The sequence below is a fragment of the Marinifilum fragile JCM 15579 genome (genome assembly GCF_001310955.1).
GTDB classification, from domain to species: Bacteria; Bacteroidota; Bacteroidia; order Bacteroidales; family Marinifilaceae; genus Marinifilum; species Marinifilum fragile.
Genome location: NZ_BAZX01000006.1, coordinates 1 through 115,343, shown reverse-complemented (window position 1 = coordinate 115,343; position 115,343 = coordinate 1). Strand labels below are relative to the sequence as shown.

Genomic DNA, 115,343 nt, shown 5'->3' with positions numbered 1-115,343 from the left:
GAAACTGGCAGAAGAAGGCATTACGGAAGGAAAAACTTTCGTAACCGAAAACATTTCGAAAATTCATTTCGAATTGCCTGATAAGGTAAAAGAAGAGGTGATCTCGATACGTTCATCTGGTTTGGGCGAGCAAGCCGACCCGATGCAGTTTATTACTGCCAACTTGTACAACACCAAAGATGAAGGATTCATCTCTCCGCTCGATAAAACTGCTTTTGCGGTATATCGTTTCGAACTTGAATCGGTTTTTGAAGATCAAGGGCGAATGATCAACAAAATTAAGGTTACACCCAAAAGAAAAGGGAAAGATTTGTTTCGTGGTTACATTAATATTGCCGAAAACTACTGGAACATTCACTCTGCCGATTTAAAATTGAATTTACCAATGACCGATGTGCACATGCACCAACTGTATGCTCCGGTAAAAGAGGAGGTTTGGATGCCGGTAAGTTTCGATTTCAACATCCAATTTAAAGGCATGGGATTCGGATTGGAAGGCATGTATGTTGCCTCTATTAAGGATTACCAGATTACTCTAAATCCTGATTTGGACCATGACTATCTGAAAAAACTTGACATCTCGAAAAAGCAGGAAGAAGCACAAGTGGCAGAATTGGGCAATCAGGAATCCAAAGTCTTGTCAGTAAAAGAACAAAAGCGCAAGCAAGAAATTCAAACGCTTCTGGAGAAGGATGACATGAGCAATTCCGAAATGCGCAAACTGGCCCGTCTAATGGAAAAGGACACCGAAAAACCTAAAAAGGAAAAGGTGCGAGAGCCATTGGAAATCAAAATTGAAAAGGTGAAAATGGCCAAGGATGCCAAAGACAAAGACTCTTTGTATTGGGCAGAAATGCGTCCGATTCCTCTATCGGAAGATGAAAAAATCAGTTTCGAGAAAAAGGACTCCATGGAAATTGTTCGCAACACTCCGGAGTACAAGGACTCGGTACGAATTGCCAATCGCAAATTTAAATTCAATCACTTGCTTTTTGGTAAAACATACAAATACAAAGAATCGAACTCAAATTTCACTACTCCGGGATTGTTAAGTTTCGATAAGGTATCATACAATACTATTCAGGGATTTACCTTTAATGCTCCTTTTCGATATACCAAATCCGACACTTTAGGTCATTTGTTCACTTTAAGTCCTGAATTCACCTATGCATTTTCGAGAGAACATCTCGATTATTCCTTAAGCACATATTATCGTTACAATGGATTAAAACGATCGTACATTGGTTTTGGTTTGGGAAGCAAAGCTGTCGATTTTAATGGAAAAACAGGTGTCGATCCACTTCTTAATGCCATCAGTTCATTGTATTTTAAAGACAATTACATGAAACTGTATGATAAAAACTACATCAACATTTGGCACAATACCGATTTGGCAAATGGTTTAAGATTATCCGCTAGCGTTGAATATGCAAATCGAAAGCAGTTGTACAATAACAACTCATGGTACATTTCCAATCCTGATGATAATGAATATACCATCAATATTCCTGAAGGAGTTGATCCTTTATTGGTGCAAGACAACAAGGCATTTAGTGTCGAAGCAAAATTGGAATACACGCCACGACATAGATATTCTATCGCAAAAGGTGTAAAACGAATGACCTGGTATCACAATCAACCAACATTCGGCTTAAGATACAAACAAGCCATTAAAGATGTTTTCGATTCGGAAGCCGATTACTCCTTGCTCGAAGCCTCGATTAGACAAGAGTTTGAAACCGGATTTAATGATAGAATATCCTATAATGTGAAAGCAGGAAGCTTTCTAACTAGTGACAACATGCACTTTTCGGATTTTAAACACTTTAATACCAGCAAACCTACAGTAATGTTGGGTGGTGGTTTAAACACTTTCCGTTTGTTGGATTACTATCAGCATTCAACCACCGAAGATTATCTTGAGGCACACTTGCAATATGAGTCTGACCGATTCTTACTGAAACGCTTGCCAATTTTGAACAATTCATTGGCCATTCAGGAAAGAGTTTTTGCCAACTACCTAACACACGAAAACAAGAAAAACTATTGGGAAGTGGGTTACGGATTGTCACAAATCTTCCTATTTATGGATGTTGAAGTTGTGTGGAGCTTTGATGGCAAACATCACAGAGATACTGGGGTAAAGTTGAAATTTAATTTTTAAAAACAATTCTAGAATATCATTAAAAAACCTGCCAGTCTCGATAAATATCGAGACTGGCAGGTTTTCTTTTATGCCACACCGTACAGACGTAGCATGCTACGTCTCTACCCAAATAACAAATTGCCAACAGAATTTCCTTCTCACTATCTGTCGAGAGCTCTTTTCCATTGAAATTTTCCCCTCTCCGCTCGTCGAGAGCATTTTTCCGTGTGGAATTTGACAACTCCACTCGTCGAGAGCATTTTTCCGCGTGGATTTTCACAACTCCACCTGTCGAGAGTGTTTTTCCATGAGAATTTTGACTACTCCACTCGTCGGGAGAATTTTGCCAAAAGAAATTTCCACACTCTACTCATTTTACCCACATTACCCATTAATTATAAATCTTCTCTACAATAAAAATTTCATAAAAAAGAGCCCTCGCCATTAGCAAAAGCCCTTTGTGTTTCTTTGTGAAATCCTTCGTTTTCCTTTGTGGTAAAATTTTGTTTTTCTGATGTAATATTGATACCCTCACTTGGAGTGAGAGCATCAAGCTTTTATTTTAATAATGGTTTATAAAATAATATAACACCAAGATAATAAGCAAACTTTTAACCCCAAACCAAGAATTATCATCTTCATAAATACTTTTAAGAGATGGTGGTTTTTTCCATTCTATCAGGCCGATTACCAATATAGAAATATACCTAATAAAAGTGCCAATAATATGTACTGAATATAAATGCATTCGATACTTATTTCATTTCCGTATAATCTCTTACCAGCTTAAAGATTCCTTCGAATTGCTTGTATGATAATTTATCTGCAGTATCAGTAGTTTCGTGGTAATCGGCATTATCACTATGGGTATAGAAAAACACAGCCTTTACGCCTTTGTCGTGAAATGATGCATGATCAGATGAAGAAGATTCTCCTGTTGGATACATTTTAAATACATAGTCCTTTTCCTTATTAATGGCGTTGATCTTTTCCATTTCACCAGGTACACTTTTGCCATTAATCACAAAGATGCCCTTCTCTCCTGTTGCCACCATATCGAAGTTTAAAACCATTTTGGTTTGCTCCAATGGGAACAGTGGATGTTCTACGTAATGCTTCGATCCCAATAAACCGGCTTCTTCGGCACTAAACAATGCGAAAACCAGAGTATAATGTGGCTTCTTCTTTTGGGCTTTAAAATATTTCGCCAAGTTCATTACCATGGCAACACCGCTTGCATTATCGTTTGCGCCTGGATACATGTTATCTCCGTAATATCCTAAATGATCGTAGTGAGCCGTAAACAAAACGCAAGTATCTGTTTTGCCGGGAATGTATCCCACCAAATTCTGTGTTTTGTAATCTTCAATAAACTCGCTCTGAATATCGTACTGAATGGTTTTTACTTGTGGGTTAATTACATCTGTTTTAACCAGTAAAGTGGTAAAATCAACCAACTTGTTCTTTGCAGAATATTTTAATTTGTCATTGATCAGAACCATTCCCTTTGCATCGAAAACATTCTTTTTCATCATGGCCTGTGCAAAGTCGTACAATTCAGGATTGTTCAAACCTGTTGAATCAATTGCTAAGAATGAATTGGAATGGTCTTTCTTCATAAACGTACCCAAAGCATACGAGTTGGTAAGGATATCCTTAGTAATCCAGGTAAGTTTGGCTTCACCTTTTCCTGGTTTTGCATTCGGATTCACTACATATTCACTTGCTGGCTTTAATTCCTTTCCATCAAGAGCCAATTTGGTGTTTTTTGCAAAAGTATTTACCGAAATTGAATAGGACTGATAATAATTTTCGGTAAGAGATTTCAACTTAATACTTTTCATTTCCTTAGAAAGATATGCCGCAGCAATACTATCGCCCTTCTTCACATATCCACGTCCATGAAATTCTTTAGAGCTTAATTTTTCTACCAGCTTTTTGGTGTAATCCATGTCCTGAGCAAAGCCAGTACATGACAACATTAGGCCCGCAATTGCAAGTATAAATTTTTTGTTCATTATAATTTGTTTTGGTCTTATTGTAAGTGAAGCAAAACCAGATGGGTTTGCTTACACGATTGTCCTGTTATTTTTTCTTCAAATAAAACTTTACAACACTGCCTTTTCCGCCAGCCAAATAACCTGTTTTACTTTTGGCATCATAATCGAAAGTATGAAATGGTCTGTTGTCAACCTCGGTCCAATTTTCTCCATCATCAATCGATAGTGCAGTACCACTTGGTCCGGTAGCCATCCAAACATGGGTATCCAATTGTTTCACACACTCTTTAAATGCCAATTTTTCCGCTCCCAGTGCCAACTTCCAGCTTTTCCCTGAATCCTTCGAAACAATTACATTTCTCTTGCAATCTTCAATCTTCTTATAGTTACCTCCAACCGAAATGGCTTTGTTCTTGTCATTTATATAGAAAGAGTAGATTCCTTCTGTTGATGTCCCTTGTATAATTGGCGTTTCATTCACCTCCCAATTCTTTCCCTTATCGGCCGAATAAAAAATTCTTGAGTGCAATCCTCCTGTTGCAATCCATACCTCAGCATCTCCACGTGTAATGATTCCTGTACCGCTGGCAGCAAAAGCATATTCTCCCTCCAGTAAATCAGGAATTTCATTAGGCATCAACCTCTCCCAAGATTCTCCTCCATTATTCGTAATCAGCACATATGGTTTTTCATCGATGGCATCGCTGGTTAAGATTCCATCCTTTTCATTCCAAAAATCAATTCCATTGTAGAAAGCTTTTTCATGCTTATTCTGGGTAGTCATTTTCCAGTTTTTACCTCCATCCTTGGTAATATAGATTCTGGAATCCTTACCATTTCCACAGCTCATAAGTACAATGTGATTCTGGCTAAACATGTGCAAATCTCTAAAATCCAATTTTTCAGCACCAGGCACGATTGCTTTCTGCCAGCTTTGTCCACCATTATTTGTGTAGCAATAATTTCCATTGGTACCTCCAATCCAAATGCATGAATCATCATATACCTGAATTGATCGGAATGTGGAAGTGGATGGTACTTTTTGATCTTGAAATTCTACAAAATGTTTTTGTGAGAATGCTTGTAAGGAAAGCGTCAGTAATATTAGAGTCAGAGTTTTTTTCATAGATCATAAAATTACAAAAAAAAAGAGGTCGCTCCGACCTCTTTTTATTATCAATTTTCTAAATAACTTTAGCTCAGCTTAATTAATGTTTGGCAAGAAAGAATACTTTTCACTGTATTCTAACATTTGTTCCATAAAATCCATAGGATAGGATATCTCCACATCAGCAATCTCATCATTTTCAATGATTGGATGATAATTAGGATTGATGAAACCAGCATAAGCTGCAAGACTCAATTTTTCGAACCTCTCTTTCACCTCTTGGTGTAGCTCTTCATCCACTTTAACTCCGTAATTCTCAACCAAAGCCTTTCCTGCTTCAAAATCACCTTCTGATTTGATTCTTTGCACTTCGGCAAGCAACTCTCCAAATAGCTCTCTCAGTTTTTCGTAATCTTTCACCACAAAGAAAGTTTTGTCTTCCTTCTTCACTTTCTCAATTACATGCTCGCCCCTTTCAAATACCCATTTTGCAATCAATTGTCTGTTTCGCATGTGCGATTCCTCAATATCTTTACCCAGTTCTATACGGGTAAGTTGAGTCAACAATCCGTTGCGGATATAACCATCATACTCAGCTTTTGCAACATCCAAACTTGGCATCAAACCGATTTCAACCATTTTCGGATCCATCATATAGTACAGTGCAAACAAATCGGCTCTTGCCTCTTCTAGTGTAGAGTGATAATTCTTTAAGGCATCCATGCCAACACCTGGCAACAATTGTCCCGATCCATGCCCCAAACACTCATGCAAATCGGTATGCAAATTTCCGCCTAAGTAGCCATGCTCTTTCGCTCTTGCAACTTCCTCATCGCTATAAGCAAACTCTTCCAACATTCCACTTTTCAGCGACGATTGATGATAGGCATGTGTAATGTTATCGATGGTTACGGATTTACTTCCGTGCTCTTTTCTAATCCATTCGGCATTTGGCAAGTTAATTCCAATAGGCGTAGCCGGATGACAATCCCCACCCAACATGGCAACTGTAATTACTTTGGCACTCACACCTTTTACTTCATCCTTCTTAAACCTCTCATCAACAGGAGAATTATCCTCGAACCACTGAGCATTATTGGAGATAATTTCGGTTCGCTTGGTTGCTTCAATATCTTTAAAGTTAACCACCGATTCCCAGCTTGCTTTAAAGGCTAGTGCATCACCATAAACTTCGATAAATCCGTTTACCACATCTACATGAGCATCCAAATCCTTCACCCAAAGAATAGAATATTCGTCGAATATTTTTAAATCGCCTGTTCTATAAAAATCAACCAATTTTATTAATGATTCTTTCTGAAGATCACTATCGGCAACCTCTATCGCTTTCTCTAACCAGAAAACTACTTTCTCAATTGCAGGAGAATACATTCCTCCAAGCTTCCAGATTTTTTCAATTAATTGGCCATTTTCTTTGGTCAACTTCGAATTTAAACCAATGGACAGAGGTCTCTCAGTATCACCCTTATCTGCGTTAGAGTAGAATTCTTCTACCTCTTTTTGAGTAACTCCTTCATAGTAATTGTTCGCCGAATCGGCAATTAAATCCAAATCAGGATTTAATACAACTCTTTTTGCCTCAGTGTTTTCCTCAAAAATTACCGGCACCAATTGATTCATTAGATCTATAACCTCTTCTTTATCACCCAATGGCAATAAATCAGAATTGGTATTTGCCAGCAAGTCACCAAAATACTCCTCATCGAAATCTGGCAGAAACTTATCCATCGAATAATGATGATGAATACCATTGGAGAACCACACTCTTTTTGTGTAAACCAAAAAATTCTTAAAATCTTCCGACTCTCTATCTCCATCGTACGATTTTACAATTGCTTCTAAAGTTCTTCTTATCCTTAAGTTGTACTTGTTATTCTGATCGAATAGAATATCACGACCGCACCTTGCAGCTTCAGCTAGAAAGTAAATCAGCTTTTTTTGCTGCAAACTTAAATCTCCAAAGCCAGGTACCTGATATCTTAATATTTTAATGTCGGCAAATTGTTCCGTCTGATATTTAAATGTATCGCTCATAAATTATACCTTTTTATAAACAGATTTTCTTATTGATATTACTTGTTTCTAACATCTACATCCTCCTGTAAAACCCAAATTCCCTTCTTCAATTGCAAAGCATCATGGGTAAAATCAGGACCATAATATTCAAATTGGTTTGCGAATTGAGGCTTGGAAGGCGACAAATGATCGAACACCAACCTCTTTTCTTTTTCCTGATAATTGATACTCATTCGTGCTTGCTTTGCATATTCAAAAACCACACGATTCAGATGTTTTCCCCTCCAAGAAATCACAGGTTTTCCGAACTCTATCCCTGTCTTTTCAAAACTTAGCACCTCTATCACTTTCTTATTGGTTGAAACATTGTTTCCATCCCATCCCAATAGCAAATAGCTTGCACTACCTTTCGATTTGAATGGAATAATCTTATAATATAACGCTCCAGGCCAATTTTCTGGTTGATATCTTGAAAACATATCTGCATCAATTTTATCAGAAAGAAGTTTCACCTTCACTTTAGATTTCTCCTTGTATTGAAGTATTCCAAAATACTTATAGCTTCCATCAGAGAGCACACAGTTCCAATTGTAAATTCTAAATCTAAGATCTGGTGATGTAATTTTTCCCATTCGATTGAGTTTAGAAAAAGAATAATCGAAACTCTCCTTTTGAAGCAAAACCCGTTGAAATGAATCTTCAATTTTCTTACAGATTACAAGTTTTAACGAATCTTTGTCAGCTTGAACCAATTGTTCAAAATCACCTGCAATTTCATTCTCTACTTCCGATAATTGCGCATTGGCACCAAAGACCATGCACAATAGAATTATTACAACACCAATAAACCTCATGCTTATTTATTTACTTTATCCATTGCCTGAATCAGAAGATCAGAAGCGTGTCGAATTTCCTCATCGGTAATATTTAATGGAGGTGCAATGCGGTAAGCATTATCACAAAAAAGGAAAGCATCCATCACCACACCTAGTTCATGTGCTTCTTTCATGATCTTCAACATGATTTCTTTCGACTCCACAACAACTGCAACAAAAAGTCCCAGTTGACGAAATCCTTTCACCAACGGATGATCTTTTAAAAGTTCAACAAACAGCTCTCCTTTACGTTGAACATCTTCAACAATATTTTCTTCCAAAAGAACCTCTAATGAAGCTTTGGCTGCTGCACAACAAACCGGATGACCTCCAAAAGTTGTGATATGTCCTAGCATTGGATTGGTTTTGAATGAATCCAAAATTTTCTTGTCCGAAATAAAGGCACCAACTGGCATTCCTCCACCCATTGCTTTTGCCAAGCACAAAATATCAGGCACAACATCGAAATGTTCGAATGCAAATAGTTTTCCAGTTCTTCCGAACCCCATTTGTACCTCATCAAAAATCAACAAAGCTCCTTTCTCAGTGCAACGCGCTCTTAAAGTCTGAATGTATTCTTTCGAAGGAATAATCATTCCGCCTTCCGATTGAATTGGTTCCAGAATTACACAAGCAGTCTTCTCCGTGATTTGTTCCAAATCGCCTTCATTTCCGAACTCAATCATTCTTACATCAGGAAGCAATGGACGGAATGAATTTTTCATTTCCTCATCGCAAAGCACACTTAATGCTCCGTGTGTACTTCCATGATATGCTCTTGTAAAGTGAATAATTTCGGATCTTCCAGTATATCTTTTTGCTAATTTAAGTGCTCCTTCATTCGCTTCACTTCCTGAGTTCACGAAATAAACTGAATTTAAGCTTTCCGGAAGATTATCGGATAGCAATTTGGCAAGTTGCACCTGCGGCGTTTCGATAAATTCTCCATACACCATCAAATGCATGTATTTATCTACTTGATCCTTTATGGCTTGTTTTACCTTTGGATGTCCATGCCCCAGGTTACTAACAGAAACGCCCGAAACGAGATCCAAATATGGTTTCCCGCTCGGGTCGTACATATATATACCTTCTGCTCTTTCTATCTCCAATGCGATTGGAAAATCAGAAGTTGTAGCTACGTGTTGTAGAAATAATTGTCTATTGGTAATCATATACAGAATTTTATTGAATACAAAATTCAAAAAAATCCTGCTATAAAGAAAACTATCGAGTCATTAAATTAATATCACCCATTAATTTATCACGGTACGATTTTCCAATTGGAATTGATTTTGGTCCTCCATCAGTATTTATTATTACTGAATTATCCTCAATCATTTCAATCTTACTTAGATTTACAATGTAAGAACGATGTATTCTTGAGAAACGTGCCGCTGGCATTTTTTCTTCAATAGCCTTCATTGTAAAATGAATGGTATACTTTTCCTGATAGGTATTCACCACAACATAATTCTCCAATGCTTCAATCCAAAGAATGTCATCGTAATTTAAACGAACAAGAGATGAGTTGCTCTTAATAAAGATTTCATTCTTATCTTGAATGAATCCTTCGCTATTTTTATATCGTTTATGAGCCTTGCTAACTGCTTTAAAAAATCTACTGTAACTAATAGGTTTTAATAAATAGTCCGTTACATCATACTCAAAAGCTTCAAGAGCATATTGCTCTTTGGAAGAAATAATAATAATTTGAGGAGTTGTGATAAGGCTGTTTAAAAATTCCATTCCACTCATTTCCGGCATTTCAATATCCAAAAAGATTAAGTCTACCGGCTCATTCTTCTTAATATTGTTAATGGCATCAATTGCACTTGGGTAGGATGCTCCAAATGTTAGGAAATCGGTTCTCTCAATATAACTCTCAACAACTTTTCTAGAAAGCTTATCATCGTCAATTACAACACAATTCATATAGTGGTATTATTTAAATATCAGGAATTAGCGAATAAATTTTATTTATCTACTCTTATAATGTCTTCATCAAAAATAATAATCTTTTTACCATTTCCGAAATATTTGATGAAAATATTAATGGTCTAAATACACAGCTTTTAGAGTCTTTTAATTATTATCATTTTCAGTCGATTCCCCAACGTCTGAATTGCTCTTCTAACAGTTTATCTCCTCTTCTAACTGATTTTTTAGCCAATCCAACTTAAGCTCTAATTTTTCTTGTTCAGATAACTGCCAATTTACCTTAGTTCTGCGCACTTCCGTCGCCAAATGATTTAACACAAGTGCCGCTGAAACAGAAATATTAAAACTCTCGGTAAAACCATACATTGGAATTTTAACAAACTCATCAGCGTGATCCATAACCACATCCGACAAACCAGTAAGTTCTGTTCCAAAGAAAAATACTGATTTACCCTTTGACAAATCAAAATCTGGCAAAAGAACATCCTTAGTGTGAGGTGTAGTGGCAACAATTCTATAACCTTTCTCTTTCAACGATTTTATGGTATCAAGCGTATTGTCCTTGTTTTTGTTGTACCGATACAAGTCCACCCATTTTGAAGCTCCCATAACAACATCTGGATTTATGTTATATTCGTTTGAATTTTCTATTACATGCAAATCCTGAATGCCAAAACAATCACATGATCGAATTACAGCACTGGCATTTTGCGGTTGAAAAATATTTTCCAGTGCCACAGTAATATACCTTGTGCGGTTGTCCACATTTTCATTTATCAGATTTTTACGTTTTTCTGTTGCAAATTCTTCCAGAAATTGAATAGATCTGACTAGTAAATCTTTTTCCATCTTTAAAATTTGTGGTATAAAAAAAGGAGGTATTTTCTACCCCCCTAATTTCTTATGACTTACAATATATTTATTGTACTGAGTCTGCTAATTCTGAACCAGCCTTAAATTTAATAACCTTTTTTGCAGGGATATTGATTGGCTTACCAGTTTGTGGGTTTCTACCAGTTCTAGCGTCACGCTTAGATACAGAGAATGAACCGAATCCAACAAGAGCTACTCTATCATCACCTTTTAATGCTTCAGTAGTAGTTTCAATGAAAGCGTCTAATGCTTTTTTAGAATCCGCTTTAGTTAAACCAGCCTTGCTAGCAATTGCATCAATTAATTGAGCTTTGTTCATAACTTTATAAAATTTTAGGGTTAAAAAATGCTTTTAAATTTGATTTCTATACAAATATAAAGGATTTCTGGACGTTTGCAAATTTCAGTTAGGAAAAAATAAGAAAATTCATCTTTTTAAAATCAAAACATAATAAACAAACAATAATTTTTAAATCGTACTGAATATAACATATACAGCATCTATTATTAAATCATAAAACTATTTAGCCTAGATTTTAATTTAACCAAATTCTATTTACGAAAAGCCTTTATAAAAATCAAACATTTAAACAAACCCTACAACACACCTTTCCTTAAGCCTTTATCTTCTGAAAGATAAGATAAATTCACAATCTCTTAATATTTTCCTCAACACTTTAAACACTTAATTCCCAAGCTATTTAAACTCACAAAAAAACCAAGCCTTTTGGCCTGGTTTAATCTGATCAATTTTTATCTCAATAGATAATTTTTAAACACCTGATATTCTTTTCCGATAACAACACATTTTTTTTCTTTTTTTAAACATTCTTGCAAATAATTGGGTATTTCCACCTCTTTTTCGATTACTTTCTCAACAATGTCTTTAAACTTAGCAGGATGTGCGGTTTCTAAAAATATCCCAACTTGTTTTTCTCTATTAAGGTATTTGTTAAGTCCCATATAGCCAACGGCACCATGAGGATCTAAAATATACGACTCACGCTCATAAACTTCTTTCATAACAGCTTTGGTTTCATCATCGGAATACCATGCTCCATTTATATCTTTAATTACATCAGAGTAATTCTCTTTGTAAATTTCCATCATACGCGAAAAGTTACTAGGAGCTCCAACATCCATGGCATTAGAAATGGTTTGAACCGATGGTTTTGGCTGATATTTTCCACTATCCAAATAGTCTGGCACAATCTTGTTTCTATTTGCAGCTGCAACAAATTTATGAATTGGTAATCCCATTTGTTTTGCCAGCAATCCTCCTGTTAGGTTGCCGTAATTTCCACTAGGCACTGAAACAATTACTTCCTTATTTTTTTCTTGCAATTGAGCCCACGCATAGAAATAATAGAAACTCTGAGGCAACAAACGTGCAATGTTAATAGAATTGGCAGAGGTTAGCTTGTATTTTGTATTCAACTCGTCATCTGCGAAAGCATCCTTAACCAAAGCCTGACAATCGTCGAATGTTCCTTCCACTTCAAGAGCTGTAATATTTTGCCCCATGGTGGTAAGCTGCTGCTCTTGAATGTGACTCACCTTCCCTTTTGGATAAAGAATAATCACATTCACTCCCTCAACTCCCAAAAATCCATTGGCAACAGCACTTCCTGTATCACCTGAAGTTGCAACCAGTATGGTTAGCTCTCTTTTACTCTCCTTTGCAAAAGCGCTAAGGCAACGACTCATGAATCGTGCTCCTACATCCTTAAATGCACAAGTTGGACCATGAAATAACTCTAAGCCATACACTCCTTCTTCTACCTTAACCAAAGGAATCGGAAAATTGAATACTTCTTCGCAAATATTTTTGAGTTCCTTTTCTTTGATGTCTTCCCCTACAAAATGTTTGGCCACTTCAAATCCTATTTCTGCAAGACTTTTATTAGGTAATTCATTAAAAAACTGATCGCTCAGTTTTGGAATATTAACAGGGAAAAACAATCCTTTATCGGGAGCTAATCCTTTTACAACAGCCTCTTTAAAACTGTAACGCAGTTCTTTATTATTGGTACTGAAATACTTCATTATCATTCAATGTTTTTCTGGTTATAAGATTTTAACTCCTCCCTCACTCACTTTCGACACATAAATCTTATAGTCCAATTCTGTTCTTCTGAATACAGTATCCATAGCACCAGCAATTACATCTGCTGTTTCTCTTCCATTTGCCAATGCAAATACCGATGGTCCCGAACCAGAAATACTACAACCTAAAGCTCCTGCTTCCATCACCGATAGTTTCAGTTCATCAAACTCAGGAATCAAAACTTTTCTTTGTGGTTCAATAATATGATCTTCCAGTGATCGACCTATTAGCTCATAATTTGAAGTATAAAGGCCAGACATCAAACCTGCAACATTTCCCCACTGACGAATGGCCTTTTTCAGAGGGATTTCAGGAGAAAGAAGCTCTCTTGATTCTTTGGTTTTAATTTCAATTTGCGGATGAATGACCACACACCATAGATCTTTTGGTGGCTCAATATGAATAACATCCAATGGGTTATATCCTCGAATCAAACAAAAACCTCCCAACGTAGCTGGAGCAACATTATCGGCATGAATATCTCCTGAAGCAACCTCTTCACCTTTCATGGCAAAATCTACCAATTGCATTCTCGAATAGGGTCTCCCCAATAATTCATTGGCCGCAACAACAGCTCCAGCAGCACTTGCAGCACTTGAACCAATACCACTTCCAGGTTTTATATTCTTTACAATCTCAACATCAAATCCCTGATCACTTCCCAGATCATCCAACAATGCTTGAATGGCTACTCCTGCAACATTTTTCTTTGGGTCGGTTGGCAAGCTCTCATATCCATTCACAGGATTGATCCTGATCTCATTTTCATCATTCTTTTTAAGAATCATTTCATCACCAACTCCATCAATGGCAAATCCCAATATATCGAAACCACACCCTACATTTGAAACACTTCCGGGTGCAAACACTTTAACTTCTTCTGACATCTTATTCATTTTTTTACTATTGTCTTGTATACAATAGTTTTCTGATTTACGATCCATTCTACCTCAATTAATTTCTGCTAATTCTTATAATATCACCAAAAATACCCGATGCCGTAACCTCAGCTCCAGCACCAGCTCCTTTAATAATTAAAGGCTGATCGTCATACCATTTGGTGTTTAGCGAAATCACATTATCCTTACCATGAATATCGTAAAACGGATGATCAGGGCTTACTTCCTTCAAACTCACATTTGCTTTTCCATCTTTAAAGGAAGCGATATATCTAAATCGAACATTTTTCTCTTTCATTACTTCTCTCCAAGCTTCAAAGTAATCATTATTGGATTCCAAAGCCGTTAACAGTTCTTCGGCAGAATTTCCTTGCAGGCATGATTCAGGAATCATTGGTTGATGCTCCACTTCATTTTCTTCCAATTGATAACCTGCTTCTCGTGATAAGATCAATAGTTTTCTCAACACATCCATTCCACTCAAATCAATTTTAGGATCAGGTTCAGTAAATCCTTGCTCCATGGCCATTTTTACAGCTTCCACAAATGAACAACCTTTATTAAATTCATTCATGATAAAATTTAAGCTACCTGAAACGACCGCATCAATCCCAACAATTTCATCACCTGTGTTTACCAAACTATTAATGGTACTGATTACTGGTAAACCTGCACCAACATTACTTTCGAACATGAATTCAACATTGTGCTTTTTAGCTGCAGCTTTTATTTTACTATAGTTCTCGTAATTAGAAGATGCCGCTATTTTATTACAAGCCACAATTGCAACTGTAGAATTCAATATCTGCTCATACACTTCGCTTACCTTATCGCTAGCTGTAATATCAACAAAAATTCGATTTCTCAGGTTCGATTGATCCATTAGGCGAACAAACTCCTGTAAATCTGCCTGAACACCATACTTATCCAATTTGTCTTCCCAATTTTCAAGCAAACTCTCATCTTCTGCAAAGAACATTTTTCTACTGTTGGTTACTGCCCTAACAATTAATTGCAAGCCTTTTTCTTCCAAAAGATGTTTATATTGATTTTTAATGAATTCAAGAAGCTTACCACCTACATTCCCAACTCCTGCAATGTATAAGTTCACCTTTTTGTAAGTCGTATCGAAAAACTCTTCATGTATTACGTTTAGCACCTTTTTAATATCCTTGGTACGAACCATGAATGTAAGGTTCATTTCATTTCCGCCTTGAGCCATTGCCCTAATATTAACACCATTCTTGCCAAGAACGCTAAACACTTTGCCTGAAATACCCGGAGTGAATCCCATATCTTCGCCAACAATGGCCACAATGGATAGATTCTCTTCAACCAATGGTTCATTCACCAGATTCATTCTGATTTCCATTTCGAATTCTTCGCACAATGCTTCCATGGCCAACTCTGTATCATCTTTGTGAATACCTACACTGATACTATGTTCCGACGATGCCTGTGTAATCAACACGACATTAATCTCATTTTGCGCCAAACTTGTAAAAAATCGAGAAGCAAATCCGCTAATTCCCATGACACCGCTCCCCGAAAGCGTAAACAAATTAATATCGTTAATCGACGATAAACCACGAACAACCGAGCGAACTTCTCCAGGTGTTTTGCTGATTAAAGTTCCCTCATCATCGGGTTCGAAAGTATTTTTAATTCTTACATCAATTTGATTTTGCACTACAGGAATTAAAGTTGGAGGATAAATCACTTTAGCTCCGAAGTGCGACAATTCGATAGCTTCTTGAAATGACATTCTTTCGATAGGCAAAGCTTGGGAAACAAATCGAGGATCAGCAGTATACATACCGCTCACATCTGTCCAAATTTCCAATTCGGAACACCCCAATCCAGCAGCCAAAATTGATGCGGTATAATCAGAACCTCCACGTCCCAGAAGCGTCATCTCTCCTTTGGCTCCTGAAGCTACAAATCCAGGAAACAATGCAACTTCAAATTCTTTTTTCTTTATTGATTCAAGATTTAGGTTGGTTTGTTCAGCATTTAAATAAACCCCTTTCCCATTTTGTGTTTTGATGTATTCTCTGGAATCGAAATACACTGTTTGCAGCCCATCACTTTTAAAGAATTCCGATAGAATTGCCGAAGACAACAATTCCCCTGAACCCAATACAACACTACGAACTTTTTCCGAAATATCTTCCAACAAATAAACCCCTTGTAAAAGCTCTGATATTTCTTCAAATTTTGCATTGATCTTTTCATTCAGATTGCCACTTAATCCAAGCTTCTGAATCATATCTTGGTGTCTCTGTTTTAACCTCTCCAGAACCTCTTTATACTCCTTGTCTCTTTTACTTGCCAAAGTAATACAGCGTTCCAATTCATCAGTAACACCTCCAAAAGCCGACACAACTACAACTTGCTTACAGCTTTTTTGATTCTTCTTAACAATCTCTTTCACCCTATTACAGCTTTCTGCATTGGCTACCGAGCTTCCTCCAAATTTTAAAACTTTCATCTGCTTATTATTTTATTTTAAGGCCAGATGGAACTTACCATTCCTGAATAATGATGTTTAAATGTGAGCTCATAATTTATTTAGGAACGGACGTTTCATTTCCTTGATTCGTTCTGATGATTTCCTCTCCCTACAAATGTTGATTCCATCATCAATGATTATATAATGGTTATAGTTATTTGATAATTAGCGTTATTCATATCGCACAAATGAATTTACGACATAATAAGCAATCAGGCACAAATATTTCTATGTACTTTTTGAGTATGATAATACCCACCTTTGGTGATATGTAATAATATAGACCCCTAAAGGGTCCCCGTAGTTGTGGTGGTAGTAATAACAATAATGCCCATAGCACCGCACATACCGATAAATGGCATGTTCATCATAGCTATGTTTGTCATTTTATGCATTAGCGAATATTACTTTTCGTTGTGAGCATCAAAGATAAAGATTTTTTGCAATTAACCTGAGATCAATTAAAAACATTCCAAATAATATGAAATTTATATCATACCCCTGCTGTCGACTGTATCCTACTCTTGTTAGCGGTAGCATCATGATCAGGATATCGATAGTATCATAGTCCTGTTCAAATCGAACTCAACATTCAAACAGATCACATCTACACTCAAACAACCAAACTCTTATCTGCTTGATTTTCCATCGTTTAAGAAATCTTAATTAGATTCTTTCCAAATAATTGTCGTAAATTTGGGGATATTCACTAAAAACATATTTATCATGAAGAAGAAGAGTTTAGTCCTAGGCTTAATACTACTTTGCACACTTGTTGCATTTGGCCAGGAGAAGGAAGAGAAAAAAACCATTGTGGTGGAAAGTGTATATATTCTACCTAAACGAGGAATGTCTGATAAATTTGAGAAAGCGATAAAAGCTCATAATGATAAGTTTCATCCCGAAGGAGATCATGTAGCAGGCTTAAGAATAGTAGACTATGGCGAAAAAGCCGGATGGTATGTTTGGATCATGGGACCTACAACTTATGCTGCACTTGATAACCGTCCGACAAAACAAAATGGACATGACGAAGACTGGGATAAGAACATTGAACCCTTAGTTGAGAAATATGGAGCTGTAAATTTATGGAACTTCAACGAGAAACTGTCTTTTGGTATGGATCTGGTAAAAAACGCAAAGCATTATGAAGCTTGGGCTGTTGATATCAAGCGCGGACAGTATTATCGCTTTAAAGCCATTGCTGAGAAACTTATGAAAACTTCGGAAAGCCTGGGGGTTGCATTTCTGGTATTCAACAATCCACTGCATACACCTGGTGGCGCAGATGTTGGTTTGGTTTGGAATTTTGACAGTTATGATTCATGGTCGCAAGACATTGGTTTCATGAATGCATATGAGAAGTTGTATGGTAAAGGAACCTGGCAAAACATGATTGATGAATGGTTTGATATCATGGTTGATTATAACGCCGAATTGAGATCTAAGGTTCACTAAAAAAAGAATACATTGTTATAAGCCGGATTGAAATACTCATTCCGGCTTTTATTTTTAAGAGAATTCCTTTTTTATTTTGCAATAAAGATATAGTGTGCAATATTTGCATTTCAAATTATACATATATCATGATAAAAGGAGTAATTTTTGATCTTGATGGCACACTTGCCAATTCTATTGAAGACATTGCTGATTCAATGAATCAAGTACTTGAAGAAAACAATTTTCCAACCCATAATTATGCAACTTATAAAACCTTTGTTGGAAGAGGCATTAGAAGCTTAGTTGAAAAATCTTTGCCGCTGGAAAATAGAGATCTAAAAGAACTAGATAAAAACTTTGATCGTATGATGAAAGTTTATGATGAAAATTGCATTGTAAAAACTTGCCTGTATCCTGGTATCGCTGATTTATTAGACGCTTTGAGTGAAAAAGGTATAAAAATTTCAGTTTTCTCGAACAAAGCAAACGAATTGACTCAAAAAGTTGTTAAGGTTTTACTTGCCAATTGGAAGTTAGAATATGTTTTAGGTGCTGGCGGCGATATTCCAAGAAAACCAGACCCTAAAGGAGCAATTTTAATTAGTGAGAAAATGGGAATTGAACCTTCGGAACTAATGTATATTGGTGATTCAGGAGTTGATATGGCAACTGCTCAAAATTCTGGCATGCATGCAGTAGGTGTTCTTTGGGGATTTAGAGAAATGGAAGAGCTACTTACCAATGGTGCTCAAACAATATTGGAAAATCCAATGGATTTAATGACCTCATTCGATTAGTGCGAATGAGGCTTTTCTTGCTTTACCAAGCTTTCATCCTGGCAATATCCATTAATTTCGGGCTGTAAGGTTACATGGTTGATTTCAAAATCATCATGCAAAATATGTTCGATTTCATGAAGAACCTTGTTCACTTCACTTAAATTCAAATCCTCATTAAAACTGACATGCGCCTCAAAATTGACTTGTTTATCATCCAATTGCCAAACATGAACATGATGAATATTTTTAACTTTCTTAACTAGTTTTACTTTCTGTTGCACCTCTTCTAAATTGATATGAATTGGAGCAAACTGCATAATAATCCTTACACTTTCAACAATTAATCCCCAGCTAGAATAAACAAGATAAAGTGCAATTGCAATAGAAAGAATACTATCTACCCAACTTACCTCCCACATGTACATGGCAAAACCGCCCAATACAACCGCAATGGAAGAAATCATGTCGCTTAATAAATGTAGGTAAGCTGAACGCATATTGATATTATTCTTGGCATCTTTCATCACCAATAACACGCTGGCCCCGTTTAGCACTATTGAAAGTCCTCCAAGAATCATGACAAGTCCAGACTGAATTTCCTGAGGTTCTCCCAAACGCTCCACAGCCTCTTTAAGGAGAAAGAATGCGATGACAATTAAAGAAACAGCATTAATAAGTGCAGCCAGAATTTCCGCACGTTTATATCCAAAGGTCTGACGAGCAGTTTGCTTTCTTCCTGCCAACTTACTTGCAAACCAACTAATAACCAATGCTAAAACATCTGAGAAGTTGTGTAAAGCATCTGACAATAAGGCCAAACTTCCTGAAATAAAACCACCTACCACCTGAGCTACAGTTATTCCAACATTTAGTAAAATGGCTATTCCTAAATTTCTTCCTTTCAAGTTCCCATGATCATTCTTATGATCGTGTCCGTGCTTTCCCATATTCCATTAATTTAGTTAACCGGTTTGTAAATAAAACCATTTTTTAATAAAACTAATTATAAATAAGCCTCTTTTTTTCTTTCCTTCTCATCTTATTAATTGAATACATTAAGTCTGAAAGCATAGTAAAACAAGAGTTTCAACCAATCCTTTAATAATTTGTACAATCGATAACATTACAAAACCATTACATTAGTCACACATACACATTTGTAGATTCGTTAATATTAATATCTTTACGATGAATAATTAAAATAACTCCGAGTTTATAATCTCTAAACAGGTTAATATAACTGCAAGATTTATAAACCGATGGGTAAATTTGGAAACGAATTTGCCTCCCGCAGGATTAAAGTCCAAAAATTGGAAAGGAGCAAAATTGATGTGAATGATAATTGATAGTACTCTCTGGTACATGTCCGTTTCACCATACATTGCCTCCAATTCTGCACTAAGTTGGAGGTTTTTTGTATATGACAATTCAAAGAGAAAATATAATCCTGCTAGCTGGTAATGGCCAGAATGTTGGTAAGACTCTCTTTGCTTGTCAGCTTATTAATTCGTTAAAACAAAAGCATTCTGTTATCGGAATTAAAATATGCCCTCATTTTCATGAGCTTAAACCAGATACAGAATTCATTGCTAGTAACACGAATTATCAGATTATAAAAGAACACCGCCAGCAAGGTAAAAAAGATAGCAATAGACTTTTAAATGCAGGAGCAAAAGAAGTGTATTATATACAGGCAAAAGATGATTACCTTAGAGAGGTTCTAAGCTGTTTGGATAAAGTCGTTCCAAATGATAGTCTTTTAATTATAGAATCGGGAGGATTGAGGAAAATTCTTGAGCCTGGTTTATTTATAATGATAGAAAGCAAAAACAATAAAAAACTAAAACCCAACACTGTTAAGTATAGAGAAATGGCTAATTTAAATATTGAATTTGATGGTGAAGAATTCAATTTCGATCCTAACCGAATCCATTTCTCTGAACAAAAATGGGTAATAAAGAATTAGCAATATGATTACGTTTCACGAGGCCCTAAAAACAGTAAAACATGCTACTCGAAAATTAGAGAAAGAGCATATTGAAATTTCGGAGTGCTTAAACCGAGTACTGGCAGAAGATGTACGATCTGATATGGCTATCCCTCCATTCAACAAATCGGCGATGGATGGATATGCTTGTAAAAAAGAGGATTTATTAGAAGAATTGGAAGTGTTGGAAGTGATAGCTGCTGGTGTTGCTCCTTCTAAATCCATTGGCAAGAAACAATGTTCAAAAATTATGACTGGAGCTATGGTACCAGAAGGTGCTGATACTGTAATAATGATAGAACATACTGAAGTATTAAAGAACAGCAAAATTCGTTTTACCAAAGAGAAGACAAAATCGAACATCTGCATTAAAGGTGAAGATATTAAGGAGAATGATGTTGTTCTGAAAAAAGGAACCAGATTAAAATCTCAGCATATATCAGTATTGGCAACGGTCGGTTGCACCAATCCATTGGTATATAAAAAGCCGAGAGTTGCTAGCATCGCCACAGGAAGTGAGTTGGTTGAGCCACATCAAAAACCAAATATATCTCAAATTCGAAATGTGAATTCTTGGCAACTGCAAGCACAACTGAAGAAAATTGGTATTGATGTTAATTATTATGGCATTGTTGAAGATTCAAAAGAAGCTACTCAAGAAGCCATGGAAAAGTGCCTGGCTGAGAATGATATTTTAATTATTTCAGGAGGTGTTTCGGTTGGAGATTACGACTATGTACCTCAAATTTTAAAAGAACTTGGTTTTAATATCTGGTTTCACACCTTGGCTGTAAAACCGGGAAAACATACAGTATTTGCTGCCAAAAACGGACAATATGTTTTTGCAATGCCTGGTAATCCGGTATCATCATTTGTACAATTCGAATTATTAGGCAAACCTCTTGTTTTTAGATTGATGGGACACGACTACAATGCACCTATGGTTCGCATGCCAATTGCAGAAGATTACAAGCGAAAAAGAACAGACAGGTTAGTATTTATCCCTGTTCGTTTCAATGCCAACAATCGAGTGGTTCCTATCGAATACCATGGCTCAGCTCATATCAATGCATTTACTTTAGCGGATGGAATAATGCTGTGCCAAGAGAAGTTGATGAATTTACCGAAGGAGAATTTGTTCATGTTAGACAATTATAATCGAAATATCAATTACCTACGAATCTCTGTTACAGATCGCTGTAATCTAAGATGTACCTATTGTATGCCCGAAGAAGGTATAAATCTAATTGCACATGAGGATGTACTTAGTTTCGAAGAAATTGTAGCATTTGTAAAAGAAGCCATTGCCTCAGGCATCACGAAAGTGAGATTAACAGGCGGAGAACCTTTGGTAAGAAAGGGTATTGTTGAATTGGTTCATAAAATAGCAAGTATTCCTGGCATTGAAGATTTAGCAATGACAACAAATGGTATTCTGCTAGAGAAATACGCCAAAGATCTGGCCAAAGCTGGCCTAATGCGTGTAAATATCAGTTTGGATACCTTGAATCCTGAGAAATATAAAAACATAACTCGCTTGGGTAATATTGAAGATGTATTTGAAGGAATTGATGCTGCATTGGAAGCTGGTTTGAATCCGGTAAAAATTAACTGTGTAAGAATGCCTGATGCCGATTTGGACGATCTGGAAGCTTTAAGAAAATATTCCGATAGTAAGAATCTTGATCTTCGATTCATCAGACAAATGGATTTGGCAACTGGTGAATTTTCTATTGTTGAAGGAGGAAAAGGTGGCAATTGCCTTGAATGTAATCGAATCAGGTTAACTGCAAATGGAAAAGTAAAACCCTGTTTGTTTAACCAAAGTGAATATGATTTGAAAGAATTAGGTGCAAAACAGGCCATTAAAGAGTCGATCAATCAAAAACCAAGATCTGGCACCAAAAATAAGAAAGGAAGTTTCTATGGTATTGGAGGGTAAAGTCAATTAATAATGAAAATTTAGTAATTAAGAATAACATGTTCTATACAGACACTTTCACTATTAAATAATTACTGATTAATTACGATATAAGATGGGTAAATTCAGTCATATAGATAATGAGGGGAAAGCCAATATGGTAGATGTTGGTGATAAAACTCCTCAAATAAGAGAAGCCAAGGCCACTGGGAAAATTATATTGGAAGAACAGACACTTAAACTTATTAATGAAAATGCTTTAAAAAAAGGTGATGTTCTAACAGTGGCTGAAATAGCAGGGATTCAAGCTGCAAAAAAGACAAGTGATTTAATTCCATTGTGTCATACACTGCAAATTACAAAAGCCGAAGTTAAATGTATAGTGGTTGAGGACGGTGTTATTGCTAATACGAGGGTAAAATGTATAGGTCAGACCGGCGTTGAAATGGAAGCTTTAAGTGCTGCTAGCATAGCGCTTCTAACCATTTACGATATGTGTAAGGCGGTTGACAAAAATATGAGAATAGAAGGCATTAAGCTATTGGACAAAACTAAAACTGACTTGAAATAATACCGATTAGTATTTAAGAATAATCAATAACCTCACTTCGTTTGTTATTGATCTTTAAATATCTATCGGCATTATACCTCAATAATTTTAAAATTAAAATGGTATAAAATACTATGAACAAAGAAGTAAGTGTATTATCGGTTAATATTTCAGAAAAGAAAGGTACAATTAAAAAACCAGTTGAAAGTATTCAGTTAAGCTCTATTGGAGTTGAAGGCGATGCTCATTCGGGAAACTGGCACCGTCAGGTTAGTTTATTGGCCAAGGAAAGTATCGATAAGTTCTCTGAAGAAGCGAAACGAAAAATTCAGTTTGGCGAATTTGCCGAGAATATCACAACGGAAGGCATTTTGTTGCATCATACTGCCCCACTTGATAGATTTACTTTTGGAGAATTGGAACTTGAGGTTACTCAGATCGGTAAAAAATGTCACGGTGACAATTGCAGTATTTTTAGGGAAGTTGGCAATTGCGTTATGCCTAAAGAAGGAATCTTTTGTAGGGTAATTAAAGATGGAACTCTTAAAGCTGGTGATACATTAACCTATTATCCAAGAGTGATAAAAACCATGATCATTACACTTAGCGATAGAGCCAGTAGAGGCGAATATGCTGATAAAAGCGGTCCTCTTGCCGAAAAACTTTGCCAGGATTTCTACAAATCACGAAATAGACATTATAGCATCGAGAAGCATATCATTCCTGATCAGGAAGATAAATTAGCAATGCTACTAGACAAAGCCAAATCAGAAGAATTTGACATTGTTTTCACTACTGGAGGAACAGGAATAGGTCCTAAGGACATTACGCCTGATGTGGTAAAAAAACACATTACGAAAGAGATTCCTGGTATTATGGAGTTAATCAGAGTAAAATATGGCATGGATAAACCAAATGCATTGGTCAGTCGAGGAATTGCCGGTGTTATGAATAAAACTTTAATTTATGCGATGCCTGGAAGTCCAAAGGCGGTAAATGAGTATTGTAGTGAAATTTTTAAGATCATCGAACACTCGTTATACATGCTAAACGAATTAGATTTGCATTAATTACAAAAATAATTTGGCTGATGATCAAGGGCTTCGAAAATAATTCGAATTTATTACAAAAAAATGTTTGGTGGCAATTAAATTTTGTCATACATTTGCACCCGTTATCACAAGAGATAACAGAGCAACAATAGCTCAAAACAAGTATTGGAGAGATGGCAGAGTGGTCGAATGCGGTGGTCTTGAAAACCATTGTACGGCAACGTACCGGGGGTTCGAATCCCTCTCTCTCCGCAAAATATAAGCACTGAAGTTGAAAAACTTTAGTGCTTTTTTTATGAACTAAATTTAAAGGGATTAAACCTCTTTGAAGCTCATAAGATATTCATCACGTTCGAAGAAAGGAATAGTCCTAAACTCTCACCTTCTCAGAAATCCAACAGGAAAAAAACTTGTAAACCATCTGTTTGTAATATTTTCTTTTATACCAACGTAAACAAATACTATAAATGAGAAAAAAGGGTGTTTTAATTGGTGTAATTATAAAACTGTGAATCTCGAATCTTTATTAGGATTACAATTGATGCCCCAAAAGTAAATATTGAAAAAATTTAGACTATGGTTAAGATAAAGGGTGACCTTTTACCTAAGTATGATCACCCTTTATTTGTTATATCAATCTTAACGTTTGATTTAAGAAAATGATTCAAAAGTTTAGTTTGGAATATTTTCCTGCCACTTCCAGGCTGAAAGCAAAGTTTCATCCAATGTACTTTCTGCTTTCCATCCTAACTCATTATTGGCATAAGTAGTATCTGCATAAATCTTTTCAATATCACCTGCTCTACGTTCAACAATTTTATGAGGAACTTTTTCTCCTGTTGCTCTTTCGAAAGATTCTATAATCTCCAATACAGACACTCCATTTCCAGTACCCACATTAAAATATTCGTAGCCATTTTGATTTTTATTCTCCAACAAGCGTTCTATGGCTACAACATGAGCTTTTGCTAAGTCTACAACATGTATATAATCGCGTATTGCCGATCCATCAGGGGTATCGTAATCATTCCCAAATACACTCAATTCAGGTCGAATACCTGCTACAGTTTGCGTTAAGAAAGGAATTAAGTTATTAGGAACACCTAATGGCAATTCTCCAATTTTTGCAGTTTCGTGTGCTCCAATTGGGTTAAAATATCTTAAAGCAATACCTTTTAAACCTGGGTTGGCATGCACCGTATCGCAAATAATATCTTCGCAAATACTCTTTGTATTACCATATGGCGATTCTGCTTCTTTTCTTGGAGTTTGCTCGGTAACCGGTAATTTATCCGGCTGTCCATAAACTGTACATGATGATGAGAATACCAAATTATTTACATTGAACTCATTCATGCACTCCATGATGTTCATGAGTGAATTCAGGTTGTTATGGTAATACATCAATGGTTTTTCTACTGATTCTCCAACCGCTTTAGAGGCTGCAAAATGAATAATTGCTTCCAACTTAGTATATTGCTCAAAAAAGGCTTTTACCTTTTGCTTATCAGTTAAATCAAACTGCTCAAAGCTTGGACGAATACCTGTAATCTCTTCAATCTGATCCAAAACTTCAATCTTTGAATTCGACAGATTATCTACTATTACAACATCATATCCGCTATTTTGTAACTCAACTACAGTGTGAGAACCAATAAATCCGGTTCCTCCTGTCACAAGAATTTGCTTCTTCATTCTTCTTATATTTTGCCTTTTATTATTTTAAAATCAGTTTACCAAAGGAAGATGGAATATGAAAATCTGGCTCTTCAGCATCTGGTTTCACCCAAGAAATCCATCTTAAATCTGCTTCTTTATCTTGAGCAGGTAATTCCATACAGTATCCTCTGTATAATCCTGCTTCCAAAACATTGCCATTTAATAAACCTAGTTCTCTTAATGATGAAAGCTTAATTGATCCCTCTACAACATATCCTTTGTTATTTTTTGAGGCTTTTACCTCTAACTTATTTTCAGGCCATGCCCAGTTATAATCAAACTTACGATAATAATTTGTCACATAATCAAGAACTCTGGCATGAGCATCCATTTCCAAACAGTAATATGGATTTAATTCCTTATCTCGTCTAAAAAAGATCTCAACTCTGTCTGAATCTACAACTTCCATTTTATGATTCTGATCAACGAAAGTAAGTACATTCTCATCCTCAACATCGAACCTAAAATAAAAGTTATCATCATCATACAAAGCTCTGAAAGTTGTCAAAGGAGCTTCACAATTCTCCCAAGGATAGCTAAAATCAGTATTCACTTCTGCTTCGTTCCATACAAAGTCCATATGCTCTCCCGAAATGTTTAAGCAATCATTTTTTATTTTATTTACAGTATACGTTTTCATTCTTTATAATTTATAAGACAATAATTAAATACTCAAATTCGAACAAATTTTTCAATTCGACTGTTAAATCAGTCATTTCCATTATTCATTAATAGCTTCACACGATTCACCAAGTCATTCGCATATTTCTGTGTTTTTGCCTCAAAATATGTGATTAATTGGTTCTGTATATATCTATTACAGCCATTTAAACTGTTGGCATTGATGCTAATCCCAGATCAACAAATTCAACTCCAACTGATATATCAACTCTATAATTTCTTTTTTTAATTTTAACTTATTTCCCTTTTACAAAATGATTGTAAGCATTGTAGTTACCTCCATCTTGTTTGGCTTCCATTTCCTGCTGCATTCTTAACTGGTTTGCCACCCAGTTACGTCCCATTTCCCGTAATTGAGAATGAGCGTGAGCAAAAAATATTTTATAGGAAGTACAAAAAACGTGGCATACCATTGTCTTTTGGATCTTTTATTCTATCCTTGGTACAACCTCCAAAACAATGTTTTAAATAAGCACAGCTTTTACACTTTCTTGGCAATTTGGACTTCATACATCCGAATTGAGTTTGCTTTCTTGAATTAAGCATGTTAATTAGCTTACCTTCCTTAATATTCCCCAACTTCCATTTCGGATCAACAAAAAAATCACATGAGTATACATCTCCATTGTGCTCAATTACCGTATAGACACCACACTCTTTTTGCAAGGTGCATTCCGGTGAAGGTATGCCTACATAAGTATGGAAAACCGACTCAAAATGACGAATCGAAGTTGTTGGAGCGCCGTTTTTAAAATCATTAACCCACAAATCCCATAACTTACAAAGCACTTTTCCATATTTCTCTGGAGACAAAGAAAAAGATGCCGCTTGACGCGGATTTTCCTTATCTGTCTCCACTACAGGAATAAACTGCATAAAATCAAATCCCATTTGTTTGTGATGCTGATAGATCTCCTCAATATGATCTGCTGAATAATCTGTCAAACAACTTAGTACATTTGTTGCAACACCCTTATCCAATAACATTTTAGCATTCTTCGAAATGATTTCCCAGCTAGGCTTTCCCGCTTGCGTTAAACGATAATGATCATGAATATGCTCAGGTCCATCCAATGATAATCCTACCAACCAATTGTATTCCTTTAAAAAATCAGCCCACTCTTCATTCAGAAGCAAACCATTTGTTTGAAGACCATTTCCAACGGTTTTCCCGTAGCCATACTTTTGCTGAAGTTCAATCACTTTTCTAAAGAAATCCAAACCCATAAGGGTTGGCTCCCCTCCTTGCCAACCGAAAGAAACCTCGGGGCCAGATTGTTCCATCACCTGAAGAATCAACTCTTCAAGAGTATCTTCATCCATTCTATGAACTTTTTGCTGATGGTAAAGGTCAGCCTTCTCCAAATAAAAACAATAGGTGCAGCCTAAATTACAATCGGGTCCCGATGGTTTAACCAATACTGAGTTTAGCTGTTTGTTCTTCATTTCCATAATCTCCCTGTCTTAATATGTTGTAACTACTTTTGCAAGCTTGGCAATACCTAATTCAGATAATCAGGTATACTTTCCGGATTCTTGCTCCACCTTTTCACCCTATTATTAATCATATGGAATTCTTCGTTCTTATCAGTAGGTTGATAAATGTCTTTCGGTAGATATTTTCTTAAGTTTTCCATCACTTCTTTGTATTTTGGATCATTAGCCAGGTTATGATGTTCGCCAAAGTCTTTTTCCTCATCGTAAAGCTCTTCCGATCCATCGTAGTAACGAATGTATCTCCAATTGTCGCGACGAACTGAATGGCTTCCATGGGTCCAGCTACTGATTACGGCCTTCTTGCGCTTTGCCTTCATATCGGTAAGCAATGGAATAATACTTTCCCCGTCAACCTGCTTCTGGCTTTCAAAGCCACACAACTCGGTAAGTGTTGGATAGATATCCAGTAAGCTTACTTCCTGCTGGCTCACCTGTCCTTTAGCAGTAACACCCGGAACCACCCACAACATAGGGCTTACCGTTGCCTCATTCCAAAGGTTGTTCTTTCTCCAGTTGCGCTTTTCGCCAAAGCACTGTCCGTGATCAGACCACAGCACAATGATGGTATTATCGGCATACTGGCTGTTGTCCAAGGCATCTAGTAGGCGTCCCAACTGGGCATCCATGAAAGAAATGGCAGCCAGGTATCCCTGCACCAGCTCCTTGCGATAAGTCGGGCTGATGGTATTGATAATCATTTCTGCTCCCGGCTCGGTAATCCCTTCGGCTATGGCCTTTCCATACATTGGGATATCTGAAAACTCCTTCTCCATTGCCTTTGGAACCTCAATCTGATCTATCGGATACATATCGAAGAATTCACGTGGTGCGGTATACGGAACATGAGGTCGCAGAAAGCCAACTCCCAACATAAAAGGCTTGTCATAGTCTTTTTTCAATCGCTCCATGGCCCATTCCACATTAATCTCATCGGGCATTTTGCCTTCCGGCAGATATTCCCTGTCAATAGGGCCTGCACAAAGCGAAAATCCAGGGAAGTTGGTTCCATTCTTTTTGTTGTAGTTGGTGGTTCCCGATCCGCCCATTGGAAATGGATAAAAATCAGGAGCACCATATCGGTTTCCATCCTTCAGCATCTTCTCGGTAAGTCCGTACACACGCGGACGGCGTTCATCCCATAGCTTTTGATGCTCAAAATCATCCTCAATGGCCCAGCAAGCATGTCCTTCAATCTTACCACAAGCCATGGTACGGTACCCGTTCTGACGGAAATAGGCAGGCAACAAGTCCACATCGTTCCAAATTTCCTGGTTAGGCGTTCCACTTTTGTTGGTATAGCATCCCGTAGTCACCGGGCTCAATGATGACAATACAGCCAAACGGGAAGGCGTACAAACAGCCACGGCTGCATGCGCATTGGTAAAATATACCCCACGTTGCGCCAAACGATCAAGGTTTGGTGTTTTCACATCGGGATGTCCTTTTGACATTCCTGTCCAATCGTTTAAATCATCTACCGCGATAAACAGGACATTTGGCTTGTCCTGTTCTACACTCTTTTTATCGGAACCTCCGCCACACGACTGCATTAACAATGCTCCAGCGCCCAGTAGCAGACAGTTACTTATCTTGTTCATCTGTTATTAATTTCTTGAAAGATCTTTTTATTTTCTTTAATTCCAAAATCTGAGATCAGACTCCGACTATGATTTTGGCAATAACTTCTTCCAGGTAGCAAGCTTCCACTCCACAGGTTTTTCCATGGAAGTTATCCACTTGTTGAAGGCAGCTTTCATGCTTTTCACTTTTTCAGGATGCTGGGCAGCCAGGTTATTTTCTTCGCCCGGATCATTTTTAATGTGGAACAATTCAAAACGATCTCCCACAGGATAGTAATGCATCATGTAATCACCTTCCAACACGGTTCCTGCCGGATCAGACAAATACTCCTTGTACTGGCTTGATGGAACAGTTGTAATCTCAAGACTTCCCTTCACATACTTTTCGTAATCGGACCAGAAACCAAGATTGGTATCACTCCAGTGGTAAGCCTGTGTACCAGCCCAGAAAAGCTGTCTGCTGTTTCCTTGCTTATTCTCACCGCGAATTACAGAATTCAAATCGATACCATCAACTCCTTTAGGCAATTCAATTCCTGCTTCAGCCAAAGCTGTAGGCAACAAGTCCATGGCAGAAACATTATCGGTAATCACTTTTCCTTCTTTATATTTTCCAGGATACCAGGCAAACATCGGAACATGAATACCTCCCTGGAACATCAAACCTTTGTTTCCTTTAAAAGCTCCGTTCAACGGTAGAGGTGAATCAACAACGGCACCATTATCACTTACAAACAAAATCATGGTGTTCTTGTCCAGCTTCAACTCTTTTAGCTTGGCAACAATTTGTCCAATTCCCTCGTCAACAGCAGCCAAAGTTGCGTAGTAGTTGTCCACTTCTGGATTACCCGTATTGAATCGCTGATATTTTCTTGGAGCCTGTTCCTCCAAAGGAATGTGTGGCGCATTATACGACAGGTAAATGAAAAACGGATCTTTCTGATTCTTCTCGATGTATTGCAAAGCCTCATCGGTAAACTCTTCGGTGATGTATCCTTGTGATTTTACATGCTCATAGTTTCTGAACAAGCTGGTTGCATTGTAATAGTTACTTCCGTGATAGTTGAAACCATAGTAGTAATCGAATCCCTTGTTCAGTGGGTGCTGATTTTTCACGCATCCGTAAATCGCATCGCGATGGTAGTCTCTGGTCTTCTCTACCAATGAGTCGATGGTCAACTCTCCCAGGTGCCATTTCCCAATCATTGCAGTTTTGTAGCCATTCTCCTGGAAAGTCTCCGAAAGGAATGTCTCATCAGGACGAACGCCTGCTTCCGCATCGTAGTTGTTGTAGATTCCAAAACGCTGGGTGTATTTTCCAGTTAACAGGGCTGCCCTTGAAGGAGCACATGTAGTAGAAGCCACAAAAGCATTGGTAAATTTAATTCCCTCGTTAGCCAGTTGGGAAGTATTTGGCATGGCAGTTTGAGCTGCATTGTATGCCGCCTCAACAGCGTAGTATATCGCTTGGTCACCTGTGTATTTTTCAACTGATCCTGACTATAGGAATTCGGATCGAAATTCAACTGACCATATCCCTGGTCATCGGTTACTACCACAATTACATTTGGCTTTTGATTGGCCTCTGCAGCCTGGTTTGTTGTTCCTGTTGCGCATGCACCCAAAACTACGGGCCACATTGCATGTATTGATTTTGATATCTTCACTTGGTAAAAATTTATTTTATATAGCAATACCCAAATATCCTATTAAGCCCGATTCTTCAAGGGTAAAATCATCCGAATGAACTCCAATATCATCCACGAACATGCCGTAAGTCTCCTCATTCCTCCTAAATTCAAGCATTTCTATTTATGGGACATATTCCAAGAACCATCTTCCATCGACAAACTTGTATTTACCATATTTCATCTTTAGATTTAAATCTCAAATAAAACTCAAACAAATCATGAATCGTTTTAAAACAAAAATGACCAATACTCTGGGTTTGATTGGTTGCACCGGAGTACTGCTTTCAGGTGCTTGCACGTCCACATCGAAAACAGAAAGCTCTCCCAACATCATCCTTTTCTTAGTAGATGATATGGCTGGACCGACACCTCGGTTCCTTTTGGCAAAACTGCAACGCCAAACAATAAATACCAGAAAACACCAAATATGGAGTTGATGGCTCAGCAGGGCATCAAGTTTACCAATGCCTATGCAGCCAGCCCGGTTTGCTCGCCCACCCGATGCAGTATTCTTACGGGGAAAAACCCGGCCAGAAGCCAAATCACTAACTGGATTCCCGGACAGGGAAATGATGTTCCTGAATCGGAACAGAAATTATTCATTCCAGATTGGAATATTAACGGATTAACAGCTGCAGACATCACCTTCCCAAAAATATTGCGCGAACATGGCTACACCACGGCACACATTGGGAAAGCTCACTTCGGAAAAGCCGGTACTTCAGGTGCTGATCCCAAACAGTTAGGTTTCGATTACAATATTGCAGGACATCATGCGGGTCATCCGGCCTCCTACTATTATCCTTACGGAAAAGAAGACAGCGGATACAAGGTTCCCGACCTGGAAGAGTTTGCAAAAGACAGTCTCTACCTTACCGATGCCCTAACAGTGAAAGCAACACAGCTAATTGAAAAACTTTCGAATGAGAAGAAACCGTTTTTCCTGAATTTTGCTCACTATGCCGTTCACACGCCGATTCAGGAGCACAAAGAACTGGTTCAACAATTTATTCAGGAAGGCAAAACCGAAGCCGAAGCAAAATATGCTTCCATGGTAGCCAGTATGGATCAAAGCTTGGGTGCTGTAATGAACAAGCTGAACGAGCTTAAAATTGCAGACAACACCATCATCATCTTCATGTCGGATAATGGAGGCCTGGTAACCCATGCGGGACATCCAACCACCAATGCTCCCCTTAGCGATGGAAAGGGAACTTGCCGTGAAGGAGGAATCAGGGTTCCTATGATGGTGAAGTGGGCTGGAAAAGTAAAGCCTGGCACTCAATGTGACGAACCTGTATGCAGCGACGATTTCTTCCCAACCATTCTACAAATGGCAGGAATTTCTCCTGAGGCATTCCTGAAAACCATTGATGGAAAAGACTTGACACCTCTTCTTACCGGCAAGGGATCGTTTGATCGTCCTGAAGGGCTTTGTTTTCACTATCCACACTATTGGGCATGGAAAGGCTTAAGAGATATCTATCCAAGTATTAAACCTTTTAGTTCCATTAGAATGGGCAAATGGAAACTTTGCTACGGCTATGAAGATGAAAAGGCAGAGCTATTCGATTTGGAAAATGACATCGCAGAGAAACACAATTTGATTGATGAGCATCCTGAAATCGCTAAAAAACTATGCACACAGTTGCGATCATATTTGAAAAGTGTTGATGCGCAAACTCCGGTTGACAGACATAGTGGTAAATCCTTAGCCTTCCCTAAATTATAAGACTTAAAAATTGTACTTACCGCAACTTTTTGCGATAGCTTTCGCAACTTATTGCGGTAAGTATCGAAACTTTTTGCGAAAGCTATAAAAAAATCAAGCCTAAAGTACCCGGTAAAATTGTGGTAAGTACAATTGTTTCTTGCGGTGCTTTAGGCTTAAATCAATAAAGGCGAATTCATTTTCTAATTCAGCCTATAAGGTTTTCTTAATATGAAATCTGAACAGGGGTATTCACTTCTAAAGAAAGGTTCTTCATATACTCCTCCATTTCATCTGCTGTTTGAATTCCATTTTTTAAAGGGTTTGAAGAATCTGATACACCCTTACATCAAACTCCCGTTATTTAGTTAAAATGAGCTTTTTAGACAGAAGCTGCCCATCAATTTGCAAGCGAACGATGTATACGCCAATAGGATTGGGAACATCAACACATAATTCCTTTGAATCGCTATGAAGTACTGATTTTAGCACTCGCCCTCCAAGGTCATAAACCTGTACCATGGTATCACTGGGAAAAGGTCGAGAAGATTTAATCACAATCTTTCCATCTCTGCCATATACCAATAAGTCTTTATTACCATCGATATCATCCACGCCGGTCACTACGGTACTAAAAGAGTCTGTAGAAGAAAGAACGGAAACATTTCCCGCTTCATCCTCTGCCACGGCATGAAGCACATAAGATTCATTCTCCTGAAGATCATTCATCTGTCCTTCCCACATTTCATTAGCCACACAAGCATGTTGTCCGAAATGTACCGAACCAGCCCCGCTCATAACCTGTTCAGCAAGTGGCTTGGCATTGGCTGCCAAATCCACATACCAGTATAGTGTTCCATTTTCATTACTGGTTAACTCTAAGCCTGCAGAAGTTCCCTGAATGTCTTTTACCTGGATGTGCTTGATTACTGGTGCAACCGCGTCAGTGATTTCTTCACCTTTTGTCAGTTTAACCTCTCTTGGAATCCCATCTTTCACATTGAATTGAATTTTGGTTTCCGTATTGGTTCTCGACAGGATGCTGGCATCAGAAAATTGTCCATCCAACTTCCAGTTCCCCTTCAAGCGAATCACAATAACAGACTCCTGACTTGCTTTGGCAGTAGTATAGGCAATTTCAGGAATATGAAGATCAGGATCGCAAACACTCATGTTCAATTTATCCTGTTCGGCATTGGCTTGTAGCATTACCAAAGCAGAAGCACTAATTTGCTTCAAAAACTCATCCGATAATTCTGAACTTGCAGCAAAGAACACGTAGCCAATGGTATTTGTAGCACGATCCCATACAATGTGAGCATTCTGATCTTGCTTTAACACCTTATAGGCAGCAGTTTCCGCTTGACTCATATTCGCAGCAAAGGCTTCCATTGCTGCCACATCAGCTTGCGGAAGAATAACATATTCATAGGTTTGATTCGAAGGTGAGGTTCCGTGATCGATCCAGGCGCTGGCAAAATCACCCTGAGTAGTAGCCTTGGTTTTATTGTGACGAGAATCTTGCGTAGCTCTTGAAATTTTCAAGTGTGCACCTGATTTCAACCAATAGGCATTCCCAACAGGATCAACCAACCAGTGGTTCTTGTCTGCATTGAAATCCTGCTGCAAAGGAAAGCTTGTAATGGCATTGCTCCCATCAACATACATGGCTGTAGATTGATCTGTAAGATTTACCTGGAACAATGTTGTTTCCGTAGGATATTGCGAGTTGGAGTTTGAAATATCAGAACCTAAACAGATGATTCGGTTTTCGAAACAGAACACCGACTTGTTGGCCTGATGATCAGCTGTGAAATTGGTTCTATCCTTTTCCCTCAGCTTCATTCCAAAAATACCATTCTCACCACTCAAGTTCGAAGCTCCGGTAAACCCTTCATCCGATTTCTCCATCAAGGTTCCGCTGTTTGGGCTATCCAGCAAATTCAAAGGAAGGTGAATGCTGGTAGCTCCTGGATAACGATTCCAATCCCAACCATTTTCAACAAACCCACTTTTCGAAGAATTTACAGGATCACCGCTTCCGATTACCTGTACAGTTCCATAACTCTGGTAACGACCATACCTGTTATCTTTCGAATAGATTTCAGATCCCCATACATGTTTATTGTATCCTTTGACACTCACCATCCAATTGTCACGACGATGAATGCCCAAAGCTCCATAGTTGTAGGTGAAGTTCCCACTTGGCGCCTCTTCCGCGCTAATTCCCATACCTGCGAACTCTTTCTTGAAAGCGGTATTTGAGCTTTCTAATCTCATATAGCCTGAGCATCTCAGTCCAAATATCTTCACCCGTGTCCGGATTCCCTGATTTAGCCAAATAGGCATAGGCATTTTTCATTCCACTGCTAATGGTACCAGCCAGAGGATGACGACCACAAATCCCAAATCCCCAATCCAAAAGATTGGAGTAGTTGCGCATAGCCATTATTCCTTTCCCAAAATTTCTTCTGGCCTCATCGGAAAGCGCATAACAAGTACCATTTACAAAACGAAGGTAGGTGCCTACTCCGGCATATCCTCCCTTACTATAGGCAGGATACAAACCTCCATGGTGGAATCCGCAACCATCCTCTTTGATACCGCCCATTGTACCTGGAACAATCTTCAGAGAAATATCCATCCAGCGTTTAATGGCTTTCATTTCGCGGGCTTTTTCAGGAGAATCATCCATAGTCATCACCGCAATTAAACGAGGAATAACCGTAGTATTCCAGCTATCCATCAGCCCTTGCAAAGTTCCAACTTCCGGTTCAATTCTGTACTCCTGAATACCTGTCCAGTAATTCAGCATGGCAACGGCCTCATCCAATCTGCCATCAGCTTTCAAGGCATCCCTCATCAGAAAAACAGCAGGAGGAAACTCTCTAAAGTTATATCCATAATGATGGTTGGTTCCCATACCACTACCAACATTCAGCCCTTGATCCATCACATAATCCAGAAGATAGTAAAACATTTGTTTTGCCTCTTCATCCTTGTTGTGAAAGTATATCTGGCAAGGTCTTGTAAAACCGGGCCAACCTGATCCATCTTAACGTCACCAATAGACTGGTTATACTCATCATCGCTTACGTATGGACGTCCTGTAATCTGTCCATCCAATCTTTGAATATCAAAACTTCTAAACTTCTCCTTAACCGTGGCAACCTTAGATGCTGTTGGCTGGGTTCCCTGGTAAGCCAACACCATCTCCTCTTTGATGGCATCAAAAGCCTTCTGCTCCTCAGCACTCACACTCGGTGCCAATGCAATATCGTGAGTATAATTATCGTACCAATACCAAAGTGCAGCCCAATGATTGTAGTTCATCGAAGGATTAATGTAAGGCAGCTGCTTATCTGGTGTTACCCTGTCGTGAATGCGAGTACTTGGAAACATCATTCTATCGAAACAGAGTGAGCCACTTTCTACATCAGAAGGGGCAATGATTTTCATATAATCCAAACTCTGATTGCTTTTGGGACCACTCATGTCATCTTTAAAGCGAATCCAACAGGCACGCCATCCTTTAAAATTGATCCCATAATCGAAGTAATAGTCTACACTACTTCCTTTTCCGAACTCAAATCTGATGGTACGATCAACAGGCGTTTCATTGTAGACCCACAACATCAATCCCCCCTTATAGGTAGTCACTGCCGTATTAATGTTAGGAGGATTTGAAATATTCAACTCTGCCCCCTGATTCCAATCCCACTTTACCGATTGAGATCCCAACTTATAATGAGTATTACTCATTGTCAGGCTGGAACCAGAGCTAGTGCTCCATCCCGCGGGAACGGAATTTTCCAAACCGATGTACTGTGCGTAACTCAACATGCAAGTACAACACATCAGCATCAGTAATAACAAAACATTCTTTTTCATCAGTTTATAATTTTCTTTTCATTACCATAAATTAAATAATCATTACTGTGTTTGAGTTAATAATTATTTAATCATGGACGTTTCATTGTTAGCTATTTATAATATAAAAGAGGATGCCTGTATCCACATACAGCATCCTCTTTTGGCTCTATATTACAAATTTCACTTCCAGTTTTTGCGCCTTTCCTCCATCCAGGTGGAATGTCAATGCACCATTCTCATAATGGTAATCGATTTTACGACCATTAATTTCAGCATAGACTGGTTGAGCTGGAACAGCCAGGCTTAGCTGTGCTTGTTCTTTCGAATTAAAATCTATCACCATGCACTCCTTTTTGATAAAAGCATGCACGGAAATCTTTTTATCTGACACAAGCAATCTCTTCTCGCCATGGCTTACTTTATGGATATCCCTTCCGAACCATTCAATTGCTTTCTGCTTGTCAAACTGAATCCCTGCCATATCACCGGTAAATTTCAGCTGAGACAGAGATGCTTTTTCACTCCAGGAGATCTCTGTTAGGATATCCCCCTTCTCATTCTGAATTTGAAGCCCTTCACCTTCTGGCAAGCGCACAACTTTTTTGCCCTCCAATTGATCCTGAAAACCTAAGAGTAAAAGGGAACTAGCCTCTTTCGCCTTTTGTCTTCTTTTTAACACATGCCCCAACTGAACATGACCAAGACCATCTTTCTTACGAAGATAATTGTCGTAAAACCAAGCCTCTTCTACAGAATCACTCCAGTTGGATTGAGAAAGATCTTTCACCAATAGCAAAGGAGCTTTCCCTTTTCTTGGATCGATCAACCACTCCTTATTCTCTTTTGAATGAAATGGATTTACCTCTCTATCCTTGGCATATTCATAAGCATCTTTCTTTCCTTTCCTGCTGGCATAAGAGTGCAAAAGCAAATCAAAATCCACTTCCTTTTTTGCTTGCATTTCGTCACGAATTAAAAACAATCCATTGCAAGCAAGCACTTCGCGATGCCAGAAGTTCAAATCCTTGGATGGGTACATATTTGAAGGATCACAAACCAGGTTGAAATAATCATACTCATTTTGATTTCCGGTACTAATGATAACATCCGTTTTACCCCAAATTGCTTTGTTGCCTGGATATTCACCAAACTCACACCAAACATCACCATCGCCAACCTGGCCTTCTCCATTTACCAACAGGACATTGTGCTCATGAGTATATTTTGGATTGGAATATCCCATGTCAATAATATAGGGAACCCCTGCCCTGTGCAACATGAATTGTCCGTCATCAGGATGTCCATGCCCCTGGTAATGCTGACCCGATTTAATGGTAAAGTAGCTGGCATCATTTTTCCAGGAAGAGCGCCAAACATACATTCCGGCATCCTCAAAAAATCGCCAGTTAGGTAATGTGTTCAAATCAACAGCAGGTACTGATCCATCTTTCCAAATGTATCTCCATACATCGTAATTGGATTTCTGGTCCTGATCTTTTTCTGTATTCTTCTCAGCACGCCATAGCTCAACCTCTCTTAGTTCAAGCTTTGAAGACAACCATTGTGCAAGAGGATCTTTTAAATTCTTAGCCAATGCCGGAAATACCGAGTATGGATTTCCCCAAAACTTAGGATTTGCATCGGCATATCTTGCCAGGCCTCCAAAGTTATCCTTTCCGCCAGGCAAGATAGAATACATACAATAGGCTGACGCATTTTTAAACCAATCCAAACTCTGGTAAGGTTCTCCATAGCCTTTCTCCAATGCATTTCTGCGCAATTCCATCCACTGGACATAGGTTTTCAACTGAAACATGAAATAGGTTGCTCCTTCATCGCTAAAACCATCACTCATCAAGGAATTCATCTGACTTGTTAGCGTTTCATATTTGTGCTCCAAACAATCTGTCCACTCCTTCTGATATTCTCGTGGTACATCGTCAACACCATACAAAACAGCACTTAAGGCGGCATATACATTGGTCCCGTGATTGCAATTCAGAATCGCAAAATTGTTTGTGTGGAACCTTGAATAATCTTCATAAAAATGGTGAGCAATACGAACAAGCCTCTGATTAATGTATTTACGTTCTTTCTTCGTAAAATTCTGATATTGCCAATCATAAGAAGCTGTCAGTGCAATTATAGCTTGAGCAATTCCCAAATCTCCTCCAGGACCTTTGCCTTTTCCTTCTATCCATTTGTCCCATTCTTTCCATTTCAGGATGGGCCAGAAATGCTTCTCGAAAGTCTCCTGATATTTTTGTTTCGGATCCAATAATTGCACCAATGCCACTGCTGCTAGTTTTTCAGGAAATGAAAATACCAGCTTCGATTTTGGGGGCTCTATGGGCTCCATTTTATTTAGCTTCTCACAAATCAGGAGTAAACTCTCCCATTCAGTTTCGTGCGTTGTTAAACGCATATTGGCAAATTCTTTCAATTCATCCTTCTGGAAAAATACACGAGGATGGCTCTTCACATTTTGTGCCTGTGAATTGCGGATAGTTCCTGCAAAAAGAATAATCATCAAGACCACCAACACAAGATCTCCCAATCTAATTTTCAATCTTTCTTTCATTATCGTATTCTATATTTTCAAGCTTATCTCCTGATTATCTGACTCTAATGCCAACACCTATTCATTCAGGCCTCCCACTCGGGTCACTTTCTGAGCCGTAACCATTACTACCGATAGCCATGCTATGATTAGCAAGCTGATGCTTTTTCTATATGTCTTACTCATCTTTCCTTTTAATCTGATATACCTTCACATTATCAACACTCATATGGTTGTTGATGGTTCGTATTCCAAACCAACCCTTTTCATAGGCATCCTCATCCTTAAAATCATATATTATTGCTCCATCACGGATAAACTGTACTCGTCCATTTAAAGCAATTAGCTTAATTCTGTAGGTCTTGTTTGCTTCAATTAATACATCAGGAGCAGACAAGTCATGTCCAGTAAGAAGAGGCTTGTTTCCATCTCCTGCATAACGACGAAAACGAGTCTTCGTATTGTTATGACCTCCCATTCCCACATAGTATAATTGCAAGGTATCGTAATCGTGAAACATTCCTGATGCCTTTCGGGGAGAGTTAAACAAGTCCTCCGGATTTCTAGGATCAGTCGCATTCCAAAAGCAATTCAAATCACTCACCCTATCATTTGGACCATTTTTTCCAATTACTGTCGCATCATATTCAATTAAGACTCCACCCTCGAAATATTGATCCAGCCAAATGGAAGCTCCCTTACAAACATCAATATCCATCTTTCCGTCTTTCACCAAAACTGAGCTGCATGAATCTTCCTGAATTTCACAAATCCAATTGTTCAAACTACCATCGCTAAAGGAATCTTCAAACAGTAATTTCGATATTTCATACCAATTTTCTTTTTCAGATTTTGCATTACATGCCCATAAAGAAAGCACAAGAAATACCAGTCCAAATAATCGCATCATTTTCTTCTATTTTAAAAATATTATACCCATACTTACAAGGGGGTCAATAAACAACAATTCAGAGCACTTAATTGCTCCTGAAAACGATTTCAAGATACCAGAAAGCATTACCTCACACAAACCAAGTCTGTCCCAAATATCCATTTCGGCACATCAGTAAAGCAAGAAGCCCGAAAACACACTGATATACCAAGTTTTAAAAAATCGTACAATATCTTCCGTACGATTTTACACACTTGGAAAACATCATTAATAATTCCTGTTAATACATCTTTCTTTTTGGTTATCTGCACCTTACCGACATCCACCACAAAACAACTTGATTTATATGGAGATAATCCGCTTTCTTCCCATCCATAATTCTCCGAACAATTGCTACACTTCTAACAACAAGAAAATTAAGCTAGTCGCATTTTTTGAAACCCATAACACACCTCCACTTAAGCCCTGAATTACTTATACTTACAAAACTTTCCTATAGGAATAGTACCAGAAATGAAAAAGTCCTCCATCTCACAGGACGCAATTCATAATTTTAAATGCAACTCATAGAAGAATCACGCAAGAATGAACAAAGAATCTCTCTATGATGCAATGAAAAAACAACACTGGGAAGCTTATTACTAATTCAACCTTCCAAAGACAAAATTTGATGGTTGAAATAGTCGGGAGATGCCAGGAATCATTAACAAAAAAACAAGAATCATATGAACAGGATCCACACCATCTGTTTCACATTTTTTGCCTGTCTACTTTTGTCTACAAGTGCCTCGTCACAGGAAAAAGGAAATGCAGATCTTCAAAAAATAAGAACAGCGCACCAAGGGAATAAGTTATCCGCAAAGGGAGAATCTCTAAACACAGAAAAAATACTCTCCTTACTTCAGGACGATGGTAGTTTTTCCGATGAAACTCCCCAAACAAAACATATTAGAGGGCGAATCACTCAATTAGCCATTGATTACAACAAAGCAACACAACCCAACAAAAAGGAATTGCGAAAGGCCATTTACAGTTCCTTGCAATATTGGATCAATCATCGTCCAAAATATAAATTCAAGTGTGCCTTTTGAAACGCTAAGAGCGATGGCTGCCATTGAGTTGGTTATCTATAATGACATGATAAAAGAGAGAGAGTCAAATCCAGCCATGGCAGGTACAATAGACACGCTGATTCAAAGCATTAGTGAATTTAGTCACTGGTGCTGGTATAATGGCAAAAGCCCTAAGGTCTTTGATAAACACGAAGGTCATAACAGAGGTGGCAATGTAGGTTACCGCTTGTGGGGCATGACAGCCATAGCTTCCTGTTCAGAAAACGAAAGCGAGATGGATTGGGTACACGAAATTGTAAAAGAACAGTTTCCCAGAGTAGTGAATACTCAGACATATTTGCCAACTGGCTTTACTACTGATGGATCGTGGATTCAACACAACGCAGGAGGTGCGCAAAATTACTGGGTTGGCTATGGAGTTCACTGGATCAACCATGTTCTTAACTATGCGGAAGCAACAAAGGGAACCCAATGGGCTCTTACAGAAAAAGAATGGAACACAATTGCTGACTATTATCTGGATGGCATACAGTGGTATCATTTTAAAAACCGTGCGGCCCTGAACTTAGCAGGAAGACACAATGCATTGAAAAAAGCTCCGGCTGATAATGGAGAGATGAAGAAAAACATCACCAAACTGATGGCAGTTGCTCCATATACATTTGAAAGAGAAGCTGAATTAAAAACACTTCTTCAAAAACAGGGGGCAACACACACCGCAACACTTGATTCCACCAAGTATTTCTGGAATACAGATTTGTTGATACATAGCACCCCTAATGCTTACTTCTCAATCAAGATGTTATCAAACCGAACTACTGGATGCGAAACCTCTGAAAGTGAAAGGGCTCACGGGAAAAACAACTTCTTTAGTGGTGATGGTTCTACCATGATCTACCGAAATGGAAAAGAATACGACAAAGCACGTATTGGATGGAATTGGCGCGCTTTACCAGGAATTACTGCTCTTCAAAAAAGAGGAAAGTTGCCATTGAGTCCATGGGGACATGAAAGTAAAAGTAAAAATCAATTTGCCGGCGGATTGGCAGCCAACAAAAAAGGGATTGCTACCTTTCAATACGATCGCGTCAATAACTATGCAAACCTGCAAGCCAACAAAGCATACTTTACCTATGACAATGTGCTTCTAGCCTTAGGAAACAGCATTAGGAAAAACAAAGATGATGATTTCGATGTATGGACAACACTGAATCAAAGTATCAGAAACGGATCGATTCATTACAATATCAATGGCAAAAAAGGAAAGATTAAGGATGGTAAATCTTCAAATCTTAAGTTCAAAAACATCCAGAAAACTTCGTGGGTTTATCATGATGGTACAGCTTACCTGATTTTCCCAACAAAAAAAGAAAGTTCACTGTTGCTATTTGCCGAAGATAGAACTGGTAACTGGGCAGACCTGGATGGCCGTTATGTCAATCCAAGTAACAAGGAAAGCCAATTGGAAGAAACCTCCATTTTTCAGCTCTCCTTATCACATGGCAAACACCCTGATCAAGCCGATTACTCCTATCTGGTAATCCCTGGGGTTGAACTCAATACGCTAAAAGAAATCTGTGAAGAGAAATTCCCACTTATCATCCAAAACAATGATGGACAACAAGCTATTCAAATTGATGCCAACACATATATGATGGTCTTCTATAAGAAAGGATCAGTATCGCTAAAAGGTGGAATCAGCTTGGAAAGTGATGTACCTGTTATTGCCATGCTATCCCTAAATAATGAAGAGGCTGTACTTCAAGTTTCTGATCCTCTTCATCAGCAAAAGAGTGGAAAGATAAAAATCAATACAGGGAATAACATTCTTGAATCAAACATTGACTTCCCACAAGGAATCAACGTTGGAAAATCAACTCAAATAATATTAAATCTTAAATAATAAAGTTCAAAAATGAAGCAAAATCTTCAATTTACGATTCTTTTGACTTGTGTGGCCTTTCTTTGGTCATGCAATAGTCCAAAACATTCTTCTAACAACATTGTAGAGGAAAATGTAGAATTCGCGACTCAGCAAATTGGTCGTGAAATAGAAAGTATGAATGCAAAAGGAGAAATCTTGAATCCCAGAACCATTCATGAGGATGGAACCACCAGGTACAATACTCCTGAGCTTTGGACCAGCGGATTTTTTCCTGGTTCTTTATGGTATTTGTATGAATTAACAGGTGATAACAAATGGAAAATTGAAGCTGAGAAAGTTACTGAAACATTAGATACAGTTCAGTACCTTACCTGGCATCACGATGTTGGTTTCATGGTATACTGTAGCTATGGTAATGGTTACAGACTAACCAAAAAACCAGAATATAAGGATGTAATCATTCAAGCAGCAAAATCATTAAGTACCAGATACCGTCCAAACGTGGGAGCAATCCAGTCTTGGAATGTTCACCGTGGATGGCAAGCGAAAAGAGGATGGCAATGTCCGGTGATCATTGACAATATGATGAACCTGGAACTGTTGTTCGAAGCTACAAAACTAAGCGGGGACAATAGCTTTAGAGATATCGCTATAAAACATGCTGAAACAACTATGGATCACCATTTCCGTGAAGATTACAGCTCATATCACGTGATCGACTACGATACCATTACAGGACAAGTTCGCAACAAAGTTACCGCACAAGGATATGCTGATCATTCAGCCTGGTCACGTGGACAAGGTTGGGCTATTTACGGATACACACTTTGTTACCGTGAAACCAAAGACCCTAAGTTTTTGAAACAAGCAGAAGCTATTGCCAACTTTCTTTTCACACATCCAAGAATGCCTAAGGACCTTGTTCCTTACTGGGATTTCGACTGCAAAGACATTCCAAACACTCCAAGAGATGCTTCAGCTGCAAGTGTAATTGCTTCTGCATTGTATGAGTTAAGCACTTACAGTCCTGAAAAATCTGCTACATACAAGAAATTGGCCGATGAAATTGTTGTTAACCTTTCTTCACCTGCTTATCGTGCTAAACTGGGAGAGAACAACAACTTTCTATTGATGCACAGTGTGGGAAGTATCCCTCATGGAGCAGAGATTGATGTTCCTTTAAACTATGCTGACTATTATTTCCTGGAAGCTCTTTGCAGAAAAAGAGAGTTAGAAAAACTAGCAGCCAAATAAATTCAACTTGTCCCCGTCATTGTTCGGGGACAAGCTTTACTTTTATATTCTTGTAATAGAAAAGTATCAAATATTGAATTTGGTACACTTTATTTCTCAATCATTATCTTGCATCCGGCAGGTATTCTTTTCTTGCAACAGCAAAAGTCAATACATTTACAATGCATACAAAAAAACATACCAAATTACTTCACTGTTTAAGACAGGCCTTACTGGTAGCCTGTGTTCTTATCAGTGCCAGGTTATCAGCTCAGGACCTTTTCGTACCTGAAATCATCTCCTTCGAAGGAGAGCAAGTAAACTCTAAGTGGAGTGCTGATTCAAAATCAGAATTACAAGTTAGCGAACGTCATTTTAAACATGGCAAGCAAAGCTTACAATGGACATGGGAACGCAAAGGTTTTCTGGAACTGGATCAAAATATAAACTTTACTCCCTTTAATCCTGAAGCAGTGGATAAGTCAATTCCAACCTTTTGCTTTTGGGTTTACAATGAAACTCCTAAAGATGAAAAAATCACTGTTCAGTTTGCCACTGATGCTACTGTAAACTGTGAATTTGAATTCGGATTAAACTACAAAGGATGGAGAGCTGCCTGGGTAGCTTTCGAACGAGACATGAAAGGTACTCCTGTAACCAGCATGAACAAGATGAGAATCATTGCTCCTGAAAATACTTCAGGCAGCTTGTATTTCGATCACATCATGTTGTGTACCCCTGCCGACAGCAGATGGAATACTCCTGACTACCAGGTTCCCTTTGTGAATGCAAAAACTGAAAACCACTGGTTGGTTCTTTACAAGTCGAGCTTAAACAAGCCAAGCCAAAAACTTGAACCACTGACTGACGAACAGATCAAAGGGATTCAAATGATCAACAAAAGGTATAGCAAGTCTGTCATTAAAAAAGTAAAAGTTACTGACAAGTTGATGAAGCAAATCAGAGATGACTATGCCAAGTACAAGATTTCCAAAAGTGATGATCAAATCACTGGAGAAAACATCTGGTTTTGTCGTTTCTCAGAAATATACCACCCTTACACTAAGGATTGGAAGAACTTCTTCAACAAGCATAACAAAGGCTTTCAGAAGTATACCAAATTGATGTATGATGTTGCCTGTGCCTATAACCAAACGGACAATGCAGAATACAAAAGCGAACTGGAGGAATTGTTCTTCAACCTATCTGATCATATAATCGATCAGGGCTGGGCTGAAGGTAGCGCCAACGGAACCGTTCATCACCTGGGATATAGCATGAGAACTTACTACTCAGCCTATTTCCTAATGCGAGAATCATTAATCAGAACCCAAAGAGCAGACCAGGCTCAAAAAGCAATGGAATGGTACTCTGGTGTAAAAGAGGTGTATGCTCCCTTCCATGGCAAAGGCATGAGCATTGATGCTTTCAATACTTCAGTCATGGGAAGATTGGCAAGTATCCTGATGCTGGAAGATTCTCCTGAAAAAGTACGCTACCTGAAAGCCTATGTAGCTTGGATCAACAACGGACTGGCAATTGCTCCAGGTTTGAAAGACAGCTTCAAGGTAGATGGTTCGGTTTTCCACCACGCCAACAATTACCCTGCATATGCTACAGGAGGATATGAAGGTGCAACAAAAATGGTGTACTATTTTAGCAAAACTCCATTTCATGTTTCTGAAGAAGGACATAAAGTTTTAAAAGAATCATTATTAAAGACACGTTTGTTCTGTAACAAGGAAACCTGGCCAACATCAATGTCAGGGCGCCATCCTAATGGGAAAGGAAAGCTATCTGCTACTCATTATGAATTAATGGCCTTGTCAGGAACTCCTGATGGAAAGAAGAAAATTGACAAGGATATGGCTGCAGCTTACCTTAGATTAATGCAAGGTAAGAAAGCAACCAGTAGTGTTAAGAAATTCCAAAAAGAAGGGATACAAGCTGAAGCTGATCCTAATGGTAACTGGACCATGAACTATGCTGCTCTGGGCATTCACCGCAGAGACAACTGGTCGGTTACTGCGCAAGGACACAGCCGTTACCTATGGGCGGCCGAGCACTATATCGGCGCCAACTACTATGGTCGTTATATGAAACACGGGCAAGTTCAAATTTTGGCCGGAACCGATAAGCCAAGTGTATTTACAGCCGGGTTTAATGTCAACGGTTGGGACTGGGGCCGATTTGCCGGAACCACTGCCATTCACTTGCCAATAGAACAATTGCGTGCCAATATTCTTAATGTTGATCAGGTAACTGGTTATGAGGAAATGCTTATGTCTGATGAAGCATTTGCAGGAGCCATTTCTTTGGAAGGAAAGAATGGTGCGTGGGGAATGAAACTTCATGAACACGACAAATACAATGGATCTCATCGTGCATTAAAGTCAGTTTTCTTTTTCGACGAGAAAATCATCTGCCTGGGTAGCGACATTGAAAATATCAATGCTGATTTTGAAACGGAAACCACCCTATTCCAAAACTATTTGAAGCAAGAGTCTGATGCAGTTCAAATGAATGGCAAGGAGATTTCTGAATTTCCGTTTGCTTATGTAGGTCAAGGTAAAAAAGCGAACCTATTAACCGACAATGTTGGAAACAGCTTTTACATTCCATCAGCCTATACTGTAGAAGTGGGCAAGCAATTACAGCATTCAAAAGATCAGAAGAAGGAAACTCCAAACCAGGGAAACTTTGCAACTGCGGTGATTCGCCACGGAAAGGCTCCAAAAGGGGAATCATATGAATATGCCATATTGGTTCAAAGAGGACACAAAGAGTTGCAGAATTTTGCCAAGCAAATGAAGAAAAAGGCCAAAGCTCCTTACACCGTTCTTCAAAAGGACAGCAAAGCACACATTGTTCGTGAAAATGCAAGCAAAACAACTGCCTTTGTTCTGTTCGAAGCAAATGAACAAATCAACATATCAGGAGTGAAAGCTGTTGATGCTCCTGCACTGGTAATGCTGAAAGATAAGAAAGACACCAAAGTTCTTAGCCTTTGTGATCCTGATCTGCACCTGTATGAAGGTCCGGCAGATGTAGTCATTGAAAATGGTAAAAGAAAGGAAAGAAGTATATATTCTCGCGAATGGAAAGACAACGAAAGTAAGATTTCAAAAGTGAGAATAAGCATTGAAGGAAACTGGTCTGTTCCAAACAACAAATACTGTACATTGATTAGCAACGAAGCCAATCAAACAGTATTGGAATTCAGCTGTCAGCATGGCTTGACCAGAGAAGTTGAACTACAAAAAAAATAGATCATGGCTAAAGATATTTCAAGAAGAAACTTTATACGTAATACCGCCGCAATTACTGCAGGTATGACCTTGATTCCACAGGCTTACTAAGTTCTTGTACCGAAAAGGGAAAAAACCAAACTTGCTTTTCATCTTCCCGGATCAATACCGAAAGCAAGCCATGGGATTTATGAAACAAGATCCTGTGTTAACGCCAAATATCGACAAGCTGGCGAGCGATGGTGTTGTGTTTAGCAATGCTGTTAGTAACCATCCGTTGTGTAGCCCATACCGTGGTATGATGCTAACCGGAAAATATCCATTGTCGAATGGAGTATTGTCTAACTGCCACTCGGGAAGGACAGAATTTGGGAACTTCTTAAAACCAGATGATGTTTGTTTCTCAGATGTATTGGCAAACAATGGTTACGATGCCGCCTATGTAGGCAAGTGGCACCTTGACGGGCCTGCTCCAACCCAAAAGGGAGAAGCTAAAGTTTGGGATTCCTATTGCAAACCTGGCAAACACCGCCACGGATTTAATTTCTGGTATTCTTATGGTGCTGATGACAACCACTTGACTCCTCACTACTGGATCAACGATGCAGGTGAAGATCAGGCACAATACTTTAAGCAATGGTCTCCTGAGCATGAAGCTGAAGTTGTGGAGAAGTACCTGGAAAATGCAGGTGACAAATTCAGAAATGATGACAAGCCATTTGCCATGTTCTGGGCCATCAACCCTCCTCACCACCCTTTTAACCTGGTACCTGAAAAGTACAAGGAACGTTTCGAAGGCAAAACAGAGAAGGATGTACTGAACCGTCCGAACGTACAGTTCACCGACAACAGAGAGATGGGTGACAAAGGTTTTGGCGATATGTTCGTTGAAAAACGAATCGATCAGTCCATTGATTACTTCTCAATGTGTGAAGGGGTAGACCTACAAATTGGAAAAGTTTTGAAAAGCTTGAAAGAACAAGGTTTAGACGAAAACACAATCGTAATCTTTACTTCTGATCACGGAGAAATGCTAGGTAGTCAGGGTATGATGCACAAGAATGTTTGGTTTAGCGAAGCCTTTGATATTCCATTCATTATTCGTTGGCCTAAGAAGATAAAGCCTGGCACCGATGACTTGCTAATGAGTGTGCCTGATGTAATGCCTACCCTACTTGGTTTAATGGGAATGTCGGATGATATCCCTTCAGAAGTGGAAGGAAAAGACTACTCAGGAATCTTCAGAAATGAGAAAGTAGACCGTCCGGAGGCGGCCTTGTATTTCTTTGCCAAACCAGAAGACGATACTGAAAAACGCAGAGGTGTGAAAACACATACCCACACCTATGTGATCGCATATGATAACAAAGGAGAGAAACATCATTTCCTGTATGATGATGTAAACGATCCATATCAAATGACAAACATTTATAGGGAGAATACGGAACTGGAGCAAGATTTAACCGAAAAGCTTCGTGAAATCTTAATCCGCACAAACGATCCGTTTGTTTCCTATTTATAATACCAATTATCACACCAAATGCGCCTAATAAATCACATCTTTTCTTTTAGGCTCATTTAGTATTATAATTGGAATAAGACTTAGCATATCTTGATTCAAAAAAGGGCTGAGTAGTAAATTTGCACTTTGGCTAAAGTGCCATCCGATTATTTTATTGAAATTATCGCTTCACTTTTACTGGATGTTTACTACTGGCCCTTTTTCTAAACTTTAAAGTAATGAACAGAATACATCTATACCTTTTAACCGGACTTCTCACTTTTCTTACGCTTCAGGCAGTAGCGCAGGAATCCCTGGAAAAGGGAAAAGAGAAGAAATTGGTATACGAGTGTGACTTCAATCAAAAATCATCATTGGAAGACTGGGTAATGGAAGGACCGGGAGTTGCCAAAATCAACAAGGGGCGTCTGGAACTCTATTCCCGTTATCACAAAAAGGTGAACCGAAAGATGAAAAAGGGTGAGATTGTTTTTGAAGAAGGTACGGACAAATGGTATCAGAACTACGTAGATGGTCTGGCTTTAAAAGCAGAACCTCACATGTATTCTTCCTACAAGCTGGACGATACTTTTAGAGGTGGACACCTGGTATACTGGAACAAAACCATTACACCGGAAAACTACGTGATTGAATTCGATTTTCAGAGTCCTATTCCCTACCCTTTGCACATGATCATGTTTTCAGCAACAGGTACAAAAGGGGAAAATGTATTCCATCCTTCCCTGAATAAGCGATGTGGTGTAGCCGCTCAGTATACAAAGGGTGACATATACAATTATCGCATTTCCTTTCTGGCGCCCAAACGCGGCACTGCCAATATGCGCAAATGTCCCGGCAGAAGATTGGTAACAAAAGGCCAGGACTTAACGCTTAAAAACCTTACCGGAAAACATCACATGAAAGTTATTAAATGGAAGTACCAGATTGAATTCAGGATAGACGGCCAATTGGTTTTCCAGTATCATGATAAAGAATCGGATGCTGCACTGGGAGCAGGACAAACAGCCATTCGATTGATGGTTCCTGCCAGAGGATATTACGACAACTACCAAATCTTTGAATTAAAATAGAAATTCAGCACATAAAGTACCTTCCCCTTTTCCCCTGCGACAAAGGGGATTTTTTATACTCACATAGAAACTAAAAAGGTAAGCCAATTAGCCTTGAGGTAGGCTGAGAGTTCATTCTCTGTTGGCATTATTATAAGATCATTGTAAGCATAGTTGAAATGACCTTGAAAGCATAGTTGCAATGACTCAGTAATACGAGTAGCAGTAGTTTATTCTTGAGTCTGAAATATCAATTCGGACTCCTTCTTCCTGTTTTATGGGGATATCACAAATACGCCTGGAAAACTACTTCTCCTGCTTTTCCAGGTATTCACTAGGAGTTAAATCGGTGAACTTCTTAAAAATTCTGTAGAAAGAGGTTTTCGAGTTGAAACCACAATCTTCGGCAATGGCCAGCAGAGTGTAATCCTTGTTCTGGGGATCCTGTAAACGGTTCTTTACTTCATCCACCCGGTAAGTATTAATAAAATCGTTAAAACTGATTTGTAAACCATCACGCAGGATATTGGAAAGCTGCACCTCGCTCCAGGAAAGCTGAATGGCCAGTCGTGACTTGGTCAATCGTTTATCGAGATAAGGCTTCTCTTCCTCCATAAATTGATTGAGAGTCTTAATACTTTCCTCCTGCTCCTTCTTTTTAGGTGCTGAAGCTGCCTTTTTTGTCACCACTTTAGCCTTTACGTTTTTTCGTTCTTCTTTCTTCCTGCGATTGGCATACACAACAACCCCCGCCGATAAAATGGATGCAAGAACAATGAGATAAAGTATCCATGAATATTGTTTCCAGTTCCTGTTCACATCTATGGTCAAGACAGCAGGAGAAGTACTCCATTTCATATGATTGTTGGACACCAATACTTCAAGTTGATGTTCTCCAATAGGCAGTTTGGGTACCACAATTCTATGTTCTCCCAAAGGCAAAAGCGTCCATGTGGTATCTAATGTGGAAATACGGTAGCGAATTCTGTTTTTTTCAGGTTCCCAATAAGACATGGCAGATACCGTAACACTTAAGTTCTGATCGGTATGATACAATTCAACTTTCTGCTGAAACACATCTCCTGATTCCCCTGAGTTTGAATAAGAGACAAACTGAGCCTCCGGGGTAAAGGAATTCATTTTAAAATCAGAAGGGTAAAAGGAGTTCAAGCCATTATTTCCTCCAAAATACATTTGTCCGCTGGTATCAATGCAAGCCACCTTGTATTCAAAAATATTCCCTTGTAAGCCATCTTCCTGATAAAAATTGGCAAACTGCTTTTTCTTCACATCAAAGCAGCTTAATCCTTTATTGGTGCCAAGCCACAAACGGTTCTTTTCATCTTCCAGTATACTCAAGACCACGTTTCCGGGTAGTCCGTCCTTCTCATCTAAAGAAGTAAATATGTCCTCTTTTTCGTTGTAGAGGTTAAGTCCATTGCTGGTAGCTATCCACAAGCTACCTTTGCTGTCCTGATAGATATCATAGACCCTATTGCTCGACAAACTTCCTTTCTGATTTGAGGCTCTATAGCTTTGAAATCTGCTCTCTCCTCTTTTTAATCGACAGAGACCTCCCATATGGCATGAAACCCAGATGTCACCATTGGTCACCTGCGAGATCACTTTTACATTTTGATTAGTCAGATCATTTTGCTCCTTGTTCAGAAGCTCTACACTTCCCTTTTTTGGATTCCATTTCCAGATTCCCTTATCCAGTTCGGAAAACCAGTAGTTCCCTTCGTCATCCTCCAGAATCTCAAATACACTCTTCTGAAAAATCAGTTTTCCATTTGCCGTAAAGTTTTCAAACACCTTACCTTTCACATTATATTTTAACACTCCTGCATCCGTACCGAAGAATACCAGCCCTTTGCTATCTACATAAGCCGTTCTAACCGTCTTGTGTTTTATCTTCCTCTTGGTAGCTTCGCTAACTTTGGCTGGCTTAAATTCTTTTTTAACCGGATCAAAATGGCTTATGCCATCCCTCATCATGCCAACCCAAACATTACCCAGTTTATCTGAAACAACTGCACGCAAGGTGTTGTCAGGTAAAGAATGTTTATTTTGTGGAATATTCTGATACAATTCAAAAGGCAGGCTATTAGGCGAAAAATGATTGACTCCTTGCATGGTTCCTACCCAAAAACTTCCAGATCTCTCACTTATAACAGCCAGAATGTTATTGCTTGAGATACTCTTTTTTAATAGGGGGTGATGCTGGTAATTGTAGAATCTTTCCTCCTTTCTATCAAAGAAATTCAATCCCTTTTTGGTTCCGATCCAAAGATTTCCTTTTCCATCATCATTAATGGCAGTGATGTAATTGTCAGATAAACTATACTTATTTCCTTCCGAATGACGATAAGTAACAAAACTCTCATTTTCATCCTGAAATAGGTTCAAACCTCCTGCTGTAGCAATCCACATTTTGCCTTCACTATCCTTAAACAAATCCTCTATATAGTTAGAAATCAGTCCCCCCTCTTTTCTTTTTTTGGATCGAGAAAAGTATTGTTTCTTTTTCTTCTTTATGTCTAAAACCGTAATTCCATTTCCTGCCGTACCAATCCACAGGTGTCCTTTCTTATCGAAACACAAATCATTGATTAAGCGCTCTCCTTTCGAGTAACTTACCGTTTCACTATTAAAAGGAAAGTGCTCATATTGTTCAAACAGATCTTGTTCTTTATTGAATTTAAACAATCCATTACGGGTACCCGCCCATATTTCATTGCTTGCTGAAACGGCCAAATCATTCACATAGAGGCTTTGTGCTTTATTTACTTCATAGGGCATCAAATAGTATTTCATCTTCCCCGATTCCCTATTCAGAAAAACCACCCCAATTTGGGTAGCCATCCAAATATTCTGATCCATATCCTCTATGAGAGCATTGATTCTTTGATCCGCAACCTTATCAAAAGGACCCTGAGGCAAGGGGAAATTGACAATCTGATAACCATCAAAACGGTTCAGCCCCTCTTTGGTGCCAAGCCATATCAATCCTTTCGAATCTTGAAGCATGGAGTGCACAACGTTTGAATGCAAACCATCAGAAGTTGTAAGCTTTTGAAAACGAATCTCCTTACTCTTTGCATTTGTAGGGGTAAACAGCAAACAGGCAAAAACCAGAGCCAATATGTATTTTATCAATCTCATACCTTTGTATAAACGATTACTCTCTAAGAACAGCCTAAAAATAATATTTCAATCCCTGACAAAGAATCAAAACCATTATTATTATAAAAAAAGCTCTCTAAAGTATAATACCTAAGAGAGCTTCGTACCAAATGAATGTATTCAAGCTCAAGGCTTCACACATTTATTTCATCTGTTTATAATTTTTCACATTTGTCAGATGGAACTTACCATTCAAAAATAATCATAATCGTGTGTGAGTTAATAATTATTTACTCATGGACGTTTCATTATAATTTCATATTTGTACCATCAGACCTACATCTCAATGGTCAATGCTTTTCTTCTTCTCAATGCTTCCAGGTAATAGTAGTCAGCATAAACCAGGGCTACATCAATTTCATGGCGCTGTGGTTTTGCTCCTGTACTATGCAATAGAAAAGCATCGTTCACACCTTTTGCAGAGTAGCTTGGTGATGCCAAAGAGTTCAAAATGGCATCAGCAGCCTTGCCATAGCGTTTTTTCAATTCCGGTTTGGTAAGCAATGAGCTTAGCTCCACCAAACCTGAAGCTGCAATAGCAGCGGCCGATGCATCACGTGGTTCACCTTCATTACCTGTCAGATCAAAGTCCCAATAAGGAATATGATCTTCTGGCAAACCTGCAATAAATCGTTCTGAAACCTTCATGGCAAAGTCTAAAAACTTAGGCTCTTTGGTTTCACGATAAACCATGGTGTAACCATAAACAGCCCAAGCCTGTCCCCTGGCCCAAACACTTTCGTCAGCATAACCCTGAGAAGTGTTCTTATTTCGAACAGCACCCGTATTTTCATCGTACTCTACCACATGATAACAACTGTAATCATTTCTAAAGTGGTGCTTCATGGTGGTCTCAGCATGCTTTACCGCAATATCCCTGTAAACAGGATTCCCAGTCTCTTTCGATGCCCAAAACAAAAGTTCCAGATTCAGCATATTATCGATAATAGTAATATGTTGTTTCCACTGAGGATGCAGTTCATTCGACCATGACTTGATGGTTCCCACCTTAGGATTGTACCTGGTGATTAATGAGTTTGCGGATTCTATCAATACATCACGGTATTCTTTCTTTCCAGTCAATCGATAAGCCTGTCCGTAAGAGCAATACATCATAAAACCAACATCGTGGTGTTCTTTGTTGTATTTATATGGTTCTAAAGGCAAAGTTCTCTTCAGAGCCTCCTCTTTCCAATACTCATTCTTGGTTACATCGTACATCTGCCAAAGAATGCCAGGATAAAAGCCAACCGTCCAAACAAGAACTCCATTTTCAGGCATTTTCCAATGCTCTTCTCCACTCTCTATTAAGCGAGGATGTGTTTCAAAGTCAGTATGCAAAGCCACTGATTTCTTCAACTGTCCTTCACAAAATTTCATCTCCTGCTCTATATTCACATTAAGATCCTCCTGGAAAATTGGCGACATTTCCTCTTTGCTGGTATCTTTTTCTTTTGAAGAAGCAGATTGCAAACATGAGGAGTTTACCCCCACCAGTAATCCTAATGCGATAAAAAGTATAATCTTTTGCAACATTATTTTCTTTTAAACAGCTTGGTAAAAGAACAGGGAGTAACTCCCTGTTCAATTTATCTTTATTTCCACAATGGATTTTGATCCATTAACTTGTTCTCGTTCATTTCCTTCAAAGGAATTGGCATCAAATAGTGCTTCTCAGCAACATTATTCGATGAACGGTACAACCACTCTCTCGAAGAAGCAACGTTGGCAGCTTGCATTTCTGCTTTTAGTTGCGCCAATTTTTCAACCAACACTCCCCAACGAATCAAGTCGTGCTTACGAATTCCTTCAAAACAGAATTCTCTCAATCGTTCTGTCATCAACTCCTCATGGAAATCATCAGCAGTAGCAACCAAGTCAGCTTCTACATTAGCTAATCCAGCACGGTTACGAACCTGATTCATAAACGGAACAGCTTCTGCAGTTTTATCCAACTCATTCAAAGCCTCAGCTTTCATCAATAGAATATCAGAGTAACGAAGAATTGGGAAATTAATTCCAGTGTAGTTTTTATCCAAATCACCAGGTTCCAAACCATACCAGCTGTATGATCCATCAGCGTTATCCACTTTTTGAATACGACGGAACTTACCCGGAAACCACTCATATCTGTTTTTCTGAATCTTTACAACTCCGCTTTTATCAACTCTAAAGTTGGCAACATTCCAGTCATAACGCTCATCATTGTCCTGATCATAAGCATTAATCAAGGATAGTCCTGCATAGGTAAATGCGTAAGCGTATGGAGAGTTGTTTTGCTGACACATGATTCCGTTTAGGTTACCATGCTTACCATCTTCACGAATCCCTGCACCTCTTTGATTCTCGAACTGAACTTCAAAAATTACCTCGGTATCATCATTAACACCTGTAATTTCGTTCATGAAGACATCTTCATAGTTCTCAATCAAATTGTGCTCTCCACTGTTGATGATTAGGTCACAATATTCATTCACCTTGGCATAAGATTCTGCTGGCATGTGCTTCAATGGTACACCAGCTTTTGTCATATACACTCTTGCCAACAATCCCCAGGCAGCTGTTCTGCTAACTCTTCCGTATTCCATCTCCTCTGAAGGTAGTGGCAAGTTTGGCGCAGCAGCTTCCAATTCAGTAATAATAAACTCGTAAATATCTTCAGCCGAAGTGCGTGCAATATCATTGGCAGTTGCATCGCTAACAGATTTAGTTCTCAATGGTACTCCACCCCACCAACGAACCAAGTCGAAATAGAAGAAAGCTCTTAGGAAACGTGTTTCAGCTTCATATCTTAATTTTCTGCTATCCTCAGTAAACTCTGCTCCTGGCAAGTTCTCCAACAACAAGTTGGCACTGTTGATTCCTCTGTACAAGGTTCTCCATGTGTTTTCCAAATCAACGGTAGAAGCATTGTGAATATACAAACCTACAGTCCAGGAATTATAAGAACGTGAGAAAACAGCCTCGTCTGTTCCTACCATGAATTGAATAGGCAACTGTTCTCCATAAGTGTAACTGCTTCCAACATCGCTGTAAACTGCATTCAATGCTAATCTACAATCCGCCTCATTGCGATAAAAATTATCAGGACTTATTGTTGAAAGGGGTGTCTGATCCAACTCCGATTCACAAGAAGTAAAAAGGACAGACAGAACTGCGAATATGATTAAAAATGATCTTTGCATTTGTTATTTTTTTTAAAATGCCATTTCAAAGAATGATTCTGCTTGGAAATGGCAGTTCATAAGCTTTTAATTAAAAAGTTAAGTCAACACCAAAAGTTACTGTTGAACTTACAGGATAAGCAGAGTAGTCCAATCCTGGAGTCAAAGCACCATACTTACCTACTGAAACCTCAGGATCATAACCAGAATAGTTGGTTAAGGTCCATAAGTTTTGAGCTGAAGCATATACTCTTGCTTTCGAGAAACAAGTTTTCTTCAAGAAATTCTTGCTGAAGTTATATCCCAAAGAAACAGTCTTCAATTTCAGGTAAGAACCATCTTCCACTACTCGATCAGAAACCTTATTTCCTTCCGGAGCATAGCCCAACACAGCCTTCTCACCACGAATAATGTGAATATCATTTGTTGGGTTTGTAGGAGTGTAACGATTTGCTACAGAAGCATAGAAGTTGTGATTCTCTTTAATATCAGGACTTTCAAATACAACTCTGTTGGCATTTAAAATATCATTACCATAAGACCATTGGAACAAGAATGAAAAATCCCAGTTCTTATATTTGAAAGAGTTATTGATACCTCCGAAATGCTTAGGTTCTGGATTACCAATTACAGTTCTATCACGCTCATCAATGGTGTTATCGTTATTCAAATCTTTGTATTTCACGGAACCTGGAACAACCGCTCCACCGTTATCCGCAATATTATCTTTTAAAACATATCCTTCACCATTCACATAATTGAAATCATCAACCTGATACAATCCATCAGACAACAACCCGTAAATCTGCCCCACAGGGCCACCTACTTCAGTGATATACTGATATTCTGTATACTTATAGTTCCACTCAGGATTTGTCAACATGAAAGATTCTCCGTCGTTCAACTTAACTGTTTTATTTCGGTTGAAAGAGATGTTAAAGTTGGTGGTCCATTGGAAATCTTCTGTATCGATGTTTCTTGAGGTAATGGCAAACTCCAAACCTTTATTTTCAATCTCTCCAATGTTGGAAACAACACTTTTGAATGATGTTGAAGGAGCCATTGAACGCATCAATAATAGATCTATCGTATTCTTCTTGTACACATCAACATTCACATTCAATCTGTTGTCGAAGAATCCCATATCCAAACCAGCATTGTACTGATAAGTAGTTTCCCACTTCAGGTTCTTGTCTGCAAGATTGGTCATGTAAATCCCTTTTGAATACTGACCCGCGAAATTGTAACCATTATCAGTATCCGCATTCATCTGGCTGTGCGCTGAATAAGTTGGGATTCTGTTGTTACCTGTTGCACCCCAACCAGCTCTAAATTTCAAATTCGAGAACAGGTTCAAATCTTTAACAAATGACTCTTCGATCATTCTCCATCCGAATGAGAATGATGGGAAGTATCCCCACTTGTTCTTTCCTAAGAACTTCGAAGATCCATCCATACGAAAAGAGGCTGTCAACAAATATTTTTCACGGAAAGAGTAATCAACACGTGAGAAATATGACAATAAGGTTGATTTCTCAGCATATGATTCAGGAACGACAGGTTCTTCACCCAATCCAATATTATCAACACCCAGGTTATCCAAAGGCATGTGAGTATTCTTTGCTCTAAACCAATCACTATCTCTTGAGCTGAATTCATATCCTAACATTCCAGTGAATTTGTGGTCCTGAATTTTAGTCTTGTATGTCAACACATTCGAAGTAGAAAGAGTATAGTACCTTCTATCTGTAAGCGTACCATTAATACCATTGGCTCCTTGGTATCCTTCCAAGGTTTCTTGTCCGTAGAACAATTCTTGACGACGGTTATCAGATACATATCCTCCTGTTAGTTTTAAGTTCAAGCCTTTTGCCAAAGAAAAATCAGCATAAACATTTGCACGGAAAACATTCCAGTCAGTCTGACGATCAGTATTCTTCAAGGTCTTAACTGGGTTGAAACGCATATTATTTGGATCTTCCAAGTCGATACCATTCTGTAAACCATCATCGTTTACAGGTTCTACCGGACGGAAAGTAATTGCATCAGCCAAAATACTAACTCTGTTGTTACCAGCAACCTTATCACCTGTTTGCTTCATAACAGAGTAGTTCATATTCACACCTACTTTAATCTTGTCAGTTAGGTTGTGATCTAATTTTAATCTTCCGTTGTATTTTTCGTAACCCGTTTCAATCATGGTTCCCTGCTGATTAAGGAAATCGAAAGAAACGTAGTGCTTTGTTTTGCTGTTACCACCACTCATTGATACATTGAGGTTCTTCATGATTGCTTCACGGAAAATTTCATCCTGCCAATTGGTTCCCTTTTTATTGCGATACAATTCAGGATCTACCCAATGTTCTTTAAACTTATCAATATACTCTCCACCTTTGGCATTAGCAACTTCCTGCTGAAGAACAACAAAGTCATAAGGATTCATCACATCCAAACGATTCTGAATCCACTGTACACCTACAGATGAATTAACACTTACCTTTGAAGGACCTGACTTACCACCTTTTGTTGTGATGATGATTACACCATTGGCCCCACGAGAACCGTAGATAGCCGAAGCAGAAGCATCTTTCAACACATCATAGCTTTCAATATCACGAGTTGAAATCATACCTGGATCAAAACTCTCCATAGGAATTCCATCAACCACATACAATGGTGAATTATCTCCTGTTACCGAGTTCGCTCCACGAATAACGATCTGCATTCCCGAACCTGGCTGACCATCAGTACTGGTAACCTGAACCCCTGCCATACGACCTGACAACGCCTGGTCGAAATTCGCTACAGGAGCTTTTGCAAGTTCCTCAGGACGAACCGATACAATTGATCCGGTAACATCCTTCACACTCTTGGTTCCGTATCCTACAACAACAACTTGTTCCAATTGCTGAACATCAGCTGCCATTGTAATTTTTAAGTCAGTCTGATTTCCAACAGTAATTTCCTGAGTTGCAAAACCAATGAAAGAAACAACAATGGTAGCATTCTTGCCTACAGAGATTTGAAATTTCCCATCAATTGATGTTACTGTACCATTGGTAGTCCCTTTTTCCAAAATACTTACACCTGGTAGTTCCAGTCCAGTATCGTCAAGTACAATCCCACTAATTTTTTTCCCTTGCGCATAAGACAAGGTGCTTGTAAATGTTAGCACCAATACCAACAAGCATTGTACTACATTTCTCATTCTATTTCTTGAATTAATGAAGTTCATTTCTACAAATTAAGATTCTTCAATTCAGCTAAATCTACTTGCGAATAGCTGTAACTTTAACATTCGACAAGAATGTTGTTCTTGTCATATTCTTCACGGATTTGCCACTATGAATGGAACGAAAAGCAATCACTACACTTTTCCCCATGTATTTTTTCAGACTAATCTTTCTTTCCACAGCCTGGTTTTGTTTGTGAATGCTTTCCATCCACAACTCATCCCACTGGGCAGCTTCAACATCTCCTTTGTAGTTGTCTGAAATCAACACTTTCAATTCATTGGCACTGTCAGTTCCATACTTTGAATAAGCCTCGATCTCCAATTCTGCCTTTTTGCAATTGGCAAGCTCAATTTCCTCAGACACCAACCAGTCATCATTTACCGATTGGTTCGGAACCATGATAACACCACGCTTTGAGTTTCCATCTTTACCGTTCACACTCCAGTTTCCCCATCCACTTGTCCACTTTTTATTATCAGACTGAACAGGTTCTCCTTCTACACTAATGGCTGTAAAATTGCCAGTTTGGTATTCACCCTCTACTGCTTTTAATTCTTGCCAGCCATCTTCAAAGATGGTAACTTTTCCCGATTTCTTATTCTTTGGGGCTTTATCTCCCGCCACTGCAGTTGCTCCAATGAATAGAAGAGATACCAGCATTGCTGCTGATACCACTTTCATTATATTTTTAGATCCTAACATCGTCATCTTTTCAATCTTTATTTTCTAAGACCACTAACTTTGAAATCCTGAACGTATGTTGTTCTACTCAAATTCTTCGGATCTCCATTGTCAGCCTCAATTAAGAAACTCTTATGACGGAATGCAATGGTCACTACCTGTCCATCGTATGCACTTAAATCAACCATTCTTGCCTGAGCAAATGTAAAATTATGAACCGAAGTAAAATCAAGATTATCCCAGTTTGCAGTTTCAACATCACCAGCAAAATTGGTAGAAATCATTAACTCAAGAGTATTATTGCTATTGGTTCCGTATCGACTATAGGCTGCAAAATCTAATTGAGAATTCACAAAATTTGTTAGATCTACATTCTCAGCATATAACCAATCATCATTTTCAGCTTTCTTAGAGATCATGATTGCTCCTCTGGCACTTAGATTATCCACATCCATAACGCTCCAGTTACCCCAGCCGTAATCCCATTTGAAATTGGTTGCCTGAACAGGATCACTCAAAAGACTTACTTCTTTCATATTTCCCAATCCTTTTTCTCCAGCCTTAGGAGATACTTCATCCCATCCATCTTCGAATACAACTTCAGGAGTTGGAACCTGAATGGTTACAGTAATTACATCAGTAAAAGTCACCTCACCTTTAATGTTCGTAGCTTTTACAGATAGAGTATATTCACCAATGGCAAGACTATTTCCCTCTGCAAGGCTAATCACACCAGTGTTCTGATCAATTGCAAATGCTCCCTTGTTATCAACAAGTGCATAAGTAATAGGTGTTGTTCCTACCACTGTTGGCTGTACAGACTGGAATGCGAAAGATTCGTTAACCACATATGCTGACTTCGAATATTGCAGGTTAGAAGGCAATACCGCTTTGATTTCCACAATCTGGAAAGAAGCTGCATTTGCAAACTCAGTACTTCCGTGAGCATTAGTAGCCACTACAGTAAGATTGTAGGTATTAATATCCAATGGATGATTTTCAGGCAATGAAATAACACCCGTATTTTCATCAATACTAAATGATCCAAAATCGTCTTTCAACGCGAAAGTAAACGGGCCAGTTCCAGCTACAGTAGGTTGAGCACTTTGCTTTGCCTGCAATTGTTGTACATCCAAATATTCCTGAGGTGAATAAACCAAATTATATGCCTTGGTTTCCACCTTCACCATTATTACCTCTTTAAACTCAGCTACACCTGCAGCATTTGACACATTCACCGACAACTTGTAGTTTCCAGCTTCAATATCTGAATCTAAAGCCAATGAAATCTCACCGGTTTCAGCACTTATAGTAAAATCACTTTCTCCTTCTAATGAAAAAGTAGCAGGTTGGCTTCCTTTAAACAAAGGCTTGCTTGTTTTCTGTCCTTCAGCTCCACGAACAATAGTCTGCACATATGGTACATACTGCAATCCTTCAATTGTACTTGGAAGAATTCTCAACTCAACAGCTTCAGGAAAAACTTTCTCACCAACTTTGTTGCTTACCTTCACATTCAGTTTGTATAAACCAGCGACCAACTTGTTGTCATTAGCTAAGCTAATCACCCCAGTTGAATCCTTAATAGTAAATACACCCTCTACATAAACACCACCATCTTCAGCAGCACCTTCCACAATTTCAAAAATTGGTTGAGAATCTGAAAAAACTACAGGTTTTGCAGTTTCCATTGCCTTTCCTTCATAAACTTCGGTAACTGAAGCATAACGCAGACCACTTGGAGCCAAAACGTCTTCTGCAGAATCACTTTCATCATCGCAAGAATATGCAATTACTGAAAGCAAGGCTAATGCCACTGCCAACCATTTGGATCCAAAACGCCATTTGTTTTTACAATCGTTTGAATAATTCATTGAATTAACGTTTTGATATAAGATTAGTATTAGATTTTCAACATCGTTCCGAAAACGACTGCGTAAATGTATCTTTGCTTGCAAAGGACAATGTGATATTTTTATTCAAAACATGTCCAATATCATTCAACTACCACCTTTCAAGTACGATAATCCAACTAATCACACGTTTTTCACCCATAAGCGAATGATTTTGGATGCAAAAATATCAAAGTTCAAATCTTCTCAAACTTTTTATAGACAGAGCACTATAAAAAAGAATCGTTACAAGCAGGAAGGAAATGCTCTAAGTAGATGGTTTCAATTGTTGCACGAAACCATAATTAAGAAAGAATGATCCATCCCCAAGCAGTATTGGAAATGGGAATAGAAAATAAAAAGTCGGCACTTACTGTACCGACTTTCATTAAAATGAGTTCGACGTAAATCTATCACAAATAGAACTTACAAAGAACAGAATTTTACACCGAACTCATGTTATATTATAAATCTGGATTAATCAGGATATCCCTTGCCGGAATTGGGAACAGATATTTATCCTCAGTAATGGTTGACGGATCAAAATCGCTACGCTCATCCGCATGATTTACATTTGCCTCTTTAACCATTTTACGACGAACCAGATCGTGCCAACGCTTCATTTCGAATGCAAATTCCCAGGCACGTTCCTGAAGAACCACTGCATCGAACTCTTCTTTGGTAGCTCCGGCAGCTAACTTTTGGCTTTCCACAGCACTTCCAAGGTAAGCACGATCCTGAACTTCCCACAAAGCTGCATAGGCTTCAGCCGATGGAGATCCTTCTGCCATGTTAGCAGCCTCAGCATAAATTAGCAACACATCAGCATAACGAAAAATTGGAAACAAACAATTAGATGTAGCCTCGCTCCAGGTAGCACCGCCAATATCTCTGAATTTAGCAATGAAAGGGTGTGCTTCCTCTGAATTCTCCCATGAGAACCATTTGGACTCAGCCATCAGTTTCCCCTTCTTGTCATATTTAATGGTTTCATAAATGGTCCATTCCTTACGATTATCATTAGGATAGTTTCGAGCAAACTCCTTTTCTACAAGAACTTCTCTCCAACCTCCTTCATCCTTACCACGGAAAGCCTTGTTCCCAAAACTTCCATAGTTTCGATTTGAAGCAAAATCAGTATAAAACGCAAAAATGTGTTCTCCCTCAGAAAGACGATCTTCATAACTCCATAGGGTAGAAAAATCATTTTCCAATTGGTAATTTCCGGCGTCAATCACCTCTTTTGCCTTATCGGCAGCCTTTTGGTAGTATTCAGTTCCCTTTTCCAACGGCCATCCTGCCATATGAAGATATACATAGGAAATCAGAGTCTTTACCGCACCCAAAGTTGGACGTCCTTTTTCTGCTTGTGTTGCAGGCAATGCCTTTTCTGCTTCCAAAGCATCAGCCAAAATAAACTCATATACCTCTTCAATAGACGATTTTGTTATCTTTTGCGCATCACCGCCATTCATTAACTCTTTTACAATTGGTACTTCACCCCAGTAACGTACCAAGTTGAAATAGGCAAAAGCTCTCATGAAACGAACCTCGGCAATACGAGCATTTCTTAACTCCTCTGACATTGGAATCTCCTGAATTCTATCCAGGTTATTCAAAACATTATTGGCTGCACCAATTCCTCGGTACAAAGCCTTCCAAATCATTTCCAGGTCGTTGTTCTCTGTAGAAACTTCGAAATCATCAAATTCAAGCAACCTTTGCTTGTTCAATCCTCGAGTTGAAGTAATATCGTCAGCACCACAATTCAATCCCCAGCCTCTTCCGCTTAAACCATTCAAGCGACTGTCATCCTTATATATGTAGGTGTAAATAGGATAAATTGCAGCATCCAATTCCTGCTGTGTAGAAAAATAGTTATCCGGGCTTAAAAGGTATGTATCCTCTTCGTCCAGAAAATTACAGCCTCCCAACAGGCCTAAGCTTATTATCAAGCCAAAGCCAATATTTAATTTATTTATAAATCTTTTCATATGATTTTAATTTGTCTATGGTTGCCATATGGAACTCTCGATGAATTTAATCATTCTGATGTGTGTATTTTAGAATGCTAAAATTCATGTTCGTTTCATCTGTTTATCATTTATCTTCAATTGCCAAATGGAGCCCCCAAGGAAAACAGAATAGGCATTTTCCATATTCAGCTCCATAGCTTCTGAGTTTTATTAGAAAGTAAGGTTAACACCAAAATTGAATACTTTAGCCAAAGGATATGGAGCACGGTCAAAACCTACAAGGTAGTCAGCATTATTTGCTCCTCCCGGGTTATTTACCTCAGGATCGTAACCTCTGTAATCGGTAGATGTCCATAAATTCTGTCCACTTACAAATACGCGCATCTTTTCAATGTTATAACGCTTTAGTACTGATTTACTAAATGTATAACCCAATGAAATATTACTCAAACGGATATAAGATCCATCCTCTACAGTTGCAGATGAATTATCTAAATAAGAGGTTTTATAAGTCGTGCTAAATGCAGGAATTGAATTGCTTGGATTTTCAGGAGTCCAACGATTCTGGATATCAACATTGGTAGGATCCTGATTTCCCCAACCCATTGAACGGCTATACACTTCATTCTTGATATCATTTCCGAATGTACCTGTAAACAAGATATCCATATCGAAATTTTTATATGTGAATGAGTTTGACCATCCCATATTCCATTTTGGATATCCATAACCAATTATCGTGCGATCATCAGCAGTGATAGCCTTGTCATCATTCACATCTACAAATCTTGCATCACCAGGCTTGTTGCCATACACCGCTGCCTGATCAGCTTGATCTTGCTGCCAAACGCCGTCAAATTTATATCCATAAATTAAACCTAAAGATTTCCCTTTCTGAATCAATGCAAGTGCATTATTCTCACCCATGATAATTTTCTCAGCATCGCCCAAATTCATTACTTTGTTTCGGTTGATACTTACTGTTACATTACTGCTCCACTTTAACTCACCAAACGAATGGTTTGTTCCAAGGTCAAATTCTATACCTTTATTCTCAACCTCTCCCAGGTTCTTAAATTCCGATTTGAATCCCGTGTAGAAAGGAACAGCCACTTCCAACAACAAATCTTTTGTTTTCTTATAGTAGTAATCAGCAGTTAGTGACAACTTTCCGTTGAACAATGCAACATCGAAACCAAAGTCTACCTGGGCGGTTTTCTCCCACGATAGGAATGGATTATTTGAACGAGCAGGAGCAATTCCTACACTAACACCAGAACCATCAATAGGATAGTTTACACCAGTACTCATTAAACCTTTAGATTGGTATGGCGCAGTAGCCTGAGAACCTGTAACACCAAAGCTGGAACGCAACTTCAAATTGTCAACATACTCTATATCTTTCATAAATGATTCCTCAGACAGACGCCATGCGAAAGATCCACTTGGGAAATATCCCCACTTGTGATTGTCCGCAAACTTCGACGAACCATCAGCTCTCATGGCAAGAGTCACCAGATATTTATCGTTGAACACATAATTCAAACGTCCTAAGAACGACATCAACTGCCAATCAACAAAAGAAGAAGATGGCGATAAAGGTTCCTTACCCAAAGAAACATCATAGAATCCATTTTCAACATCGAAATTTTTCACTGCCAAAGCTGAACCTTGTGTCTTCGAACCAGTTTGCTCATTCACAAAAGTAAAGTTGATTTTATGCTTACCAACTTGATTCTTATAGGTTAAAATATTGGTATTCTGCCAAATAAACTCCTTGCGGTTATTGATATTGGCTCTACCGTTGTCTCCTTCACCAGCGTAAAGGTTCACACTTGAATACATATTAGAAACGTAATCTCTAGTGCTATAACCTCCAGATACTCTCACATTCCATTTATCATTGATTTGATAATCAAAGTATGCATTGATATTTTGCTTCACATTATCGATGTAATGATTCTGCTCCATATAATCTGCTACAGGGTTGGATATCGTCGCTAATGAAGAACGGGAATAATTTCCCTCTTCATCGTAAATAGGAAGAGTAGGCTCCATGGTAACGGCATCATTAGAGATAGATCCGTTTGGCCAACTCAACTTGTGAGGTCTGTCCTTACTAAGGATTCCATTGATACGAACTCCCATCTTCAAGTTCTCTGAAAGATCTACATCAACATTCGCACGATAGCTAAATCTCTCATAGTTTGAATTTTTAAGAATCCCTTCCTGATTCAAATACTGACCAGAAAACAAAAAATTAAACCCATTCTTTTTCCCACTTACCGATAAATCATGATTGTGAGTCAAGGCTGTACGATACACTTCATCTTGCCAGTCTGTACCACCATTTCTTTTGAAATTCTCAATCTGCTCAGCAGAAAACTCTTCAGCTCCTCCTGTTTGAACACGTTTTTGGTTGATTACTTCAGCATAAGAAGCCGCATCTAAAAGATCCATTTTATTTGCTAATTGCTGAACTCCAACATAACCATTGTAGCTCACCTGCATTTTTCCATCTTTACCACCTTTTGTGGTTACAAGAATAACCCCATTGGCACCTCTGGAACCATAAATAGCAGTTGCGGATGCATCTTTCAATACCTCTAAAGATTCAATATCATTTGGGTTCAAATCAGAAAGAGATTGACCAATAAAACCATCAACAATTACCAAAGGAGCATTGCTACCGTTAATTGAATTAGTTCCGCGAATTCTAATTTTAATATCTCCACCAGGAGCTCCACTGTTCGATTGAACAGAAACGCCAGATAGTTTCCCTTGCAATGCCTGACTTACATTTGGTGTTTGAATGTCCACAATCGATTCCGCTGATACACGTGAAGTAGCACCTGTCAAGTCACTTTTGCGCATGGTTCCATATCCAATGGCAACTACTTCATCCAAGCCAACATTATCAGCCTGCAACTCAATATTAATGGTTTGCTGAGTTCCAACCTTAATCTCCTGTGTTTTCATCCCAACAAAAGAGAAAACCAAAACATCCCCAGCAGTAGGGACAGTCAATACATACTTTCCATCTAAATTGGTGGTAGTACCAATAGAAGTTCCTTTCACAATAACGGAAGCTCCTGGTACTCCTAAGCCATCTTCAGCCAATGTAACAGTTCCTGAAACGGATCGTTCCTGAGCTTTCAGAAATTGTACCCCTACAATAAAGAGGCATACAAACAGTCCAATAATTTTTTTCATTAGATCATAAATTGTTTAGAGTGTTAGATGGCATCCAAATCATCAATACATCATTTGAATACTTCTCTAACCGAGTTTAGTAAAAGCAAGTCATCACAAATATTCTACTCCCAAAGACAGTTTTTGAAACCATCAAATCGTTTCCGTCTGCTTAATTCCAGAATATTTGTATAACTTATAGTTTCGCAAACGAATGCATAAATGTATGATCAGTATAAAATGAGCCTTTATCATTTTGTTCAAAACATTTCCAAAATCATTCGAGAAATGAAGGAAAGGCACTTATAGCATGTCTATTGGACAATTTGAACATATGGTTGGATGATAATGGATGTGGTCTTTCACACAACAAACAACAATCTATTTTTTTATAGATAGCGATACAAATTATGTTAGTACAGAAAAATAACTCTGACATCTTTTGAAATAACCACATCCACAAAAAAAATCCCGAACTAAAAGAGTGCGGGATTTTCCTTGAATTCTATTTCAATCTATTCATTTTCTACCTTAGGATCTTCTCCTTTCGCATACCTCGACGGAGAAATCTTAAAATGATCGCTAAAGCACTTGCTAAAGTATCGGGGGGTTGTAAAACCAACCGAATAGGCAACCTCAGAAACACTCACCCCCACTTCCGAACGAAGCATTACAGCGGCCTTTTTCAACCGGCTACTCAATATGAAATCATTTGGAGTTTGCCCGGTAATTCCTTTTATTTTGGCATATAAACTTGTACGGCCCAGGCACATTTCCTGTGCAAACTGGTTGACATCAAACTTTGAATTATCGAGATTTTCTTCAATCACCTTCATGGCCTTCTCCAAAAGCTCAGCATCCAATGAATTGGAAGTAATATTTCTCACTCCAATGCCTGGATTTGTTCTAAACTTTTCCTGAAGCAAGGTTCTTGATTTGATTAGATTCTTACATCTCGCCTGAAGCAATTTCATATTGAAAGGCTTGGTTATGTAATCGTCGGCCCCAATTTCCATCCCTTCAATCTTATATTCCAAGGCATCTTTAGCAGTTAAAAGGATGATTGGAATATGACTGGTACTTATATCAGTCTTTAATTTTTCGCACATCTCGGTACCCGATAATACTGGCATCATCACATCACTAATAATCAGGTCGGGCTGTATTTCAATGGCTTTCTCCAAACCTTTCTGCCCATTCTCAACCCCAATCACCGTGTAATGGTCGTCAAAGGAAGAGCACAACATATCGCGCACTTCAAAATTGTCTTCCACGATTAACAAGGTCGGATTTGTTGGTAAGATATTTGTTTCAGCCAATCTACTTTCTGATTCCTCTACCTGATTGGCAAGCATTTTTGTGTTGGAGCTAAGCTCAAATTTAAACTCTTCATCCCAAATAACATTTTCGTCTTTGAAATGCTCTTTCCCTTTAGGCAAATATACTTCGAAACAAGATCCCTCGTCAGTTTTGCTATCTACCTTTATTTCGCCTCCATGAAGGTCAACAATCCCTTTTGTTAGAGCCAATCCAATTCCTGAACCCAGATGTTGATGTTTTTGCTGGCTCAAATGATCAACCTGATAGAATCGATCAAAGATTTTATCTAAATATTCCTCAGGCATTCCTTTTCCTGAGTCAATGACTTTCACAACCACCTGCTTTTCCAAATCATCCAGCAACAGGTATACAGAACCTCCATCATCAGTAAATTTAAAGGCATTGGAAAGCAAGTTGAACAGCACTTTCTCCAACTGCCTTGCATCGAACCACAAAGGAATACTATTCTGATGACATACCATTTTAAAACTGATATCTCTTCGTTGTGCATATTCTTTAAAAGAGTCGTATATACTCTTTGTAAATTCTACAAAATCATGCTCATTCACCCTTAATTTCACATATCCGAGCTCTTGTTTTCTAAACTCCAAAAGTTCATCAATCAGGTTCTTCAATCGATAGGAATTCTTAAATGCAACCAAAATTTTGTTGTAGATTTTGGGAGCGATACCAGATTCATCTAACAGTCCTTCCAATTGCCCCAGAATCAATGTAAGGGGAGTTCTAAACTCGTGAGATATGTTGGTAAAGAATCTCAATTTTGATTGATTCAACTCTCTGATTCGTTCCTTGTCAACCTGTTCCTTTTTCAAATTTTCCTCCAAAATTGCTTTTGAAATTAATACGCGGTTTATATAGATTAAAATACTGGCAACAATAGCTAAATACAGCAAGTAAGCCCACCATGTATTGTAAAAAGGGGGATCTATTTGAATATTCATTTTCGTTGTTTGCCCATATTTACCATCGCGGTATACCTCTCTCACTTTAAAAGTATAATCTCCTGAAGGCAAATTGGTATAGCTTACTGTTCTACGGTATCCCGCATCTACCCAGTTGTCATCAAAACCTTCCATCAAATACTGGTACTGCGATTTGTTTGCCTTTAAATAGTTGAATGAAGTAAAATCGAAAGAGATTACACTATGTCTGTGGTTTAAATTGATTTTTTCGGTAAAAGGTAATGTTTTGCTTAAAATCTCACTCTCATCGCCAACACGAACCTCTTTGTTGTTTACTTTCAACGAAGTAAAATAGAGAGGATGGCTGATACTTTGGTTTTGCAATTCCTTTTCCCAAAAGGAAACCATTCCATGAATTCCCCCAACAAAAACTTCCCCATCTGAGGTAATAAACAATCCTCTTTCATTGATTTCACCCAGCGGGAATCCACTTTCGTAGTCATAGGCTCTGAATACCTCCTCTTCAACATCAAACTTGCTTATCCCTTTACTGGTAGCAACCCAAAGAAATCCATATCTCGACTCCGTAATCCCATAGATAAAATCAGACGGCAAGTCATAATTCTTGCTAGAGTATACCTTGAAACTATCATCTTCGGGAAGATAACGATTCAAGCCTCCACCCGAGGTGGCGATCCATACTCTTCGCATATGATCCTGATAGATCTGATAGATAAAATCGCTACTGAGATTAAAATGTTTACTATCCCTTCTATAATTCTTAAGATGTCCTGACTTTACATCAAAAACACTTAAGCCTTTGGTTTCTGAACCTATCCACAATCTGTCATCCTTATCAAGAAGTAAAGCAAGGATTTTTTGTCCTACCAGCTGCCTTTGCTCCTCTTCATCAAAGAAATCGGTAAACATTTCAGTTTTAGGATCGAACAACACCACTCCCTGGTTGGTTCCAAGAATTAATTTGTTTTCATAAGGGATAATTGCTGAAATGATGTTACTTGGGATGGAATAAGACTGCTGATCGTTTTTTAAATATTTTTTGATTCGTCCTGTTTTTATATCCAAAACATTTAGACCCCCCATATGAGTCCCAATCCACAGTCTGTTGTCATTATCTAAATATAAACTTTTGGCATTGTTGTTTGATAAGCTCTTAACACCTTCTCCTTTGGTGATATAGGTAAAACTTTTTTCCTTTCTGTTGTAGAAGTTTACACCTCCCCCCTCTGTTGCAATCCATAGATTCTTGTCATCGTCTTCTAACATAGATCCCACAACACGATAATTAATAGATTTATTATGCTCGGGATCAGCAACAAAGTATCTGAATATATTTGTTTTAGGATTATAGATATTCACCCCGCCAAAATAGGTTCCAATCCATATACTCCCCTCATGATCGCGAAACATGGTGTAGATTGAATTATGACTAAGGGCATTGGGGTTTTTATCAGACTGGTAATAGTTAGAGAACTTCCGACTTTTTACGTCCAAAACACTAACTCCAAGGAAAGTTCCAATCCAGATTCTCCCTTCCCTATCTTCCGAAATATCGCGAACTACATTGTGAGCTAGACCTGTATCCTGAGTATAGTGTTTTAATACCTTTTCTTTATAAATTTCGTATACACCATTGTTCTTTGTTCCCACCCAAATGGTGTCCAACTTGCTTTTATAAATACAGGATACTTCATCTTTTAATATGGTCTTCAGGCTCCCATTGTTTACGTGACTAATCAAGAGTCCTTTGTTTTTCATTCCTAGAAAAAGATCTCCATTGTCGTCCTCATAAATCTCAACGACACTATTCTCTTCTGTATGTATATCTTTTACAGCAATAAATTCAGATTTTGTTTCCTTTAATCTAAACAGTCCGTTATTGGTTCCCACCCAGATATCTTTTTTACCAATATAAAAGCAATTTACATCGGCATGAGGGTAGTTTATCAACTCATCAGTTTCAATGTTATAACTTGATAAACCTTCCTCTGTTAAGATCCATAATCGATTTCTGGAATCAAATTGCAAGTCACGTATATTATTTCCCAAAATACTATTGGGATTCTCTCTCTCATGACGAAATACATCAATTTCGTAACCATTAAACCTGTTCAATCCATCACGTGTCCCAATCCACATGGTGCCCAAATGATCCTGTTCAAGCGCAGTTACAGATATTTGCGACAAACCATCTTTCAAATCAATGTGATCGAAATAAATATCCTGAGCCTGACAAATCAAGATCTCCAGCAATAAAACAAATAGAAGAAAGGTTTTTTTCATAGGTTACAGGTATTTTTTAACAACAAGATTGAGTCTTCCTTGTAGCAACAAATTAAATCATTTCCTATCGCATTCAAAAATTAAATAGACCGGTATATTTTACTGATATGTTGCTATTAAACAATGCTTCCAATAATTCTTATTTTATCTATTTAACAGACTCAAGTTATACTTGATAAATTCTATTAAATAGATCTTAAAAAAAGGCAAAGTCGATTCCAATGAATGCAACTTTGCCTTTAACCAAACAGATTAACAATTATTCAATCGTCAATTATAAAATTATTGTGAAGCTATTCGCTAAGTTGCAAATCCTCGTTCAATGGCTTCAATTTAGGTAGCATTAAATGTATGATTCCTAGAATCACAAGATATAGTAAACCTGCAACCAAGAACATCCAGAAATAAAATGAATTTCCTGATGAGTCTAAACCATTCCCTAAAGCAAAGTCAACCAACATACCTGCAATGGCACCAACCATTCCACCAATTCCAACTACAGATGCAATTGCTTTCTTCGGCATTACGTCCGAAACAATGGTAAACAAGTTTGCCGACCAGGCTTGATGACCTCCAGAAGCCAAAGCTATTAAACATACCGCAATCCAAACATTATCTGTTAAAGCTGCGAAAGCTACAGGAGCAATACATAGTGCACAAATTAACAAGGAAACCTTACGTGCTGCGTTCAAACTCCATCCACGGTTAATAAAAAACTTGGACAAATACCCACCTAATATACTACCTACATCAGCTGTAATAAAAATTATTACAAAAGCTCCACTCAATTCTTTAATATCATCTAAACCAAACTTCTGTTTGAAGAAAATTCCACTCCAAAATAAGAAAAAGAACCAAACTGCATCGGTAATTTTACCTATGGCAAAAGCCCATGTCTGTCTTAGTGGCAATACACGAGACCATGCTAACTTCTTATCTTTCCCTTCCTGAGTTTGTGTTTTATTATCTTGCAGGATATAATCCAATTCTTCCTTTGAAACTTTCGGATGTTCCTCTGGCTTCTTGTATGTTCTTAACCATAGCGTTACCCATATTCCGCTTAAAACACCTGTAGTTAAGAATGCAAACTGCCAATTATCTCCATTACCTGCAACAACCAATGCAATCATTGCTGGTGCTAATATTGCTCCGATATTCGCTCCCGCATTGAAAATACCTGTTGCAAAAGCACGGTCTTTTTTTGGAAACCACTCCGCAACTGTTTTAACCGCTGCAGGAAAGTTACCAGCTTCACCAATACCTAAACCAAATCTAGCTCCAATAAAACCTACCAAGGCAAATGCTGGACGTACTGCCGCATGAAGCATACCAAATATACTCCAGATGGCAATAGATAATGTATATCCAATCTTGGTTCCAAATCGATCGATTACACCACCCATCGTAATCATACCAATAGCATATGCGGCTTTAAATGCCATATTGATGTATCCGTAATCAGCGTTACTCCAATGGAATTTCTCCATTAAAGTAGGGCCTAACACTCCCATAATACTGCGATCCATATAGTTTATGGTTGTTGCAGCAAAGAGTAAGGCAAGAATTCTATATCTGTAATTTCCTGCCGGCTTTTCTAAACCTGTTCCACTCATATTTATTTCTTTTTAACGAAGATCAACACTTCCTATTTTTTCAATTTCTTAATAATCTCGAAAGCTTTAACTGTTGCCTCTTCGATGCCCTGATAATCAAAAGAGCCATCCTCTTTCTTTAGCATCAACTGAGACCCCATTCCAACGCAGTGAACTCCTGCATCAAACCAAGATTTCAAGTTTTCCTCGTCAGGCTTCACACCTCCTGTTGGCATGATTGATGACCAAGGGAAAGGACCTTTAACAGCCTTAACGAATTCCGGACCTCCTACCTGAGCACCAGGGAAAATTTTCACTACTTCAGCTCCCAGCTCTTCTGCGTATGAAATTTCAGTAAGAGAACCACAACCAGGAGACCAGGCAACCTTTCTGCGATTACAAACTTTTGCCATTTCTGCATTCAAGATTGGAGAAACTACAAAGTTAGCTCCCAACTGAATGTACAATGAAGTTGTTCCTGCATCAATTACAGAACCAACACCCATTATCATTTCCGGGCATTCTTTAGCTGCCCATTTATTTAGCTCTGCAAAAATTTCATGAGCGTAATCTCCTCTGTTTACGAATTCAAAAAGCCGTGCTCCTCCCTTATAACAGGCTTTCACCACCTCTTTACAAATCTCTATATCTTTATGAAAGAACACAGGAATCATTCCTGTTTCTTTCATTTTTAATGCAACTTCTATTCTTGAAAATCTAGCCATTTTTTCTAATTATGAATTTATCTTGCAACACGACCTGATGCATCACCATCCATTAGTTTCTCAACTTCTTCAACCGTAACCTGATTGTAGTCACCATAAATAGTGTGTTTCAAACAAGAGGCAGCTACAGCAAAATTCAAGGCTTTCTGATTGTCATTCGGCCAGGTTAGCAACCCGTAGATTAAACCTCCCATGAATGAATCTCCACCACCAACACGATCAACAATATGAGTAATCTGGTAAGTGTTGTTTGCTTTGAACAACTCTTTTCCGTCATACAATACTCCTGACCATGAATTGTGATTCGCATTAATAGAGCCACGCAAAGTAGTAATTACTTTCTTACAACGAGGGAATTGCGTCATGATTTGTTCTGATACTGACAAATATGCATCAGCCTCAACATGACCACCTGTTACATCAACACCTTCAGGTTTGATTCCCAATACTTTTTCGGCGTCCTCTTCATTACCAAGAACCACATCTGTACCGGCAACCAAAGCAGGCATAACTTCACCAGCAGACTTGCCATACTTCCATAGGTTCTTTCTGTAATTTAAATCACAAGAAACTGTAATACCTCTTTCATTTGCAGCATTAATTGCTTCCAAACACACGTCAGCAGCACCTTGTGAGATAGCTGGAGTAATTCCTGTCCAGTGGAACCAACTTACTCCTTCGAATACTTTATCCCAATCGATCATTCCTTTCTCGATTTGAGAAATTGCAGAATGTGCACGATCGTAAACTACTTTACTTCCACGGCTTACCGCTCCTGTTTCCAAAAAGTATATACCTAATCGATCTCCACCATGAATGATGTTATCAGTATTCACGCCATACTTTCTCAAATCCATCTCGCATGCACGTGCAATGTCGTTCTTTGGTAAACGAGTCACAAAGCTCGATTCAATACCATAGTTTGCCAAAGAAACAGCCACGTTCGCTTCTCCACCACCATAAGTAGCAGTAAATTCTGATGCTTGCGAAAATCTTTCATATCCAGGTGTTGCCAAACGCAACATGATCTCTCCAAAAGTAACTACCTTATTACTCATCTCTATCTATCTTTTCCTTGTTATCTATTTTATACTTACCACGATTGGCGAACTCAACTCTTCAGCTTGCTTCTTCATTAAGTCTTTAAAACTTTCCTTCTTGGCCCAGTTTGCATCTTCTTTTTCCCAAACTGCAAAAAAGTAATGTGTAGCTGCTTTGTTATTCGAAATCTTCTGAGTTACAAAGTGAGTTTCTCCAACTGGCTGATTCCATCGGCTGCCTTTAATTACATTTTCCGACAATAAAGGAGCATCACCTGTTCTTACTTTCTCAGCAGATTTCACAAGAATTCCCAATCCAAGGAAATCCTCATTCATTGATTGCTTGTCGTGAGTAGCAACACCTGTGAATTCTTTGTTCGCTTCAAATTCAAATGGCTTTTCCTCTTTCAAATAGCTGGTAACAATTCCTGTTGCCAATTCAGCTTCTTCTTCAAGACCTTCAACAGTAACATCACTTTGGAACCAATATTTTCCAGCCCAAATCGAAATTCTTTCAGTAGCATTCAACATCTTACCATCAACATTCCAACCTGATAATTTCAAATCAAAAATAGAACGCACAGGACCACGAGATACAAGCTGAAATTCGAAACGCTCAACACTTCCTAATCGATAAAGAGAATCTTTGTGAAACATTGCTAAACCGCCAGATCCCAATGATGGTCCAACGTGCAATACATCCATTCCCCAATCTGATAATTTGTGGTAGGAACCGCTTGTTTTGGTACCGATTTTATTCATCACCATTTCAGGAGAAAGCTTACCGAATAAGTCTTTTGCATTGCGACAATCGAAGTAGTTACGGAATCCCATTATATCATTTTCCCAGCTTACACTTTCCGCCTGATATTTTACAGGAACTCCAGTATATCCTTTGGGAGAAACTGCCTGATCAACACCTTCAAATCCTTCTTCAATACTACCTTCGCCCAAACGAACATTGGTACGGATGGTATATTGTGGAATTTCATTTAATGAAACCAATTTTACTTGAGGACGTTTGGTTTCATTTGAGGCAAAATTGCTAACAAATACCAACTCATCCCAATTTCCATCACGGTCCAAATCATCAACCTGTGATGGTATATGTTTGCCATCGGCTCCTAATACAACAGGAACCTTATCGGCAGGAATTTCACCTACTAATTTCTTTACATCTGCCCTGCTGATTACAACAGGTGCATCTGTTCTATTTTCATGCAATTCATTTTTCAACTCTAAGGACGGAGTTGTACAGGACTGAAAAACAAAAGCCAAGGCAGCAACAACAAAATATCTTTTCATGGTCTTTTCTATCAAAAGTGCTTATTCAACTAGTTCTATAAAAGAGAACTTATAGCCAATCGGTAAACTAAAAAAGGAAAGGAAGAGTTATGGGCTCACTCCCCAGCAACGCCATTATTTATTCATTCTTCCTTTCCATATTGTACACAACTTTACTAACTATTCTTCGTTTGAAGGTTTTCCAATGGTAGCAAGAATACCACCATCAACATACACCACATGTCCATTAACAAAGTCTGATGCTTTTGAAGCAAGAAATACTGCTGTACCTCCTAAATCTTCTGGATCACCCCATCGAGCTGCTGGCGTACGGTTAATGATAAATTCGTTAAATGGATGACCATCAACACGAATTGGTGCTGTTTGAGAAGTGGCAAAATAACCAGGACCAATTCCGTTGGTTTGGATTCCGTATTTCGCCCATTCTGTTGCCATATTTCTGGTCAACATCTTCAATCCACCTTTTGCCGATGCATAAGCACAAACATCATTACGTCCAAGTTCACTCATCATTGAGCAAATGTTAATGATTTTACCTTCACGGCGCTCAATCATTCTTCTACCAACGTATTTACCCATAATGAAAGGACCTACCAAGTCAATATCAATTACCTGACGGTAGTCTTTTACTTCCATATCCTGCATAGGAACACGCTTGATGATACCAGCGTTGTTTACAAGAATTCCAATAGGACCAATCTCATCTTCGATTTGTGCAATACCTGCTTTTACTGCTTCTTCATCGGTAACATCGAAAATGTAACCGTGCATTTCAATGCCTTTTTCAGCATAAGCTGCTTTACCTCTTTCCAAAGCATCTGGCGAAATATCATTTACAACAATTTTTGCCCCTGCTTCTGCTAAAGCGGTTGCAATGGCCATCCCAATACCATGAGTAGCACCAGTAACCAATGCAACCTTTCCTTCTAACCTAAATAAATCTAAAATCATAACAACTACTATATAATTAATAACACAACAACTTCTTAACGCAATTCATCTGGTTGACAGATATCCATATCACCATAGTCAAGGTTTTCACCTCCCATACCCCAGATAAAAGTGTAGTCACTTGTACCGGCAGCCGAGTGAATCGACCAGGTTGGAGAGAAAACAGCTTCCTCGTTCCCCATCCACAAGTGACGAGTTTCTTTTGGTTCTCCCATAAAGTGACAGATTGCCTGACCTTTTGGCACTTCGAAATAGAAGTAAGCTTCCATTCTTCTGCTATGCGTATGAGCTGGCATGGTATTCCATACACTACCTGGGTGCAACTCGGTCATCCCCATTTGCAATTGATTGGTTTTAATGGTATCCGAAACAATCAACTTGTTCAAGGTTCTTCTGTTCGAATTTTCTGGCTCACCCAATTCAATGATGATTGCATCTTCACGTCCAATTTTCACTGTTGGAAATACTTCGTGAGCAGGAGCTGAGTTCATGTAGAAATGAGCAGGATTTTCAGCATTCTCACTGCTAAACAAGATTTCTTTTTTTCCTTTTCCTACATACAAAGCTTCTTTATAGTCCAGTTCGTATACTTCACCGTCAACCGAAACACTTCCTTTTCCACCTACATTAACTATTCCTAGCTCTCTTCTTTCCAAGAAATACTCCGCCTTTAATGGATCAATGCTTTCTAACTTTAATGTTTCATTTACAGGTACTGCACCACCAACAATCAAACGATCGTACTGTGAGTAAGTAAGGTTAACATTACCTTCTTCCATGATATTCTGCACCAAATACTCATCTCTTAATCGATTGGTATCGTAGTTTTTAGCATCCGCTGGATGGGTAGCATATCTTTCTTCGTATTTCAATCCCATTGCTAACTATTTTAATAATTTGAAAAATTCTAACCGAGTAGGGTGATCTGTTTTCTCACCCCTCGATGGATACAAAGAAAGAAAATGCAAATGAATCGTGCAATCGATTGTCTTTATATTCTTGTTTTTTACTTTTTTCAATCGATAATAAAACCTACCAAGACAATAACAAACACTTACTTTTCAAAGCTTTTACAACTCACTATATTTTTTTCTATTTAAATTTATTCTGCACAATCGATTACCTTTTATTTGTCACATTAAGGCTATTTATAAAAATTTATTGCATCTTTGTAGCGTGAATTAATACCTCTATAATTAAAATGAAGAACGAGAATAACGTTACCATACACGATATTGCCAAAGCATTAAATATCTCCGGATCGACCGTATCCAGAGCTCTTAATGACAATGCTCGCATCAGCGAAAAGACAAAAAAGGCAGTAAAAGACATGGCAAAACAGTTGGGTTATCAACCCAATGCGCTTGCATCTAACTTGCGCACAAGTTGCACAAATACCATTGGTGTGATTATTCCCAGAATAAGCCGTTACTTCTTCTCTTCTGCAATTACTGGTATTGAGGAATTTGCTCGCAAAAAGGGTTTTAACGTTATCATTTGTCAATCCAATGACCTGGAAGAAAGAGAATCCGATTGTGTACAAACGCTTTTTGCTTCGAGGGTAGATGGTGTAATCTCTTCGGTAGCCTTGAAAGCTGAAAACTACGACCACTATAAAACCTTTACCAACAGAAATATACCACTTGTATTTTTCGATAGAGTTGTAGACGAATTAGAGACAAGCAAGGTAGTGGTGGATGATTTTAAGGGTGGATTTATTGCTGCCGAACACCTTATTTCGAAAGGATGCAAACGAATTGCACACATTAGCGGACCACAACATTTGAATATATATATCAATCGTCTTCAAGGCTTTTTAAAAGCAATGCGCAAACACCATATCGATATTAATGAAGAATTAATAATTGAAAGTCCATTAACCCGGGAAGATGGTTTGAGATGTGCAAAAACACTTTTGGAATCAGACAATCCGCCTGATGCTATATTTGCTGGTAATGATACAACTGCCCTTAGCATTATTCTTTATGCCAAAGAAAAAGGGATTAAGATACCCGAAGAGGTAGCAGTAGTTGGATTCAGTAATGAACCGTTCTCGGAATACCTTAGCCCATCTTTAACCACGGTAGAACAATCAGGATTTGATGTGGGAACCAAAGCAACAGAACTTTTATTGGATATTATCCAGAACAAAACTGGCAACAGGCAGGAAACCATAGTTCTTCCTGTTAATTTAATTGAACGAGAATCTTCGAACAGAAAGTAAGCAAGTATATCTGATCGCATAGAGAGTGCTAAAAATGAACATTTCTCCTTAAGATTTCAAATTGAGATCATAATTGCGAGAAGTTTTCACCAAAACAAAAGAGGTTGTCTTTCTATTTAGACAACCTCTTCAACAACAATAAAATTGAGCCAACAATACCAAAAATCGGATTCAATTCTAATGAAAAACAACAATTAGTGAGATCACTGGCACTTAAAGTTTAAGTTAGCATCTATACACTCAATATTTAGTCCAAACTCTTCAAAATACTCTCAATATATTCTCGTTCCATATTTGTTCGAGAATCTGTCTTTCCTTCTATTTCTTTTAAGCATTTGTTTCCTATTTTTTTTGCTTCCTCAATATCTCCTGCAATAAAATAGGCACAAATCTCAGGATAACAAACTCCTCTTTCGACTGGCCAGTTTTTCTTTAATTCTTTTGTCCACTCAAGCACAACTTTACGATTCTTAAATGTCGAGTAATCCAAATTCCCTTTAGCCATAAAAAGTCGCAATATCAACTCATTATATACTCCTGGATTTTTTGAAGAGAATTTTTGAATATACTCTTTTGCTGCTTTTTCAAAAGCGACAAAATCAGCATTCTTTATACCACTCATCCATGCCGCTCTAGTGGCAAACATATCCAGTTCCTCAAACCCAATTTGTTTGTATTTTTCAATTACCTTATTGTAATTAGAGCTTCCGTATTCTTTTTGCAACTCATAATCAATTTTATTATCCACTGCTCGCATTACTTCAAAAGGATAAGCAACTTTAAAGTAATCTTTACGGTGCTGTACAAGATATTTGAACACCTCTCCGTCCAAATCTAGTTTCACTACTGCCAAAGCTTTGAAGGTTAAGCTATCCAACTTCTGCTCCTCGGTCAATCCTTTAAAATAGGCATTGAATTCTCCTTTAGAATTTTTATCAAAGGCAAAGTACTTTATAGCCACTGGTAGAGAACGATCTCCATTATGCCACTTCGCAATTGCAGACCCAAGTCTCTTGTTTTCATCAAATACAACCTTTGCTTCAGCAACTAACTGTTGCGGTCCTTTAAAACCTGTAGAGACATGTAAAAGTTTTCCATCACCGTCCAACCACATTAGCGTTGGGTATGCTGTCACATGATACTGATTCGCAATTTCCTGGTTATTGCTGTCCTTTTTATCAGCTTGCAGTTTAAAACACACAAATGATTTATTGAAATAATCTCCCACAATCTTTTGCGGAAACACCTCCTTGGATAACTTCTTACATGGACCACACCACGAGGTATAAACATCCACAAAAAGGGGTTTATTTTCCGTTTTAGCCTTCAGTTTTGCCTCTTCAAAATTTCCATGAAAGAACTCAATTCCCTGGGCTTTAATACCCAAAGAAACACTGAATAACAAAAAGAAAGTCAAAATACCTTTCTTTTGGATTCCTTTAAATACATTCATAATCTTCTTTTTTTACAATATGGTTAGAACTACTACTTAATCTTTCCGACCGTAATTGGGCCAATACTCCACTCCATATAATTGCGATTCTGGAATTATACAGCATATTAAAAATTGAGCTAGAAAACTTTCTTCTCCAACAAAAAAAAGACAATACGAACTTGGTTCAGCCACTGATTGTGGATAAACAAAATAATCTTTCTTGTCTGGAGGAACTAACTTCAATAAACCTGAGGCATTGCCTTAGCAATACCTCAAAATATTATTTATCTAGGATTCTGCTCTATTAATGAGTTCAATTCGATTACTTTACGAGGAATTGGAAGAATGTATCTTTTACTTCCTGGTTCCAAAGTATAGCTTTCGCCAAACAAAGTACGATTGATGGTTTTGGCAGTTTTTGGATCCTTATTCAATCGCTTTAAATCGAACCAACGAAGACCTTTGAATAAGGTTTCTCTTCTACGCTCATCAAGAATCAACTGTAACAAAGCATCTGGATTAGTTTCTGTAATCTCCGGCGTTCCAGTTACATATCTTTTTGCACGAACGGCATTCAAAGCTACAAGAGCTCCGTTCACATCATTATCGCGAAGTTTTGCCTCTGCTTCGGTTAGAACAACTTCACCCAATGAAATCCCACGATTAAAATCTGCTATATCAGAACATCTGTATCCATTTGGGTCCAGATCAAAGGAATTGTACTTGTAATCTGTAAAGAAATTTTTGAAACGCAAGTCCGAAGACTGATCCATTATTGCTAATAAATCATCAGAAACATAGTACTGGCTTGAAAAATCAGATTCCCATTTGTAAAAAATTACATCTGGTTTCTCCCATCCACTGAAAGGAGGCCAATTAGTAATTCCAAAATCCGGTTGTCCTGGTGTCTCTTGACCAATGGTATTGTAATCCATTAGTTCCGGCATCATAGTTCTCACTTTCTCGGCATATTCCCAGGCTTTTTTATAATTTCCCTGGTAAAGGTAAAGGCGTGCTAATAACCCAAAAGCTGCAGGCTTTGTTCCCTGAAAGGTATAATCTGCAGCATTGGAAAGGAGCTCTGCAGCCTCTTCCAGATCCTGGCGAACCTGATCGTAAACCTCTTTAACTGTTGACCTTGCATAAGTAAGGTTAATATCCGATTCTAAAGGCATAGGTACACCCAAATCAGTAGAAGATGTGTTCGCATCAAAATGTTTCCCATACAAATTCACCAAAACAAATAATGAATTAGCCCTGTTTATCAATGCATTACCTTTTACAAAATTACGTGCATACACTCCATCACCTTCTGGTGCATTGTCTATGTTTTCAAGAATGTAATTGCACAAATAAATCACATGATAAAAGCCAGTCCAATCTCGATCATCACTTGTTGTTTCATACAGGTGGTCTGCCCATACATAGCTATTTTGACCTGCAGATGACACCCCAGAAGCAACAATATCTGGCAACCTACTATCATCTGACATCAAAATTGAGTTAGCATGACTATACGTTATTGCATTATCATCATATGGATCAAATGCATCAAGAATCATCCCCAAATCATCTATTGTTTCAGGGATCAGATTTCCTTTTGGTGTTTCCTCAACAAAACTTTCGCAAGAAAAAAGGAGTAAGGAAATAAGAGCTATATATATATTTCTCATGATATTCGGTTTTTACAAGTTTAATTTTAGACTAACAGTATACTTGGCTCTTACTGGTAAAGAAAATGGTGAACCAAAGCCTGAATTAGTTAGATAATCACTATCCAAATCATATCTGTTGGCCGCCCAATACCATACATTCTCTGCACTACATCTAATTGAGCCTCCCTTTACAACAGGTAATTTCTTACATAGTTTGTTTAAATCGTAAGCCAAACTAATGCTCTTCAATCTTATAATATCTCCATCATCAACCAGGTAATCACTGTATTTTACAGCATTAATTCTAGCCCCAGAAACAAATCCCGGACTTGCATCTAACTTAGGTACCCATTTGGTCAATTCATCGCCAGGTTTTGTCCAACGATACTTTTCAGACATCCACTCAGTAGGATTAAAATCGATAAAGAAAGAATTGTCAGGCGCAGGCATTCTCACCTTATGTCCTAGTTTGTAAGTTACCAATATGCCCAAGGTAAAATTCTTATATTGGAACGTATTGGAAAGGCTACCAAACACTGGCGGTGTACTTCTACCCATGAATTTGTGATCATCTATTGTAAGAGAGTACATCGCTTGATAAGGTAGTTTTGTATCATCTCCTTTCTTCATAACTTGAGGTTCTCCATTAGCATCCAATCCTCCGTAACGAAGAGCTGCAATATAAGAAATTGGCTTTCCTTTCATTGGAGTCTGGAAATAAAGACCACTTGCTGAAGGAGTATAACTAATTGAAGTCACCTCATTGTGGTTGTAAGAAAAATTCAATCCTGCATCCCATTTCAACTCATCGTCAAGAATGCGTCCGTTTAGAGATACATCCACACCTCTATTTCTAACTGTAGCCGCATTTTTAAGAATACTTCCCCATCCTGAAGTAGGATCGTTGTTCACATTGCTTAACAAGTCCTTTGAATTTTTTTGATAGAATTCAACAGACCCATGCAAACGATTATTCAGCATCGAAAAATCTACCCCTAGATTTAATACATTGGTTTTTTCCCAACCTAATTGTGGATTTTCAGGATTGGTAATAGAAAGGTAATTTAGCCCCGTTAAAAAAGTAGATTGATCAATTCTACCTGTAATATCCGGTCCCGTGTTTTTGTTGATATTCCCACTTAAACCAAATGAAGCCTTAACAGCTAAACTATTGATCCAATCACTGGAAAAAAACGACTCTTCAGACAATTGCCATTTTCCACCCACAGACCATGACGGGTTGTTTCTGAATTTTCTTGAATTCACCAACATGTTGGTTTGGTCCAAACGTACACTGGCAAACACATTATACTTTTCTTTAAAAGTTACTGCTCCGGTACCAAAATAGGACGCATACTTTTCAACTGTTTCTCCTACCGATGGAGTGTATCTATACGATGTATAGGTTCCTGTATATCCTTTTACCTTTCCTGCCTGTAAGGAAGCCAAGTCAATAGCCTCATGACTAAGTGTTTTATCATCATAACCAAACAATCTGTTGCTATTAAATCTGGTTTTAAGTGAATACAACTCGTTTCCGGCCATCAACTTCACTCTAAAATCATCATAGGTAAAATCATACTGAAGCGTGTTCCTAACAGCGAATGAAACCATTCGTGTATTGGAAAGATCTAAAAGACCACCTTTCTGAGGCATATGATACCCAACAATTTCTGGTGTATATGGATCATCCACCTCTGTATATTGATTCTTTAAAGCTCTAACAGCATCATGATCTCTTCCATACAAATTACGCCCTTCAATTCGTCCTGTCTCATAACTGCCATAGGTAGTAAATTTTAATCCTTTAAGCAATTCCAATTTCAGTTTAGCTGAAGTAGCGAAATTAATCGTCTCCTGCTCATTATCATTCGTTCTTACCTGGCGTAGGTTATTCGAAGTCCAATCCAAAAATCCATTTGCTTCCAAAAGATCTCTGTATTCCTTAGAAATGCCTTTGTTTTGATCTACATAGTCGCCATTCTCATCCAATACTCTTTCATAAGGCAACATACTCCATGCACTTCCATCTCCATTGTTTTTGTCATTCTGGTAAGTTCCTCTCACCCCCAACTGCAAATCAACACCTTTCGCAAGGTTGATATCCGTATTACCAATGAAATTTACCTTATCTGAAGAATTGCCAACTAGCTCCTTATCAGTCTGATCATAATTTAGCGAGAAATAGTGAGAAATTTTTTCATTTCCTGCCGTTAAGGAAATGTTGTGTTGCTTCACCACCTTACGTCTGTAAAACAGATCCTCTATTTGACGTTCATTATCAAAAGAACCAATGTTCGCAACTCTGGCTTTTGCTTCTTCCAATGAGATCGTACCATCCTGCACATAATCCATCCATACTTTCTGAATTTGATTGTATCCCTGGAATGGTGACCACCTGAAGATCCCTTTACCCAAACTTCTTTCAAACTCCAAAGCGGCATATTCAGAAGCATTTAATCTGTGATAATCTCCTACGTCAACTTTATCTTCTATGCTATAGTTCCCAGAATAACTTATTGAAACCTTACCGTCTTTCGTTCCTCTTTTGGTTGTAATTACAATAACTCCATTGGCGGCTCTCACCCCCCAAATTGAAGCAGAAGCTGCATCTTTTAGTACCGAAATCTGATCTATATCATTGGGATTGATGTTCATTGCAGAACTTTCCAATGGAATTCCATCCACTACAATAAGAGGTTTTGTTGTGGACATAAGGGTACCCTGACCACGGATCATCAGATTGTTATCCTTATCTACATATACACCCGTAGATGCACCAACTAATTTCTCTCTAAAGTCGGTAGAAACAACACGGTCCAATTCTTCATTTTCAAGAATCGTGAATGATCCGGTTGCTCTCCCTTTCTCAATGGTCTGAAGTCCTGTAACCACAACTTCTCCTAAAGTTTCAGCATCTGTAGTTAATTTGACATTCAGTATACTTTGCCCTGTGTATTTAACTTCCTGAGGAATCATTCCTACGAATGAAAACACCAACACTGTTTCGTCTTGATCAATTTCCAAATAATAATTTCCATCGATATCAGTGGCTACCCCAATATTGGTTCCTTTGATAACAACAGAAACACCAGGAAGTGGAACACCTTGATCGTCGGTTACTGTTCCTCTAATCGTTTTTTGTTCCTGAGCTTCATTGGTAGAATTAATTTCACTTTGGGGTTTATCAACAATTAGGATTAAATCCTTTTCTACCTTAAAGGTTTTTCCAAGTGGCTCCAAAATTTCTTTCACCACTTCTTCCCATTCCATACCCTGAAAGTTTACTTCTTCAAGCATATGATTTTTCAGCTCTTCGCCACGATACAAAAAGCCAATTCCAATTTGACTACTTATCTCTTCCACCACTTCTTGAACACTTACAGATTTCATTTGCAAGTCCACCTTACCACTTTGCATACCAGCATAACCAGGCAAGCTCAAACAGAGAATGAGCATGAAGCTTAAAAATCTTTTGTGCCATTTGTAGACACCATTTGGTTTTTTTTCCATAATTTCGAGTTAGATTTAAGTTATTTGAATACCTAAGTATTCTTTTAATCATCTTAAAACCGATAAAGTGTGCAGCTTTATCGGTTTTTATTTTCACTTAACTACAGGTAAGACACGTGGAAAAAAATATAGGGTGGGTATATTTATTAATTTTTCTAATCATACCTCTTTCCTCCTTACAGCACAACACACCTCTTAATAAGATGATTAAACAATTAAATCTCTAAACAAGATACAAATTGTTTTACTCAATTTTAAATGATTGATTCTTATCATCCACCTACAATTTATTGCGAAATATTTGATAATCTGCTAGAACAATAGAAGTATGCATTTTTATAATACCCGGCAATTCAACAGCAAATAAATATCTACCGTTCTTTATTTTTTTAATAAATCTATTCAGGGTTCTTAGTATGAAAACGTAATCTAACCAAATAAATTGAGGATTTAGACCATAAATAAAGGTGTCTTCTTTCGAAGACACCTTTATTTATATTTTGCAATATTCTATTTATACTTTCTCTTGAACAATTACGGCATTATCCTTAATCACAAAACTTACATCAGACAGTTGTTCCAATAAATCAAAAATATCCTGTAAGCTTTCGTATTTTTTCATTCTACCGGTAAAATAATTTTCTTTCACTTTTTCATTAACAAAAAAGAAATCAACATCATACCAGCGAGATAGGATCAACGACAAATCTTCAAGGTTTATATTATCCAATACAAATACTCCATCTTTCCATGCAGTAAAAATACTTGCATCTACAGCATTCACCTCTATTTTTTTGTTCCCTTTTGAATAACAAGCTTGAAAATTGGGAGACAAGACTGTTTTTATCTTATTATCTATTCCTTGAGCGAGTACTTCAACCTTACCATTTACTAAGGTAGTTTGAATTTCCTTTTCATCGGAATAAGCTTTCACATTAAAAGCTGTACCCAAAACCTTTACATTTAAATCATCAACCTTTACAATAAAGGGCATCTCCTTATTATGAGCAACTTCGAAAAATGCTTCACCCGATAAATAAACGATACGTTTATCACCAACAAATTTTGTCGGATATTTAAATGATGTTGCCGAATTCAACCATACCTGGGTTCCATCAGCCAATCGCAACTTATATTCTCCTCCCCTTGGTATTTTTAGCGTATTGTATGTTTCTGTTTCAAGCAAGTTTTGATTTGATTGGTATTTTAACAACCCTGAAACATTCTGTATTTCAGTTCCATCTGATTCTCTCACTATTGTATCTCCTTGCTCGAGACTTACCACTTCTCCATTCGCTAATAACAATTCTGCTTTTGAAGATCCTGGTTCAATTGTTTCAATTCCACTTGCCAATGTATTTTCATCAAACTTATTTGTATTCAATATTAAATATGTAGCAATACAAATGGGTATTAATATGCTTGCAGCATATCTTAACACAACAGCTAATTTTATCTTTTTTCCTTTCTTTTTGGCTATATGTTTTTTGAATTCTGCAATGGCTTTCTCTGTATCAGGTCTTTTCACCTCTTCATTTTCTGCAGCAACATAAAAGGACTTGGATCGTTCAACGTATTTTTTGTGCTCCATCGAACACTCCAACCACTCTTCAAATTCAAGTTTTTCAGCTTCAGAAACACTTCCAAATAAATTTCTGGAAATCACTGACCAATCTATATTTTTGTTCTTTTTGTTACTCATCTCAGATTTATGACACTTACATATCTAATTAGGGTGGTTAAAAATTTAGAAAAGATTTACAAATTTGTTCTGAATAATAACAATATCATCAGCTTCAAATAATCATCAAAGTTACATTGACGTAAAAAACGATAAGCTCTCTTCATGTGATCCTTTATCGTATCCACCGACAATCCCAATTCTTCGGCCACTTCTTTGTATTTCATATCCTGCAAAACACACATTTTAAAGGTTATTCTACACTTTTCCGGTAAATCTTCTACTGCATGTTTAATCCTTCCAATCAAGTCTTCATCATCTACCATCTCATAATTACCCGCAAACTGAATGGCATCCATTTCTTTCTTACGATACTTATCTTCCACTTGCAAATGTCGAAGATAGTTCAAACATTTATTCCGAATGGTAGAATATAAATATGACTTTAACGATTTGGTGATTCTTTGACTTGAGGCTGATTCCCAAAGTTGATAGTATGATTCCTGTACAATATCTTCTGCAATATCCAACTGATACACATAAGTTTGTGCAAACACAGTAAGATCTGCATAATAAAGCCTGTAAAGCTCTTCAAATGCCTTCTCTTTTTTCTCTTGTATACCTTTCAGTAAGTCAGACTGGGAGTTCAAAATGGAATTATAATTTGGTTATTTGTCCGCAAGATAGAAAATTGTACGAATAAAATACAAATCGTGTTTTGCCTAGAATCAACATCTCAATACCCGAATGCTTTCTTCTCAAGAATTCTGAAATGTATTTTTAGACTTAAACTTAATAATCATATTAATCTGTCAAATGCAATGATTTAGCAGGAAACAAACGCATCCACAATGAAATATCTCTAAAGGAATTCTAAACAATATTATAAGCTAATCTTGATATGATATCTTACCAGGATTTTAAACAACAATTTCAATAAATTCACAAGCAAACACAACTTTTCGTTTCGCTCACCACATCACTTAATCATGTAAAATCATAGATTCGTTCCACTCCCTCTCTCTGCAAAATATAAGCCCTGAACTTGAAAAACTTTGGAGCTATTTTATTGCATGTAGTTTTAAAAACCATTTCTTTTGCAAAACAAATTTGTATTCTCTTATTTTCAAAAACGGATGCATTGCTTTATCCCCTTCAACAAACCATTGGAACACAAAGTACTTCCTGAGTGCTTTACCAATCCATTTGACTATACGCCTCATCCTTTATGCGTACAAGCTGCTGAAGAACTTCAAGCCAAACTTGGGGCGCCAAATCCCAACTCTAAAGGTAAAATGTATGGTGTGTTGATTGTAAAAAATCACTTCGACGAAATTGGATACATTGCGGCTTATTCAGGCAACGATCAAGCTCAAGAAATTCAGATTCCATTTGTACCACAAGTATTCGAAATCACCAATCCAGATGGATTTTTTCGAAAAGGTGAAGCTGAGTTGAATCAAATCAATCAAGCCATTTGTAAGGAAGAAAATTCGCCGGACCTAAAACAATTGCAAAAAGAACTGAATAATGAAGTTCAAAATGCAAATGACACTTTAGAAGCAGTGAAACTTGACATGGCTAAAGCGAAAAAAGAAAGACAAGTCAAGCGAGCAGAAGCTAACAATCATCCTGACAAGGAAAGCATTCTAAAACATCTTGTAAAAGAAAGCCAAACAGAGAAAAGTAAATTTAACAAGCTAAAGAAAGAGTGTAAAGAAAAGATTGAAAGCTTACAATTAAAAGCGGATGAGCATTACCACCGAATTACAGGTTTAAAACAGGCGCGTAAAACTCAATCAGCTCAGCTGCAAAAGCAAATATTCGACAGCTATCTTTTTTTGAATATTGAAGGAAAAGAAAAAAGTGCAAACGCTATTTTTAAGGAGAGCGAAGCCAAGGTTCCTCCAGCTGGTGCTGGTGATTGCTGTGCTCCTAAGTTACTACAATATGCATTTCAGAACAAACTGAAACCTATTGCTATGGCAGAATTTTGGTGGGGAACCTCTCCCAAAAAAGAAATCCGTAAACATGGCTACTTTTACCCATCGTGCAAAAGCAAATGTGAACCCATACTAGGACACATGCTAAAAGGGATGAGCATAGAAAAAGCAAAGCAAGAAGATAAGAACCTATCCATAAAAGTCCTCTATGAAGATGATGCCATTGCCATCATCAACAAACCTTCAGGTTTATTGTCAGTTCCGGGAAAAGAGATGCAAGAATCGGCATATACTCAAGTAAAAGCTCTGTATCCTGATGCTGATGGACCTCTTATTGTTCATCGTCTTGATATGGCTACTTCGGGCATTATGCTTATTGCCAAAACAAAATCTGCACACGTAAACCTGCAGAAACAGTTTCTTAGTAAAAGCATTCAAAAAAGATATGTGGCTCTATTGGATGGTATTATTGAGGAAGATTTTGGCACTATTGACCTACCCTTGCGTGTTGATTTGAATGATCGCCCTCGTCAATTGGTTTGCTTCGAACATGGCAAGCCTGCTTTTACCAAGTGGAAAGTTGTTGAGCGTACTCCATCGAAAAGCAAAATACACTTCTATCCTGTCTCTGGGCGTACACACCAGTTACGGGTACATGCAGCTCATCCACTCGGATTAAATACCCCAATCGTAGGTGATCCGCTTTATGGTCTGAAAGCTGATCGTTTAATGTTGCACGCCGAGGAAATTACATTTGTGCATCCATCAACACAGAAAAAGATAAATTTTGAATGCCTGGCAGAATTTTAAACCTATTTCCTCCATGTCGACAAGTTATTTTAAGATGTATTTTACCTCTGATTTACAAACACATCCCCTTAAACCTTCCTATTTTCAGGATAAATAAATATGTGAATTGTTAAATTTTATATTCTCGATCTTTTTAAAATCTGCAATTTTATTCTACTTTTGTGTGCAATCTCAATTATTGCAACACTGGAAAGGTGCAGGAGTGGTTGAACTGGCTCGCCTGGAAAGCGAGTATACGCCAAAAGCGTATCGGGGGTTCGAATCCCTTCCTTTCCGCTAAAGACAACTTTTATTAAGTTGTCTTTTTTTGTCTACATACAACCTAAAGATCAGATTTTTACGCATATATTTCATTTGTGTAAATAATAACAAATCACCTATAAAAACCATAATAAAATCAATCCAACATTGGTGTTTTTTACTTTCCAAAAAACAATGGGAGTAACATAGGAGTAACATTTTTTTCACTTTATTACTATTATATACAAAAAGCTGCCACGAAAATCGCAGCAGCTTTAAGCACCCTAAAATTACAAAATCTTAAGTAACGTTAACCATTTGGTATTGGTCCAAAGAGTATTCGTCAGCCTCAGCTGTTCCAAAGAAAGCGTAAATGTGAGTTGCACCTGCTTCCACTGGAAGTGTAATCTCTGCAGATTGATCAGATCTTGCTGCAGTGGAATGGATCATATGAACTTTTGAACCACTCATTACAAGCAAATGTAATTTATCACTAGCATTCCCAACTCCAGTAGCGCTTTCATCCTTCCAACTCATCTCGATTCCTGATGACACTTCGGTATCATCCTGGATGGTAAGATTAGCTGGCAAACTCAAATTACCTACTGATGCTCTAAATTGAGAGAAGTTTGATAAATCTCCCGTTTCATCAAAGGCAGCAATGTTTGTTTTCACAAACAAATTGTAGCCGGTCATTTTTCCTGCAGAAAGATTCCAAACAGGACGAATGAGTGTTTCCAACAAAGAAGAGGCGAAACTAACAACAGCTTTGAACCTACTGCGTTGCTTTTGTTGCCCTTCCGTATTTGATGCATTTGGTCCAGGAAGTGACTTGATGTAATTCACACCTTTCCAACTGCTACCTACTACTGAGCCCACTTTCCCCGTAAATGGCCCCAGAATTCCTTGATTGTATTTCCCCATAATTAAAGGTTTTTGGTTAGTATTGAATTAATAAACATAGAATTGAGACAGATACAGACTTAGTCCCTAAGAGGTATTAGGCTGTTTCTTTCTCTCATCCAATTTTTTCCACCAGCGCTTTAGCAGTGCAACAACAATGGTTGAGATGGCTCCACCAATAACAGAGATTAGTGCTTCCGTGCTATCAACGGGAACTTCCTGTACAGCTTGGATATTTGGACTTCCCATGCCCAATGATTCTGCTACTCCCATGGTGGATAAAGTGCCGATTACAAAAGATGATATCTTATTCATATGATGATGATTTGGTTAGTACTTATAGCAAACTTATGTATCTTTCCAAGAGAAAACCAAACCAATAGATTGATTTGCTTTGACTTACACCATCATGCTTTAAATTAATATTTGGGAAGGGAAATCATCCAGAGGTTTTGCTGCTTTCTGATAAGCATCCAATCATTATCCGGAATGCGGGTGGGATGTCAAGCTTTTTGATGGATTTTTTATGCCCGGAAAAATTGTTTGGATCAAAAAATCCATCAAAACTTTGTATAAGCTTGACTTGTTGGCTGAATTGCTAAATTCATGCGGGGTAAACAATTGATATTAGAGCGAACAGAGGAAATATCTTTGTTTATCAGAGAGGAGGAAATTAATCAATCGTGAAAACTAGACTACCTAAATTTCTAGGAATTTTATCAGGTCCCACTGCTTTAATATTATGAATAAATACCCTACTTCCTAAACTTAAGCTTTTGATTAATTCCTTCTGCTCGGATGTGAATCTATAACCTCTAGAACTAGAGTCTATAGTATATCCACCTTTAAGAACGGTTAAAGTAAATTGAGTAACAGTAAATTTAGTATCGAAATCAAGATCTTCCGTTAGCTTAGCGTAAATTCCGGATTCTACAAGTAGTCTATTTTTACGAATTTTACCTCCTGTTTTACCAGCGACAATTGATATTGGATTTGGAATTCTTTTTATCCTAAAACATTTCCTATCCACCACTTGCAACTCACCTTGAATTTTAGCTGACACCTTCACAATGCATTTTCTACCTGCAGAGCCTGGTTTTGGTATAATCATATATATATTTCCAACTCTTCTGAAAAATGCATTAGTTACTTGAACGTTAACATGATTTATAGGTATTCCAGGAACATTAATTTCGACCGGATTATCGACTCCATCATATAATACATTCATCTTACTGGCAGAAATAGAAGCATACAAAGGAAACTTTTGCGGTACTTGATCATCTGATTTACTTTCCTTGGTAATATGAGTTGTTTCAGGATTGCTTGGTTTTACATCTGCAGCTGATTTAATTTCCGTTTTTACATTGACATTTTCCTGCTTGCCATTTTCATTCTTAGAGGAATTACATCCTATAGTAAAAAGACAGATGCATACTGTAAGAGAGTACATAAGGGACTTATAAAAGTTCATTATCATTATATTTTTTTGTGATAAATGCGAAGTTAATAAAAACCAATCTAATTACTTAATCACACTTTTTTTGTTTTTTAATGTCTGAATTAAAAATGGGTGGTGGTGGGGTTTGTGGTGGTCAGTAGCGGCCCTTACTACAGAGTGGCGAGCCGCCCGCGAGTGGGAGGGTGTGACTGGCAAGTAAAACAGAAACTGGTTTTCTGTGATTGACAGCCAGCAGTTTTTGGCGGCTTTTTTGAAGCTGTGATGGATGTTGCCGGGTGAAGCACTGAGTGGGTTGTTTTTGAATGCTATCGAATGAGATGTATGAGAAAACAATTGAGTTGGAGGTGCTTGACCCGGGTGCGTAGGTTAAAGTGCTTTGAAGTGGTAAAAAATTTTGCGAGTAAATGACAGTGCTCTCCTTTTGCCTCTCCCCTTCACTATTTATAGCTGCTTCTATTTTATTCGGAATGCAAAATTGTTACCAGGGCAAAGTACTGGCCGTGGCCGCTCAAAAAAGATGACAAAAACTGATAGCACCCGACCCAGCAGGCTCGCTTTAAGTGAGCAATGGAGGCTTTTTTGCATTTGGAGCGATAGCGACAATGGCTCGGAAAGCCGGGAATTGCTGTGAACGACGAGTGGTTGAGCGAAAAAATTGTGACAGGGTTGCGCCTTTGTTGTAGCTAAGATTAATCCTAATTCAGAGCCTCAGTTGGAGTGAGACCCTGAAATTGTTTTTTAAAGCAAGGGTGAAACCCCTGACAAATGCCTGTTGATTGAGTAGCTACTGGTTTGAATGCATGAACCTAATTTAGAGTTCTAGCGGAACAAGAAACAGGATTTTGGAAAGCCCTGGCGGAATTTTTGCCGAGGCCCGAGGAGTGAACGCCTTATCCCCTCTAGTCTATTTTGTAATAGATATTTCTATTTATTCCTCACAAAAATCAACTTGCTCTTTCTTTTCTGACTATCTCGTTGCTCTATTATAAATTTACCTGTTGATTTTATTAATGGGGTTAACTTTTGAAATCCATAGTTTCTAGGGTCGAAATTTGGTTGTTTCTTCTGCAACAAGCTACCAACATCGCCTAAAAATGCCCATCCATCATCATCAGATAAGTCAGTAATTGTTGAAGCAATTAATTTTATCTCTTTTACAGTAATTGCATCAAATGCTTCTTTCTCTAATTCTTTATCTTCTTCGCTTTCCTTCTCTTTAGTCTTAGTTTTCAATATCTCGATGTAAATAAATTTATCACAAGCTACTATAAATGGGTTAGGTGTCTTTTTTTCTCCAATACCAATTACTAACATTCCGGCCTCTCTTAAGCGAGTTGCTAATCTGGTGAAATCACTATCACTAGACACGATGCAAAATCCACCAACTTTTCCAGAATACAAAATATCCATAGCATCAATAATCATCGCTGAATCTGTAGCATTTTTTCCAGATGTGTAACTGTATTGTTGTATTGGTGTTATAGCATGTTCAAGCAAAGCTGGCTTCCAACCTGAAACAGTTGGTTTTGTCCAATCACCATATATCCTTTTTATTGATGGAACACCAAATTTAGTTATCTCATCAAGCATTCCTTTGATAGCAGAATAAGGAATATTATCGGCATCAATTAACACCGCTAAATTTAGGTCTCTATTTTCTTTCATATTTCATTTTAAAATTCAGCATACAATTCTTTAGGATAAAAACATATTCTTTAAGATAACTACTGCCAAAGGCTCTGTTATAATATAAACGAGATTGTAAATGTTTGCATTAGCTATGCTTAGCAATAAATTTTAAAATTATTGCACCTTGTATACAAAAGCATTAATATTCATTCCAGCACCTACAGATGCAAAAACAAGGTTTTCCCCTTCATTTACAGCACAAGCTTCCAATTTCCCTTTTAGGATTAGATCGTACAATGTCGGGATGGTTGCTACAGATGAATTGCCCAACCAATCAATGGTCATTGGCATAACTCCCTGTGGGATATTGTTTATTTTGTATAAACGATATAGCCTTTTCAGTATTGCTTCATCCATTTTTCCGTTGGCCTGATGAATTAAGACTTTGGAAATTTCACTCAAGTGAGTATTGCTCTTTTCCAGGCAGTCTCGAATGGCTTGCGGCACATGCTCGAGTGCATACTGGTACAATTTTCGGCCATTCATTTTTAGGAAATGATTGCTTGCGTTTTTGACATGAGGATTGGATGAGCTGCCCATATACAACATTTTAGAGTAAACCAAAGTGTCTGAACGCATTTTGTGTGCAAGGATTCCTACTGGACATTCACTGCTTTTACCTTCCAATACAATGGCTCCAGCACCATCAGCATACAACATACTGTCACGGTCGTGAGGATCAGAAACTCGGGACAATACATCCGCTCCAATAACCAGAGCCCTTTGTGCATCTCCCGATTTTATGTAATAATCGGCTTGAATAACTGCTTGAATCCATCCTGGACAACCAAAAGTCAAATCGTAAGCAATTGTATTAGGGTTCTTGATACCCAATTTGTGCTTTACTCTTGCAGCAAGACTAGGAACAATATCCAAAGCGTTACTATCACTTTTAACATCTCCAAAATTATGAGCGACAATGATGTAATCCAACTCTTCCCCATCAACGTTTGCCGACTCCAGGGCCTTTACAGCTGCTTCATAAGCGATATCAGAAGTAAGAACATTATCCGACACATGACGCCTTTCCTTTATCGTTGTAATCTCCTGAAATTTTTCAATTATTTCATGATTCGATTTATCGACTTTATCTCCCTTTTCTTCATAAAACTCGCAATCGAGAAAGTCCTTGTTCTTGATACACCGTGATGGGATATAACTTCCCGTGCCCGTTATGATACTGTAAATGGTATGGTTCATAAATAAACGTTATGGATTGTATGATGTCAAATTATATATTGTATTCGAATTGATAAACAACAATATGGAGTTTTTTTTAATCAATCCAAAATTCTAATTCTTTTAATTGATTAGTTAATTTCAATATACACAAATTATTTTTCTATAATCAAAATTATTTGCACATAGCAACAACCCCCTCACTTTTAGTCTAAATTCTCTTGATAAAATTTAGATTTATTTCTACACCACAAAATAAGCTGGACTCATCAAAGCGATACAATTCTTGTATTTCTGCTCGCTATAAAACGATATGGAAACCTGATCGATTATTGTGCTAAGAAGGATATTAATTCAGAGCCTCAGCTTGAGTGAGACCCTGAGAAAAACAAACAGCCCAGTTAAAGCAAGGCCGAATTCACTGACAAATGCCTGTTGCTTGAGTAGCTACTGTTTTGATGCATGAACCCACATTTAGAATACTAGCGGAATAAGCAATCCCGAAAATTCGAGAGAAAGCCCTGACTGAATTTTTGCCGAGACCCGAGGAGTGAACGCCTTATTTCCTATTCAATTTTACCAATGATTCTTCTCTTACAGATCAATAAATCACCTGGCTCCTAATTTTCTTAATTTCTTTCAAAGCGGTTTGTGCATAGTTGAATTCGAAACACCATTTGTCACATTGCTTTCTCTTTGCTGGTTCAATATATCTGTCAAAGTAATAGATATGCTTTACCCTGGCATAGTCGTAATGGAATATATCTATGAATTCATTCAGCTTAAAATTTTCATATTCTTCCATTAATGAATCAATGTGTTTTAGGACTTTCTCCCTGGGTGGATGGTTGTATGGTTCACTTGTTATATCTGCAAGATTCTCTGGAATTTTAAAACGAGGACGTCTCTTTTTACCCTGTCTTAAATCATTGAGGTACTTGTGAAATTTCTCCTTGTCTGCTTCCAGTTCCATGTATGTTCCAAGATTGATTTTTCTGGCTTTTAATTCTTTGTTCAAAGCAAGCAGGTCTTTCCGACTAAAGTAATAAGTCCTAGCCCGGATGAAGTAGTTTTTAAAATTGAATTTTTCAATAATAAATCTACCAGGACGATGATATCCTGCAGTTCTGATAATTTTTGAAATATCATCTTCCGGAATCCACTCTCCTCTTTGGATTTGTAGTTTACGAAATTCTGAAGCTGCTTTTTTTACTGCTTCTTTTGAAAATTGATCACGTTTTGGTAAATCTTGAGTACCTACAACTTTTGCCAGTAAATATTTTAGTTGTTTCAATTCTGTGTAGAGCTTATCTTCATCCATAGCTTAAAATGTTTTTCGGTTTTGCTTTGAAGAAGTTAAGAAGATATTTAATGAATATCTATGGAAAATTTAATGTTGCTTTTAGCTGCCAATACACATTTGATTTTAAAATAAAAATGTAAACTTTTTATCTGGATTGGAAATCCGGAACTCGTGACCCGTAAATTGCAAATTCACGGGAGCTGGGGTATTTAATGAATTCTGTGAAAAACTACATGTTACTTTTTGTCTCAGCCCAAGGAATGATCATCTTTTTTGCTGTATCTTGCAGTTTATTCAAGCAAAATTTGAGGTATGAACCTGGAGATGGAAAGATCGGATATCGATTTTGAAAAGTATGTTGTTTGCTCTGCAGCAAACTATCGATCTGTTGATGGAACGATGAAGCGATGTATCGAATTTAGAGATGATCAAGGTGTTTTGTATTTGGCACCCAGAGAGGATGTACTGAAGTTGAAAGAGGTTCCAAAGAATACTTATGAAACTTATGCTTTAAGATATGACAAGCCTTATGCTGATGGGGTTATTTATTCAAAAGAAACTGTTGATATTCCTTTTTTTGAACGCATGAAACAGAGGGGTATTATTGTGGATTTTGTTTTGGATGAGGTGGGTGTGAAAGTTATTAGGTTAAAATAGTACAACCCATTTTTATGCTTGCGCCCTTTCAGGGCTTTATTGTTTGGATTTATTTATCTCATAGGCCTTCGACCTATGCTGATGCTTATTCCCTTTCAGGGAAAATTCGGTACTTATTTACTATCTTCCTTCAGATACAGAACACGAAATACAAACTTCCTTAACAGGGAGTTAAATATTTAGTATCAACATTAGTTAAGATGGAAATATATATAAAGAAATGGGCCACTCACCAGTGGCCCATTGCAAATCAAAGTCGAATGTTAAAATCAAACTTTATGATAGTATTTAAATAATACTAATCAAAATCACATTATAAACTTAAAAATTAATTATTTAAAAATCCAATCCTATGTAATATATTTTAATACTTTAGCTTTATCTTCTTCTATTTCTAGAATGCTTCCTATTCTCTATATCTGTTATCTTAGGAATATCAGCTTGCTGATAATGTAGCACCTGTACCCATTCACCATTGCCTTCTATTACTTGAAAGAATGTAGGATTTTCTTATTATTGGAAATCCTAGACTCCTGACCGATAAATTACAAATTTGCAGAAGGCGAATTCATTGCTAATATGACTTAAGCAGAAAAAATATAGACTTTAAATGCCTTGAGTATTGTGGCCATTTGTCTAGATTGTAATTCCAATGGCGATACAAAGGGATGAGTGGTCGCTCCAGTAAGTTTTGTTCTGCATCTATTGGCAATCTTTCCGGATTATTATAGAGTTCGGAAGCTTTGACTGGTTGTTCTGTTTCCTTTAACAAGGCTTTGTATAGAACTTCGGAAGTCAGAAAAACAGGTATTTTACACGTTGGATCCAATTTGTTGAATTCCAGTTTTCGTACTTCGATATAGCTTTTTGCCAATTGAAACCATTCTTTGTTTTTACTGGTTTCTTCCTCCTGGTAATCGGTTATTAGGTTTTGTACATATACTTCACCAAGAGACAATCCAATTTGATTTAAATTTTCGATTACTCCTTTGAAATATCGTTCATCATTTCCCAGGTCGAAAACATATTCGAATTCTAATCGGTTACCATTTTTATCGAATGCGGTTGGATCGCAACCTAAAACAAATGCTTTGATATTTTGCTGGTTGGAGCAAAAAGGTTTGGGTGTGTTCATAGCTTTATTAGAATTAGTACTTCTAATTTATAGCTATTTATTGAATTTGTAGATGGGAAAGTTGAGAATTATTGATCTTATGGAAAAGAGGTTATCTATATACTCAAGATACAATCTGGGAAAACTTTTTTATCAGGATTGAAAATCTAAAACGCCTAACCCGCAAATTGCAAATTTACGGGAGTTGAGTTATTCATACCCTCACTTTGAGTGAGAGCATGAAGGTTAATGGAATAACACAAAGCTCCAGTTATTTCAAAAGACTTTAACACCTTAATATCCAATAAGAAATAATGACAGACATTGTCAGATTCATATTGACAAAAAAGCAATCAACGCAAATATTATCTTGACATAATTTTACCAAACGATTGCATCACATTACCTAATATTGGTCAAAGTAAAGTTTAAAAAATAGTAATATGAAGTTTAATGGCAAGGCATTTGAACGAAGACAGCAGACCGAAAAAAATTGTGTAGGTCTGCTGTTTAGTCATAAATGACTTTTTAAATTTCGCGATGCAAAAATATCATTTTCAACTGAATAACAAAAAAGAAATCGCAATTGCTTGAAGTAAGCCACTTTATTCTTTGAAAATCTAAATCTTTAGAATATGTCAAGCACAGGTGAAAAACCAGGAAAAGGTACATATACATGTACTAAATGCGGACAAAAGGTTGTATTAGATGACCACTCTGATACATTGCCTCCATGTCCAAAGTGTAATGGTACTAATTATAGACCATAACAAACCAATAGCCCATATAAATATGGGCTATTAATTTGATTTACGAGGAAGTTGAATAATTATTCTGCTTCAATTATTAATTTAAATTCAGTTGAAATGAGTTCAAAATTTGAGATTTTCAAAAGTCCACGAGACTTTCAGTACTATTTTAGATTGAAAGCTGGGAATGGACAAATTATATTAGCCAGCGAAGGCTATACAACAAAACAGGGATGCCAAAATGGGATTGCCTCGGTAAAAGTAAATTCACCCTATGATTCGCGCTATGAGCGTAAAAATGGGATATCCTTTACTTTTAACTTGAAGGCCGCTAATGGCGAAATCATTGGTAGAAGTGAAAGTTATACAACAAGTCAGGCAAGGGAAAATGGAATTGCGTCGGTAAAAGAAAATGCTCCTTCAGCTCCGACTGTTGATCTAAGCTAAAAATCACCTCAATTAGTTGCCTCTTCAAAGAGGCAACTTTTTTTATTCTGTTGCAGATGCTTCCTCCTCTTCGACACCATCCTTTGCTAAACTCTCATAATATAATTTGGTTAGTTGTGAAGTTAAGAAGTTGTTGTTAAGAAGCTTAATAAAAAGATCTTTTGATACTTTCGTGTCCAAATTAAATTTGGATCCATCTGCATTTAGACGCATTTTTTTCAATGCAAACTATCCTTTACCAGATCAACTGCAAGAAATCACAAAACTATACATCGAGAAATGCAAAGAGGATTGGTTAACCCATTCCCTGTACAACAAAGCATTAATCGCATTGGTATTGCAGCGAAACGGAGAAAAGAATACTGCCAAACAAATTACGGATGCCTTAACGGAGCAGGCTGTTATTAAAGAGGAAAATGGCATGTACTGGAAGAGCAATAAAAATGGTTGGTACTGGTACCAGTCCGCCATTGAATGCCAGGCCTTACTGATTGAAACCTTTAGCGAAGTTGATGGTGATTTAAACAAAGTGAATCAATTGAAGCAATGGCTGCTTAAAAAGAAACAAACCAACAAATGGCCTAGCACAAAGGCTACTACTGAGGCCATTTATGCTTTGTTAATGCACGGGAATAATTCTCTGGCTCTTGACGAGAATACTCAAATCACAATTGGGGATAAAAAGATAAGCAACGATAAACTGGAAAAGGTTCAAAAAGAAGCTGGAACAGGATACTTCAAATTGAACTGGAAGAAGGAAGAAATTGATTCATCCATGGCAAAAGTAAAAGTGAGCAACCAGGGAAAAATTACCGGATTTGGCGGTGTATACTGGCAATACTTCGAAGATCTGGATAAAATCAGCGATTCGGACCAGGGAGAATTGCAGGTACAAAAAAGCATGTATATTAAGAAAACTACCGATGAAGGTGAAGTTCTTGAGCCAATAACAGCAGAAACACCAGTAAAAGTTGGCGATTTAATTAACGTTCGATTGGTGATAGAAACGAAAAACGACCTGGAATTCATTCACCTGAAAGATTTAAGAGCTGCCGGAATGGAACCTTTAGATGTTCTTTCAGGCTACAAATGGCAGGATGATTTGGGCTACTATCAAAGCACCAAAGATGTGGCAAGTCATTTCTTCTTTGAGCTACTGCCAAAAGGCAGATATGTATTTGAATACGAGCTGAGAGCCAATAACAAAGGAAATTTCTCCAATGGAAACGCCAGCATACAAAGCATGTATGCCCCTGAATTTACAGGACATTCCAAAGGAAATCGAATTTCGATTCATGAAAGTGAATAAATAGCGAGCTTTAAGATTCAAATCGCTTGTCATGAAAAAAGCATCAATCCCCAAAAAGATTGATGCTTTTTTTATGCTACACTACCGCAAGTCTGTGACTTGTGGCTATACCAATACGATATTGTTTAACACCATGCTAAGCACAAACTACAAGCTATCGCTATCGGTTTTTTTAATATCTTGTATGGAAGTAAACTATGCCTATTGGTCGTAATAATAATTTTAAAGGGATGTGCGGAACAGCAAAAAGGATCTATTTTATTCGAATGGCACTGATCAGTGCAGTTTTTACAATACTGATCTTGAAAGCTGAAGCGCAAACATCAGATACACCACGTAATATTTATGAAGAGGGCTGGATCGAGAAAATGAGAGGCATAATTGCCGCTGATATTTCATTCAATAATTCATATGAAACTTTTCGGGTTGAAACCTCCTCAAACAAAACCATTCTATATCCGAACACTCCCAACAACTTGCGTTTAAAATTACACTATGAGTTCATTTCGTTGGGCGTTCAATTTGCTCCTGATTTTTTACCAGGCAATGGAGACAATGATTCAAAAGGTAAGACGAAAACATTTCAGTTTAATGCAGCTTTGGTATTTAAAAATTGGTTTTCGAATATTACCTACTCAAAAGTTCAAGGCTATTACCTTAAAAACACCGATGATTATATCAACTGGACAAAGGGAGATGCATATATCCAATTTCCTGATTTAAATTACGAAGGAGTATCCATTTCATCGGGCTATATTCATAACTCAAAATTTTCCTTACGCAGTTTAACCACCCAAACAGAACGCCAGTTGAAAAGTGCAGGGAGTTTTATGCCTGTTTTCAATTTCGATTATTACCGGATCAACGACAAATCCAATTCAGTAAACACTCAGAAATCAAAGAACATAGAGTTTCACATCGGACCGGGATATGCACATACATTTGTGCTCAAAGAAAAAATCTATGCTTCCATCGGAATCCTTGCGAGTATTGGTTACTTAAATACCAAACTTACCACGCGCACAGCAAGTGGAAGTTTTGTTACGAATCAGAATAACCTCTTGCTAAGAGGAGATTGTAAAGTTGGAATGGGATACAACAGTAGTAAGTTTTATACAGGACTGTTTGCCACCTTTTCCGACACGTGGTTCAAACAAGAGAATACCACAGTCAGGAATACAGAAACAAATGTTTTCTATCACATCTTTTTTGGAATGCGATTCAATGCTCCCCATCTATTTAAAAAGAAAGGCAAAGGCTAGCGTTTTGCATGTAAAATCATCATAAAGGTCCCCCGCTGTCGCACACATCCTTTCGTGTTATCTTATTACAGTACCATGCGAAAGGATGCGCACGGTAACTGGGGCTTAATAAGATGTGAATGAAGTACTCAATAATTTAAAACACAAACAAAACCAACTGTAAAAACAAAGCCTTAAAAGCTTGCAAATCCGCATACTCTTAAGGCTTTGTTCTTATTTTTTACAAATATTACTTGATTGTGCAACGGTTACTTTTGTTAGGGCAAGTTTTTTTATTAAAATTTTCGAATTTTTATTAATCTTCTTGTCTGTCTTAATGCCAACTTCTCCATTAGAAACAGAATCAACAGCCTTATTATCTACTTTAATTTCTAATACTTTAACAAGATTATAGCTGTCATTTTTGTATACGTACAATTCATCTCCTTTTTTTAAAGTAGTACCTTCAACATTTATTATTGATACATATCCATCTAGAAAGGTTTCTTTTACAATATCCACTTCAATTAAATTAGCTGGCTTGAAAGAAATTAATCCGAAATCATACAAACATTCTTTTGCTTCCTCTTTAGAAATGATGTTATCTTGAACATCAAAGTACAACTTAAAAAGTTGCCAAGTTGTAAGAAGCCCTCTTTCATCATTTAAAGCATCCTGAATTTGTTCTTTTGAGAACGGAGGATTTTGTCTGTCCAAGGGAGGAATGTGTCGTTGGTGATTTACTAGATATAAACCAAACACATCAAATTTACCACGCTCTTTAGCTCTTCTGTACTTTATTTTGGATATTTGACTACATTCTGAATCTTTTGATGTTCCGCCTATTCCTTTAACTTCAATAATAAGTAAGCCTTTCTCGGTTTCAATTTGAATATCTTCTTCTTTTATTTCTTCTTTATCTTCATCAACATCTTTAACATCATCAAATCCGATCCACTCAAGAAATTTTATTACAGCTTTTACTAATTCATCTCCTGATTCAGAAAGAATTTCATGAAGAAATTGATATTTTTTAATATTTGCCTCAATTTCAATATCTTTTTGTTCAATTCTAGAGGATAATTCTTCTTTGATTACTTCCTTTTCAGTTAATAAATCTTGGTGGTTGGGTAATGAATATTCTTTATTATTAGTCCATTTCTTTTCGGTTGAGAAAGGAAATAGCTTAGGGTGAATAGTAGGAGCTATTGACTGAATAAAATTTAATACGAATTGGGAATTTTCCTTTAAGTAAGGAAATAAATATAAACCATAATCATCTTCTAAATATGCGAATGATACTATTTCATCATCTTTATTACACACTAATGGAAAAAAAGATGGATTAGGTATTCGTTCTTCGTTCTTCCATATTTTAGGGTGATTATATGTTGTTTCGTATGAGAAATCATTATTGTATTTTTCTAAAAAGCTTTTAAACTCCGATGATTTAAGCACCACATTTGTTTCTTTTCCATACTTATTTTGTGCAAATGGGAAAAAAGGCATAAATGAATAAATACTATATTCTTCTTGTCCATTCCTTTTAGGATGAATACCATTTTCTTCAACAAACTCATATGTGAATGAAACATTTTCATCTTGAAGAACAATTATTATTGCTTCTCTTTTAATTAAATCCGATAATTTATCGGACAAAAAGTGGGCAGACAATCCTCTAGGGTCAAATATAGTTTGCGGATGTTCACTTAATAGGTAAGAATTATTTTTTGATTTATTTGCCTTGCGTATATGATCTTCCTCTCTATATGGAATGTGTTCTTCATTTGACAAATCAACTATCACTATATCAAACTCATGAATATTTGGAGGAAAATCAAAATTAAGCGAACAATACTTATGAGTATATTTTTGATTATTTGTGTCAACTAATTTCCCAAGACTACCTGCATAAACATTGTAATTATTTTCTTTAAGTAAAGAATTTGTTTTTTCAGGTAGATTTAATGTCAATATTTGAGGTTTATCTATCATCTTACTTATTGGTTATTCTTATTTTAAAATTTGCCCTAACGGCCGGGTATATGGCAAGCAAGGTATTTAGAATAACACACCTATCAAGTTTGCACTGAGCCGAAGCTTTTGTTTTGGCACCGCTGAAACATTTTTTATGTAGCCGAAGCAAAAGCTTCGGCGGTGTTCCATCGAAGAACTGCCGTTAAAAAAATCACTATCTGCCTTATTTGCTATATACATTGTTACCAACTGGGTTTTTTTAGTGTTTTATAATTTGAATAATTACATCAGGACTACTTTCAAACGATGCCTTAAACACATCTTCATCTCTTATTTGTCCCAAGTCATAAATAATGAATAAAATATTTCTGAATACTGTTTTATATGCTAAAATATCATCGTTAAGCTGAGCGATTAATCCTTTTTCATCTTTCTTGCAAAGTTTAATTTCTACGGCTAAATCTATTTTTTGAAAACTAAAATCCGGCACATACTGCTTTGAAGAATATTCTATGTGGGGAAATTCCCTAGAATATTCAATATCATTTGCTACTAGTAAATCTTCATACTTGTCCTGAATTTCCTTTTCTCTCTCAGGAACTGACCTAATAATCTTTCTTAACTTATTAGTCCCTAGATTAATTATTTTAAAAAGTTCGCTTGTTTCATCCGGTGTATCTTTCCCTTCATAAACTTCACTTAAATCTGAATGTTCCAAGTGGTCTTTCGCTGCCAACAATAATCCACATGCCTGATTCATTTGCTCAAGAAATGCTTGATGATGTCTGTTTGCAATTGCACCTTCAATGTCCCAACTTTGAATAACCATTTGTCCTGATTGCTGCCAAGAAAAATTAGATAATGTTAAATAGTATCTTGAATTTGCTCCAAATATTTCTTCAAGCAATCTTAAAGCATTTGCTAACCATCTCATGTGATTTTGAGATTTTCTACCAGAAGTTTGTATACCTGGTATCTGGTCTACAAGTTCTTGAATAACATTAATTGCATCTTCTTTAATCCATTTTTTCATTATTTCTACTGTTTTTTTAGTCTTGTTGGTAACGGCCTCGCCATATGAAGTGGCCCGATTTGCGTGTGGTATATTCGCTTTCTTAGTTTCACTTCAGTTGGCGCGGGAGCTAAACTTCCAAATCCCGCCAAAGCCAGGGCTACTTTATGATGGCTTGTTGGCAAGCGTTTTATTCATTCCTTCCATTTTTTCAAGTAAAGAATCAATCCTAAAATCAATAACCCGATCCAAATAATTCCATTTGAAACAGCATTTTCCTTATACTTAAAAAAGTCAACAACCTGACAAATCGGGTCTTCCATACTTGGAAGTTCATTATACTGTAATGCCTCTCTAAAGATCAGTGCTATTGATATGAAAATCAAAGTAAGCCCAATTATTCTTATATGTTTTCTTTGAACTTTCAATCTTTCAACCTTTGTATGTTCTCACTGTAGTGATTAAAAAGCTTTTGATTCTTTTCTCCCAAAATTTTATCGATTTCCATTAATATGCCTTCAGCTTGATTAATGTCTTCAATTTTTACAAATGTCTGCATGATTTCACTTTCAACTCCAAGCATAATTTCGATAACCATTAAAGGTTCACTAATTTCAAAATTATCATTAAGTGACTTGATATTAGTATATGATTCGTTAATTCTTACATATAGTGAGTCTAAAAGACCTCTTGAATTTAAACAATTAATAATCAACTTCCTTTCTTTAGAATTTGTCACAATATCAGCGGTTATATATTTCTTCGTCTTTGCATCAAATATTGGTGGTTCAGAGAGTACATCTTCATTTACTAAGTCAATCAAGTACAACTCGGATTTTTGTTCCAATTGGTTAGAGTAAATTGAAATCAATGCACACTTAGACGAGTTCAATAAATCACTTAAAACCTTTTCATAGGATATTGCTGTCTGAGCATTTGCAGAAAAAACTACTGCAGTTAATATTATGAACGTGAGAGCTCTCATTTTTTTGGATCAATGCTTGCCAACGTTGGGCTAACCCAACTTAGTTGGTTTATTTTGATTATATCATTTTGTTTATCTATTAAATTTGGGTGGCTAACCCAACCTTTAGGTAGAGTTATTAAAAATATCTATTGGATTTTTAAACTTAGAAATCTCGTTTTTTGCAACATGAGTATAATGCTCAGTTGTTTTACTCAAACCATGGCCTAAAATATTTTATATGTAACGTTAATCTGTTCCTTGTTCCAATCAAATCAATTCCATCATTTTCATGTGTAATGAAAATCAAATTTATAAACAATCATTTTTAAAGCAAACATTTTACAGTAATAAATTTTAAGAGAATCAAATCTTCATCATTAATAATGGTTCTTGTTTCGTTATTACATCATTTACACAAAATTTGAGACAGTATCTACCAAAAATTAAAACAGCCCAAGCTAAGATGGAAAAGTACTTTCGGAAAACATTTTAGCTCCTGCAGAACTTTTGTTAGAGCCAATCTACTTTAGAAAGAGTTCTTTTGAACTTGGGATAAGCTGTTTTTAAGTTCCCTTATTGCCAATCGAAACTAAAAAACAGGTTTTCTGAACTTCCGTTGGCCATTTCCTAAAGTCCGTTGAGCTTTCTGGAAGTTTGCTTATGCTGTACATACTTTCCGCTGGCTCCTACCAATCTTCCAAAGCTATTTTCCTAAACTCCGCAAGTAACTTCTTACTCTTCGAAATTTGCTTTTGGGAAGCCATTTTGTCTTATTTTAAGAAAGTTCAATCCTATTCCTTGAAAATCTTCATGAACTTAATCATTTTTAGATAACAAGTCAAACATCTACAATATTCCCATTTTTATTAAGCTTACAAGGAGAAATAACAACACCTTTACTTAATCATATCTAAATTTAAAAATTCTTCCTAAAATAGCTCCTTCTCTTCTTAAAGCCTACACATCTTGTTTTTATTGACTTTTTTGTCCATCTAAAAAAATTAAAAAGTAGCAAATAGAGAGAAAATAGAAGTATTTTATTATCATATATTTTTAACCAGCTTTAAGAAAACACATTTTAGCCATCATAAAAATGATTTTTTCATCTTTTTTCTAAAATATTTTACAGATACTTATATTCCTCTAATCGCCATTATATCTAGATTTAAGAACATTATTTTAGGACCAAGGAATTTTTTTATACAAATAAGTATTGACATTTTAAAAAATACTTTCCAATTTTATTAGATACATCTTAAGTAACAAAATATTAATGTCAAATGAAAAATCAAATCACATGACACAAATTAAACTTACCAATGATTACATTTTAAAACCTGAAGAGGGTTTTAACGCCCAGGGCGAAAACATCATTGCAAAACTTCCTATTTATAAGGATATTCTGGGTCTTTCTGATGAACAAGTTGCGGACACCATAAAGACAATTCAGGATGACAAGGCTTTGAGCGAAAAGAAGAACATTATTCAGGCTCAATCGCGTTCTACCACCAAAGAGTATGAAACCAATCATCCTGCTTGTGTAAGAGTAGTTCGCGAACTAAGAAAGGAATTGGTGAACAATCCCAATTGCACTCCTGCCATTCTGGAAGATTTTGGTCTAAATCCTGGTCAACGTATCATCGATACCGATACACAGAAACCTGAAATAAAGGTTAGCCAGGTATCGGGTGTTCCTCAAATTAAATACACAAAATCTGTTTTTGATGGCATTCGATTGTTCTGCAAAATTAGCTATGGCGATGAAGAAAAAGAATATGAGGAAACCATTATTCGCCATATTTGGCAGGACACCAAAGCCCGAATGGATCCTTTAAAACCGGAAACCAGGTACTACTATGCTTATTTCCTATACAAAGGACAAATCGTTGGGCAAAAATCAAATGTTGTTAGCATTACATTGGAGGCCTTAAAATAAAATATTTATCTGGCGATCAGGTGTTTTCGCTTCAAATGCCGGGAGGCTGTTCAAAAAGTAATACCACTGTACATTCAAGAACTTTTACCCTTTAATTCTCTAAAGGGAAGTTCTTGAATTTCAAAATGAAGGCAGTAAACTTTACTTTTTGGACAGCCTCTTTTTGTCGTTTTCTTTATCCCTTGTAAATTGCAAACCATTGCTGCTTTTATAATGTATTTGTGTGTTATTGCCCGGAAGACACGAGCTACAACAGAAACGAAGTGGAGCTCAGCGAAGCTAAGCTCGCGCCAGATAGGGGCTCCAAATTATCGAACCTTTATATAGTTAATTAAATGCACTCACTTTCCAAATTTAAACAATCCGCCCAATAACCTATATTTTTTGTTGTGCTGAGTTATTCTTATTAGTCCTAATTTCCCAATGGGTTTACTTGATACCAAGATAGTTTCATTGGCTTTATTGAATCTCATCAAATCTATTGAGAAGCCAAGATTTAGACTATCTAATCTTTCAATCTCATTCCCATTAAAACGGTTTAGTTCAATACCATGCATTCCTTTATTTAATAGAATTAAATCATTATAAATACAAATTGAGCGAGCTGAAGTCTTTTGTTCTGATATCAGGTTTAGTTTGTTATTATCTAGCCTATAAACTCTCAAATATCCCATTCCACAAATAAAAATGAACTCATCATTTTCATCAATTTCAATATCATAACAAACACTTTTACAGTCATCTATTTTTGCAGGTTTTGATTTGTTATCAGAAAGGTCTTGCAAGAATATTTTCCCAGTATTTGTCCCGTAAATAATTAAATCTTGTTTATTTAAAGCACCAACAGTCGTAATATCCTTATTTTTAAATGGTATCGAGTATTTAGTTTCTAAAATATCGCTTTTTGAATCAAGTATTTCTATTTCCTTTTTTAAGAATCTTAGAATTATTCCTTTTTTTGTTTGTACAGGAAGTTCATGTCCATGTATGCCAAATACATTTGTTATATCAAAAAATGTATCTGAACCTGCTGTGAATCCTTTTAATTTATCATATTCATCCTGAGGTAAATATTGAAATCCATTTTTACCACTTAAACAAATCTCATCATATAATTCTGACTGAAATCTCTCTTCATATGGTTTTTTAATCTTATAGGCTTCGTCTTTATCTCTAATTTCTGATAATATCTCAACACATGCCTTTTTCCTAAATGAAATCTCGGCAACTTTAAATATATCAGTAAGCAGAAAGGATTCTCGTTTTTCTGATATCCATATTGCTTGACGCCTGTAATCTAAAGGACTATCTATAATTTTAATCAGGTCAAGGTTCATTTTTAATCAATTTCAAATTGCGGTTTGTTTTTTGTTTATCTGTTATTTCATCATTGCGTTAATTCAGTACAACGAATGGCGCTATGTAACGTAGGCGCCTTAGTTGATTTATGTTTTAAATTTTATAAAAAGGCACAAAACTCTCGCAACCCCACTACCCGCCTATGGTATATAGCGTATGTTAGCCACCGTGTTTATTCAAATATCTTAAAAATTTCTGTTCTTAACTGTTCTATTTTTGAGACAGTGTTATACTCACTCGCTAAATTCTGGATACAATTTAAATATTCTTTATTGGGACCTACAACATACCTGTCGGACTGTAAAAAGACCATAATATCGACCATTACTCTATCTTCGGGTTGAATTTGCTTTATTTTATTTCCTTTGTTGTGATAAACTGTTATTCCTTGCGTTAGTGGAAAAATAAGTTCGGATTCTAATATATTTTTGTTAGGAACATTTTTAAACACGATCGGATTATCTCCTAAGATATGTAGTTGGACATCAGAATCTGCACCATAAATTAGCCAGTTATTTATATTGTTTTTTAAATCCAATGACATATAATCGAGAATGGGTTTTGAAAGTTTGTACAGTTCGATAAAGCCATTTCTTTTTTTCACTTTCTCGTAAAAGTCTTCGCTTGCTTCTTCATTCGTTTCCTTATTAAGAATTTTGAAGAATAGTTCGTTATTGGGTGTTGAAGAAACAAAGTTTTCGGAATGTGCGTCATTTATTGGCAATCTCCAATATGTCAGAGAAATAAGAATAAGTAAATCAAAGATGTCTTTTACACAGTAATTAATACTTCCTTTTTGGGATTTAATTTTATTATAAGTGGGAGATATTTTGCTTTCAATGCTACCGTATAACTTTTCAATAAAATCATCTTTCTCACCATCAATGGTTAAAGTATTTCGATGCCATTCGAAAAATATTTGGCTTGGGCTGAATTCCTTCTTCTTAAACTTCTTTTCTTTTTTGTCATATACATGGACTTTGCTCTTTGTATTAACAAAGCCCTTTATGTAAAACTCTGGCAAATAATGATGTCTCTTTGTCGTCATTTTTTTTCCTTACATGGTGGCTAACTTGTTTGTTAGCTTAATAAAGTTGTGTTTATTTTCTTTTATTTCTTTGTTTTATCAGTTTACACACCCATATGTTGGTGTAAACCTATAAGTATATGATGGATGATAACATCAATACGCTCTATAAAATTACTGAAATATTTTACATATAAACCACCCAAGTACATTTTTCTATTAAATCATTTATAACAAGAATGCCGATTCTGAAAATCAAAATCGGCATTGTTCTATTTTTTTAAAATCGAATCAAAGCTATTTCCCTATCCAACTTCCCAAAGGTTCCAGTATTCGAAAAGTTCGCATACTTTGCATCATATCTGGCAGCATGTTTTTATATACCTGTCTATATTCTTTTGCATTCAGGTGGTTCTTTTCAAAGGCCTCCATACTTGCTTCGTTCCACCTTTCATAAATGGTAAAGCGGGAAGGATCTTCTGCATCCTGATGCAGAAAAGTGCTTACAAAGGCGTCTTCTTCGGCCATTTTATTGAGTACCTGCAAAGCAGCTTTCTTCCAGTCCTCAAGCTTATCTGGTTTAATGTGAAAATTCACATAGAAGATCAAATCATTTTCCGATGGCTTTACAGATGCACTAATCCAATAGGCCAATGGTTTTAACAGGTGAATCTTTCGGGGAGTTTCACTTATCAAGGGTAGTCGCTTCTCATATTCCTTTCGATAGGCTTTCCCTTCCATTTGATAAGTCATAAAAGCATCCTTCGAAGCATCCGTCCAACGCTCATACATGGAAAAACGCCCCTCACCTTCCGCATACTGGTGCACAAAAGCACTCACAAAACTATCTTCCTGAGTCATGTTTTTAACCACACCTATTAATCGTTCCTGAAACTCGTTTATAAATTCTGGCTTGATATGATATTTCACATAGAACACCAGGTCATTGGGATTAGCATATTCATCAGTCATCCTTGATTCTTTTAAATTCATTTTTGTTCTCATTAATTTACAACGATTTGAATCAAGGGGCAACTAAGATTTCAATTATTCTCACCTATCCATTCGGTAAAAAACAATCCGCCATATCATTTAAGAAATCAGCGGGCCGACTGGCCAATCTATAAAGCTGAGTTCGATGAATCGTATGCTTTAAAAAAGTTCCCTTAGCGCCAATAACTTCATTATTTTTTCTCGCAATCGATTGTAATCCTAACTTATTCAAAGACTTCTGAAATTTTAGATTTTATTACAAATCTGAGTTCGTATCTTTACAGCCTTAAAATTTCAATGCATGCAAAACAAATTAAGAGTTACGCGATTTCAAGGCAAACAATGGTACGAATTCTGGATACAGAACCTATGGCGATATCCCAACAGGTTATTGGCCCTAAAGGCTGCCATTGCCATGGGAACATTGTTGATTCCCTTTGTGATAATCGACATGGCTTTTATTGGGGTAACCTTGGCTTTGGGTGCACTGGCGGGTGCCTTATCCGAAACCGATGACCACCCTAAGGGAAGGGTAAAAGCATTGCTGCTTACCATTCTTAGTTTTGTAATTTCCTCTGCTTCGGTCGAGATTTTATTGCCCTACCCCATTCTGTTTGGTATAGGCCTGGTAGGATCTACCATTACCTTTATTCTGGTTGGTGGCCTGGGTGAGCGTTACCGGGGAATTACATTTGGAGCCCTGCTTGTAGCCATTTACACCATGTTGGGTGCCGAAATTTCGCCCCAATGGTATGCTCAAATCATTTTATTGCCAACAGGAGCGCTTTGTTATGGATTATTGTCGCTGGTTTTGCTGTATTTGCATCCTGCACGATTGTTAGAGGAACAATTGGCCGATGGTTTCGAGAATCTTTCTTTGTACATGAAAGAGAAATCAAAGCTATTTCCCAGCGATAAATCCATACAGAAAAAAACCAGGCAAGGACTGGCTTCTTTAAATGTAAAAGTAGTAAACTCTATAGGCAGATGTAAGAATGTTTTGAACAGTTACAGCGATGCTATGAATGATGAGAATCCACTTCGTCCCTATCTTCACAAGTTTATTCTATTGCAAAGTCTTCACGAAAGAGCTGCATCGAGTCATGAACGTTACGATTTGTTGAGTGCTGAAGCAGATAATCGTGAGATTTTGGAAGGTTTAGGTCAGTTGATGCTACAACTATCTCTTGCAGCACACGAAGTATCGAAAAGCCTGTTGATGGGAACAGAATATCATCATCCTGTTTCCATAAAATGGACCATCAATGCCATTCAGGCTCAACTGAAAGCGATCAAGAAGAATGAGAACAAAAATGATTTGGGTTTGCTGCTGCAGAACCTTAATCAGTCGCATCTTTCCTTACAAAACATGAATTTTAACGTGGATTCCGGCTTATTGCCAAGAGTCGACAAGGATTCGAGTAGTTTGTGGAAACGCTTTACCAATCAGCTGAATTGGAATCATCCCAAATTCAAATATGCCATCCGATTGTCTACCTGTTTCCTTATCGGATATCTTTTGATGCTGGCTTTTGATATTGAAAAGGGTTATTGGATTTTATTAACCAGTTTGTTTGTGTGTCAGCCTAGCTATAGCGAAACCAGACAAAGGCTGTTTCAGAGAATTCTGGGAACCATAACAGGTGTGGTCCTTGGGGTTAGTATTGTTCAAATACTTCCTACCGTTGGAGGACAAGTGGTTCTATTGCTAATTGCCGCCTTCCTTTTCTTTGCATGGCTGAAAAACAATTATGCAGTTTCGGTAATCTTTGTTACCATATTTGTGATCGCTGCTTTTAATCTGCTTGCTGATAAAGGAGTTGTAGTAATGATTCCCAGAATTATAGATACGGTAATTGGTGCACTACTGGCCATTATCGTGGTTCGTTTCATGTGGCCCGATTGGCAATACAAACAACTTCCGAACCTACTGGCAACTGCCGTAGAAAAAAATCATGACTACTTTAATCAGATATTATTGGAGCATAAAGCACCTAGCGAAGATGATCTGCTAACCTATAGGATTTCAAGGTATCAGGCTCATCAGGCTGATAATGCACTATCCATGGCCTGGAGAGGAATGAAACTGGAGCCCAAACGCCAGCAGAAAATGCAAAAAAGGGCTTTTTCCATTACCTATCTCAATCATGCATTGCTTTCCTATCTATCCGCTTTGGGTGCACACCGTAACATTCCTGATTATATGAACGAGGAATTGCAACTGATGTACCAGGAGGTAGAAAAAGAACTTCTAGTGGTAGCGGAATCATTAAGAAGAAATGATTCGAATTGTCCCTATGAAGATCTTGAGACTGTTCTTGAGAAATTGGGGAATACCCTGGAAACTACAGAAAGAGGAACACACCGCCAAAAGTTGGTATTGCTTTACAATATTGCCGAAGTAACACAGCAATTGGCACAAAAAGCCTCTCAAATTGAAGTTGAATAAATATTTCACGCAAAGGACGCAAAAATTGCTAGCATAGGGGCATTAAACAAAAATATGAATGCGACTATCATTCTTCAATTTAGCTTTACTTTGCTCAAGCCGCATGGCTCTTACTTTTTGCATTGATCAAAAAGTAAGCAA

The 115,343-nt window shown here is 37.4% G+C and carries 81 protein-coding genes, 2 tRNA genes, 1 pseudogene and 1 riboswitch (1 of these 85 running past the window's edge); of the genes and pseudogenes, 27 read left to right on the top strand and 57 right to left on the bottom strand.

All coding sequences use genetic code 11. From position 1 onward, the window contains the following. On the top strand, positions 1 to 2,164 hold the 3' portion of the coding sequence (locus JCM15579_RS07190) for a DUF5686 and carboxypeptidase regulatory-like domain-containing protein (RefSeq protein ID WP_054717836.1). The gene continues 467 nt to the left of window position 1, outside the view; only the last 2,164 of its 2,631 coding nucleotides appear in the window; the start codon falls outside the window, past its left edge; its stop codon occupies positions 2,162 to 2,164. Positions 2,165 to 2,901: 737 nt separating this feature from the next. Here the strand turns inward: JCM15579_RS07190 and JCM15579_RS07185 are convergent. The 11 genes from JCM15579_RS07185 to thrA form a co-directional block, all read right to left on the bottom strand. Continuing rightward, positions 2,902 to 4,164: a M28 family metallopeptidase gene (locus tag JCM15579_RS07185; protein ID WP_054717833.1), complete on the bottom strand. Its 1,263-nt coding sequence runs from the start codon at positions 4,162 to 4,164 to the stop codon at positions 2,902 to 2,904. A gap of 67 nt (positions 4,165 to 4,231) precedes the next feature. After that, entirely contained in the window at positions 4,232 to 5,272 is a 1,041-nt protein-coding gene (locus JCM15579_RS07180; RefSeq protein ID WP_054717830.1) for a WD40/YVTN/BNR-like repeat-containing protein, read from the bottom strand. Between the two features lie 78 nt (positions 5,273 to 5,350). Then, on the bottom strand, positions 5,351 to 7,309 hold the full coding sequence (locus tag JCM15579_RS07175; RefSeq protein ID WP_054717827.1) for a dipeptidyl-peptidase 3 family protein: 1,959 nt from the start codon (positions 7,307 to 7,309) through the stop codon (positions 5,351 to 5,353). Between the two features lie 38 nt (positions 7,310 to 7,347). Then, entirely contained in the window at positions 7,348 to 8,145 is a 798-nt protein-coding gene (locus tag JCM15579_RS07170) for a hypothetical protein (protein WP_054717824.1), read from the bottom strand. Positions 8,146 to 8,147: 2 nt separating this feature from the next. Further along, positions 8,148 to 9,341 (bottom strand): aspartate aminotransferase family protein, encoded by a 1,194-nt coding sequence (locus JCM15579_RS07165; protein ID WP_245625851.1) that lies wholly within the window; start codon positions 9,339 to 9,341, stop codon positions 8,148 to 8,150. A 52-nt stretch (positions 9,342 to 9,393) separates the two neighbouring features. Further along, positions 9,394 to 10,101, bottom strand: coding sequence for a LytR/AlgR family response regulator transcription factor (locus tag JCM15579_RS07160; protein WP_054717821.1), 708 nt, complete (start codon positions 10,099 to 10,101; stop codon positions 9,394 to 9,396). Positions 10,102 to 10,299: 198 nt separating this feature from the next. Continuing rightward, the gene (locus JCM15579_RS07155) at positions 10,300 to 10,956 is read right to left on the bottom strand and encodes a TrmH family RNA methyltransferase (protein ID WP_157471377.1); all 657 of its coding nucleotides are present in this window, start codon (positions 10,954 to 10,956) and stop codon (positions 10,300 to 10,302) included. 70 nt (positions 10,957 to 11,026) lie between these two features. After that, positions 11,027 to 11,299 carry an HU family DNA-binding protein gene (locus JCM15579_RS07150; protein ID WP_054717818.1) on the bottom strand — a complete coding sequence of 91 codons (273 nt, stop codon included), beginning with the start codon at positions 11,297 to 11,299 and terminating at the stop codon, positions 11,027 to 11,029. Between the two features lie 434 nt (positions 11,300 to 11,733). Further along, positions 11,734 to 13,026 carry a threonine synthase gene (thrC, locus tag JCM15579_RS07145; protein WP_054717816.1) on the bottom strand — a complete coding sequence of 431 codons (1,293 nt, stop codon included), beginning with the start codon at positions 13,024 to 13,026 and terminating at the stop codon, positions 11,734 to 11,736. A 21-nt stretch (positions 13,027 to 13,047) separates the two neighbouring features. Then, positions 13,048 to 13,983: a homoserine kinase gene (locus JCM15579_RS07140; RefSeq protein ID WP_054717967.1), complete on the bottom strand. Its 936-nt coding sequence runs from the start codon at positions 13,981 to 13,983 to the stop codon at positions 13,048 to 13,050. A gap of 58 nt (positions 13,984 to 14,041) precedes the next feature. Then, the gene (gene thrA / locus JCM15579_RS07135) at positions 14,042 to 16,477 is read right to left on the bottom strand and encodes a bifunctional aspartate kinase/homoserine dehydrogenase I (protein WP_054717813.1); all 2,436 of its coding nucleotides are present in this window, start codon (positions 16,475 to 16,477) and stop codon (positions 14,042 to 14,044) included. A 747-nt stretch (positions 16,478 to 17,224) separates the two neighbouring features. Here thrA and JCM15579_RS07130 point away from each other — a divergent pair. Next, positions 17,225 to 17,956: a hypothetical protein gene (locus tag JCM15579_RS07130; protein ID WP_054717811.1), complete on the top strand. Its 732-nt coding sequence runs from the start codon at positions 17,225 to 17,227 to the stop codon at positions 17,954 to 17,956. Positions 17,957 to 18,084: 128 nt separating this feature from the next. Then, on the top strand, positions 18,085 to 18,735 hold the full coding sequence (locus tag JCM15579_RS07125; protein WP_054717808.1) for an HAD family hydrolase: 651 nt from the start codon (positions 18,085 to 18,087) through the stop codon (positions 18,733 to 18,735). Here JCM15579_RS07125 and JCM15579_RS07120 read toward each other — a convergent pair. Then, positions 18,732 to 19,664, bottom strand: a complete 933-nt coding sequence (locus tag JCM15579_RS07120; RefSeq protein ID WP_054717805.1) for a cation diffusion facilitator family transporter — start codon at positions 19,662 to 19,664, stop codon at positions 18,732 to 18,734. The two genes, JCM15579_RS07125 and JCM15579_RS07120, sit on opposite strands and share 4 nt — an antisense overlap. A gap of 246 nt (positions 19,665 to 19,910) precedes the next feature. Further along, a riboswitch (molybdenum cofactor riboswitch) is annotated at positions 19,911 to 20,054 on the top strand. A gap of 83 nt (positions 20,055 to 20,137) precedes the next feature. On the opposite strand from JCM15579_RS07120, the gene JCM15579_RS07115 reads away from it, so the two are divergent. The 5 genes from JCM15579_RS07115 (at position 20,138) to JCM15579_RS07095 (ending at position 24,479) form a co-directional block, all read left to right on the top strand. Next, the gene (locus JCM15579_RS07115) at positions 20,138 to 20,683 is read left to right on the top strand and encodes a P-loop NTPase family protein (RefSeq protein WP_054717803.1); all 546 of its coding nucleotides are present in this window, start codon (positions 20,138 to 20,140) and stop codon (positions 20,681 to 20,683) included. A gap of 4 nt (positions 20,684 to 20,687) precedes the next feature. Further along, on the top strand, positions 20,688 to 22,646 hold the full coding sequence (locus JCM15579_RS20025; RefSeq protein WP_083464581.1) for a radical SAM protein: 1,959 nt from the start codon (positions 20,688 to 20,690) through the stop codon (positions 22,644 to 22,646). Between the two features lie 94 nt (positions 22,647 to 22,740). Next, positions 22,741 to 23,196, top strand: coding sequence for a cyclic pyranopterin monophosphate synthase MoaC (moaC, locus tag JCM15579_RS07105; RefSeq protein WP_054717800.1), 456 nt, complete (start codon positions 22,741 to 22,743; stop codon positions 23,194 to 23,196). A gap of 113 nt (positions 23,197 to 23,309) precedes the next feature. Continuing rightward, positions 23,310 to 24,245, top strand: a complete 936-nt coding sequence (locus tag JCM15579_RS07100) for an MOSC domain-containing protein (protein WP_054717797.1) — start codon at positions 23,310 to 23,312, stop codon at positions 24,243 to 24,245. A gap of 149 nt (positions 24,246 to 24,394) precedes the next feature. Next, positions 24,395 to 24,479 (top strand) — tRNA-Ser (locus JCM15579_RS07095). 420 nt (positions 24,480 to 24,899) lie between these two features. Here the strand turns inward: JCM15579_RS07095 and galE are convergent. The 6 genes from galE to JCM15579_RS21850 all read right to left on the bottom strand — a co-directional run bounded on the left by galE (position 24,900) and on the right by JCM15579_RS21850 (position 31,510). Then, on the bottom strand, positions 24,900 to 25,922 hold the full coding sequence (galE, locus tag JCM15579_RS07090) for a UDP-glucose 4-epimerase GalE (RefSeq protein WP_054717794.1): 1,023 nt from the start codon (positions 25,920 to 25,922) through the stop codon (positions 24,900 to 24,902). Between the two features lie 22 nt (positions 25,923 to 25,944). Beyond that, complete coding sequence (locus JCM15579_RS07085; RefSeq protein WP_054717791.1) at positions 25,945 to 26,586, bottom strand: carbohydrate-binding family 9-like protein; 642 nt, start codon at positions 26,584 to 26,586, stop codon at positions 25,945 to 25,947. A gap of 422 nt (positions 26,587 to 27,008) precedes the next feature. Beyond that, the gene (locus tag JCM15579_RS07080) at positions 27,009 to 28,079 is read right to left on the bottom strand and encodes an anaerobic sulfatase maturase (RefSeq protein ID WP_245625850.1); all 1,071 of its coding nucleotides are present in this window, start codon (positions 28,077 to 28,079) and stop codon (positions 27,009 to 27,011) included. Between the two features lie 50 nt (positions 28,080 to 28,129). Beyond that, a complete protein-coding gene (locus JCM15579_RS07075) occupies positions 28,130 to 29,722 on the bottom strand; it encodes a sulfatase (protein WP_054717787.1) in 1,593 nt (530 codons plus the stop codon). Between the two features lie 66 nt (positions 29,723 to 29,788). Next, positions 29,789 to 31,168, bottom strand: a complete 1,380-nt coding sequence (locus JCM15579_RS07070) for a sulfatase-like hydrolase/transferase (protein WP_262493498.1) — start codon at positions 31,166 to 31,168, stop codon at positions 29,789 to 29,791. Between the two features lie 219 nt (positions 31,169 to 31,387). After that, positions 31,388 to 31,510, bottom strand: coding sequence for a hypothetical protein (locus JCM15579_RS21850; RefSeq protein ID WP_262493496.1), 123 nt, complete (start codon positions 31,508 to 31,510; stop codon positions 31,388 to 31,390). 297 nt (positions 31,511 to 31,807) lie between these two features. On the opposite strand from JCM15579_RS21850, the pseudogene JCM15579_RS07060 reads away from it, so the two are divergent. After that, a pseudogene (locus tag JCM15579_RS07060) lies at positions 31,808 to 33,127 on the top strand (sulfatase); the annotation flags it as partial. Positions 33,128 to 33,466: 339 nt separating this feature from the next. Here the strand turns inward: JCM15579_RS07060 and JCM15579_RS07055 are convergent. The 5 genes from JCM15579_RS07055 to JCM15579_RS07035 form a co-directional block, all read right to left on the bottom strand. Then, positions 33,467 to 35,386, bottom strand: coding sequence for a polysaccharide lyase family 8 super-sandwich domain-containing protein (locus JCM15579_RS07055; protein WP_172677389.1), 1,920 nt, complete (start codon positions 35,384 to 35,386; stop codon positions 33,467 to 33,469). Next, complete coding sequence (locus JCM15579_RS07050; RefSeq protein ID WP_054717771.1) at positions 35,328 to 36,086, bottom strand: chondroitinase family polysaccharide lyase; 759 nt, start codon at positions 36,084 to 36,086, stop codon at positions 35,328 to 35,330. The genes JCM15579_RS07055 and JCM15579_RS07050 overlap by 59 nt, the downstream gene beginning before the upstream one ends. After that, positions 36,059 to 36,997, bottom strand: a complete 939-nt coding sequence (locus JCM15579_RS07045; RefSeq protein WP_083464579.1) for a chondroitinase family protein — start codon at positions 36,995 to 36,997, stop codon at positions 36,059 to 36,061. The genes JCM15579_RS07050 and JCM15579_RS07045 overlap by 28 nt, the downstream gene beginning before the upstream one ends. Before the next feature lie 148 nt (positions 36,998 to 37,145). Next, complete coding sequence (locus JCM15579_RS07040; protein WP_054717765.1) at positions 37,146 to 39,560, bottom strand: DUF4962 domain-containing protein; 2,415 nt, start codon at positions 39,558 to 39,560, stop codon at positions 37,146 to 37,148. Between the two features lie 157 nt (positions 39,561 to 39,717). Further along, positions 39,718 to 40,449, bottom strand: a complete 732-nt coding sequence (locus JCM15579_RS07035) for a DUF6250 domain-containing protein (RefSeq protein WP_054717762.1) — start codon at positions 40,447 to 40,449, stop codon at positions 39,718 to 39,720. A gap of 707 nt (positions 40,450 to 41,156) precedes the next feature. On the opposite strand from JCM15579_RS07035, the gene JCM15579_RS07030 reads away from it, so the two are divergent. The 7 genes from JCM15579_RS07030 (at position 41,157) to JCM15579_RS07005 (ending at position 50,462) form a co-directional block, all read left to right on the top strand. Further along, positions 41,157 to 41,522 (top strand): hypothetical protein, encoded by a 366-nt coding sequence (locus tag JCM15579_RS07030; protein ID WP_054717759.1) that lies wholly within the window; start codon positions 41,157 to 41,159, stop codon positions 41,520 to 41,522. A gap of 13 nt (positions 41,523 to 41,535) precedes the next feature. After that, a complete protein-coding gene (locus tag JCM15579_RS07025; RefSeq protein WP_054717756.1) occupies positions 41,536 to 43,407 on the top strand; it encodes a polysaccharide lyase family 8 super-sandwich domain-containing protein in 1,872 nt (623 codons plus the stop codon). Positions 43,408 to 43,419: 12 nt separating this feature from the next. Further along, positions 43,420 to 44,643, top strand: coding sequence for a glycoside hydrolase family 88 protein (locus JCM15579_RS07020; protein ID WP_054717753.1), 1,224 nt, complete (start codon positions 43,420 to 43,422; stop codon positions 44,641 to 44,643). Between the two features lie 161 nt (positions 44,644 to 44,804). Further along, positions 44,805 to 47,891 (top strand): chondroitinase family polysaccharide lyase, encoded by a 3,087-nt coding sequence (locus tag JCM15579_RS07015; protein ID WP_054717750.1) that lies wholly within the window; start codon positions 44,805 to 44,807, stop codon positions 47,889 to 47,891. A gap of 3 nt (positions 47,892 to 47,894) precedes the next feature. Next, positions 47,895 to 47,981 (top strand): twin-arginine translocation signal domain-containing protein, encoded by an 87-nt coding sequence (locus JCM15579_RS22255; protein ID WP_083464578.1) that lies wholly within the window; start codon positions 47,895 to 47,897, stop codon positions 47,979 to 47,981. Between the two features lie 31 nt (positions 47,982 to 48,012). Further along, positions 48,013 to 49,392 (top strand): sulfatase family protein, encoded by a 1,380-nt coding sequence (locus tag JCM15579_RS07010; protein ID WP_157471376.1) that lies wholly within the window; start codon positions 48,013 to 48,015, stop codon positions 49,390 to 49,392. A 218-nt stretch (positions 49,393 to 49,610) separates the two neighbouring features. Continuing rightward, positions 49,611 to 50,462 carry a DUF1961 family protein gene (locus JCM15579_RS07005; RefSeq protein ID WP_054717749.1) on the top strand — a complete coding sequence of 284 codons (852 nt, stop codon included), beginning with the start codon at positions 49,611 to 49,613 and terminating at the stop codon, positions 50,460 to 50,462. 285 nt (positions 50,463 to 50,747) lie between these two features. Here JCM15579_RS07005 and JCM15579_RS07000 read toward each other — a convergent pair whose 3' ends face one another. The 15 genes from JCM15579_RS07000 to kduI form a co-directional block, all read right to left on the bottom strand. Beyond that, the gene (locus JCM15579_RS07000; protein WP_054717746.1) at positions 50,748 to 53,606 is read right to left on the bottom strand and encodes a ligand-binding sensor domain-containing protein; all 2,859 of its coding nucleotides are present in this window, start codon (positions 53,604 to 53,606) and stop codon (positions 50,748 to 50,750) included. A 297-nt stretch (positions 53,607 to 53,903) separates the two neighbouring features. Next, entirely contained in the window at positions 53,904 to 55,163 is a 1,260-nt protein-coding gene (locus JCM15579_RS06995) for a glycoside hydrolase family 88 protein (RefSeq protein WP_083464576.1), read from the bottom strand. Positions 55,164 to 55,222: 59 nt separating this feature from the next. Then, a complete protein-coding gene (locus JCM15579_RS06990; RefSeq protein ID WP_054717744.1) occupies positions 55,223 to 56,812 on the bottom strand; it encodes a RagB/SusD family nutrient uptake outer membrane protein in 1,590 nt (529 codons plus the stop codon). Between the two features lie 70 nt (positions 56,813 to 56,882). Then, positions 56,883 to 60,026, bottom strand: a complete 3,144-nt coding sequence (locus tag JCM15579_RS06985; protein WP_083464575.1) for a SusC/RagA family TonB-linked outer membrane protein — start codon at positions 60,024 to 60,026, stop codon at positions 56,883 to 56,885. 34 nt (positions 60,027 to 60,060) lie between these two features. Beyond that, the gene (locus JCM15579_RS06980) at positions 60,061 to 60,735 is read right to left on the bottom strand and encodes a choice-of-anchor J domain-containing protein (RefSeq protein ID WP_157471375.1); all 675 of its coding nucleotides are present in this window, start codon (positions 60,733 to 60,735) and stop codon (positions 60,061 to 60,063) included. 11 nt (positions 60,736 to 60,746) lie between these two features. After that, positions 60,747 to 62,582: a surface glycan-binding family protein gene (locus JCM15579_RS06975; protein ID WP_054717735.1), complete on the bottom strand. Its 1,836-nt coding sequence runs from the start codon at positions 62,580 to 62,582 to the stop codon at positions 60,747 to 60,749. A gap of 482 nt (positions 62,583 to 63,064) precedes the next feature. Continuing rightward, positions 63,065 to 64,594: a RagB/SusD family nutrient uptake outer membrane protein gene (locus JCM15579_RS06965; protein ID WP_054717729.1), complete on the bottom strand. Its 1,530-nt coding sequence runs from the start codon at positions 64,592 to 64,594 to the stop codon at positions 63,065 to 63,067. 192 nt (positions 64,595 to 64,786) lie between these two features. Beyond that, complete coding sequence (locus tag JCM15579_RS06960) at positions 64,787 to 67,789, bottom strand: SusC/RagA family TonB-linked outer membrane protein (RefSeq protein WP_054717727.1); 3,003 nt, start codon at positions 67,787 to 67,789, stop codon at positions 64,787 to 64,789. 494 nt (positions 67,790 to 68,283) lie between these two features. Beyond that, complete coding sequence (locus tag JCM15579_RS06955; RefSeq protein ID WP_054717724.1) at positions 68,284 to 72,315, bottom strand: hybrid sensor histidine kinase/response regulator transcription factor; 4,032 nt, start codon at positions 72,313 to 72,315, stop codon at positions 68,284 to 68,286. Between the two features lie 293 nt (positions 72,316 to 72,608). Further along, positions 72,609 to 73,928: an MFS transporter gene (locus tag JCM15579_RS06950; RefSeq protein ID WP_054717721.1), complete on the bottom strand. Its 1,320-nt coding sequence runs from the start codon at positions 73,926 to 73,928 to the stop codon at positions 72,609 to 72,611. A 32-nt stretch (positions 73,929 to 73,960) separates the two neighbouring features. Next, a complete protein-coding gene (locus JCM15579_RS06945; RefSeq protein WP_054717718.1) occupies positions 73,961 to 74,632 on the bottom strand; it encodes a bifunctional 4-hydroxy-2-oxoglutarate aldolase/2-dehydro-3-deoxy-phosphogluconate aldolase in 672 nt (223 codons plus the stop codon). A gap of 17 nt (positions 74,633 to 74,649) precedes the next feature. Beyond that, complete coding sequence (locus tag JCM15579_RS06940) at positions 74,650 to 75,690, bottom strand: sugar kinase (protein ID WP_054717716.1); 1,041 nt, start codon at positions 75,688 to 75,690, stop codon at positions 74,650 to 74,652. A 24-nt stretch (positions 75,691 to 75,714) separates the two neighbouring features. Beyond that, on the bottom strand, positions 75,715 to 76,977 hold the full coding sequence (locus JCM15579_RS06935; RefSeq protein ID WP_054717713.1) for a DUF4861 domain-containing protein: 1,263 nt from the start codon (positions 76,975 to 76,977) through the stop codon (positions 75,715 to 75,717). A 159-nt stretch (positions 76,978 to 77,136) separates the two neighbouring features. After that, positions 77,137 to 77,928, bottom strand: coding sequence for a gluconate 5-dehydrogenase (locus JCM15579_RS06930; protein WP_172677388.1), 792 nt, complete (start codon positions 77,926 to 77,928; stop codon positions 77,137 to 77,139). A 35-nt stretch (positions 77,929 to 77,963) separates the two neighbouring features. After that, complete coding sequence (kduI, locus tag JCM15579_RS06925) at positions 77,964 to 78,806, bottom strand: 5-dehydro-4-deoxy-D-glucuronate isomerase (RefSeq protein ID WP_054717710.1); 843 nt, start codon at positions 78,804 to 78,806, stop codon at positions 77,964 to 77,966. Positions 78,807 to 79,129: 323 nt separating this feature from the next. On the opposite strand from kduI, the gene JCM15579_RS06920 reads away from it, so the two are divergent. Then, the gene (locus JCM15579_RS06920; protein WP_054717707.1) at positions 79,130 to 80,152 is read left to right on the top strand and encodes a LacI family DNA-binding transcriptional regulator; all 1,023 of its coding nucleotides are present in this window, start codon (positions 79,130 to 79,132) and stop codon (positions 80,150 to 80,152) included. Positions 80,153 to 80,399: 247 nt separating this feature from the next. Here JCM15579_RS06920 and JCM15579_RS06915 read toward each other — a convergent pair whose 3' ends face one another. The 5 genes from JCM15579_RS06915 to JCM15579_RS06890 form a co-directional block, all read right to left on the bottom strand. Then, positions 80,400 to 81,605: a thioredoxin family protein gene (locus JCM15579_RS06915; RefSeq protein WP_054717704.1), complete on the bottom strand. Its 1,206-nt coding sequence runs from the start codon at positions 81,603 to 81,605 to the stop codon at positions 80,400 to 80,402. Between the two features lie 266 nt (positions 81,606 to 81,871). Further along, positions 81,872 to 83,260 carry a RagB/SusD family nutrient uptake outer membrane protein gene (locus JCM15579_RS06910; protein WP_054717701.1) on the bottom strand — a complete coding sequence of 463 codons (1,389 nt, stop codon included), beginning with the start codon at positions 83,258 to 83,260 and terminating at the stop codon, positions 81,872 to 81,874. A 12-nt stretch (positions 83,261 to 83,272) separates the two neighbouring features. Beyond that, positions 83,273 to 86,755 (bottom strand): SusC/RagA family TonB-linked outer membrane protein, encoded by a 3,483-nt coding sequence (locus JCM15579_RS06905; protein ID WP_054717698.1) that lies wholly within the window; start codon positions 86,753 to 86,755, stop codon positions 83,273 to 83,275. 514 nt (positions 86,756 to 87,269) lie between these two features. Next, the gene (locus JCM15579_RS06895) at positions 87,270 to 88,457 is read right to left on the bottom strand and encodes a FecR family protein (RefSeq protein ID WP_054717692.1); all 1,188 of its coding nucleotides are present in this window, start codon (positions 88,455 to 88,457) and stop codon (positions 87,270 to 87,272) included. Positions 88,458 to 88,513: 56 nt separating this feature from the next. Then, positions 88,514 to 89,086, bottom strand: coding sequence for an RNA polymerase sigma-70 factor (locus JCM15579_RS06890; RefSeq protein ID WP_054717690.1), 573 nt, complete (start codon positions 89,084 to 89,086; stop codon positions 88,514 to 88,516). Positions 89,087 to 89,533: 447 nt separating this feature from the next. Between JCM15579_RS06890 and JCM15579_RS06885 the strand changes: the two genes are divergently transcribed. Further along, positions 89,534 to 91,189, top strand: a complete 1,656-nt coding sequence (locus tag JCM15579_RS06885; RefSeq protein WP_218186091.1) for an RluA family pseudouridine synthase — start codon at positions 89,534 to 89,536, stop codon at positions 91,187 to 91,189. A gap of 188 nt (positions 91,190 to 91,377) precedes the next feature. After that, a tRNA-Ser gene (locus JCM15579_RS06880) sits at positions 91,378 to 91,465 on the top strand. 264 nt (positions 91,466 to 91,729) lie between these two features. On the opposite strand, the gene JCM15579_RS06875 is transcribed toward JCM15579_RS06880, so the two are convergent. The 6 genes from JCM15579_RS06875 to JCM15579_RS06850 all read right to left on the bottom strand — a co-directional run bounded on the left by JCM15579_RS06875 (position 91,730) and on the right by JCM15579_RS06850 (position 97,983). Continuing rightward, entirely contained in the window at positions 91,730 to 92,353 is a 624-nt protein-coding gene (locus JCM15579_RS06875; RefSeq protein WP_054717684.1) for a DUF6266 family protein, read from the bottom strand. Positions 92,354 to 92,419: 66 nt separating this feature from the next. After that, complete coding sequence (locus JCM15579_RS06870) at positions 92,420 to 92,647, bottom strand: hypothetical protein (protein ID WP_054717681.1); 228 nt, start codon at positions 92,645 to 92,647, stop codon at positions 92,420 to 92,422. A 358-nt stretch (positions 92,648 to 93,005) separates the two neighbouring features. Next, positions 93,006 to 93,785, bottom strand: coding sequence for a GldM family protein (locus tag JCM15579_RS06865; RefSeq protein WP_172677387.1), 780 nt, complete (start codon positions 93,783 to 93,785; stop codon positions 93,006 to 93,008). Between the two features lie 933 nt (positions 93,786 to 94,718). Next, positions 94,719 to 95,459, bottom strand: coding sequence for an NYN domain-containing protein (locus JCM15579_RS06860; RefSeq protein ID WP_054717675.1), 741 nt, complete (start codon positions 95,457 to 95,459; stop codon positions 94,719 to 94,721). A 138-nt stretch (positions 95,460 to 95,597) separates the two neighbouring features. Continuing rightward, the gene (locus JCM15579_RS06855; RefSeq protein ID WP_054717672.1) at positions 95,598 to 96,683 is read right to left on the bottom strand and encodes a 3-oxoacyl-ACP synthase III family protein; all 1,086 of its coding nucleotides are present in this window, start codon (positions 96,681 to 96,683) and stop codon (positions 95,598 to 95,600) included. Between the two features lie 580 nt (positions 96,684 to 97,263). Continuing rightward, a complete protein-coding gene (locus JCM15579_RS06850; RefSeq protein WP_054717669.1) occupies positions 97,264 to 97,983 on the bottom strand; it encodes a hypothetical protein in 720 nt (239 codons plus the stop codon). 294 nt (positions 97,984 to 98,277) lie between these two features. Here JCM15579_RS06850 and JCM15579_RS06845 point away from each other — a divergent pair, with 294 nt between their 5' ends. Then, entirely contained in the window at positions 98,278 to 98,622 is a 345-nt protein-coding gene (locus JCM15579_RS06845) for a hypothetical protein (RefSeq protein WP_054717666.1), read from the top strand. Positions 98,623 to 99,196: 574 nt separating this feature from the next. Here JCM15579_RS06845 and JCM15579_RS06840 read toward each other — a convergent pair. Then, positions 99,197 to 99,757, bottom strand: coding sequence for a hypothetical protein (locus tag JCM15579_RS06840; RefSeq protein ID WP_054717663.1), 561 nt, complete (start codon positions 99,755 to 99,757; stop codon positions 99,197 to 99,199). 614 nt (positions 99,758 to 100,371) lie between these two features. Between JCM15579_RS06840 and JCM15579_RS22250 the strand changes: the two genes are divergently transcribed. The 5 genes from JCM15579_RS22250 (at position 100,372) to JCM15579_RS06825 (ending at position 103,503) form a co-directional block, all read left to right on the top strand. Then, on the top strand, positions 100,372 to 100,506 hold the full coding sequence (locus tag JCM15579_RS22250) for a zinc ribbon-containing protein (protein WP_083464573.1): 135 nt from the start codon (positions 100,372 to 100,374) through the stop codon (positions 100,504 to 100,506). 96 nt (positions 100,507 to 100,602) lie between these two features. Further along, positions 100,603 to 100,932, top strand: a complete 330-nt coding sequence (locus tag JCM15579_RS06835; RefSeq protein WP_054717660.1) for a YegP family protein — start codon at positions 100,603 to 100,605, stop codon at positions 100,930 to 100,932. A gap of 172 nt (positions 100,933 to 101,104) precedes the next feature. Further along, a complete protein-coding gene (locus tag JCM15579_RS06830; protein WP_172677386.1) occupies positions 101,105 to 102,241 on the top strand; it encodes an alpha-2-macroglobulin family protein in 1,137 nt (378 codons plus the stop codon). 31 nt (positions 102,242 to 102,272) lie between these two features. Beyond that, the gene (locus tag JCM15579_RS20170; RefSeq protein WP_157471373.1) at positions 102,273 to 102,455 is read left to right on the top strand and encodes a hypothetical protein; all 183 of its coding nucleotides are present in this window, start codon (positions 102,273 to 102,275) and stop codon (positions 102,453 to 102,455) included. Positions 102,456 to 102,507: 52 nt separating this feature from the next. Further along, complete coding sequence (locus JCM15579_RS06825; protein WP_172677385.1) at positions 102,508 to 103,503, top strand: DUF4421 family protein; 996 nt, start codon at positions 102,508 to 102,510, stop codon at positions 103,501 to 103,503. Between the two features lie 213 nt (positions 103,504 to 103,716). On the opposite strand, the gene JCM15579_RS06820 is transcribed toward JCM15579_RS06825, so the two are convergent. From JCM15579_RS06820 to JCM15579_RS06805, 4 genes are all read right to left on the bottom strand, one after another. Beyond that, the gene (locus tag JCM15579_RS06820) at positions 103,717 to 105,477 is read right to left on the bottom strand and encodes a hypothetical protein (protein ID WP_054717650.1); all 1,761 of its coding nucleotides are present in this window, start codon (positions 105,475 to 105,477) and stop codon (positions 103,717 to 103,719) included. A 241-nt stretch (positions 105,478 to 105,718) separates the two neighbouring features. Next, positions 105,719 to 106,492, bottom strand: coding sequence for a hypothetical protein (locus JCM15579_RS06815; protein WP_054717648.1), 774 nt, complete (start codon positions 106,490 to 106,492; stop codon positions 105,719 to 105,721). A gap of 173 nt (positions 106,493 to 106,665) precedes the next feature. Next, positions 106,666 to 106,794, bottom strand: a complete 129-nt coding sequence (locus JCM15579_RS21840) for a hypothetical protein (protein WP_262493495.1) — start codon at positions 106,792 to 106,794, stop codon at positions 106,666 to 106,668. A gap of 101 nt (positions 106,795 to 106,895) precedes the next feature. Continuing rightward, positions 106,896 to 107,456, bottom strand: coding sequence for a hypothetical protein (locus JCM15579_RS06805; protein WP_054717642.1), 561 nt, complete (start codon positions 107,454 to 107,456; stop codon positions 106,896 to 106,898). A 1,279-nt stretch (positions 107,457 to 108,735) separates the two neighbouring features. Here JCM15579_RS06805 and JCM15579_RS06800 point away from each other — a divergent pair. Next, positions 108,736 to 109,374 (top strand): hypothetical protein, encoded by a 639-nt coding sequence (locus tag JCM15579_RS06800; RefSeq protein ID WP_157471371.1) that lies wholly within the window; start codon positions 108,736 to 108,738, stop codon positions 109,372 to 109,374. A gap of 341 nt (positions 109,375 to 109,715) precedes the next feature. Here JCM15579_RS06800 and JCM15579_RS06795 read toward each other — a convergent pair whose 3' ends face one another. From JCM15579_RS06795 to JCM15579_RS06785, 3 genes are all read right to left on the bottom strand, one after another. Next, positions 109,716 to 110,711: a hypothetical protein gene (locus JCM15579_RS06795; RefSeq protein ID WP_054717636.1), complete on the bottom strand. Its 996-nt coding sequence runs from the start codon at positions 110,709 to 110,711 to the stop codon at positions 109,716 to 109,718. A 194-nt stretch (positions 110,712 to 110,905) separates the two neighbouring features. Continuing rightward, positions 110,906 to 111,781 carry a DUF4238 domain-containing protein gene (locus tag JCM15579_RS06790; protein WP_054717633.1) on the bottom strand — a complete coding sequence of 292 codons (876 nt, stop codon included), beginning with the start codon at positions 111,779 to 111,781 and terminating at the stop codon, positions 110,906 to 110,908. 276 nt (positions 111,782 to 112,057) lie between these two features. Continuing rightward, on the bottom strand, positions 112,058 to 112,753 hold the full coding sequence (locus JCM15579_RS06785; RefSeq protein ID WP_172677384.1) for a putative quinol monooxygenase: 696 nt from the start codon (positions 112,751 to 112,753) through the stop codon (positions 112,058 to 112,060). Between the two features lie 301 nt (positions 112,754 to 113,054). Here JCM15579_RS06785 and yccS point away from each other — a divergent pair, with 301 nt between their 5' ends. Beyond that, a complete protein-coding gene (yccS, locus tag JCM15579_RS06780) occupies positions 113,055 to 115,202 on the top strand; it encodes a YccS family putative transporter (RefSeq protein WP_054717626.1) in 2,148 nt (715 codons plus the stop codon). The last annotated feature ends 141 nt before the right edge of the window (positions 115,203 to 115,343 follow it).

Coding starts and splice junctions, on each gene's coding strand:
- JCM15579_RS07020 (WP_054717753.1), top strand. CDS start 43,420: ATGAAGCAAAATCTTCAATTTACGATTCTTTTGACTTGTGTGGCCTTT.
- JCM15579_RS07160 (WP_054717821.1), bottom strand. CDS start 10,101: ATGAATTGTGTTGTAATTGACGATGATAAGCTTTCTAGAAAAGTTGTT.
- JCM15579_RS06935 (WP_054717713.1), bottom strand. CDS start 76,977: ATGAAAAGATATTTTGTTGTTGCTGCCTTGGCTTTTGTTTTTCAGTCC.
- JCM15579_RS20025 (WP_083464581.1), top strand. CDS start 20,688: ATGATTACGTTTCACGAGGCCCTAAAAACAGTAAAACATGCTACTCGA.
- JCM15579_RS20170 (WP_157471373.1), top strand. CDS start 102,273: ATGAAAAAAGCATCAATCCCCAAAAAGATTGATGCTTTTTTTATGCTA.
- JCM15579_RS06800 (WP_157471371.1), top strand. CDS start 108,736: ATGACACAAATTAAACTTACCAATGATTACATTTTAAAACCTGAAGAG.
- JCM15579_RS07180 (WP_054717830.1), bottom strand. CDS start 5,272: ATGAAAAAAACTCTGACTCTAATATTACTGACGCTTTCCTTACAAGCA.
- JCM15579_RS07120 (WP_054717805.1), bottom strand. CDS start 19,664: ATGGGAAAGCACGGACACGATCATAAGAATGATCATGGGAACTTGAAA.
- JCM15579_RS07140 (WP_054717967.1), bottom strand. CDS start 13,983: ATGAATAAGATGTCAGAAGAAGTTAAAGTGTTTGCACCCGGAAGTGTT.
- JCM15579_RS06835 (WP_054717660.1), top strand. CDS start 100,603: ATGAGTTCAAAATTTGAGATTTTCAAAAGTCCACGAGACTTTCAGTAC.
- JCM15579_RS06895 (WP_054717692.1), bottom strand. CDS start 88,457: ATGAGTAACAAAAAGAACAAAAATATAGATTGGTCAGTGATTTCCAGA.
- JCM15579_RS07050 (WP_054717771.1), bottom strand. CDS start 36,086: ATGTTTTACTATCTTCTGGATTATGTGATGGATCAAGGGCTGAATGTT.
- JCM15579_RS07055 (WP_172677389.1), bottom strand. CDS start 35,386: ATGAGATTAGAAAGCTCAAATACCGCTTTCAAGAAAGAGTTCGCAGGT.
- JCM15579_RS07130 (WP_054717811.1), top strand. CDS start 17,225: ATGAAGAAGAAGAGTTTAGTCCTAGGCTTAATACTACTTTGCACACTT.
- JCM15579_RS07045 (WP_083464579.1), bottom strand. CDS start 36,997: ATGAAAAAGAATGTTTTGTTATTACTGATGCTGATGTGTTGTACTTGC.
- JCM15579_RS06865 (WP_172677387.1), bottom strand. CDS start 93,785: ATGTACTCTCTTACAGTATGCATCTGTCTTTTTACTATAGGATGTAAT.
- JCM15579_RS22255 (WP_083464578.1), top strand. CDS start 47,895: ATGGCTAAAGATATTTCAAGAAGAAACTTTATACGTAATACCGCCGCA.
- thrA (WP_054717813.1), bottom strand. CDS start 16,477: ATGAAAGTTTTAAAATTTGGAGGAAGCTCGGTAGCCAATGCAGAAAGC.
- yccS (WP_054717626.1), top strand. CDS start 113,055: ATGCAAAACAAATTAAGAGTTACGCGATTTCAAGGCAAACAATGGTAC.
- JCM15579_RS06980 (WP_157471375.1), bottom strand. CDS start 60,735: ATGACGATGTTAGGATCTAAAAATATAATGAAAGTGGTATCAGCAGCA.
- JCM15579_RS07155 (WP_157471377.1), bottom strand. CDS start 10,956: ATGGAAAAAGATTTACTAGTCAGATCTATTCAATTTCTGGAAGAATTT.
- JCM15579_RS06950 (WP_054717721.1), bottom strand. CDS start 73,928: ATGAGTGGAACAGGTTTAGAAAAGCCGGCAGGAAATTACAGATATAGA.
- moaC (WP_054717800.1), top strand. CDS start 22,741: ATGGGTAAATTCAGTCATATAGATAATGAGGGGAAAGCCAATATGGTA.
- JCM15579_RS06845 (WP_054717666.1), top strand. CDS start 98,278: ATGAACCTGGAGATGGAAAGATCGGATATCGATTTTGAAAAGTATGTT.
- JCM15579_RS06840 (WP_054717663.1), bottom strand. CDS start 99,757: ATGAACACACCCAAACCTTTTTGCTCCAACCAGCAAAATATCAAAGCA.
- JCM15579_RS07015 (WP_054717750.1), top strand. CDS start 44,805: ATGCATACAAAAAAACATACCAAATTACTTCACTGTTTAAGACAGGCC.
- JCM15579_RS06905 (WP_054717698.1), bottom strand. CDS start 86,755: ATGGAAAAAAAACCAAATGGTGTCTACAAATGGCACAAAAGATTTTTA.
- JCM15579_RS07085 (WP_054717791.1), bottom strand. CDS start 26,586: ATGAAAACGTATACTGTAAATAAAATAAAAAATGATTGCTTAAACATT.
- JCM15579_RS07125 (WP_054717808.1), top strand. CDS start 18,085: ATGATAAAAGGAGTAATTTTTGATCTTGATGGCACACTTGCCAATTCT.
- JCM15579_RS07075 (WP_054717787.1), bottom strand. CDS start 29,722: ATGAACAAGATAAGTAACTGTCTGCTACTGGGCGCTGGAGCATTGTTA.
- JCM15579_RS07040 (WP_054717765.1), bottom strand. CDS start 39,560: ATGAAAGAAAGATTGAAAATTAGATTGGGAGATCTTGTGTTGGTGGTC.
- JCM15579_RS06875 (WP_054717684.1), bottom strand. CDS start 92,353: ATGGGGAAATACAATCAAGGAATTCTGGGGCCATTTACGGGGAAAGTG.
- JCM15579_RS06985 (WP_083464575.1), bottom strand. CDS start 60,026: ATGAACTTCATTAATTCAAGAAATAGAATGAGAAATGTAGTACAATGC.
- JCM15579_RS06910 (WP_054717701.1), bottom strand. CDS start 83,260: ATGAGAAATATATATATAGCTCTTATTTCCTTACTCCTTTTTTCTTGC.
- JCM15579_RS06915 (WP_054717704.1), bottom strand. CDS start 81,605: ATGAATGTATTTAAAGGAATCCAAAAGAAAGGTATTTTGACTTTCTTT.
- JCM15579_RS07150 (WP_054717818.1), bottom strand. CDS start 11,299: ATGAACAAAGCTCAATTAATTGATGCAATTGCTAGCAAGGCTGGTTTA.
- JCM15579_RS06790 (WP_054717633.1), bottom strand. CDS start 111,781: ATGACGACAAAGAGACATCATTATTTGCCAGAGTTTTACATAAAGGGC.
- JCM15579_RS07100 (WP_054717797.1), top strand. CDS start 23,310: ATGAACAAAGAAGTAAGTGTATTATCGGTTAATATTTCAGAAAAGAAA.
- JCM15579_RS06965 (WP_054717729.1), bottom strand. CDS start 64,594: ATGAAAAGATTTATAAATAAATTAAATATTGGCTTTGGCTTGATAATA.
- JCM15579_RS06990 (WP_054717744.1), bottom strand. CDS start 56,812: ATGCAAAGATCATTTTTAATCATATTCGCAGTTCTGTCTGTCCTTTTT.
- JCM15579_RS06850 (WP_054717669.1), bottom strand. CDS start 97,983: ATGGATGAAGATAAGCTCTACACAGAATTGAAACAACTAAAATATTTA.
- JCM15579_RS07115 (WP_054717803.1), top strand. CDS start 20,138: ATGACAATTCAAAGAGAAAATATAATCCTGCTAGCTGGTAATGGCCAG.
- JCM15579_RS06855 (WP_054717672.1), bottom strand. CDS start 96,683: ATGAACCATACCATTTACAGTATCATAACGGGCACGGGAAGTTATATC.
- JCM15579_RS06820 (WP_054717650.1), bottom strand. CDS start 105,477: ATGATAGATAAACCTCAAATATTGACATTAAATCTACCTGAAAAAACA.
- JCM15579_RS06940 (WP_054717716.1), bottom strand. CDS start 75,690: ATGAGTAATAAGGTAGTTACTTTTGGAGAGATCATGTTGCGTTTGGCA.
- JCM15579_RS06805 (WP_054717642.1), bottom strand. CDS start 107,456: ATGAGAGCTCTCACGTTCATAATATTAACTGCAGTAGTTTTTTCTGCA.
- JCM15579_RS07170 (WP_054717824.1), bottom strand. CDS start 8,145: ATGAGGTTTATTGGTGTTGTAATAATTCTATTGTGCATGGTCTTTGGT.
- JCM15579_RS06870 (WP_054717681.1), bottom strand. CDS start 92,647: ATGAATAAGATATCATCTTTTGTAATCGGCACTTTATCCACCATGGGA.
- JCM15579_RS06975 (WP_054717735.1), bottom strand. CDS start 62,582: ATGAATTATTCAAACGATTGTAAAAACAAATGGCGTTTTGGATCCAAA.
- JCM15579_RS07175 (WP_054717827.1), bottom strand. CDS start 7,309: ATGAGCGATACATTTAAATATCAGACGGAACAATTTGCCGACATTAAA.
- JCM15579_RS06825 (WP_172677385.1), top strand. CDS start 102,508: ATGGCACTGATCAGTGCAGTTTTTACAATACTGATCTTGAAAGCTGAA.
- JCM15579_RS07000 (WP_054717746.1), bottom strand. CDS start 53,606: ATGAGATTGATAAAATACATATTGGCTCTGGTTTTTGCCTGTTTGCTG.
- galE (WP_054717794.1), bottom strand. CDS start 25,922: ATGAAGAAGCAAATTCTTGTGACAGGAGGAACCGGATTTATTGGTTCT.
- JCM15579_RS06815 (WP_054717648.1), bottom strand. CDS start 106,492: ATGAAAAAATGGATTAAAGAAGATGCAATTAATGTTATTCAAGAACTT.
- JCM15579_RS06860 (WP_054717675.1), bottom strand. CDS start 95,459: ATGAAAGAAAATAGAGACCTAAATTTAGCGGTGTTAATTGATGCCGAT.
- JCM15579_RS21840 (WP_262493495.1), bottom strand. CDS start 106,794: ATGGAAGACCCGATTTGTCAGGTTGTTGACTTTTTTAAGTATAAGGAA.
- JCM15579_RS07165 (WP_245625851.1), bottom strand. CDS start 9,341: ATGATTACCAATAGACAATTATTTCTACAACACGTAGCTACAACTTCT.
- JCM15579_RS06785 (WP_172677384.1), bottom strand. CDS start 112,753: ATGAATTTAAAAGAATCAAGGATGACTGATGAATATGCTAATCCCAAT.
- JCM15579_RS06920 (WP_054717707.1), top strand. CDS start 79,130: ATGAAGAACGAGAATAACGTTACCATACACGATATTGCCAAAGCATTA.
- JCM15579_RS06930 (WP_172677388.1), bottom strand. CDS start 77,928: ATGATTTTAGATTTATTTAGGTTAGAAGGAAAGGTTGCATTGGTTACT.
- JCM15579_RS06945 (WP_054717718.1), bottom strand. CDS start 74,632: ATGGCTAGATTTTCAAGAATAGAAGTTGCATTAAAAATGAAAGAAACA.
- JCM15579_RS07030 (WP_054717759.1), top strand. CDS start 41,157: ATGAACAGGATCCACACCATCTGTTTCACATTTTTTGCCTGTCTACTT.
- JCM15579_RS07005 (WP_054717749.1), top strand. CDS start 49,611: ATGAACAGAATACATCTATACCTTTTAACCGGACTTCTCACTTTTCTT.
- JCM15579_RS06795 (WP_054717636.1), bottom strand. CDS start 110,711: ATGAACCTTGACCTGATTAAAATTATAGATAGTCCTTTAGATTACAGG.
- JCM15579_RS22250 (WP_083464573.1), top strand. CDS start 100,372: ATGTCAAGCACAGGTGAAAAACCAGGAAAAGGTACATATACATGTACT.
- JCM15579_RS07025 (WP_054717756.1), top strand. CDS start 41,536: ATGGCTGCCATTGAGTTGGTTATCTATAATGACATGATAAAAGAGAGA.
- thrC (WP_054717816.1), bottom strand. CDS start 13,026: ATGAAGTATTTCAGTACCAATAATAAAGAACTGCGTTACAGTTTTAAA.
- JCM15579_RS07035 (WP_054717762.1), bottom strand. CDS start 40,449: ATGATGCGATTATTTGGACTGGTATTTCTTGTGCTTTCTTTATGGGCA.
- JCM15579_RS06960 (WP_054717727.1), bottom strand. CDS start 67,789: ATGAAAAAAATTATTGGACTGTTTGTATGCCTCTTTATTGTAGGGGTA.
- kduI (WP_054717710.1), bottom strand. CDS start 78,806: ATGGGATTGAAATACGAAGAAAGATATGCTACCCATCCAGCGGATGCT.
- JCM15579_RS06955 (WP_054717724.1), bottom strand. CDS start 72,315: ATGAAAAAAACCTTTCTTCTATTTGTTTTATTGCTGGAGATCTTGATT.
- JCM15579_RS07080 (WP_245625850.1), bottom strand. CDS start 28,079: ATGGAAATGAAGAACAAACAGCTAAACTCAGTATTGGTTAAACCATCG.
- JCM15579_RS07185 (WP_054717833.1), bottom strand. CDS start 4,164: ATGAACAAAAAATTTATACTTGCAATTGCGGGCCTAATGTTGTCATGT.
- JCM15579_RS21850 (WP_262493496.1), bottom strand. CDS start 31,510: ATGCTTGAATTTAGGAGGAATGAGGAGACTTACGGCATGTTCGTGGAT.
- JCM15579_RS06995 (WP_083464576.1), bottom strand. CDS start 55,163: ATGTTGCAAAAGATTATACTTTTTATCGCATTAGGATTACTGGTGGGG.